The organism is Candidatus Omnitrophota bacterium (assembly GCA_028717245.1).
In the GTDB taxonomy this organism is placed as follows: domain Bacteria; phylum Omnitrophota; class Gorgyraeia; order Gygaellales; family Profunditerraquicolaceae; genus JAGUYA01.
In genome coordinates, this window is the sequence record JAQUOD010000001.1 from 167,731 (window position 1) to 283,073 (window position 115,343).

At 37.3% G+C, this 115,343-nt stretch carries 103 protein-coding genes (2 of these 103 only partly in view); 3 read left to right on the forward strand and 100 right to left on the reverse strand.

Annotated features, from left to right (window positions below; translation table 11 throughout):
- From PHV44_00975 to PHV44_01195, 45 genes are all read right to left on the reverse strand, one after another.
- Positions 1 to 1,369: the 5' portion of an ElyC/SanA/YdcF family protein gene (locus PHV44_00975; GenBank protein ID MDD5591854.1), read on the reverse strand. It extends 500 nt beyond the left edge of the window; only the first 1,369 of its 1,869 coding nucleotides appear in the window; the start codon lies at positions 1,367 to 1,369; the stop codon falls past the left edge of the window.
- Positions 1,370 to 3,679 (reverse strand): cobalamin-dependent protein, encoded by a 2,310-nt coding sequence (locus PHV44_00980; GenBank protein ID MDD5591855.1) that lies wholly within the window; start codon positions 3,677 to 3,679, stop codon positions 1,370 to 1,372.
- On the reverse strand, positions 3,679 to 4,599 hold the full coding sequence (locus PHV44_00985; GenBank protein MDD5591856.1) for a glycosyltransferase: 921 nt from the start codon (positions 4,597 to 4,599) through the stop codon (positions 3,679 to 3,681). Before PHV44_00985 ends, PHV44_00980 begins: the two co-directional genes overlap by 1 nt.
- Positions 4,589 to 5,491, reverse strand: a complete 903-nt coding sequence (locus PHV44_00990; protein ID MDD5591857.1) for an NAD(P)-dependent oxidoreductase — start codon at positions 5,489 to 5,491, stop codon at positions 4,589 to 4,591. Before PHV44_00990 ends, PHV44_00985 begins: the two co-directional genes overlap by 11 nt.
- Complete coding sequence (locus PHV44_00995; GenBank protein ID MDD5591858.1) at positions 5,488 to 7,299, reverse strand: hypothetical protein; 1,812 nt, start codon at positions 7,297 to 7,299, stop codon at positions 5,488 to 5,490. Before PHV44_00995 ends, PHV44_00990 begins: the two co-directional genes overlap by 4 nt.
- A gap of 15 nt (positions 7,300 to 7,314) precedes the next feature.
- Entirely contained in the window at positions 7,315 to 8,031 is a 717-nt protein-coding gene (locus tag PHV44_01000) for a CMP-N-acetylneuraminic acid synthetase (GenBank protein MDD5591859.1), read from the reverse strand.
- Between the two features lie 20 nt (positions 8,032 to 8,051).
- Entirely contained in the window at positions 8,052 to 8,711 is a 660-nt protein-coding gene (locus PHV44_01005) for a hypothetical protein (protein ID MDD5591860.1), read from the reverse strand.
- 5 nt (positions 8,712 to 8,716) lie between these two features.
- On the reverse strand, positions 8,717 to 9,484 hold the full coding sequence (locus tag PHV44_01010) for an aldolase/citrate lyase family protein (protein ID MDD5591861.1): 768 nt from the start codon (positions 9,482 to 9,484) through the stop codon (positions 8,717 to 8,719).
- 1 nt (position 9,485) lies between these two features.
- Positions 9,486 to 10,244 carry a hypothetical protein gene (locus PHV44_01015; protein MDD5591862.1) on the reverse strand — a complete coding sequence of 253 codons (759 nt, stop codon included), beginning with the start codon at positions 10,242 to 10,244 and terminating at the stop codon, positions 9,486 to 9,488.
- Entirely contained in the window at positions 10,245 to 11,303 is a 1,059-nt protein-coding gene (locus PHV44_01020) for a histidinol-phosphate transaminase (protein MDD5591863.1), read from the reverse strand.
- Positions 11,290 to 12,267, reverse strand: a complete 978-nt coding sequence (locus PHV44_01025) for a radical SAM protein (protein MDD5591864.1) — start codon at positions 12,265 to 12,267, stop codon at positions 11,290 to 11,292. Before PHV44_01025 ends, PHV44_01020 begins: the two co-directional genes overlap by 14 nt.
- A 32-nt stretch (positions 12,268 to 12,299) precedes the next feature.
- Positions 12,300 to 13,748 carry a radical SAM protein gene (locus PHV44_01030; protein ID MDD5591865.1) on the reverse strand — a complete coding sequence of 483 codons (1,449 nt, stop codon included), beginning with the start codon at positions 13,746 to 13,748 and terminating at the stop codon, positions 12,300 to 12,302.
- 7 nt (positions 13,749 to 13,755) lie between these two features.
- On the reverse strand, positions 13,756 to 15,564 hold the full coding sequence (locus PHV44_01035; protein MDD5591866.1) for an ABC transporter ATP-binding protein: 1,809 nt from the start codon (positions 15,562 to 15,564) through the stop codon (positions 13,756 to 13,758).
- Positions 15,554 to 16,699 carry a TIGR00180 family glycosyltransferase gene (locus PHV44_01040; protein MDD5591867.1) on the reverse strand — a complete coding sequence of 382 codons (1,146 nt, stop codon included), beginning with the start codon at positions 16,697 to 16,699 and terminating at the stop codon, positions 15,554 to 15,556. Before PHV44_01040 ends, PHV44_01035 begins: the two co-directional genes overlap by 11 nt.
- A 2-nt stretch (positions 16,700 to 16,701) precedes the next feature.
- Complete coding sequence (locus PHV44_01045) at positions 16,702 to 17,880, reverse strand: SGNH/GDSL hydrolase family protein (protein ID MDD5591868.1); 1,179 nt, start codon at positions 17,878 to 17,880, stop codon at positions 16,702 to 16,704.
- A 4-nt stretch (positions 17,881 to 17,884) separates the two neighbouring features.
- Positions 17,885 to 18,610: a CmcI family methyltransferase gene (locus PHV44_01050; protein MDD5591869.1), complete on the reverse strand. Its 726-nt coding sequence runs from the start codon at positions 18,608 to 18,610 to the stop codon at positions 17,885 to 17,887.
- Positions 18,607 to 20,307, reverse strand: a complete 1,701-nt coding sequence (locus PHV44_01055) for a cobalamin-dependent protein (protein MDD5591870.1) — start codon at positions 20,305 to 20,307, stop codon at positions 18,607 to 18,609. Before PHV44_01055 ends, PHV44_01050 begins: the two co-directional genes overlap by 4 nt.
- 7 nt (positions 20,308 to 20,314) lie before the next feature.
- Entirely contained in the window at positions 20,315 to 21,175 is an 861-nt protein-coding gene (locus PHV44_01060) for a formyltransferase family protein (protein MDD5591871.1), read from the reverse strand.
- A gap of 76 nt (positions 21,176 to 21,251) precedes the next feature.
- On the reverse strand, positions 21,252 to 22,391 hold the full coding sequence (locus tag PHV44_01065) for a DegT/DnrJ/EryC1/StrS aminotransferase family protein (protein ID MDD5591872.1): 1,140 nt from the start codon (positions 22,389 to 22,391) through the stop codon (positions 21,252 to 21,254).
- 39 nt (positions 22,392 to 22,430) lie between these two features.
- Positions 22,431 to 22,994 (reverse strand): dTDP-4-dehydrorhamnose 3,5-epimerase, encoded by a 564-nt coding sequence (gene rfbC, locus PHV44_01070; GenBank protein ID MDD5591873.1) that lies wholly within the window; start codon positions 22,992 to 22,994, stop codon positions 22,431 to 22,433.
- A 23-nt stretch (positions 22,995 to 23,017) separates the two neighbouring features.
- Entirely contained in the window at positions 23,018 to 23,998 is a 981-nt protein-coding gene (locus tag PHV44_01075) for a GHMP kinase (GenBank protein MDD5591874.1), read from the reverse strand.
- A 12-nt stretch (positions 23,999 to 24,010) separates the two neighbouring features.
- Positions 24,011 to 25,252, reverse strand: a complete 1,242-nt coding sequence (locus PHV44_01080; protein MDD5591875.1) for a class I SAM-dependent methyltransferase — start codon at positions 25,250 to 25,252, stop codon at positions 24,011 to 24,013.
- Positions 25,239 to 26,282: an NAD(P)-dependent oxidoreductase gene (locus PHV44_01085; protein MDD5591876.1), complete on the reverse strand. Its 1,044-nt coding sequence runs from the start codon at positions 26,280 to 26,282 to the stop codon at positions 25,239 to 25,241. Before PHV44_01085 ends, PHV44_01080 begins: the two co-directional genes overlap by 14 nt.
- Before the next feature lie 32 nt (positions 26,283 to 26,314).
- Positions 26,315 to 26,860, reverse strand: a complete 546-nt coding sequence (locus tag PHV44_01090) for an SIS domain-containing protein (protein ID MDD5591877.1) — start codon at positions 26,858 to 26,860, stop codon at positions 26,315 to 26,317.
- A gap of 4 nt (positions 26,861 to 26,864) precedes the next feature.
- Positions 26,865 to 27,662: a sugar phosphate nucleotidyltransferase gene (locus PHV44_01095; protein MDD5591878.1), complete on the reverse strand. Its 798-nt coding sequence runs from the start codon at positions 27,660 to 27,662 to the stop codon at positions 26,865 to 26,867.
- Entirely contained in the window at positions 27,613 to 28,314 is a 702-nt protein-coding gene (locus PHV44_01100; protein ID MDD5591879.1) for an acylneuraminate cytidylyltransferase family protein, read from the reverse strand. Before PHV44_01100 ends, PHV44_01095 begins: the two co-directional genes overlap by 50 nt.
- Before the next feature lie 14 nt (positions 28,315 to 28,328).
- The gene (locus tag PHV44_01105; protein MDD5591880.1) at positions 28,329 to 29,402 is read right to left on the reverse strand and encodes a sugar phosphate nucleotidyltransferase; all 1,074 of its coding nucleotides are present in this window, start codon (positions 29,400 to 29,402) and stop codon (positions 28,329 to 28,331) included.
- A 14-nt stretch (positions 29,403 to 29,416) separates the two neighbouring features.
- Complete coding sequence (locus PHV44_01110; GenBank protein MDD5591881.1) at positions 29,417 to 30,805, reverse strand: radical SAM protein; 1,389 nt, start codon at positions 30,803 to 30,805, stop codon at positions 29,417 to 29,419.
- A complete protein-coding gene (gene neuC, locus PHV44_01115; GenBank protein MDD5591882.1) occupies positions 30,802 to 31,989 on the reverse strand; it encodes a UDP-N-acetylglucosamine 2-epimerase in 1,188 nt (395 codons plus the stop codon). The genes PHV44_01110 and neuC overlap by 4 nt, the downstream gene beginning before the upstream one ends.
- Positions 31,986 to 32,990, reverse strand: coding sequence for an N-acetylneuraminate synthase (neuB, locus tag PHV44_01120; GenBank protein MDD5591883.1), 1,005 nt, complete (start codon positions 32,988 to 32,990; stop codon positions 31,986 to 31,988). Before neuB ends, neuC begins: the two co-directional genes overlap by 4 nt.
- A gap of 8 nt (positions 32,991 to 32,998) precedes the next feature.
- Positions 32,999 to 33,658 carry a formyltransferase family protein gene (locus PHV44_01125; protein ID MDD5591884.1) on the reverse strand — a complete coding sequence of 220 codons (660 nt, stop codon included), beginning with the start codon at positions 33,656 to 33,658 and terminating at the stop codon, positions 32,999 to 33,001.
- 7 nt (positions 33,659 to 33,665) lie between these two features.
- Complete coding sequence (locus tag PHV44_01130; GenBank protein ID MDD5591885.1) at positions 33,666 to 34,757, reverse strand: aminotransferase class I/II-fold pyridoxal phosphate-dependent enzyme; 1,092 nt, start codon at positions 34,755 to 34,757, stop codon at positions 33,666 to 33,668.
- On the reverse strand, positions 34,742 to 35,749 hold the full coding sequence (locus PHV44_01135) for an SDR family oxidoreductase (GenBank protein ID MDD5591886.1): 1,008 nt from the start codon (positions 35,747 to 35,749) through the stop codon (positions 34,742 to 34,744). Before PHV44_01135 ends, PHV44_01130 begins: the two co-directional genes overlap by 16 nt.
- 12 nt (positions 35,750 to 35,761) lie before the next feature.
- Complete coding sequence (locus tag PHV44_01140; GenBank protein MDD5591887.1) at positions 35,762 to 37,639, reverse strand: hypothetical protein; 1,878 nt, start codon at positions 37,637 to 37,639, stop codon at positions 35,762 to 35,764.
- A 3-nt stretch (positions 37,640 to 37,642) separates the two neighbouring features.
- Positions 37,643 to 39,478 carry a hypothetical protein gene (locus PHV44_01145; protein MDD5591888.1) on the reverse strand — a complete coding sequence of 612 codons (1,836 nt, stop codon included), beginning with the start codon at positions 39,476 to 39,478 and terminating at the stop codon, positions 37,643 to 37,645.
- Between the two features lie 20 nt (positions 39,479 to 39,498).
- Positions 39,499 to 40,881, reverse strand: a complete 1,383-nt coding sequence (locus PHV44_01150; protein MDD5591889.1) for a radical SAM protein — start codon at positions 40,879 to 40,881, stop codon at positions 39,499 to 39,501.
- Positions 40,878 to 42,167 carry a DegT/DnrJ/EryC1/StrS family aminotransferase gene (locus tag PHV44_01155; protein ID MDD5591890.1) on the reverse strand — a complete coding sequence of 430 codons (1,290 nt, stop codon included), beginning with the start codon at positions 42,165 to 42,167 and terminating at the stop codon, positions 40,878 to 40,880. Before PHV44_01155 ends, PHV44_01150 begins: the two co-directional genes overlap by 4 nt.
- The gene (locus tag PHV44_01160) at positions 42,155 to 43,150 is read right to left on the reverse strand and encodes a Gfo/Idh/MocA family oxidoreductase (GenBank protein MDD5591891.1); all 996 of its coding nucleotides are present in this window, start codon (positions 43,148 to 43,150) and stop codon (positions 42,155 to 42,157) included. The genes PHV44_01155 and PHV44_01160 overlap by 13 nt, the downstream gene beginning before the upstream one ends.
- Positions 43,140 to 43,913 carry a glycosyltransferase family protein gene (locus tag PHV44_01165; protein MDD5591892.1) on the reverse strand — a complete coding sequence of 258 codons (774 nt, stop codon included), beginning with the start codon at positions 43,911 to 43,913 and terminating at the stop codon, positions 43,140 to 43,142. Before PHV44_01165 ends, PHV44_01160 begins: the two co-directional genes overlap by 11 nt.
- Positions 43,910 to 45,001, reverse strand: coding sequence for a hypothetical protein (locus PHV44_01170; protein ID MDD5591893.1), 1,092 nt, complete (start codon positions 44,999 to 45,001; stop codon positions 43,910 to 43,912). Before PHV44_01170 ends, PHV44_01165 begins: the two co-directional genes overlap by 4 nt.
- A gap of 23 nt (positions 45,002 to 45,024) precedes the next feature.
- The gene (locus tag PHV44_01175; protein MDD5591894.1) at positions 45,025 to 45,840 is read right to left on the reverse strand and encodes an N-acetylneuraminate synthase family protein; all 816 of its coding nucleotides are present in this window, start codon (positions 45,838 to 45,840) and stop codon (positions 45,025 to 45,027) included.
- Entirely contained in the window at positions 45,833 to 46,570 is a 738-nt protein-coding gene (locus tag PHV44_01180; protein MDD5591895.1) for a glycosyltransferase family 2 protein, read from the reverse strand. The genes PHV44_01175 and PHV44_01180 overlap by 8 nt, the downstream gene beginning before the upstream one ends.
- A 53-nt stretch (positions 46,571 to 46,623) precedes the next feature.
- The gene (locus PHV44_01185) at positions 46,624 to 47,547 is read right to left on the reverse strand and encodes an NAD-dependent epimerase/dehydratase family protein (GenBank protein MDD5591896.1); all 924 of its coding nucleotides are present in this window, start codon (positions 47,545 to 47,547) and stop codon (positions 46,624 to 46,626) included.
- 24 nt (positions 47,548 to 47,571) lie between these two features.
- The gene (locus tag PHV44_01190; protein MDD5591897.1) at positions 47,572 to 48,540 is read right to left on the reverse strand and encodes a DegT/DnrJ/EryC1/StrS family aminotransferase; all 969 of its coding nucleotides are present in this window, start codon (positions 48,538 to 48,540) and stop codon (positions 47,572 to 47,574) included.
- A gap of 32 nt (positions 48,541 to 48,572) precedes the next feature.
- On the reverse strand, positions 48,573 to 49,133 hold the full coding sequence (locus PHV44_01195) for a hypothetical protein (GenBank protein ID MDD5591898.1): 561 nt from the start codon (positions 49,131 to 49,133) through the stop codon (positions 48,573 to 48,575).
- 227 nt (positions 49,134 to 49,360) lie between these two features.
- Here PHV44_01195 and PHV44_01200 point away from each other — a divergent pair, with 227 nt between their 5' ends.
- On the forward strand, positions 49,361 to 50,818 hold the full coding sequence (locus PHV44_01200; protein ID MDD5591899.1) for a radical SAM protein: 1,458 nt from the start codon (positions 49,361 to 49,363) through the stop codon (positions 50,816 to 50,818).
- A gap of 1 nt (position 50,819) precedes the next feature.
- On the opposite strand, the gene PHV44_01205 is transcribed toward PHV44_01200, so the two are convergent.
- The 16 genes from PHV44_01205 to PHV44_01280 all read right to left on the reverse strand — a co-directional run bounded on the left by PHV44_01205 (position 50,820) and on the right by PHV44_01280 (position 70,295).
- The gene (locus PHV44_01205) at positions 50,820 to 51,512 is read right to left on the reverse strand and encodes a transglutaminase-like domain-containing protein (protein ID MDD5591900.1); all 693 of its coding nucleotides are present in this window, start codon (positions 51,510 to 51,512) and stop codon (positions 50,820 to 50,822) included.
- A complete protein-coding gene (gene asnB / locus PHV44_01210) occupies positions 51,509 to 53,398 on the reverse strand; it encodes an asparagine synthase (glutamine-hydrolyzing) (GenBank protein ID MDD5591901.1) in 1,890 nt (629 codons plus the stop codon). Before asnB ends, PHV44_01205 begins: the two co-directional genes overlap by 4 nt.
- 16 nt (positions 53,399 to 53,414) lie before the next feature.
- Positions 53,415 to 54,404, reverse strand: coding sequence for a class I SAM-dependent methyltransferase (locus tag PHV44_01215; GenBank protein MDD5591902.1), 990 nt, complete (start codon positions 54,402 to 54,404; stop codon positions 53,415 to 53,417).
- Between the two features lie 12 nt (positions 54,405 to 54,416).
- The gene (locus PHV44_01220; protein MDD5591903.1) at positions 54,417 to 55,520 is read right to left on the reverse strand and encodes a glycosyltransferase family 4 protein; all 1,104 of its coding nucleotides are present in this window, start codon (positions 55,518 to 55,520) and stop codon (positions 54,417 to 54,419) included.
- Positions 55,517 to 56,515 carry an SGNH/GDSL hydrolase family protein gene (locus PHV44_01225; protein MDD5591904.1) on the reverse strand — a complete coding sequence of 333 codons (999 nt, stop codon included), beginning with the start codon at positions 56,513 to 56,515 and terminating at the stop codon, positions 55,517 to 55,519. Before PHV44_01225 ends, PHV44_01220 begins: the two co-directional genes overlap by 4 nt.
- Before the next feature lie 31 nt (positions 56,516 to 56,546).
- On the reverse strand, positions 56,547 to 57,467 hold the full coding sequence (locus PHV44_01230) for a glycosyltransferase family 2 protein (protein ID MDD5591905.1): 921 nt from the start codon (positions 57,465 to 57,467) through the stop codon (positions 56,547 to 56,549).
- A gap of 6 nt (positions 57,468 to 57,473) precedes the next feature.
- Complete coding sequence (locus tag PHV44_01235; GenBank protein ID MDD5591906.1) at positions 57,474 to 59,267, reverse strand: glycosyltransferase family 39 protein; 1,794 nt, start codon at positions 59,265 to 59,267, stop codon at positions 57,474 to 57,476.
- 27 nt (positions 59,268 to 59,294) lie between these two features.
- Positions 59,295 to 60,218, reverse strand: a complete 924-nt coding sequence (locus PHV44_01240; protein ID MDD5591907.1) for a methyltransferase domain-containing protein — start codon at positions 60,216 to 60,218, stop codon at positions 59,295 to 59,297.
- A gap of 6 nt (positions 60,219 to 60,224) precedes the next feature.
- Complete coding sequence (locus PHV44_01245; protein ID MDD5591908.1) at positions 60,225 to 61,709, reverse strand: radical SAM protein; 1,485 nt, start codon at positions 61,707 to 61,709, stop codon at positions 60,225 to 60,227.
- Positions 61,706 to 63,220, reverse strand: a complete 1,515-nt coding sequence (locus PHV44_01250) for a cobalamin-dependent protein (protein ID MDD5591909.1) — start codon at positions 63,218 to 63,220, stop codon at positions 61,706 to 61,708. Before PHV44_01250 ends, PHV44_01245 begins: the two co-directional genes overlap by 4 nt.
- A 163-nt stretch (positions 63,221 to 63,383) precedes the next feature.
- A complete protein-coding gene (locus PHV44_01255; GenBank protein ID MDD5591910.1) occupies positions 63,384 to 64,436 on the reverse strand; it encodes a hypothetical protein in 1,053 nt (350 codons plus the stop codon).
- A 46-nt stretch (positions 64,437 to 64,482) separates the two neighbouring features.
- Entirely contained in the window at positions 64,483 to 65,613 is a 1,131-nt protein-coding gene (locus PHV44_01260; GenBank protein ID MDD5591911.1) for a glycosyltransferase, read from the reverse strand.
- 65 nt (positions 65,614 to 65,678) lie between these two features.
- Complete coding sequence (locus PHV44_01265; protein ID MDD5591912.1) at positions 65,679 to 67,157, reverse strand: radical SAM protein; 1,479 nt, start codon at positions 67,155 to 67,157, stop codon at positions 65,679 to 65,681.
- A gap of 3 nt (positions 67,158 to 67,160) precedes the next feature.
- Positions 67,161 to 68,159, reverse strand: coding sequence for a glycosyltransferase family 2 protein (locus tag PHV44_01270; GenBank protein ID MDD5591913.1), 999 nt, complete (start codon positions 68,157 to 68,159; stop codon positions 67,161 to 67,163).
- A gap of 64 nt (positions 68,160 to 68,223) precedes the next feature.
- Positions 68,224 to 69,669: a radical SAM protein gene (locus tag PHV44_01275; GenBank protein MDD5591914.1), complete on the reverse strand. Its 1,446-nt coding sequence runs from the start codon at positions 69,667 to 69,669 to the stop codon at positions 68,224 to 68,226.
- Positions 69,648 to 70,295, reverse strand: coding sequence for a hypothetical protein (locus tag PHV44_01280; protein ID MDD5591915.1), 648 nt, complete (start codon positions 70,293 to 70,295; stop codon positions 69,648 to 69,650). The genes PHV44_01275 and PHV44_01280 overlap by 22 nt, the downstream gene beginning before the upstream one ends.
- A 235-nt stretch (positions 70,296 to 70,530) precedes the next feature.
- Here PHV44_01280 and PHV44_01285 point away from each other — a divergent pair, with 235 nt between their 5' ends.
- Complete coding sequence (locus PHV44_01285) at positions 70,531 to 70,800, forward strand: hypothetical protein (protein MDD5591916.1); 270 nt, start codon at positions 70,531 to 70,533, stop codon at positions 70,798 to 70,800.
- Positions 70,801 to 71,007: 207 nt separating this feature from the next.
- Here PHV44_01285 and PHV44_01290 read toward each other — a convergent pair whose 3' ends face one another.
- The 26 genes from PHV44_01290 to PHV44_01415 all read right to left on the reverse strand — a co-directional run bounded on the left by PHV44_01290 (position 71,008) and on the right by PHV44_01415 (position 100,534).
- Positions 71,008 to 72,768 (reverse strand): hypothetical protein, encoded by a 1,761-nt coding sequence (locus PHV44_01290; protein MDD5591917.1) that lies wholly within the window; start codon positions 72,766 to 72,768, stop codon positions 71,008 to 71,010.
- Complete coding sequence (locus PHV44_01295; protein MDD5591918.1) at positions 72,761 to 73,702, reverse strand: glycosyltransferase family 2 protein; 942 nt, start codon at positions 73,700 to 73,702, stop codon at positions 72,761 to 72,763. Before PHV44_01295 ends, PHV44_01290 begins: the two co-directional genes overlap by 8 nt.
- Before the next feature lie 25 nt (positions 73,703 to 73,727).
- Positions 73,728 to 74,747 carry an NAD(P)-dependent oxidoreductase gene (locus tag PHV44_01300; GenBank protein ID MDD5591919.1) on the reverse strand — a complete coding sequence of 340 codons (1,020 nt, stop codon included), beginning with the start codon at positions 74,745 to 74,747 and terminating at the stop codon, positions 73,728 to 73,730.
- Positions 74,734 to 76,041, reverse strand: a complete 1,308-nt coding sequence (locus tag PHV44_01305; protein ID MDD5591920.1) for a radical SAM protein — start codon at positions 76,039 to 76,041, stop codon at positions 74,734 to 74,736. Before PHV44_01305 ends, PHV44_01300 begins: the two co-directional genes overlap by 14 nt.
- Positions 76,042 to 76,044: 3 nt before the next feature.
- Positions 76,045 to 77,247, reverse strand: a complete 1,203-nt coding sequence (locus PHV44_01310) for a transglutaminase-like domain-containing protein (protein MDD5591921.1) — start codon at positions 77,245 to 77,247, stop codon at positions 76,045 to 76,047.
- Between the two features lie 88 nt (positions 77,248 to 77,335).
- A complete protein-coding gene (locus PHV44_01315; protein ID MDD5591922.1) occupies positions 77,336 to 78,667 on the reverse strand; it encodes an oligosaccharide flippase family protein in 1,332 nt (443 codons plus the stop codon).
- Between the two features lie 106 nt (positions 78,668 to 78,773).
- Entirely contained in the window at positions 78,774 to 79,769 is a 996-nt protein-coding gene (locus PHV44_01320) for a GDP-mannose 4,6-dehydratase (protein MDD5591923.1), read from the reverse strand.
- A gap of 8 nt (positions 79,770 to 79,777) precedes the next feature.
- Complete coding sequence (locus PHV44_01325) at positions 79,778 to 80,935, reverse strand: glycosyltransferase (protein MDD5591924.1); 1,158 nt, start codon at positions 80,933 to 80,935, stop codon at positions 79,778 to 79,780.
- Between the two features lie 16 nt (positions 80,936 to 80,951).
- A complete protein-coding gene (locus tag PHV44_01330; GenBank protein MDD5591925.1) occupies positions 80,952 to 81,644 on the reverse strand; it encodes a class I SAM-dependent methyltransferase in 693 nt (230 codons plus the stop codon).
- 12 nt (positions 81,645 to 81,656) lie between these two features.
- Positions 81,657 to 83,186 (reverse strand): radical SAM protein, encoded by a 1,530-nt coding sequence (locus tag PHV44_01335; protein MDD5591926.1) that lies wholly within the window; start codon positions 83,184 to 83,186, stop codon positions 81,657 to 81,659.
- Positions 83,179 to 84,594 carry a radical SAM protein gene (locus PHV44_01340; protein MDD5591927.1) on the reverse strand — a complete coding sequence of 472 codons (1,416 nt, stop codon included), beginning with the start codon at positions 84,592 to 84,594 and terminating at the stop codon, positions 83,179 to 83,181. The genes PHV44_01335 and PHV44_01340 overlap by 8 nt, the downstream gene beginning before the upstream one ends.
- A 9-nt stretch (positions 84,595 to 84,603) precedes the next feature.
- On the reverse strand, positions 84,604 to 85,299 hold the full coding sequence (locus PHV44_01345; GenBank protein ID MDD5591928.1) for a glycosyltransferase family 2 protein: 696 nt from the start codon (positions 85,297 to 85,299) through the stop codon (positions 84,604 to 84,606).
- Positions 85,292 to 86,758 (reverse strand): radical SAM protein, encoded by a 1,467-nt coding sequence (locus PHV44_01350; protein ID MDD5591929.1) that lies wholly within the window; start codon positions 86,756 to 86,758, stop codon positions 85,292 to 85,294. The genes PHV44_01345 and PHV44_01350 overlap by 8 nt, the downstream gene beginning before the upstream one ends.
- Positions 86,759 to 88,156 carry a radical SAM protein gene (locus PHV44_01355; protein ID MDD5591930.1) on the reverse strand — a complete coding sequence of 466 codons (1,398 nt, stop codon included), beginning with the start codon at positions 88,154 to 88,156 and terminating at the stop codon, positions 86,759 to 86,761.
- A gap of 7 nt (positions 88,157 to 88,163) precedes the next feature.
- The gene (locus PHV44_01360; GenBank protein ID MDD5591931.1) at positions 88,164 to 89,261 is read right to left on the reverse strand and encodes a radical SAM protein; all 1,098 of its coding nucleotides are present in this window, start codon (positions 89,259 to 89,261) and stop codon (positions 88,164 to 88,166) included.
- Position 89,262: 1 nt separating this feature from the next.
- Positions 89,263 to 90,681 carry a radical SAM protein gene (locus tag PHV44_01365; GenBank protein MDD5591932.1) on the reverse strand — a complete coding sequence of 473 codons (1,419 nt, stop codon included), beginning with the start codon at positions 90,679 to 90,681 and terminating at the stop codon, positions 89,263 to 89,265.
- A complete protein-coding gene (locus tag PHV44_01370; GenBank protein ID MDD5591933.1) occupies positions 90,682 to 91,677 on the reverse strand; it encodes a glycosyltransferase in 996 nt (331 codons plus the stop codon).
- An 8-nt stretch (positions 91,678 to 91,685) separates the two neighbouring features.
- A complete protein-coding gene (locus tag PHV44_01375; protein ID MDD5591934.1) occupies positions 91,686 to 93,053 on the reverse strand; it encodes a glycosyltransferase family 39 protein in 1,368 nt (455 codons plus the stop codon).
- Positions 93,050 to 94,174 carry a DegT/DnrJ/EryC1/StrS family aminotransferase gene (locus PHV44_01380; GenBank protein ID MDD5591935.1) on the reverse strand — a complete coding sequence of 375 codons (1,125 nt, stop codon included), beginning with the start codon at positions 94,172 to 94,174 and terminating at the stop codon, positions 93,050 to 93,052. Before PHV44_01380 ends, PHV44_01375 begins: the two co-directional genes overlap by 4 nt.
- 28 nt (positions 94,175 to 94,202) lie before the next feature.
- Positions 94,203 to 95,168: a dTDP-glucose 4,6-dehydratase gene (rfbB, locus tag PHV44_01385; GenBank protein ID MDD5591936.1), complete on the reverse strand. Its 966-nt coding sequence runs from the start codon at positions 95,166 to 95,168 to the stop codon at positions 94,203 to 94,205.
- Positions 95,141 to 95,959 (reverse strand): sugar nucleotide-binding protein, encoded by an 819-nt coding sequence (locus PHV44_01390; protein ID MDD5591937.1) that lies wholly within the window; start codon positions 95,957 to 95,959, stop codon positions 95,141 to 95,143. Before PHV44_01390 ends, rfbB begins: the two co-directional genes overlap by 28 nt.
- A complete protein-coding gene (gene rfbA, locus PHV44_01395; GenBank protein ID MDD5591938.1) occupies positions 95,949 to 96,818 on the reverse strand; it encodes a glucose-1-phosphate thymidylyltransferase RfbA in 870 nt (289 codons plus the stop codon). Before rfbA ends, PHV44_01390 begins: the two co-directional genes overlap by 11 nt.
- A gap of 2 nt (positions 96,819 to 96,820) precedes the next feature.
- Positions 96,821 to 97,183 (reverse strand): MarR family EPS-associated transcriptional regulator, encoded by a 363-nt coding sequence (locus PHV44_01400; GenBank protein ID MDD5591939.1) that lies wholly within the window; start codon positions 97,181 to 97,183, stop codon positions 96,821 to 96,823.
- A gap of 195 nt (positions 97,184 to 97,378) precedes the next feature.
- Positions 97,379 to 98,398, reverse strand: coding sequence for a type I glyceraldehyde-3-phosphate dehydrogenase (gap, locus tag PHV44_01405; GenBank protein MDD5591940.1), 1,020 nt, complete (start codon positions 98,396 to 98,398; stop codon positions 97,379 to 97,381).
- Positions 98,399 to 98,511: 113 nt separating this feature from the next.
- Positions 98,512 to 99,507, reverse strand: a complete 996-nt coding sequence (gene galT, locus PHV44_01410) for a galactose-1-phosphate uridylyltransferase (protein ID MDD5591941.1) — start codon at positions 99,505 to 99,507, stop codon at positions 98,512 to 98,514.
- Position 99,508: 1 nt separating this feature from the next.
- Positions 99,509 to 100,534 (reverse strand): DUF4931 domain-containing protein, encoded by a 1,026-nt coding sequence (locus tag PHV44_01415; GenBank protein ID MDD5591942.1) that lies wholly within the window; start codon positions 100,532 to 100,534, stop codon positions 99,509 to 99,511.
- Between the two features lie 158 nt (positions 100,535 to 100,692).
- On the opposite strand from PHV44_01415, the gene PHV44_01420 reads away from it, so the two are divergent.
- A complete protein-coding gene (locus PHV44_01420; GenBank protein ID MDD5591943.1) occupies positions 100,693 to 101,388 on the forward strand; it encodes a transferase in 696 nt (231 codons plus the stop codon).
- Between the two features lie 25 nt (positions 101,389 to 101,413).
- Here the strand turns inward: PHV44_01420 and fmt are convergent, their stop codons facing one another.
- From fmt to PHV44_01485, 13 genes are all read right to left on the reverse strand, one after another.
- A complete protein-coding gene (fmt, locus tag PHV44_01425) occupies positions 101,414 to 102,352 on the reverse strand; it encodes a methionyl-tRNA formyltransferase (GenBank protein ID MDD5591944.1) in 939 nt (312 codons plus the stop codon).
- Positions 102,353 to 102,437: 85 nt separating this feature from the next.
- Positions 102,438 to 104,291, reverse strand: a complete 1,854-nt coding sequence (priA, locus tag PHV44_01430; protein MDD5591945.1) for a primosomal protein N' — start codon at positions 104,289 to 104,291, stop codon at positions 102,438 to 102,440.
- Positions 104,254 to 105,369 carry a glycosyltransferase gene (locus PHV44_01435; GenBank protein ID MDD5591946.1) on the reverse strand — a complete coding sequence of 372 codons (1,116 nt, stop codon included), beginning with the start codon at positions 105,367 to 105,369 and terminating at the stop codon, positions 104,254 to 104,256. The genes priA and PHV44_01435 overlap by 38 nt, the downstream gene beginning before the upstream one ends.
- Before the next feature lie 113 nt (positions 105,370 to 105,482).
- The gene (locus PHV44_01440; protein MDD5591947.1) at positions 105,483 to 106,037 is read right to left on the reverse strand and encodes an HAD family hydrolase; all 555 of its coding nucleotides are present in this window, start codon (positions 106,035 to 106,037) and stop codon (positions 105,483 to 105,485) included.
- Entirely contained in the window at positions 106,015 to 107,061 is a 1,047-nt protein-coding gene (locus PHV44_01445) for a GDP-mannose 4,6-dehydratase (protein MDD5591948.1), read from the reverse strand. The genes PHV44_01440 and PHV44_01445 overlap by 23 nt, the downstream gene beginning before the upstream one ends.
- On the reverse strand, positions 107,058 to 107,828 hold the full coding sequence (locus PHV44_01450) for a glycosyltransferase family 2 protein (GenBank protein MDD5591949.1): 771 nt from the start codon (positions 107,826 to 107,828) through the stop codon (positions 107,058 to 107,060). Before PHV44_01450 ends, PHV44_01445 begins: the two co-directional genes overlap by 4 nt.
- The gene (locus PHV44_01455; protein MDD5591950.1) at positions 107,825 to 108,967 is read right to left on the reverse strand and encodes a DegT/DnrJ/EryC1/StrS family aminotransferase; all 1,143 of its coding nucleotides are present in this window, start codon (positions 108,965 to 108,967) and stop codon (positions 107,825 to 107,827) included. Before PHV44_01455 ends, PHV44_01450 begins: the two co-directional genes overlap by 4 nt.
- Before the next feature lie 17 nt (positions 108,968 to 108,984).
- Positions 108,985 to 110,061 carry a lipopolysaccharide heptosyltransferase II gene (gene waaF / locus PHV44_01460; GenBank protein MDD5591951.1) on the reverse strand — a complete coding sequence of 359 codons (1,077 nt, stop codon included), beginning with the start codon at positions 110,059 to 110,061 and terminating at the stop codon, positions 108,985 to 108,987.
- Complete coding sequence (locus tag PHV44_01465) at positions 110,058 to 111,047, reverse strand: glycosyltransferase family 9 protein (protein ID MDD5591952.1); 990 nt, start codon at positions 111,045 to 111,047, stop codon at positions 110,058 to 110,060. The genes waaF and PHV44_01465 overlap by 4 nt, the downstream gene beginning before the upstream one ends.
- Positions 111,034 to 112,263 (reverse strand): O-antigen ligase family protein, encoded by a 1,230-nt coding sequence (locus PHV44_01470; protein ID MDD5591953.1) that lies wholly within the window; start codon positions 112,261 to 112,263, stop codon positions 111,034 to 111,036. Before PHV44_01470 ends, PHV44_01465 begins: the two co-directional genes overlap by 14 nt.
- A 2-nt stretch (positions 112,264 to 112,265) precedes the next feature.
- Positions 112,266 to 112,943 (reverse strand): glycosyltransferase family 2 protein, encoded by a 678-nt coding sequence (locus PHV44_01475; protein MDD5591954.1) that lies wholly within the window; start codon positions 112,941 to 112,943, stop codon positions 112,266 to 112,268.
- 2 nt (positions 112,944 to 112,945) lie between these two features.
- Positions 112,946 to 113,647: a glycosyltransferase family 2 protein gene (locus tag PHV44_01480; GenBank protein MDD5591955.1), complete on the reverse strand. Its 702-nt coding sequence runs from the start codon at positions 113,645 to 113,647 to the stop codon at positions 112,946 to 112,948.
- Positions 113,644 to 115,343 carry the 3' portion of a hypothetical protein gene (locus tag PHV44_01485; protein MDD5591956.1) on the reverse strand. It continues 346 nt past the right edge of the window, so the window shows 1,700 of its 2,046 coding nt (coding positions 347-2,046); its start codon lies off the right edge, out of view; it ends in the stop codon at positions 113,644 to 113,646. The genes PHV44_01480 and PHV44_01485 overlap by 4 nt, the downstream gene beginning before the upstream one ends.

Genomic DNA, 115,343 nt, shown 5'->3' on the forward strand with positions numbered 1-115,343 from the left:
CAACAATCGCATCTGCCTTTTGAGGCTTATTTACTATTTTAAGCGGTTCGGCCAAATACCAAATAACAGGTGTATAAAATATTAACAACCATAGGGCAAGAAAAATAAATGCGGACCCAAGAAACCTTCTTCTTGCTGTCCTGTAAATACGTTTGAATATTTCCTGCCAATCGGAATAACCGGTTATTTCTTTTTTTCTGATAGCGCCTTCTATTAAATTGCTCATCTCTTCGATACGTTTATCCCAGCTATGCCCTTTCGCTAACCTTATCCTCTCGCTAATCAAATTACTATCCCTCTCTTCCAAGGCATTATTGATTTTCTTTATGAATTCTTCCTTTGTCCTGGCAATTAACACGAGATTCCCGTTTTCTCGGTTGAAAGCCATGATTTCCGGTATGTCGGTAGAAACTACCGGTTTGCCAAAAGCGTGGTATTCATTTAACTTTGTGGGATAAACGGTATTAGTATATTCGCTTTTTAAATAGGGTATAATACAGACGTCGAACTCTTTAATATAACCGGGTAACAGATGGAAATCTTTCTGCCCCAAGAAAATGATATTCGGTATTCCCCTTAAAGATGATACGTCTGTCTGTATGGGCCCTACTAAAACGAAAGACCAATCAGGGTTAGCCTTTGCTACATACATCAACAAATTAAAATTTATATGGCGATGTATGCCTCCGATATAACCGATTATCGGTTTTTTTATATTCTTTATATCTACATAATTATATCCCGCCGGTAATTCTTTTTCGCTGTTAAATATATTTATATTTACGCCGAATGGAAAAACATAAACATTATTATTAAGGCTCCTGCATTTTTCTGCCAAAACAGGCCCCTGGACAAATACCAAATCACACATTTTGATCAACTCATCTTCGGTTTTCTTTAAATTTTTAGGATTGTTTACTAATTTATAAAAGTCTGCTATGCAGTAATATACTAATAACTTCTTCTCTATACTATTTATAATATCTAAGGCTATCCCCGTAGGCAGGAATGTCCATATAATAGGGGCGTGAAAATCTACTATATCCTTCCATTTTTTTAGCGGCTTAAGCAGCAGATGTTTATTAATCCATCGCGCAAACAAAGAATATTGGAAAGGCAAGATAACCGGTGAAAATATATACAGATTTTCCATCTCATTCCTGAAACCCCTGGTACCCTTAAACCAATTAATAATTCTTTTCCGTAAACGGGGGATATCCCTGAATTTGGGGCTTCTTACTCCTGTGTTTTCTATAAAGAGCACCTTATTACCGTTTTTAGTAAAAATAGACATTATTTCTTGATGACCTTGCCAGACAAAATCCCAATCTATGCTTGATATACAAATAATATTATGGTTTTTTAACATTTATTCACCTTGCTTATAACCCCAGGCTACCCAACCCGCCGTAGCTTTAATCTTCGTTATTTGGATATTATAAAAATTAAATTCATCAAATATCCTATATAGCTCATCGCGGCTGAATCTGTGCTCTACCGGAGCGGAAAATCTATCGTAAATATCTCCCCTCAAAGAGAATAAGGAACGGCCGAAATTGAAGGGTATTTTTTCATAGAGCGTATAAGTAATCCTGTATCTTTTAAAAAATCTAGCCGGATAGGAGAATATTATCACAAATACGGGGGATATCAAGCAGGAAAAAAGATAAAGTATACGCGGCGGAATCTTAAGGGTAAACTTGCGAATAATATTGATTAACTTAATGCCAAGGTATTTTATTAGATTTTGCGCATGGTCCTCATATAGATAGAGAAAACACGGGCTGCCTTTTTTCAATACCCTGCCTATTTCTAAAAAGGCCTTTTTATAATCAGGTATATGGTGCAGGACGCCAAAAGAATAAACAAAGTCGCAAACCCCGTTTCTTAAAGGAATGTCTACTGCGGACCCTTTTATAATATTAACGTTATTCAGCTTACGGCTAAGCTTCGCGGCAACGTAAACGCCATCACTGATATCCATGCCAATAACATGCAACATAGGATTATTTTTGGCCATAGCGAATGCATCCCATCCGCATCCGCAACCAATTTCTAACCCGCATGAGCCTCTGGTTATTTTTTCCGGTATCGTTTCTTGCATGAAATCCAGATGGTATTTTTTTGGGGGCGGCATATTATCACAGGTTGACCATAAGAAACCATACCTGAAACCGGTGTCCTTGGTAATAACGCGGCTATCCTTTTTTGATTTTAGTTTATTTTGTAACTGTAATTTATACTTTATGAAATATTTGGGGTCATATATCAATTTCAGTAATATTTTGTAAAACACCTTAAACGGATGTCTAATTAAATATCGCATCTGGATCATTAATCTCTGGCGCATGACAAGAGAATATAGTCCATCTGTAGAAAAATTTTCAGTTGAAAAACTTGGATAGTCTGCCTTAAGGTCTTTATAGTTAAATTCACTGGGAATTAATTTTTTCTCTTTGCATAATTCCAGTAACCGCGTCCCTGGCAAGGGGGTAGCAAAAAAGAAGTTAACATTATCTGCCTGGAGTTTTTTCGCAAGTTTAAAAGTATTATTAAGGTGTTCGCGCGTTTCTCCCGGTAACCCCACTACAAAAAAAACCGCTGTTTCTATCTTTAATTTCTCTGCCTTATTTATTATGGGCTTTACCTGAGAAAGCATCAGGGGTTTTTTGATTATATTTTTTAAAACATGCTCATCTCCGGATTCGATTCCGATGCTTATCCTATAACAACCGCTCTGCTTCATCAGTTCCAGCATTCCATCGTCTAACGTCTGAAGAGCCACCCCGTTGGGTACGCTCCATAAGAGATTAAATCCCTGCCTTATCATTTCTTTAAATATGGATTCTGCCCGATTTTTATCGAGAGTGAGGTTGTCATCTTCAAAGAGAAGCTCTTTAACGCCGAATTTATGGAAAAGATAGCTTATTTCCGACACTACCTGTCCTGCCGACCTTTTTCTATAATTCCTTCCCCATAGGTTATGGATAGAACAGAATATACATTCAAAGGGGCACCCACGAGAGGTAATCATGGGTAGAAAAGGTGTTTTTTTTGCCGGGCTGCCATGGGGATTGTTAATCCTGAAATATTCCTCTAAGGGGAATATTTCCCAGTAAGGAAACGGTAGGCTGTCTAGATTTTCCAGATAATTTATTCTTGGGTTAATCTTTACGGAATCGTTATACCTAAAGCCAATCCCTTCTATATCCCGGATAGACCTTTTATTCTGAAGATGCTCCAAGAGTACTTTCAGGGTTATCTCGCCTTCTCCGATAACTATAAAATCTACATTTTCATCCCTTAGGACATCTGCGGGAACCGCAGAGCAGTGCGCCCCGCCTAAAATGGTCACAATCCTTTTATCTATTTCCTTAACTATTTTACATATCGCATGGACATTCTCTGATTGAGATGAAAATAAACAGGATATGCCCACGGCATCCGGAGAAAAGTCTTTTACTCTTTTACCGATATCTTCAAAGGATAATCCGTATCTTAAGCATTCCATATCCACGCTGGCTTCTTTCTCGTAACCTTCGGCTAATGCATCTAAAACCGCAACTTGATAAGCATCTTTTAATACAGCAGCTAGATATGCAAGGCCAAGAGGCGGATGACATTTCTTGGCCTCAGTTTTAAAAATAGTAAAAGGCGGCTGAATTAATAATATTTTCATTATCTATACATAATACGTAATTTAAGTAATGCGGCTAAATACCCGATTACTGCTTTATAATTAAAAGGATATTCGCATATCGACTTCTTATACCATTCTTTACTTTCTTCAAAATTATTTTTATGATGGAATGCCCTTCCGGCAGCACACATAACCGAAGACCTGCGTTTTCTTATCCTCTCCAGAAGGTCTTTATCTTGATGGCCGAATTTGGAAAAATGCGAATCTAAAAGAGAAAGCATATTTAAGGCATTTACTTCTGTACTCCGTAAAAAAGCACCTGTTTCCGTCACCCTATAGTACCCCAATACATCGAGTATAAAATAGAACCGGAATCTCATAGCTAATCTCAACCAGTACTCGTAGTCTTCGATCGTAAAAAGATTCTTTTCTTCGCAAAACCTGAGGGCATCATCAAAAAAAATACTTCTGCGAATAACTACTGCGGAGGTATGCAAACAGTTACCGTCCAGTAAAAGCTTTTTGTACATCTGGTCTACATGCGGGCCGTAAGATGTGTATCTTAGGATTTTATTACCGTGTATTATAGCCTCATTATGACAAACTAAACCTACCTGCGGCATATCGTTTAATATCTGCCTGCATTTATCCAGTTTATCCTTATGCCAAAAATCATCCCCGTCCAAAAGGGCTATATATCTGCCCTTAGATAGTGAAATTCCTTTATTCCTTGCGCATGCGGGCAGGCCGCTATTTTCCTGATAAAAATATTTAACCCTGCTATCGGGAAAGGATAATACGATTTCGTGAATATTATCGGTAGAACCGTCATCAAGCACTATTATTTCAAAATCTTGATATGTCTGCTGTAAAACAGACTCTATGGCCATAGCGATGTATTTAGCATGATTGTATGCTACGATCACAACGCTAAATTCCGGAGTTTCTTTAGTTGCCATCTCTTCTTAAACCCTTCATCCTGATAAGTCCATCCCTTAATCCTAAAGGAATAAATCCTAATTCTTTTTCTAATTTCAAAGTCAGATATGATGTGTTTTTGGGCCTGGGCGCTATATGGGGAAAAAAACTGCTATCTACCGGCCTGATTAAGTCTTTATCCAGGCCAAAAATATCTGCAATAATTATCGCGTATTCGTAACGGTTGACTATATCTTTGCCTGCGATATGATAAATGCCATGCTTATCTTTATCTATAAGGGACAGGATAACGTCAGCGCAATGGTATGCCGAGAGAGGGTTCTCATACACATCATTTACCATATTCACCCTTTCTTTTTTATTCAGTTTGTCCAGAAGGAAAGTAACTAAATTTTTTCTCTCATTAGGATTATTCCAGCCATACATCAATATCGGACGGACTATTATGTATTTATTAAAAGTTTCTCTTATTCTCTTCTCGCACTCTAATTTTATTCTCCCATAATTATTTATAGGGTTAGGCTCATCTTCTTCTCTATAAGGGGCGTTTTCTCCGTCAAAGACTGCGTTGGTTGATACATATAATAACCGTGCACCAGTCTCTTTACATAATTCTATGATATTTTGAGTCCCGATAACATTAGAGCGATATGCCTCTTCGTAATGCTGCTGGCAAAAATCGACATCAGCTATGCCGGTAGTATGAATAACAACTTCTATATTATTATTTTCATTAAATATTTTCTGCATAGCGTTTTTATCTTGAATATCAGAACAATAATACTTTAGATTTTTAGTGTTTGCCATCTTATATTTCCCCAGGTATATACCTGTTATATTATGAGAAAATACATTCATTTCTACGAGTGATTTACCTAATAAACCAGTTACGCCAGTTATTAAAATATTCATTTTAAAAGAGATAACCAGGCCTCTTCCCTGGTTGGTTCAGTAATAATATCGCCTGCCGGAAACGAAATATCCCCGTTGAAATTTATCAAATCTAAGTCAATCTCTTGTTTCTCCGTTATTTTATACGGCTTAAGACCCAGATCTTCAAGAATATCCAAATCTATCAATTCAGTATCTATTTTATAAACAGGTATCCCTTTATTTAAAGCTTCTAAGGCTGCGGTTGTTGAGGAGTAAACGACCACATCAATCTCTTTTAAAATTTCATCTAACGGGCTCAAATTAACTATTGCTGCCTTAGCCGCCTTTCTTATCGCCTTTCTTAATTTATTATTGAATAATTCTGGGCGGGGTTTAACATATAACTTAAAGCTATGATTTTTTGAAACCACATTTCCCAAGTAATAAATAAGTTCCAGGCTGCGGGAAAGAGGTACCTGTAAGATAAATAATACGTTCTTTTCTGATTGATTTCCTCTCTTGACAAAACCGTCTTTTTCCGTTTTCTTTGCATATCTAATTGAGCCGCCGTTTATTATTTTTGTTTCCTCAAAACCCGCCGAATTCAAAACCTTTTCATAATGGGAACTATTTGTGATTATGTAGTCTGGACAGGGAGTAAATTTATATTCTTGCGGGCTTAAGAAATGGTTTATTTCCATTGAAGATAATGTTGAATGCTGGTAACCCGCGCTTACAATACTATGATTAGCATTCTGAATAGCCAGAAGAATCATTTTCTCCCAAGGCTGGTTCTCAAAGGGATAGGTAACAAGTTTAAGCTGCTTATTCTCGTTAAAATAATTTTTGTAAGCGTAATATAAACACAGCCTGACCCAAAAAGAAGTCGAAGCTGATTCCTGGAGATATTCTCTAAAGAATAATGTGCTGTAGTCAGTACTTTGTAAAATTTGCGCCCTTTTATCAGATGGCATAATGGGATGTGTGAAAATTGTTCTCAGCCAATCCCCTATCTTTAAATAAAAATTAGGCAAAAAATAATTTCCTTTCACCTTCAAGATTATATTTTCAAGAAGACCGGAAAAGTCAATCTGTGAGCCCATTATTACTTTATGACCTTTTTTTTCATAAATATCCCCGATAAGCGCAAGTTTATAAATATCCCTGAAGGCGCCTTCTTTAAAAGAGCGCTTATCAAAAAAAGTAAATACCATTACTTCAGCAGCAGAATCATTTATTGATTTAAGCCTTTTAAAGAATTTTATTTTCAGATATCCTTCAAACAAAAAAAGAATAATTTTACGCCACAAGAATAAAGCAGTAGCTAACCTGGCTTTTATCCGATAATAGATAATTGAAACTAACATCCTAAGACAGACCCCTTTTATAAGAACAGAATTTATCCCTGTTTTATGGACTCCTGTTTCCAAAAGCCGATGCAAATAGGGATCTTCAATTATCACCAATAATGGAATTGTACGTAAAGATTTATCAAGCGCCCAACCTTGTATCAGGTTAAAATAGCAGAACAAAAGAAAGAAATCGGTTTGAAACGGAGATTTAGAAGCGAGCCTCGCTGCCCACCAGCGCAAATCATCCTTATATTGCAGATTAATCTTAGCAATCCAATCTAAAAAAGGTTCCTTTAAATCACGCGATAATTTATATAATTCTTTGGCGTAGCAGTACCTTTTGGTTCTAGAAAATAGAGTTTCAATCTTCTGTTTGCGTTCAATGTCAATCCCAAAATAACACCATCTCCATTCAGCTCCAATGGGAAAATCTCTTGCGTAATTTATAATCTGCCCTGCAGAACCTATTACTATTTTTTTTGATGTATCATACATACTACAGTTTTTGGCTTATTTTTTTAAGTATTTTTTAATCCACTCTTCTGTTTTTTTAAAATCCTCTTCCTTATGGACATCACAACATTCATCTATAATAAACGGTTTTATATTGTTACCCATAAAAGCCCAGGGCTGCTGGCCGTTTTTTGAAAATATTGTTTTTTTTACATTTAGTACCCAGAAATTATGACAGAGAAAATATGACGGTTCCAACTCTTGCCTGTTTGTAGATATCGTTTTATTCTTAAAATCAAAAAAAGGCTCCAAAAATCCCTTCTTATTAATCCTTTTCGCCCTAAAAGGATGGCGATCTAAATCTAAACAAACAGGAACAACTGCAGAAACCGATTTATTTGTTAAGATTTCTTTAATACAAATATCTATCCATTCTGTCTTTATCACTGCGGAATTTGCCAAGAGCACAATTAAGATGTCCGGTTTAAGTTTATCTAGCCTTTCTATTTCTCTCAAGGCATGCCTTATGGCTTCAACGTGTTTTGAATTGGGCCTCGCCAGATATTCCGGCCTTAATATTTTTTTATATCCTATCCTACCCACAATTTCCAAAATCTTCTCGCTGTCACTACTGGCATAAAAATAGGAAATATATTTTGAGCGCCTGGCTGCTCTAGCGGGATAGCTAACCAAAGGTTTATTAAAAAGGGGTAGAATATTTTTATCTGCCAAGGTACTGCTGGCTTTTCCTGTTAATAATGCTGTTATTTTCATCGCGGTCTCCTGATAAAACGCTAAATTTGGAGCTCCTTTTTAAAGAATAGAGAAATTAAGTCGCTGGCTATAGTCAGGTCTGTGATGTCTTTAATCTCCATAGAAGCCAGCATATCGATTTCGTATAAATACGGCCTTATGCCGAAGTAGTTTTTATATTTTATATATATATCCTTTCTGGCTATGAAACAACCGTTAGTAATTTTATAAACCGGTTTAAGAGAATTTCTGTTTACAACCTTAGTCATCTCGAAATTAAGGGCCTGGTTTTTAAAAATAATGTATTCCTGTAACCTGGAAACCGAAATGAGGCTGTCGTATCCTGAACCCAATTTTAAGAATTTCTTCAGCATATTATTAAAATCAATTACGCTGACAAAAGGCGAAGTCACATGCGTCCAGATAATAATTTCTTTATCTATTTCCTTTACGCATTCGATAATAGCTTTTGACATATCGATTTTATGCCTTTTGATTATATTAACACCATAGGCTTTAGCTATTTTCGCAATCTTAGACGAAGGGGTAGAGATAAAAATATTTTCTCCCCTGATAAGGTTTTTCACCTGAGCAATCTTCCATTCCAATAAAGTTAAATCACCGAACCTGACTAAATCGCCGTCTTCGCTATACCTGTTTTTTTCTAAAGCCGGGATAACTACTGCTGCATTTTTATACATTTTAATCACAATCTCCTTTCCAACTGCGTAAGCCTGGCTATTTCTGCTTCTATAAACAGATCATTTATCTCTTTTTTCGAGAGTATATATAACTCTTCAAATTTTAAGGCCGCCCTTAAGGCATTGGGATTATTCAGTATTATCTGCGCGGGTAAAATTACTTTTCTCGTTTCGATCTTATCGAATAATCTAAGGATCTTCTTATGCTTCCTAAATATCTCCAGGCTCCTTGCGCTGATACCACCTCCGATGCATGCCTGTAAATTATAATGTTTGATCTTACGTCCGACATTTTCTAAAATATTAAGAATAAAATTAGTATCGGGATGAATATTTTCATCAAAATAAGACTCGCTTAAATCAGTCCGGCCTATCGTAATACCGTCAATCTTATCCTTTGCGTATCCCAATATCTCATCAATTTGGTTTACGGCGCTTTTTGTTTCTATATTTAAAATTAGCTGCAGCTTTGTCTTTTTATAAATATTTTTAGATGCCTGGACAAATTTCCTGACCCCGAATTTGCTTTCTACCATAGGCGCGATCAAACCATCTACCCCGATATCCACTGAATTTTTTATATCGGTTACCGCCTCCACTCCGCCGATTTTCAAGAATAATTTAACCCCTATCCTCGATGTCAATCTCCTTAACTTCACCGCATCCCTGAATGAAGATCCTTCTGCTTCAAATTCCGCTTTAATTCCCTTAAGGCCGTATTGTTGTTTTAATTTTTCCAGCTGCTCAAATAATTTATTCTCCAGTCCGTACATTTTAAGCTCCTAAGATTTTTTTTATTTTATAAATGGCTTCTTTTTCGCATTCCGAATTATTATCTGTTAACACGTATCCCCATCCAGCATGGATCCTTACCAGACCCGTAATTCCGCCGCAAGAACATAAATGGTCTCTAGAGTCATCTATGATAAGGGACTTGCGCACCCGGTATTTATCTATTATAAATTTAACGACCCCGCCCTTTGAATTGAACCTTTTGTAATATTTCCCGTCATATATATTATCGCTGGAAAAATTAACCTTATGGACTTTTAGCAGCTGTAAAACTGTATCCTTATCTTTTGTGGTGATAATAAAAAAAGGGGGCTTTGCCTCCTTAATTATTTCCGAAATCTTATATAAAAAATTATATGGGGTATTTAAAGAAAGCCAAAATTTAGGGTATTTTACCCTGATATATCTTCTGGCTTTTAAAAAACGTTTTTCAAAAATCTGCTTTTCTAGAGAATCTATATTACAATGTAACCTAAAGTCCCGCGCAATATCAATGCTCCTATCTTCTGACTTTTTATCTATCGCTTTAAGTAAATCATAATAATCTGTGGCGCAATTGATAAGGAACCTGTATTTCTTGAAGATTTTAAAATGTTCGGATTCAAAGTTAATGCTACCGATAGAGCGTTTATTCGTAGTGGCAAGCGTACTTACGCAATAAGCCTCTTTTAGGGTATCGAAGAGTACTCCATCTAAGTCCAAAAAGATTGCCTTATCAATTACTTTGCTCTTATTTGCCAATTATCTTCTCCAGATTTTAATAAATGTTTGCCAAAATCGTTGCATATATGCTTTATTGCCGATGGTGACCCGAATATAGTCATTTAAAAAACCCTGTCTAAATCTGCCGTTTACCAGGATACCGTCCTTTGCCAGACTATTTATAATCTCATCTACCCGCTTCCCGCACTTAATCAATATAAAGTTCGCATGCCCCCGGAGGTATTCTATTGCCTCTATGTCGAGTTTTTGTGCTAGATATTGTTTACCCTCATGCGCATCTTTAATTAAATCGTTAATAACGGCGGGGTTATCCAGCAGCTTTTGGCCAACTAATACCGCTAATCCATTTACGTCAAAAGTGGGCTTTACTTTTCTTAAATACTCTATTATTTTGTTTGATGCCGCGGCATAACCTAATCTTAGCGCAGCCATACCCAGTAGCTTAGAGAATGTCCTCAGCACAATAAGATTGGGATAAATTTTTACCTTTTCTATTACGGAATGAGGATAAAAATAAAAATATGCCTCATCCACCACTATAAGCACATCATTATTTGCTGCTTTTTTGATAATTTCAATTAAATCCCCTTTTTCTAAAACGCTTCCCGTAGGATTATTAGGGTTTACCACTACCGCAAGGCGTATGTCCCTGGAAAGCACATTCATGAATTCTTTAACGGGGAAAGACATATCGTTCTTATAATCTAATATTACGGGTTTAGCTTCAAACATCTGACAATATACCGGATACATGGCAAAGGTAGGATTGGTTAGTAAAACCCTGTCCCCCTTCGATACGTATGCATCAAAGATATATTTTATGGCTGCGTCTGAGCCATTTGTCAAACAGATATTTCCCGGTTTAAGGTTACTATGTTCGGCTACCTTCTTTTGCAGCAGCTTGTATTCAGGATAAGTAGATAGAGACCCAGGATCAACGCCGGAAAAAATCTTTTTTAAAAAAGTATCCGGCAGACCCGGAATTCCCTCGTTCATATCTAAATGCAAAAGTCCCTTGCGTCCTTCTTCTAATTTAGCCCTATATAGCCGCGCCAGATGAAGCTTAGTTTTTATCATGGATTGGTTTTTTAATCTGCGCTGTCCGCCACGGACAACCATTGCAGGCTTTGACTTCATGAGAACGACCTTTATGATGTAATGCGCGTGCCTGATTGACCCTATCATCATGCCAAGAGTCATAAATGCTTCTAGTTTTTACATTTCCAATATCAAGCAGGTGCAGGTCATCATTATTACAAGGCATAATCGTTCCATCCCATTCAATGGTCATACGTTGCCATAACTGAGGGCAGGCCCAGTTGTTGATTAAATCTTCTTTTCGATTTATGCTATCCTTGTAATCAACCGCAGCTACCTCATCACAGCGGTTTTTCCAAAAAGATTTGTAAGTTTCGAGGTCTAAATCAGAAAAATAAACAGTCTGAATTCTTATTCGAGGAAAATTCACCCCTCTTTTACGACGCAGGTCTAATAATGCGTCTATATTTTTTATAATGGTATTGAATTTTGCCCCGATCCTCTGCTTCTCAAAAATTTCAGGGTCTACCCCATCAATAGAAATTGAAATGCGGTCTAATCCGGCACCTATCATTTCTTCGCTCTTTTCTTTAGTCAGCAGCACGCCATTAGTATTAAAATAAACATCTAAAATACCTTTTTTCTTTGCATAAGAAACCATCTTTGCTATTTCCTCGTGCAATAATGGTTCACCGCGATAACTTAATTTTATTGCCCAAAGCCTATTTTCCGAACCCTCGTCTATAATCCTTTTATATAAATCTATATCCATATCGCTTAGTTTGGTATTTTTAAGTAGATGCAACTTGTCGCAGAATGTGCATTTAATATTACAGCGATTGGTTATCTCAATATCCAAATGCATGGGGAAATCCCTAACGATAAAATTAGTGGGATATTCTACCCAACATCTACGGTATTCTTTATACTCCCCTGACTGTTCTTCAGAAAAAGATGTGCCAGCGAGAGAATAAAAATTCGAGTTTGGTTTTATATAGGCCATTTTATTTATATCTATTCATCATATAAAAAATTTTAACTACGTTTAGGCAGCATTATATTACCGCCCAATTTAGCTATCTTTCTAAATCTCCTGAAGAACGGCCCTAAAAATATATTACGCTCCAACCTCTCATAGTTACTTATCCAAAGAACCCGCCTTGCTCTTAATAGGTCGATGTCTTTATAGACCAGATATTGAAATCTTTTGTATAATTTCATAAGTTTGGCATTCTTAATAGTGGGTAAAGTAAGCCTTGACTGTCGCCTATCAAAAAATTTACATGGGTTATTCTTCCTTAATAAACCTTTCTCTCGGCAGTAATCCCCCAGCTCCGTACCTTCGTAAGGGCTAAATATATTTACTCCAGTTACCGTAGGATTCATTTTTCTATTAAAATTTATTGTCTCTAAAATAGTTTCCTCTGTTTCGTTAGGAACCCCGATAATATTTACTGACTGCGTCTCAAGACCCGCCTCTTTTGCCCACGTAAATACATTCTCCAATTGTGCCTTTGTAATATCCCTTTTAAAAACAACATTCCTGATATAATCGTTAGCGGATTCTACGGCTAAGAAAATCCTATAGCATCCGGCATCTTTAAGCCTAAAAAGAATATCTTTAGTGCAGACATCCGGCCTGATGTGACACATAAAGGAAAGTTTAAATCTTTTCTTGTAATTAGGTAAGAAATCATCTAGCCAATTTCTATTTAAGATAAAAAGGTCATCGATAAAATATAGTTTGTCGAATGTATATTTGGTTTTTAGCACATCTATCTCTTCAAGGCTCTTTTCTACGCTATTATATCTTATAATATTATTTTCTTCTCCGTAAACGCGCGCAATCGCATAATTAGAACAATAGGTACAATGAAAAGGGCATCCGCGGCTGGTCATTATTGTCGCCATGCTGTTATTTTCGTTTATAATGGACTGGTAATCATAAATATCCCTGTCCGGAAAAGGCAAATCCTCGAGATTTTTAACCCTGGGCCTTAATTTGTTCTTTACTAATCTATTTGTATCTACATAGCAAAAATTATCCGTATCCTGATAGCGGGCACCTGCCCGGACATTCGAAACGAAATCTACGAATGAAGACTCGCTCTCTCCTATAAAAAACCCGTCAAATAAGAAAGAAGAAAAAAGAGATTCAGGGAATATGGTCGGATGTACACCGCCGCATACAATAATACCTTTATGAATCCGCTTTATCATTTTTGCCAATTCGCAAATAAATACAAACTGCGAAGAAACTGCCGAAAAACCGATAACTTTAGGCCTCTCCTCTAAAACAGCTTTTAATACCTTTTTATAATCCTTTTTAGACCGAACAATAATCAGTTTTGGCTGAAAACCGCTATTCTTAAGAACGCTGGATAAATATCCTATTCCAAAACTATAAACATCAGAGTGAAACCCATTTATATTGGTGTAAACAAATAAAACATCCGCCCCCTTAGACACTTTCCTCTCTCCCATAACGTCTTTAACTTATGTTACCTACTTCCTCTTGATGTATAAATTTTCTAAAAATATCGGAATTTTGTAATAGCGCCTTAAAACTGCCCTGGTCAATAATCCTGCCGGCATGCATGACATAAATATGGTCGGCCTGCTCAAGGGTACTGGCGCGGTGCGCCACAAATATAACGGTTAAATCTTTCTTAAAATCCTTAAGCGCCGCATATAGCCTTGCCTCGGTATGGCCGTCTAAGGCAGAGGTAGCTTCATCAAGAATGAGGATCTGCGGGTCCCTGTATAAAGCCCTGGCTATGCCGATTCTCTGCCTCTGCCCTCCGGATAGTCTGATACCTTTTTCGCCTACCACGGTTTTAGTTGCCTGCGGTAAATCCTTAATTACAGACTCCAACTGCGCTATCTCAGTTGCCTGTTTAAGTTTCGCAAAATCAATCTTATCTGCGGCAATACCAAAGGCGATATTCGCCTCTATAGTATCGTCTATAAGAAAAATATGCTGCGGGACATAGCTTATATTTTTACGGTATTCCAGGATATTCCCCGGGTTGACTGCTGCACGGCCATAATACAAAGTGCCTTTTGCTGGAGTTAACAAGCCCATTACGACATCTATTAACGTACTCTTTCCTGCCCCTGTTTCGCCTGCAAAGGCAATAAATTTATGCTTTGGAATGATAAGGCTGAATTCCTTAAGAATAGGTAAAGCGGCTGTTTTATACTGGAAGGTGATATTTTCTAAACGGATATCCTCGGGCCCTTGTGGGAACTCCATATTAATAGAAACATCTTCGTTAATTCTCTCTTCGGCAGTATCTTCTTTTAAGATTTCATAAACAATATCCAGGTTATAAGAATAATATTTAATGCTATTGTAATTATTGTAGATGTTCTGTACGCAGGGTAAGACCTTCAGTGCCGCCAATCCAAAAACCATCATCATCGGGATTAAGTCTGCCGGATTTCTATGAAAATACGCACTTACCAACAGCATCATCAGTGTAAAGGCCAGTAAAACCATATCTAAAACATTGCGCGGCAAAGTGGAAATAACGTTAAATTTTACCTCGCTGTCAGATGCCGTCATAGATGCCCGGGCATATCTCTCTACAAAAAAGGGCTGTTTATTATATACCTTGATCTCTTTGACTGCCTGCAGGGACTCAAGCCCAAATTTAAACAGCTGTTCTGAGGCCTTCATTAACTGGAAAGAATAAACTACAATCCTTTTTCTAAGAAAAAGGTTTGTAGTTAGTAAGGTAAGTGTAAACATAAGCCCCAGGAATAACGTTAAGAATGGATACATAGCAAGGAGTAAGCAAGAAATTGCCAGGAGAATAAAGGTGTCGGTAACCATTGATAAGAGGGCCAAGAGAAAATAACTGGAAAATTGGCTTACCGCGGTAGTTGCATTCTTAAATAATATTGCGCTGTTATTTTGCAAATGAAATGGGTATGGCCTGCTCAAATAAGAGGCCAGGACTTTGGTTGTCAAACGGATGAAAATATTTCCTGCCATCTTTTTTTGTATATACCGCACAAAAATATTATATAGTGACTTAAAAACAAACAAACCAAAAGCAACGGCTATTAAAAAGGTAAGAAAAGTATTGTTATCTTTAGCCCCGGATAATTGATAAAGCCGCAGGAGATTTTTCGAAGTCTGAATCTTATCCTGGTTCACGAATAGATGCATTATAGGCATGATAATACCGATACCGAATGATTCTAAAGCCGCAAGGAGTAATGTCCCGAAAAAAACAAATATTATTTTCTTCTTTTCTGATTTTGTAAGGATAAATCTGAGTTTATCTAACATGGCCTTTCTTATCGGCTATTGGAAAAAGCAGTAGATGATTATATATATGTTGGATTTCTTCATAATGTTCAGAAGGGGGCGTGCCTGTAGAACTCACCAAATCATCCATTCTTATTTGGCATGCAGGAAATAATTTTCTATATAATAACCTTATTCCCCCATACATCCAACTAGTTATCCTAAAATGATTTAAAATATCTTTTATTTCGCATATTAAGAGCTTCTTTTTTGCAGATTTTATTCCTTTCATATAATTAGCTAAATAAATGGACATGGCATCATCAATCGCTGTCTTTAATTCTTCTATATCTAATGCATCCGATTGATATTTTTTACTTAGATGTATTAATAAGCCTTCCTTAAATTTAGAATATTTTTCCTTAAAACAACCTTTCTTAATAAAATCATTTAGCCAAAAGACTTGCCTATTAGATTTTATATTGCCCCCCTTATCTCTGGCTGTATAAAACACATCTAAACATTTCATTTTTCCATAAATTAAAGTAAGCATAGATAGAAATAACTCACCGAATACGGGATCGCTTGTGAATTCTTTTAATTCTTTAAAGATCGTTCTTAAAAAATCACTTCTGTGTACCCCATAGAAAGTAGGCACATAATTCAACAAATGATAAATTAACCTTTCTTTTGGTTCAGAAAAGGTAACTGAGGAATGCTGAATTATACGCCCGCGATAAAAATGCTGTTTGTTTTCTTGGGCGTGTTTTAGCCAAAAGGCAAAACCTAAACCATATACAACTGTGAAATCATCGTTCTTCTTAAGAAAACTTATAGACTGTTCTATGCCTTGCGGGGTTATAAAATCATCATCTGCGCATATTACGCAATATTCACTTTTTATATGGCATAATACACTGCATATTTTACTAAGCATGTTAATATCGGCCGGGTATTCATTAAGATATAATATGCCTAAGCCGGGAAATTGTTCTATAATTTTTTTATTTTGTTTTTTATTTTCACAGGAGCTAGAATCTGCGATTATTATTTTATATTTATTACGATCTAAATATTCATTATAATAACTCAGTAGTCTTTTTAAGTAATAAGACCTGTTATAAGTAGGTATCACTATGGTACATCCACCGTTATCGTCTCTCTTTTTAATTTTCATTCTCACTCGTTAATCTTATCGGAAGCCCTTATTTTATCCCTTAGTATTTCCTCGACTAAATACTCTGCAATACGTTTACTAAAATCAGCGGTATAATGGCATGAATCTAAGTATTCATAGCCTTTAATTTGCAGTTTATGTAAATCTAGATATTTGAAAGAATTCAATATATCTGCTTGTAACAATAATCGATAACCTTTACTAGCAGCCATATAATACGCCCTTTCTTCTTTTAGGGCCGCCTTGTCTAAAAATAAGTTTTTCTCTAGCGGATAATCGTATACAGGAATCGGTTGAAGTACAAATATGCATTTAATATCGTACTGATTACATATTCCTTTAATGGCTCTCCAGTTAAATATCAATTCCTTACTAGCCTGTTCTATTGATTTCTCATCGTATTGTAATAAATGATTACCGATTTTATGATTAACTCCTAATAATTTTGATAATTCACCTTTCCAGAAAATATACGGCTCAAATACATATTTTTTAAATATTTTTTCATAAGTTAATAATCTTTTATTGCTTTCCTCGGGCCACCTTAGCGCAACTCGACAAAAATCATTCAACCCATCAATAAAAATTACGTAATCTGGAGTTCTGCCATGCATAATGAGTCTCTCAAGATACCTCTTTTCATATTTAGAATAACCAGAACAGATAGCGTAATTAAAAACATTATATAAAAATCCTTTATCTTTTTTATTAAGCCCGTCTTGGACATATGAGGCGATAGTTTCATTATCGGGAAGCCTATATCCCCAAGTTGTAGAACCCCCAAAAATAAATATATTTTTCTGCTTCTTATCTTGTGAATATCCTCTTTGATTTGCGATTATCCTGTATCCTTCTTTTGAAACATTAACATACCTTGAACGATAAGATGCCTGGTATTCTCTTGTCGGTTCTATGGGGTATCCCTCTGAATCTTTCAGGATATCCTTAATTTCACCGATGCCTTTTCCTGGATAAACTCTTAATAATTGTTGCTTGATACTATTATCCTGCTCTAAATTATTATCCTGAAATATTTTTATTATTTTTGCTTTTCCAGATTGAAAATAATTATAAGGTTTAATAAATAAATTCATAAGTAAAATAAAAATCAGGAAGATAAAAATTACTGATCCTACAATATAAGAAGCCCATAAATAAAAACTTAATATTTTCTTTATCATAAAGCTATTTTATTCTTTTAAGATAACCGTTAGGGCTTGTTGATATATAAAGTTTATTAAAGTCTTTATCTATGATAAAGTCTCTATTTTTCTTTAAAAAATCAGATATGGCTTCCATCGGACCGTTTTTTCTGTAATTTTCGCCACAAACTCCACTCTTAACTAATGTGGATGTTATAGTATCAAAAACTACGATATACGAACCTACATTAACAAACTGTTTGTATAATAATAATTCTTTTAATACGTGTTTTCTATGATGGTTTGAATCCAAACACACTATCGCCCTGGATTCTTTTTTAACAAATACCCGTATTGCCTCCATCACCTCATCTGAAGTCGAATCTCCTTGAATAATTTTAATTCTCTTAAATAAAGGATGCGCCTCAATAACTTTTCTATTATGTTTTCTAAAATCTATGTCAATACCTATAACTCTTCCTTTCCCCAAAAGCTCAAGCAAAGATGCATAAAAGATTAATCCGCCGCCATGGGCAATTCCTGTTTCGATAACGAAATCTGGTTTCGCTTTAAATATCAATTCCTGCATGAGCACCATATCAGCGGGAGTCTGGATAACAGGTATGCCAAACCATTCGACCTCATAATCAATTTTATTTTTAGTTGAGGCCTTAAGCCATTCTAACGCTGCTTTCCGCAGATATTTTTCGTCTTTATTCTCACATCTAGCAACATGTTTTCTTAAAGACAACATATCCCAATTAATCATTTGTGTAATAAGGTTTCCCCGCTTGTAGGGGATAAACTAATATGGTATTTTTCCAATAACACCCGCGAATCTTCCGACTCATCCGCTAATTTACATAACTTTTTAATGGCCCCCTTAGCTTCTCTTGCTTTCCTTTGCCCCTTCAGCGCCTGCCATAAACCCCATTGAGCAAACAGATGATTAGGAAAATTTCTGAGTAGACCTCGAAAAGTCAGCTCTGCTTCTTCATATTTTTTCTCTTTTAAAAATTTATTATTAATAAAATTTATACGGATATTAGCATCATACTGAATATCTTTTACCTGTTCAGGATTAAAATCGGGGGTCATAACTGAAGAACGGCCATATACATGGTCGCTCATATCTCCTGCTAAGTAGCCTTTTTCATTGGCTAAGTCGTACATCTCGCTACCTACCAAGGGTGTAAAAATCTTTACTTCTGACCAATCGATGTTTAAATCAACAGCAAATTGTACAGTATCACGCATCATCTCTATCGTCTCACCAATAAACCCCACAATATAAAATGCTCTAACGCTAATACCATGCTTCTTTAATAACCCGATTTTTTCTTTTACTAAATTCAGATCTAAATTCTTCTTTAAGATATGTTTTTGGATGTATTTATTTCCACTCTCAATAGCTATAGTACATGATTTCATGCCCGCCATTTTTAGATTTACGATTGACTCTTCATCTAATTTCCAGATAGCCAGGCCGTTTGGAAATTCTAAATTAAAACGGTCGCGATATTTTTCAAAAAGTGTCTTACAAAACTGAATTGTCCTGTTGGTTGAAAAATTAAACATATCGTCTTGAATGAGAAGATTATTTATATCATACTTATCAACAAGCCAATCTATATGATTGATTATATATCCTATTGAATGGGCACGGATTCTTTTCCCATGTGTACCGTGGGCAGCACAAAAAGTGCAACTCATAGGGCAACCGCGAGTTGTAAAAATTGAGGCCGATCTCGCAGACTTTTTATTCGTTAAAGAACCTACTCTCTCGGCATCAATAGAATTACCAGTATAATCATCTACCTGGGGCAATAAATCCCATGCCGGCATGGGTAAACTATCCAAATCCTCAATAATAGCAGCTTTTTTATTTGGTTTATCGAGGCATATTAAATCAACAATATGAGGGTTATTGGCAACTTTCTGGTCTACGGTATGAGCTTTAATTACATTAAGCAACCAAACAAGCTCTTTCTCGGCTTCGCCTAATATAATATAATCGCAGATACCTGCTTTTAAAATATCGCGATACATAATTGTAGGATAACTCCCACCTAAAATAATTTTAGTATAAGGATAAATCTGTTTACACCTAATACACATTTTCTCTACGGTGCTCGAGGATACATTAAACAAGCCACTGATTCCTAAAATATCAATCTCGTTACTTTTTAAAACAGTGTCAAAATAGTCTTTAAAGAAATTTGATAAATCATTTTTTTTAAAATAATTTTCCCCTCTGCATTTGTAAAATTCCCTATGAAGATCATATATCTGAACTTTATGACCCGCTTCTCTTAATGCACCTGCAAGATATAATATACCCAGAGGTGCGGCGGGCCTCCAATCTACGCTTTTAGTAAAATCGCAATAACCTTTCTTGATTTTATCAATCTCCTCTTCGAGTATTTTTATTGAAAAATTTGGTGATACAACCAATAAGATTTTCATCTGTGCTTTACCTATTGAAACAGCTATATAATTTAAGTTCCTTAGATAAAAGTTTTCCTTCTAAATACCTATCGAGCATACCTTTATTAATCAATTGATATATAATTTTTAAATGCGCGGGGGTAAATTCACCACGTAGAAATAATTTTCCTGTTATTGGTGAAATATACGGCTTTAATGGAATATTTCTTATTAGTGAATCAATCAATTTCAATGCAGGCTGGGCAGCTTGGATAACTGTTTTACAAAATATATCATGTATGGAATCCCCTTTCGCAAAGACTGTTTTTTGTTGATGATAAATAGCGCCATGATCTACTTGCTGGTCTATCTGGTGTAAAGTTATCCCTATATGGTTGGGATTTTGTAAATAGAGGGGCCAAAGGAGGGTATCTGAACTTCTGTAGTAAGGGGATAGACCTAGATGTAAATTAATAGCTATACAATCTGTTAAAGCATCCAATACCTTTTTTCCTATCATCCCAATCCCAAAAGAAAAGGTTACGGAAGGCCAAACTTTATTTATAAATCTTACTGTTTTGTCAGAGCTTAATGTTTCTGAATTAACATATAAAACGTCATTACAGTTATCTAAATGGAACACGTCTTCTTTATAATATTCTGACTCCACTTCATCTCTTGTTTTCAAATGCTTATTTATTAGTTCGATTGCCTCTTTATCCAATTTATTATTATCATCGTCATACTTTCCAATATAATCCCCCTTGGTAATTTCTTGTATAATTAAACTAGAATTTGGATATTTATCCAAAAGCTTATTCACAATATACTTATATCTCCTGTTGAGACCTGAAAATATTAGTAATTTTTTAGCTGTTTTTTTCATTTTAGAATCTTTATCATACACTTTTGCTGCTGGGATAATAATTTCATCCTGGCGAAACCACTATGAATGTATCTTCATTATATTACCTATCCATATATCATCTTTTATTTTTATCAAATTCAAGAATTGCGTCTATCACATACTGTATCTGGCGATCGGTTAACTCAACAAAGAAAGGTAACACCACATACTCCTGCCATATCCGCATAGCAATAGGGATTTGCACTTTGTAATTCTTATAAAGCGGATGCAGGGGTACTGGCATTGTATGAACACCCGTTGCTATGCCTTTGCGCTGCATAAAAATAATAAATTCGTCTCTTTTATTAACCCGGACCATAAAGTCATAATAGGGGGTTGCTAAATCATACGGAAAGGCTGGTTTAACGCTGCTACAATCTTTGATGCCTTCTAAATACTGCTTAATAATCTCTATCCTCCTATAATTCATATAATCCAGCTTCTTTAGCTGCGCCAAACCAATTGCAGCCGCGACATCATTCATATTGTATTTATATCCAAGGTCTTTAATTTCATAATACCAGTGATAGGCATCGGTTTTATCCTTATCCTGGACTTCTTTAAACCGCTGCCAAGTACCTGAACTCATACCGACCTGACGATTACCTCTGATTTTTTCTATCAATTCCTCGTTGTCCGAAGAAACCATTCCACCATCTCCGGTAGTCAGGCATTTTTTTTCTTCGAAACTAAAACAGTTTACATCTGCCCAGGTACCGAGCTTCTTACCCTTGTATTGACCTCCAGCGCAGTGTGCGCAGTCAGAAATAACTTTAAGATTGCGACTTCTGGCCCAAGGCATTAATTCATCCATAGGAACGGGATGGCCTCCAAAATGTACAGGAATAATCGCTACACAATCATCGCTATATTTCCTTTTCATATCTTCAAGGTCCATCTGGAGGGTCTCTTCTTCAACATCTACAAATAGAGGTATAAGATTATTATAAAGAGCGGCATTTGCAGTCGAAATAAAGGTCATAGCGGGAACAAACACTTTTTTACCTTTGGGAAATTTATAAGCCCAGAGCGCTAAGTGTAACGCGGCCGTACCTGAATTTACGGCAACAGAAGCCCTGCAGCCAAGGTATTTACTCCAAGCTATTTCAAATTCTGCTACTTTAGGGCCATTACCCAACCACGCCCTCTTAAAAATATCTTTGATGTTCTGTAATTCTTGTCTGCCAACGTATGGTTTTACCAGTCTGATTTTCATAGTAACCTTATCTGTTTACTATATTAACTTATTGCATCTTTAGAGACTTATTGATCCATAGGTTTTAATAAATTCTTTAAAACTCTTTGCAGCTGTGTCTCTTTCGGATATAATATGGTTTCTATTTAAAGGCCAATCGATATCTAAATCCAGATCATTCCATTTAATAATACCTTGGCTTTCAGGATTATGGTAATTATCCATTTTATATAAAACAACGCAACGGTTAGTTAATGAACACATCCCGAGAGCAAAGCCCCGCGGAACATACAACATTTTCTTATTATCTGCTGAAAGAATTATGCCTTCCCATTCGCCAAAAGTAGAAGATTTTTTTCTTAAATCCACAAATACCTTAAACACTTTTCCCTGCACAACTCGAATAAGCTTGGTCTCTGAATACGGAGGAAATTGAAAATGCAGTCCTCTTATCGTACCTTTTTTCTTAGAATAAGAATGATTTTCCTGAACCCACTTTCGTTGTAACCCATATTTCTTAAACACCTTTTCATCATATGTCCTCATAAAGAACCCCCGCCGGTCTTTTTGAGGTTCTAGTTCAATTTCAAACACTCCCTTGATTTCTTTTTCTTTTATCAACATATTATTAGCTATTATCTTACAGATTAATCATTAACATAAATTATCTTACTCCCTTGCGGTTCAAATGCAAAAGAGACTTCTTTTAAATTTGATAAAGCCTTTCGGACGTTATCCTGCTTATCTTCTTCGCAATAAAATAATAAGAAGCCGCCCCCACCAGAACCCAGAATTTTTCCACCCTCGGCTCCAGCATCTATCGCTTCTTCATAATAAGAATTTATTAAAGGATTTGTAATATTGCTTGCTAACTTTTTTTTAAGCCCCCATCCCTTATTTAAAATATTTCCGAATTCCGAAAGGCGATTACTCTCCAATGCCGCTCGTAGTTCCTTAGACAACCCCACCATTTCCCTTAGGATATGGGAATTATTCTTAATATTTCTTTTCTGCTCTGTTAATACGCTATCCGACCGGCTATTAATAGCTGTATAGAATAAAAGTAAGTTTTTATTGAGCTCCACTTTTGTCTCATTTTTGAAAATAATCGGATCTATAAATACGCTTTGATCAGTATTAAATTGTATATGATTAAAACCGCCATAGGCAGCAGCATACTGGTCCTGTTTTCCAATGGGATGGCCGAGAACATCTATTTCAATCTCGCACGCCTCCCTAGCTAACGTCTCAGCAGATACATGCTCTCCCTTGTAAGCGTGAAGTGCATTCAAGGTCCCAACAGTCAGGCTACTCGATGCCCCTAAACCTGACCCCTCGTGAGCAGGTAACATATCGGACATATAAACAATATCTATACCCTTGGTAATTCCGACCAATCGTAAGGCCTCCCTCACAAGGTTATGCTCAATTTTGTCTATATTATCGACGTACTCAATTTTTGAATAACCGACTCGAATACCATCATCAAATTTTTTATTTACTGTTATGTATATATACTTATTTATGGCCGTACTCACTACGGCACCGGAATTCTGCTGATAATATTCCTTGAAGTCGGAGCCGCCTCCCACAAAACTCATTCTTAATGGCGTTCTAGAAATAATCATTTTAAGAATTATTTAATTAACTTTTAATAAATATGGCTTTTTGGGAAAAGGGATCAAATAATCCCTCTTATATCCATTTAGCTGGCAATCTGCAATTATTTCATCTTTAAAATTCCAGGCTAATATAAATAGCAGATCGGGTTTGATTCTAAGCCCCTCCTCTATTGACAGTATCGGGATTGAAGAACCGGGGGAATAAAGCCCTTGTTTTAATCTATTGTTATCAATTATTGCTCGAATATCAGAATTTGTAAAACCGCAAAAGTTTAAATAAGTAGCGCTTCTCGCCGAAGCCCCGAAACCTACTATTGCTTTACCGCGAAATGCTTTTATTATCTTCCTCGATTCTTTTCTGTGCTTTTTGCATTTGTCTGCAAAGTTTTGCCAAGATTTTAATTTATTTACCGATAGTCTCTTTTCTTTATCCACCAACTGATTATATCTTAAACTCTTTTTCCGCTTATTCTTTGAGAAATACATCACATAGGAACCGCCGCTGATAGGACTGAGGTCAATACGAAACGGAAATAAATTGAATTTATTAAGTAAATACTCCATAGTCTTAATTGAAAAATAACACAGGTGTTCATGGTATATTGAATCGTAATGTAAATCCTGCAGGATTTTTCCAGCGTAATGAAACTCAATAATGCCTATCCCGTCTTTTGCCAGACATCTGTGGATACTGCGAATCACATCAGTAAGGTCGCTGACATGCGGAATAACATTCCTGGCAATAACTACTTTTGCTTCGCCGTAATTAGATTTTATTTGACCCGCCATCTTATGATCCCAATATCTATTTAGTGTTTCTATCCCGGACTTTTTAGATAACCCGGCAATATTTTTTGCGGGCTCAATCCCTAATACCCTATATCCTCCTTTTACAAAAGGCTTAAGAAAAGTGCCATCGTTAGAGGCAATCTCTACAATTAGCTCCTCTGGTTTAGCTTTTGTTAACCCAATTGTTCTTTTATAAAAAGTTTCTGCGTACTTTTGGGTTGTTTCAGATATTCCGGTAACCCAAACATAATTATTAAACAAAATTTCCTTCTTCAGTGTTTCTTTTAATTGAACCAATGAACAGTTTGGACAAAAAACTAATGTTAAAGGATATCTCCTTTCTAAATCGCTAATCCTTTTTTTAAATGAATTAGCCAAGGGTTGATTACCCAAAAAAAGCAAAGGAACAATATCTTTAGACCCGCAAATCCTACAATTCTTAATCCGCTTGTATTCTTTATCTAGAGCCATTTAACCAGTTTAAATTCTTATCTATCTTTTTTTCTCTAAGAAGATATTCCATCTGCTTAAGCCTATTACAGGCTTTTCCTCTGAATTGCTGCTCGCTAAAATTATTTTTCTTAAAAAACTCAATGAGCTCCTTGCCTCCTTTATCTAAATCGCATTCTGGATAAAAATATTCGCCTAAGACATTAAATATTTTCTTAAAACTTATTTTATAAGTTCGCGCATCCGTTCCGTGCTCACCGGTGAATACCAGGGTACTACCGGGAACAACCTGTTGCGCTGCCTCAGCGAGCTGACGGATAGTAAAGTTGCCGTTCTTAATCCCGATATTAAAGGACTCGCCTGAGATTAAATGCTGGGGTGCCCTTAACCCAGCGATGAATGCCTGTGACGCATCCCTTACGTGAATGACAGGCCGCCAAGGGGTCCCGTCACTTTTAATTTCAATTTTACCCGTAGTATATGCGCAGGCAACCAGGTTATTGAATACGATATCGCAACGAAACCTGGGGCTAGGGCCAAATACAGTAGAAGGGCGCATGCAAACTACCGTAAAATCACTGGAATTCAAATTTTTTAATTCACATTCGGCATCCCATTTGGTTCTGGCATAAGCAGTTAAAGGGTTCTTCGTACTTTTATCCTCATCTAACTCTTCATCCGTATTAGAGATACCATACATACTCTGAGATGAAGCATAGACAAACCTTTTAATGCCTGCTTTTTTTGCGTAATTAGCTAATTTCATTGTCCCTTTAAAATTTATCTCTTCTGTCAGGTACGGATCCAACTGGCCCAGGGGGTCATTAGAAAGTGCTGCTAAATGGATTATCGCATCTATCCCATCTAAATCTTCAGTGCTTACATCCCGGATATCCTTTTTTTTCTGTTTTATCGGCTGATGCAATGCGCAGATTTCAGAGCCGGCATAATAATCCGTATCATATCCGGTAACGTTATATCCAAGCCCCAATAGCATTTCTGTTAATACTGCTCCGATATAGCCCCTATTACCGGTTACCAAGATATTCATCTACAAGCTCCCCCCCCATTAGAAACATTATTTTATTTATAGTCTTTTGCTATAGCTATTTTTTCAACTACAGCAGTCAACCAGATATTATGAACCGACTCTACGATATTATAAACCTTACTATCAACCCAGAAATTAATATCCCCCATCTTTCTCAAGGGATTATCGGCATTAAACCCGGATAAGGTAATCAGGTTAGCTCCCAGTTTTTTAGCTTTCTGCGCCGCATTAATAATATTCTGGGATTCTCCGCTGCTACTTATCAAAATTACGGCGTCGTCCTTATCCGCGTAACATTCAATAGCCCGCTCCAGCCATTTCTCGTACCCATAATCATTGGCAAAACAAGTAATCAAATCCGCCTCATTAAAGTTTACTGAACGCACCTTGGCATTTTTAGTCAAATCAACGGATATGTGGCTGGCTATCGCTGCGCTCGCCCCGTTACCGGATATTATTACTTTCTTTCCTCTTTTATTTACGCTTAATATTAAATCAACGGTCTTATTTAAAAGCCCGGTATCTACACTATTTAATCCCTGGTTAATTTGATTAAAATAATCCTTAAAAAAGTCCATCTGCTCACCGTCCTTTAAAATAATTATTGGGAATAGACTCAAAGCCTCTTTCGGCAACTGCCGATTCAAAATTTTTAAGGCTATCAAGATTAGTAATATAGTAGTATTGTTTATCGGTAAGATAGGCCGTAAGCTGCTTTTTTAAAATCAGCCGGGGAAGGATATGCTCTTCAAAGGATATATTTTCATTTATGCCAAGGTTTAAAATATTTTTATTCACAATAAAATAACCGATATCAACACCATTGAGGCCGCTGGATTTTCTGCTCTTATTATAAGCCCTGACAAGTTTATCTTTTCCTACGCTGATATTATTTTCATAACCGTATTCTCCGGTTCCTCTTTTATTGGTAAATACGGTTGTCAGGACTTTGGTCTTTTTTTCATCGTATAAATTCAACATCTGCTTCAATTCCATCGGCCAATAATTATCACCGTAAAGAAGTAAAAAATAATTATCCAATAAGCGGCGGGCGTTCAATAGCCTCCTGCCGGTCTGGTCTTCGGCTCTTCCGGGAAAACATTCGATTTCTATTCCTTCATGGGCCAATTTCTCGTATCTTTTAATAATAGCCTCTCCCTTATAACCCGTTAATATCAAAATATGCTTAATCCCGGCCTGGATTACGGAATTAATCAGGTAATCCAAAAACGGGGCTCCATTAACAGCAACTAAAGGCTTGGGGATTTCATCCGTTAACGGCCTTAATCTTTCTCCTCTGCCGCCGGCTAATACAACAGCTTGATTTAACTTAATCATATCCCTTAAAAAATTCTGCCAGCTTAAGATGAAAATTATCATCAATGTCTATGGACCTTTCTTTAGGCATTACATAAGCAAAGGTCTTGTTTCCCATAAACCCTTTTTGGCGTATTATATAATCACAAAAACCCACATAAACTGCTCCATTAAGCCGATAAAATAACGGTAATTCCTGCCTATTCTTATTTCTAGCCTTGGGATTAATAAAGCCTTTCATGCATCCATTCTTTGGTAATGTATTTGTCCAGTTTAGAGGGTAATCTATTCCGCATACCGAAACTATGGCTTTTGCGTTCTTTGAAAAAAGAAACCTTATCGCTCCATCGATATCTTTGGTTGACCTTAAGGGAGATGTCGGCTGCAACAGAATAAGCAAGTCATAAACTTTCTGGCCATTCTTTTTTAACCATTTCAATGTATGTAGAATATAATCAATGGCTTTGCTGTTATCTACTGCGAACTTTCCGGGCCTGAAGAACGGCACCTCGGCTCCGTATTTTTTAGAGATATCAGCTATTTCTTTATCTTCAGTTGAAACAATAATTCTATCTATGTATTTGCTTTTTCTTGCTTCTTCTATCGTCCACGCAATCAAGGGCTTTCCGGATAGAGGTTTTATATTTTTTCGCAAAACCCCCTTACTTGCGCCTCTAGCAGGAATTAAAGCCAATATTTTCTTTCCTTTATACATTTGCCTAAAATTTCCTATTCTATAATTTTTAACTTCTCAATTGCCTTTTTATATTCTTCCCAATGCCCGATATCGATATATTCGCTTTCGTTGACCGGATAAGTTATAACCTTCTTATTATTTTCAATTAAAGTTTTTATTAAATCAGTCATATCAAAATATGAATTTTTAGGAATAAACCGCAGGGATTCTTTATTTAATATATAAACTCCCGTATTAATCGTGAAGGTATACTCCGGTTTCTCAATGGTTTCCGTAACCTCTCCCCCCTCTTTAAATCTTATCACGCCATATGGGACCTTATAATGTTGTATGGAGGATAAGATTGTCAGTAGCGCTTTTTGTTCTTTATGCAAATTCAATACTTCTTCGAAGTTCGCTTCAACGATTACATCACAATTTGAAAGAATAAAATTATCGCAGATCTTTCCTTCCATAAGTTTCAGGCTGGCTGCGGTCCCCGAATATTCGCTGTCCCAGACATAATGCACGGCATAATCTTTTTCTATGCTGTCAAAATACGATTCTATCATTTTGCCTTTATAATTTAAGGTCAGGTAATATTCATTAATCCCACTCCTGCGGAATTTATCTATGATAATCTCAATAATCGGTTTCTCGCCGATAGGAATCAGGGCCTTAGGGAAAATATTGCTAAACGGCTCCAGCCGCGTACCCTTGCCTCCGGCCATAATCACTGCGGGGACGCTGACTTTACCGATATTGAAAAGCCCCTGGCTGCCGTCAGAGAACGCCTTATCCCAGGTTATAAAATCTATTACCCGCTCTGCCTTATCTGTTATCGGGATAAGATCTATTTTATTTTTGATGAACATTTCCCTCGCTTCTTCTATGGAGAAGGCATCTTGATTTATAAATATCGGCTTCTTATTATAGATATCCCTGATATTTCCTTCCAGGCTTTTGCCCTTTAATATATACCGCCTGATATCACCATCGGTGATTGTGCCCAGCAGCTTGTCTTTCTTGTCTACTACCGACAGGACTTTCGTTGCAGTCTTATCTAATTTCTTTAAGGCATCTTTTATAGACTCATCCTCTTGGATTAAGATATTTTTCGTTAACATACGCATCTCCTCTATTAAAGGTGCCGAAAGCCCCTAAAATTAACGTCTCTGTCTATATGCAGTTTCCTATTTTGCTCCATTGCCTCGCTAAGTTTCTTTTGGAAATAAAACTCTAATAACCTGTTATTCGCCTCATATAAACAGCGGTAAAATTCATCGTCGCTCATATCCGTAAAATTTACCGCTAATAAGTCCGTATTGAGATGCTTATTTTCGTAAAAATCTTCGCAGTCCTTAATCAGGCCTTTTTCAATGGCATAATAATAGAGGGGGCTGCCCGGATAAGGCGTTACCGGACGGATAGTCCGCATTTGAGCCCCGTCGCTATATTTCAATAAAAATTCAACTCCCTTTTTTAAGGTTTCCTGATTATCGCCGATATTACCAAAAATTATATTTAAGCCTGGGCTTATCCCGGATTTTAGCGTAGCCTCAACCCCCCTGATTATCTGGTCAGTCGTCAATCCCTTATGCATATTCTTTAAAACATCATTATCCATCGCTTCGATACCATAGTTTATGAATACGCACCCGGCTCTTTTCATTAAATTCAGCACTTCGGGTGTGGCATAATTTAACCTGCCGTTACAAGACCACTTTACTCCCACATTATCCCTTATGAAATCTTCGCATAAGCGCATTGTCCTTTCTTTAGAGGACATGAGCAGTTCGTCGGAAAACGCAATATAAGTTATGCCGTACATTCTTTTTAAAAACATGATTTCATCAATAATGCCTTTGCTGCTGCGCGACCTGAATCCCGTATCCATGCGGTAACAAAATGTGCATTTAAAAGTGCATCCCCTGCCGGATAGTACAGATATAACAAAATCCGTTCTGGAGGCATTGGGCATTCTCGCCAAACGGTAATAATCCATGGGAAAAAGCTCATAGGCCGGAAAGGGTATTTTATCTATATCTTCTATCAGGGGCCTCCTCTCATTAATCACCGCCTTATCCCCGTCTAAATACGCTATCCCCTTAATCTTGGATAAAGACTGTTGATGCCTAACTGCATCAAGCAACTCCACAACGGTTATTTCTCCCTCGCCGATAACAACGGCATCCGCCTTGGTTTTCTTAAGGTAAAATTCCGGCTCAGGCGAGGGGCCGTGGCCGCCGATAATGTAAAATGGCCGGTTTACCGAGTTGTTTATTGCCTGCGAAAGGCCTAAAAGTTTCCTATACTGGTAATATCCGCCTACAATACCCAAGCCGATGATATCAAATTTATTCTGGTCCAAGTATTCGGTAAGGTGGCTGTCCGGATAATGGAATTTATCCTGGTTGTATATTTTAACTTCGTGCCCTTCTTTTATGAGTACCGCGGCAATATAAGCTAAGCCTTGCGGCAGCCTATGCATATATGAATCGTCATCGTAAGCTACTAATAATACTTTCATAACCCTTGCCTCTCTTTATTTTTAACAGGGATATCGTAAAACTCTTTCTTGATGATATTTTTCAGGCCGTAATTCTTAAGGATCTTCTTAATCCTAGGTGCTGTTTTTCCGTCGCCATAGGGATTAGCAACTCCCCTAAGCATACTTTGGAATTTTCTGCTGTATAACTTCCTTATGGCATTAGTTATCTCTTTTTTTATGGGCCGACAATCTATGATACTTTTGGCCTTAATTCTGCCTTTCTGCCTATCCCCTATATTTATGGTCCCGATTTTAAAACTGGGGGCCTCTATGATACCGCTTGAGGAATTACCCACTATGGCATCGACAAATTGCATTGTGGATAGATACAGGCGTTGCCCCATTGAGGTAAATGCAACAGCCTTAGAGGAATTCTTTGCTACATATTCATCAATCAGCTTATTAATTATTCTTCCATCCATATCAGCATTTGCCTTAGTAAAGATAAGGGCTGTCTCCCTCAATTCATCCAAAGATTGAAGCAAACTACGAAATTGTGCTCCTGAAGTATTATTTTCCAGAGTAACCGGATGATAAGTAATTAATAAATTATGTTTATTAAATTTAAAATGCAGTTCTTGTTCTATCGCCTTTTTTGACAAAAGCCTCAGTTTTTTTAGATTATCTAATCCCAGTGCCCCTACCTTAAAGACCCTCACAGGGTATTCGCCCAATTGGATAACCCTTCTTCTATATTCTTCGGCAGAAGTAAAATGTAAATGGCTCATTTTGGTTATCGCATGCCTGAATGCCTCATCAATGACGCCGAATGTCGCTTCTCCGCCATGAATATGGGCAATAGGGATTCTCAATACCAGAGCTGCAACCGCAGCAGAAAAGGCCTCAAACCTATCCCCAACAATAACGATTATATCCGGCCCTAAGGCCTTAAATGCCTTAGAAAAACTGATCAGCCCTGCCCCCACGGCCCTGCTCAATCCGAATGGGGTATCAGAATTAAGCGAAATACCTACTTTTTTATCTATCTTAAAACCGTCCTTTTCGATTTCTTTATAGGTTGATCCGAACTCTGGCAATAAATGCATGCCGGAAACAACAAGCTGCAGCTTTAAGGCAGGATCGTTCTTTATAACAATTAGTAAAGGCCTTAAAATACCGTATTCTGCCCTTGTTCCGGTAAAAACGCAGATTTTTCTTTTCATAATTCTATTAATGAATCCTTTTTAAAAAAAAATTTTGCCATCCTGCCGATTACATCATCCCATTTCATCGGATTTAAACCAGAGGCAGGCCTTTTAGTTGTAATATTAGCTGCAGTAAAATATTCTCCCTTACTGATATTTCTTGCTGCGACTATGCTTTTACGGGCTATTATTTTATTCTTGCGTTCTGAGCAAGATGCTTTTTTGATTCCGTTACCAAGGGCCTTTTCTATATTTCTTATCCCATTTATCATTGCCTTAAGTTCTTTCGGTTCCAAAGATGCCTTATGGTCAGGACCTTTCATATTTCTATCCAGGGTAAAATGTTTCTCTATCACAAATGCGCCCAGGGCTACTGCGGCTATAGGAACCTCAATACCGATAGTATGGTCGGAATAGCCTACCCTAACCTTAAAAGCCTCTTTTATCGTGAGCATAGCGCGTAGATTGGCATCTTCAAAGGGAGTCGGATATTCGGTATTACAATGGAGTAATGTTATTTTTTCTTTTGCCGTCCCCGCCTCAGTAAGCACATCCAGCGCGTTTTTTATCTCGCGTAGGTCCGACATACCGGTTGAAAGTATAATTTTTTTCTTCAATCTCCCGATCTTTCTCAAATATGGAAGATTGGTAATTTCCCCCGAGGGGATCTTAAACATATTAATACCGAGCTTATCCAATAGTTCAATGCTTTCTAAATCAAAAGGTGATGATAAAAATATAATCTTTTTTCTTTTACAGTAATGCATAAGCTCTTTATGGGCATCGAACGTTAATTCTAATTTCTTTATCATTTCAAATTGAGATTCTTCCTTATCAGTGGTTTTCTTTTGGTATTCAGCCTTAGGGGCAAGCTTGGTCAGTAATCTATCGGCTTTAAATGTCTGGAATTTTACCGCATCGGCCCCTGCTTCTACAGCTATATCAATCATTCTTTTAGCTGTTTTAATGCTCCCGTTATGGTTTACGCCTGCCTCTGCAATAATAAAAGTTTTACCCATAATAAGTCTTATCTATTAGCATTATATTCAAACTTATGGCCATACAATTCTATGTACGCCCCGGGCATACCAGGATAGGCAGTCGCCTTTACGCGTTTTTTTATCTCTTCCTGCGGCATAGCCGCTTCTATTCGGCATAATTCCTCTAATTCTGAGCGAGTATAGGGCTTCCTCTTCCATGTTTCGTTAGAAAAAGGAATGATATTTTTAGTGAGAATAGAGTCCATAATTTCATAAAATAAAGTGTACATACATTCGTAACTTTTTATACTTAGGGTATATACGGAATCATTTCTTAACATTGAGAATCTTTTAACCGCGATTATTTTACCGCTATCGACATTCTTTTCCATTAAATGGGCGGTAATGCCGTAATACTTTTCTTGATTGTATATGGCAAAATTAAAACAGCCTATACCCGGATACTCTGGCGGGCCAGGATGAAAGTTTATACTCCATAATGCTGTTTTATTTAAAATTTGCTCCGGAATTAGCCACGGAGACAAATAAGAGATTAATATATCCTGAGAGCCGTTGAGCGCCTCTAGAGGAATAGATTCTCCTCTTTCCCCTTCATAGATAGCTACAGTATCAAAGTTTTTCTTTAAGTATTCTTTCACTTCATTAACTGTGGGTTTATCCGGTTTAGTAAACAGAGCGATTTTCATATTAATATTAAAGCGATTCTTTTATAATCTTACATATATAGCGTATATCGTTTTCAGAATTTAGCGTCGAACTCGGCAAGCATAAGCCTTTTTCGTAAATATAGCGAGAATTATCGTAACGTCCTTGTCTATATTTTTTATATGGAGGGAACTCTGTCACGGGCATAAAGATCCTACGCGTGGGAATTCCCTTTACACTTAATTTTCTCCTTAATATTACTATGTCAACTTTATCACCGAAAGTAATGCAGGTGAGCCAAGAAGAGCTATCTGCCCCCTCGTACTCGTCTTGAAAACGGATATTTCTGATTCCCTTCATTTCATTTCGGTAAATAGCCTTAAATCTCTTTTTCTTGGCAAGGAACCCATTCAATCTCTTTAATTGCGCCAGGCCTAAAACCGCTTCTATATTAGTCATTCTGTAATTGAAGCCGACTTCAGGATAGAAATACCCCCTTGACTCATCCCGAGCTTGGTTTACTAAAAACTTTATGTGTCCTAATCTCTTTTTGCTATTCCCCACTACCATACCGCCGCCACCCGTAGTTATTATTTTATTTCCGTTAAAGCTAAAACAACCCAAATCTCCATATGTCCCTGTATATTTTCCTTTATATTTTGCCCCGAGGCTCTCGGTAGCATCTTCTATCACATAAATATTGTATTTGCGTGCGATTTTCATTATTTCATCCATATTACAGGGATTACCGTAAAAATGGACAGGTATTATTGCTCTGGTCTTTTTGGTTATTTTTTTTTCAATCTTTTCAGGAGATATGTTCCAGGTTCTTATATCCACATCTACAAAAACCGGCTTTGCCCCTACATATATAACAGGGTTTACTGTAGCGATGAAGGTCAGATTCGGAACAATTACTTCGTCTCCTTTACCTATCCTAAGCTCATATAAGGCGATATGCAGGGCAGCTGTACCGCTCTGCGTTGAAACGGCTTTTTTTGTCTCCAAATATTTAGCAAATTTTTCTTCAAATTCTGAAACATAAGGCCCGTATGTGGAAATGAATCCTTTATCAATAGTTGTATTAATATAATTTTTCTCCAAGCGGCCAATATTAGGGGCGTCTAGTTCAATAAACACTCTTTCTCTCCTAAGTCTGGCGAAGTATTGTAGTACTTTTTATCCTCGGGGTTATTAATTAGGCCTGACTTCAATAAATTAAGAACTTCCTTTACTCCGTCTACAACTGTGAATTCCTTTCTAATGTTTAATAACCTTCGAAGCTTTGAAAAATCTACCTTATAATCCCTTAAATCATACCCACTTTTAACTAATTCTATTTTAGTTTCCGGCATAAATGTTTTAACAATTTGGGCGATCTGTATCTTCTGATAATTCTCTTCATTGAAACCCAGGTTAAAAACATTATTCTTGACCCTTTCAAAATCTTTAACCATTTGGATAATTATCTTGGCGGCATCAACCACATGAATATAGGGCCTTTGACTGTAAGGAAGAAAAATATCCAAATATTTCTTGGTGTGGGCATTCATCGTGAAATCATTTACGGTCAAATCAAACCTCATTCTTGGCGAATAACCATATACGGTAGAAAGCCGGCAGATAACCCAATCTAAATTTTTAACCTTATCCAATAAATGCCTCTCCACTCCTACCTTTGTTTCTGCATATAAAGAAAGGGGCTTTAAGGGCGATTCCTCGTTTGCCATGCCTTGCGAGACTCCGTAGTTAGAACAGGTTGATAAAAATATGATGCCGGTAGCTTCTGATTTCTGAATTTTTTCTATTAACCGTATAGACATATCATAATTAATAAGGCGAGTTAATACGGGAAATTTTTTGCTCGCAGGGTCCCCCACTACTGCAGCTGCGTGGATAATAATATCTATGTCCTTTAAGAATCCATCCAGCAATTCCTCCCTGCATAAATCCTCTCTTATAAATTCATAATTAGGATTATGGGAATACTCTAAAGGAACTTCCTTATCAAACCAAAGATGGTCAACTACCCTTACTTTAAAATTATTACGCAGGGATAAATCTGCAATTACTGAGCCGATATATCCGGCTCCGCCAGTTATTAAGATCCTTTTTTTTAGATTTGTCCCCATTATTCGTATTTTTTAATTAACCTGATGCGCCGTTTGACTTGATAATGTTAATTCGTACAGATTATTTCTCAATCTTTCCAGGGCCTTATCATCATCAAAGGCATCGTATTCTCTTATTTCTTTCTCACTGATGACATCTCGGCAAGTAAATCTTCCGTTTAAAATATCATTCAATTGCTTAAACAGAAGGTCTTTATCCTCAAATACAAATATGTTTTCATATTTCTTGGCGAAGGGATGGCATTTATTGCCTGTATTATCAAAATAAAGGGCGTTTTTACCGCATATCAATGCTACTGTTGACGGGCTGTTTAATCCCATACTTACACATACATCCGAAACAGCCAAAGCTTCCTCAAAACCAAATTCTAAAGGGTTCAAATAGAAAAAGTTAGTGCAACTTGTCAAGCCATCATATATTTTTCTATATTCAGCAGCTCTCTCCCCCAGATATCTTAAGACTATTTGTTTATCAACTTTTGGTTTTAACAAAACATTGATACCCTTATTATTTCTACAGAACTCTTTTATTATTTCCAGATATCTAAGAAAAAAACTGCTGGTAAGATGCAAGCTATCGTCAAAAGAATTATCAAAAAATGTCACTATTTTCCCCCCATTCTTGATATTAAGTTTTTGAGAAATAATTTTTTCTTTATTACCAATCGCCTGATTAAATTCCTGCTTAAATATGCATCCAATATTAATCTTGGTATCTATAAAAGTATACGCCGAGTGAAAATCATAATGTATGTCGCTCCAGGTAAAATAAATATTATGCGCGCAGAAGGCATAGCTGTATCCTTTAAAAGCGGTTAAATCGCTCCAGTTGAAAATAGTATTTTTTGCGCCATATTTGTTTAGAATAATTGTTGTTACATTATCATCGTAGTTTATTGATGAAATATTGTATTTTATCCTGTATGAATTCATTAATACTTCAATGGGAAAACACCTTTTATGGAATAAAAATATATAATAGAATAGGTATGATTTTTTGTTTAAGAGCAATCGTAAGTAAGTTGCTAAAGGTAGTAAAAAATAGAAGGACAAAATATCAAAAATATTTTTGTTGATATTAATCCTTAATTCCGGCACAGAAACAGTATCAAAACCTCTTTTATTTGCTTCTTTAAAAAAATTATCAACTCGGTCTTGGTATCGGTTATTAAATTCCAATATTAACAAATCGCTTTTCTTAAATTTAATATTATCTACCACGATATCATCCCTTAGTGTCTTTTGGTAGAACCCTGATGCAGCTTCTTTGGATATTTTATAGTCCTTTATACTTTTGTTAAAAACCACCCCCCTTCTAATGAATTCTATAAATAACCATCCGTAATATAAGCATAGAAAAAACGGTTCCCACAAAAGAAATACATGCTTTATCTTATATTTAACTCCGTATTTTGCTTCCATGTATCCAAGCATAAAATCATTAATAGGGTTTTTACTGATCAGTATAGCTCTCTCTTTTAAACCAGATAACCTCACTGAATGCAAACTCTTTAATAAGATAAACACATGGTTTGAAATTTCCCTCTTTATATATGCTTCAAATTTGTCTGTATTAAGAATTCTATTGTAATAGCTAATGACTTTATTATCATTTCCAATTATTTTATTGTAAAAATTATTAGTTAAATCCACTGTTTCCGCGTGAATTTCATATATTAAACCCTCATAATCTTCTAAACATGTTTTATATTCTTTAACTGATTTTTTAACATATCCCCTGACAAAAGGAATAAGGTTTATGCACGGGGGTATTTGAGAACCGATTATTGTCAAGCAATGATTCCTGATCCAGCACCATAAAATAATATTCAAATTTTCAAACTCGTTTCTTCCGAATAAAGCGATATAATTTTTTCTAATGCTTAGCATAAATTACTTCCCATTATGCTGAAAAACGCAGCATTCTAACTTAGAATACAAAGAACTATCTGACAATTTAATATCTACTTGATATTGTTTACCATCGGACTCCAGAAAATCTTTAATAAGCGGCTTAATATCATTAAATTCTTGGAATGTAGTGAGGCTTTTACCAAAGAATTCTCTGGCGCCTTTCCTAATGGAAAGGCCTTCCCTAACAAAAGCTAATACCGGAATCTTATTTACTGCTGCCTGGTAAAAGGAAGAGCTTGGATTGTCGGTTAAAAACATATCGCAATTTTTCAAATTTGTTAATAAGGAATCCATCCTAGCAGAAACATTTGTAAACTTTCTGGTTGTAATATATTTATAAATTGGGCTTATATTCCCGCTATTTAATGTCGGCAGGCCTTTCCAGATAAAATCATAATCGGTTAACGTAGACAGAAAATCTATCAATTGTAATTGAAATCTGTAATACCATGTGGATGTATATTCAGCCCCGTCCAGCCTGTTTATTGTTTCCTGAAAAAAGCCCGGCGCATAAAGTATTCTTTTCTTCCTTTTATTAATAGATTTACGCCTTATCCGCGATAACTTTAACCAATCAACATTAATCATAATTTTGGTCTGATACCCCCTACGCTTAGTTACCATTTCAAAATATTCTTTCCCTTCATCGTCATTGGCGAAAAAAATATCTGCAAAACGAAGCTCTGTTATATCCCACATTAAATTTGCGAAAACATTACCTCCATGGCAGCCGGAGACATTTGTAATACTAGCACTGTTTTTCCCCAGATGCACCAGGGCCTCGTTTACCGTTAAGTTATTCAGGTAAGGATAAATAATATACTTAAGATTAACTTTTTCTGTAAAAGACAAAAGGGTATCATAAAATGCGGTTAACTTAGGAATATAACTCTCAAAAAGATAATCTATGCGCGGTTTAATCAGGTTTTTAAAATCGATACCGCAGAGTTCTTTCCAGGTGTCAAAAATAAAGTCTGAAATCATACTTTTCTCACGTGGCGGATTAAAAGTCTTATTTATCAAAAAATCTATTTCTATCTTTGCGCTTGGTGAATACCTATAAATCTTTTCATCTTCCTTTTTTATAAAAACATTCCAACCGTTTTTATAGAAATCCTTAATCCACAGCCTTACCCCATAATCAGTCCCTATAAAAAGAACTGATTTGTTGGCATGGATTTTTGACCTGCCATTTAGCTTGCATTTAATTCCGGTCAATAAACTATCTATTGCAAAGCGTAACTGCCGCACAATAACCTTAGTTTTTCCAGAACAAGGCACTCTTTTCCTCAATCCGGGAGAAGGCAATAGATGATTAATAATTTTTATATCCTTATTTTTACAAATAACCGGCAATACATGATAAAATACTGAATTATCTACCATATAAATCCTATCATCAATATATTCTTTAAAATTATAGCCATAATATACTATTGACTTACAAGAAAATTTATCGAGTATTTTCTCTATAAGTTTTGTATAAATATAAATGGGGTCAAGCAGCAACCTTAAATTATAGAAAAGAAGATCGCCTATTTCTAAATTTCTAGCTTTAACCTCGGCTATTTCTTTAAAAACCCTATTTAATTCTTGAGAAATTAACAACTCTGTATTAAATAATTTCTCCGACATCCGATAGAAAACGGTTAATTCTGATTCAGACAGGCAATCTTCAAGAATTAGGTAGGATATATTTCTCCTACCTAATTCAAAACATACATCAGGATTTAAAGCTACTATTTTTAAGCCGCCCGCCATGAGGTCCCTATCAAACCTCTCAGCAAAAATAAGCGTAGTAGTATTATTTACCATCGTCTTTAAAAGTTTAAATTTTAATGGCGTGTTCCTCTAAAGGAATAATCATTTTCATAATAGACTCTTCGGAAATCTTCTATACATTTATCTTCCATGTAGTCGTAATAGGACGTTATTATTTTTTTATTAGCCTCAAACATTAAATCGGTAAATTCATCGTCCGGGATTTCGGTGAAATTCACTGTTAATAGCTCTAAATTTTTATGTTTGCGATAAAAATCTTCCGGCCCCTTCAGCAGCCCTTTTTTAATGGCTAAATCGTAAAGAGGAGACCCCGGATACGGCGTTACCGGCCTGATTGTCCTGAGCTGTCCATAATCATTATATTTATGAAGAAAATCCAATGACCTCTTTAGCGTTTTTTGATTATCGCCAATATTCCCGAATATTATATTGAATAAAGGCCGGATTCCTCTCTCAAGAGTAAGCCTTATTCCATTCTCTATATCAATGGTAGTTAGTTCTTTATTCATCTTTCTTAAGGCATCGTCGTCGAATTGCTCAATACCATAATCAATAGCAACGCACCCGCTACGCTTCATTATGTCTAATACTTTAGCATTGGCTTTATTTAGCCTGCCTGTACAGAAATAATTAATATTAAGATTATTTTTTAAAAATTTTCCACAGATATCAAAGATTCTTTTTTCATTTAGCATAAAGAGTTCATCAAAGAACCATACGTAATTTATATTATAATCCCGTTTATATTTTTTAACCTCTTCAACTATATTATCCGAGGAACGAAGCCTTATGTCTTTTTCCAACCGATAGCAAAAATTACAATGATAGACACATCCTCTCTGCGCACTAACGCTTATACCCCGATCCAACGGCGAAGTAAAATACGTCGATTTAATGTAGAATTCCATAGGCAGCGAATCCAAATAAGGCGAAGGAATTGAATCTAGATCCATAATAGGCTTTTCCCTGGGATTAACGATAACCCTATCGCCGTCACGAAAGGCAATCCCATTAACGTTTGATAAATTTTCGTTATTATCAAGCGCCTTAATAATATTTAAAAACGGTATTTCTCCTTCTCCCATAACAACAGCATCTGCTCCGCAATATCTTATAAAATATTCCGGGACAGGAGAAGGCCCGTGTCCCCCTAAAACTATAAATGGTTTCTTTTTTAAACTCGTTATTGCATCGCAGATCTTCTTTATCTTTATGTGTTGAAAATACCCCGCAACGAAACCCATAGCAACAACATCAAAGTGATTTCTCTTCAAGTATTCATGAAGATGGTCCTCATTATAATGGTAGACATCCTGGCAATAATAGGTTGTCTCTCTGTATCCGTGTTCCCTTAAATAAGCTGCAACATAGGTAATCCCGATGGGTAAGATATTATCCCTGCTTTCGTTATCATATAAAACGAATAAAATTTTCATCTGTATTTCCTTTCTAATAAAGTTATGATTTTTTCTATGCCTATTGCAATATCCCGCATATCGGATTTACGATGAGGCATTCTGACATATTCGTTTATCATCATCTGTTCAAAGTGCAGTTTTTCCGCATTAGGGCAAGTGCCTTTAAAATAATTTGTCTTTATATTCTTATTTTCTAAGGCGCTCCAGGGGTAACCATTTTTGAATGCCTTCTTTTGCCGATATAAAGGCTGCAAATAGAGCGGCTTTGTATATCCCGCAGAGAACTTAACCCCTTCAGCATTCATCAAATCAATTATTTTCTCCCTTTTTACATTGTATTTTTCCGATAGATAACGCAAAGGATAAACATAATATGTACTATAACAATTCTTTCTTTCTTTCGGAGTAATAAAACAATCAAATTTATTAAGGTTGCAATTTAAATATTCAACTAACCCTAGTCTTATTTTATTGAAATTATTTAACTTTTTTAATTGCTCAATACCAATGGCCGCCTGTAATTCTGTTAGCCTAAAATTAAAACCGACTATATTAACTATATTCTTGTAACCGGCGTTATCAACTACGGCTTCTCCATGATTTCTTATTAATGCTAACCGGTAAGCGAGTTCCCGATTGTTCGTTACACAAACTCCACCCTCCCCTGTCTGTATTGTTTTATTTACATTTAAACTAAAAATACCAATATCTCCAAAAGTTCCTACATATTGCTCTCTATATTTTGCTCCATGCGCCTGAGCGCAGTCTTCAATGATTTTTAAATTATGTTTTTTTGCTATTTTAAGAATCCCAGACATATCTGCGGGAATGCCGAATTGATGCACAACTAATATCGCTTTTGTCCTAGGTGTTATTTTTTCTTCGATGGATTCCGGCTTTAAGCAACCTGTGTCTAACTCAACATCCGCAAAAATCGGGATTGCTCCATAAATCAATGCACAGGCTGCGCAGGCAGACATTGTATAAGGCGAAACGATAACCTCATCCCCGTATCCTAACTCAAGTGCCCCAATTGCCGCATAAAGCCCGGAAGTTGCGCTATTCATGGAAATAGCATACTTTATGCCATAGTATTCTGCCCATATTTTCTCTAGCCTACGAACCCATGGTCCCCCCCAAAAACTAAAAGGCGGGTCGGGTTTATAGGACCCTTCAAATAAAGAAAACTGTCCCCTTTTAAGCACTTTTAATACAGCGCGCCTCTCCTCTTTGCCTGTAGTAATATTACCAAGCCAGGGCTTTGTGCGAACCGGCCTACCACTATTGATAGCTAATTTTGCCATTTCAATGCCCTATCTCTTATTTCCCATAAAGACACCATTGTTTTACTTACTTCTTCGATTCCAATTTCGGACAATATAGCTGCGTCATTATCCGCAAGATAATCTATAATCTTATTAAATAAATTCCTAAGGGGAGATTCGCTCTTTAACATGGTGATTTTATTAATATTTCTTAATTCTTTTTCGCCTGAGTTGTTTATTAAAACTTTATCTATAAAAATATTTTCCCCGAAATCCATAATTCTTATTCGGCCGGATTCAAGCCTCATTTCTATCTCATATAGCTGATAATATTCTTCTGGAAAACTTTCCATAAAAATTTTTGCATCTGGATAATCCAGGGATATCAACTTGGCATCCACACAGAAATCATTTCCTCTACCCTTAGCGCCGATTTCAGCTGAAATCACCCTGAATTCTGAACCTGTAATCATGCGTAAGGTATCCAAAATATGTACCCCGTTATTTAATAAACCGCCGTAATATATGGCGCGGATTGACAGCATCTTCCCAAAATCGCCTCTTTTTATTATTTCTCTTACTCTTTGCAACCCGCGATGGAACCGGTAGGTGTGGTTAACAATAAGTTTAGTGCAAGTGTCTGCCAACATTTTTTTAATCTTAATTAATTCTGCTTTATTTAAGCATATTGGCTTTTCCACAAGAAGGATTCGCGGACGATTAGTATGCTGCAAAATTTTTTTTGCTAAAGTAAAATGAGTGCGGTTTGGGGTACACAGTAAAATTATGTCTAACTTCTTGTTATCTAAAAGCTCATCCACATTTACATATTTATCTTTTATGCCCCACGTCCTGCAGAATTTATTCAGTTTTTTAATATCTTTATCGCATGCTGCTTCTAAATCTATATTCTTATTCTTTCTGCATACCTTAGCATGAGTGAAAGCGCCATCTTTATTATGGGGGGCATCAAACAAACCTGCTATTTTTCCTGTTCCTATAATAGCGGCTTTATATTTCATCTTTACGATATTGCTTCCAGCGTCGGTAAATATTCTTATTTGTTGCAATCAACTCGGGATGTTTCTGTAAAAATTTAATTACATCGTGAATTGTAAAATTTGGACTAACCGGGTATAAGTTCTCAATGACGGCCTTGATAATTATAAAATCTTCCTTTGTATCCAACTCAATCGCTATATCTGGACAGTATAATTGGGGCGGGGCCTCAATATTATGAAGACGGTAACGCTTAGGGTGCTGCCTGATATATAATGTCCCGTGTTCTCTCACATCGGGGGAAACTGCTCTTTCTGAAGCATCCTCTAAAGTACTTGTTGAATAAACCTCGACCTCTGCGCCGGAAGGAAAAGTGGTCTTTAAATCATTACTTACAAAATCATATTTATCCATATTTTCAATATAAAACTTAATCATATTATCGATAATTTCCGGGTCAACAAGCGGCCCGTCACCGAATATTTCTACGCCTATATCTGCATCATAAGTTTTTAATGCATTGAGTATCCTATCCAGAACATCCTCCTCGCTTCCCCTGAAACAGGCTACTCCTATTTTTTGACAATAGGCTTCAATGACATTGTTCTCGGGATTCAAGGAGGTGGCAACGACTATCTCATCAATTAATTCGGACATCATTACTCTTTCTACTAAATACCCCAATATAGGTTTTCCTATAATATCTATCATAACTTTACCGGGGAGTCTCTCTGAATTCATTCTTACACAAATAACAGCAACTATCTTAAGACCCTTATCTTTCATTTTGCGATAATTAAATCTACAATGTTTTGCAGAATATCATCTCTAACAAAAGGAAATCGTTTAATAACTTTGCGCTCGTTTTTCAACTCCCCGGAAATATTTTCCTTTAACCAATCATAAAGGTTATTTTTATCATAAATACTTTTTATAATATTAAGGCGGACTGCAGTACATAACTGTGGCCCTATGAGATGAGGTTGATAAGACACAACTAAGCATCCTAAAATAGCTGCTTCTAATAACGCCATTGAACGCATGCCGACTACCAAGTCGCTATGCCAAAGCAACGATAATAAATCCGCTTTTAAAATGGTAAGCCACCCTACAACTCCGTCGCCTAATGGCGCTAATTCGCCCCTTTGGTAGCTAGGGTGCAATTTTTCTATAACTGTGCAACTTTTTCCGATTTTCCTTAAAGCATCAAAAATATCTTGCCTAACAGTATGTTCGGTGTATCCGATGAATTGTCCCAGCAGACCCGATTCGCCTGGACTTGAGCTATAATCGACACTATGGGTTTCATGTAAAAAAGCAATTATCGGTTTAGGTTTATCTTGAATAAAATCCGGCGGGGCTGGCGGAGTGGTTAAAAATTTCTCGGCATCAAATGTAAAAATAGACAGGGACGGGTTTCCAGTTATAAATAAACGGTCTAACGGAATCCCTTCAGCGGCAGCTTCATTTCGGGCTTTTTCATCTTGGCAACAAATAATATCCGGTAAATAAGAAAGCTCACCATCCTCTTTTTGGAATCTAAAATAATAATTAAACCATTCATCTAAAATAACAATGCTTCTAATCCCAAGTTTCCTGGCCGCTATGATTAAAAGACGTTCCGGGCTATGATAACGCGTAGTACCACACACTATAGCTATTGGGGAGATTTCTTTTAGAAGATTAACTGCTGCCGCTTCAGAATTGATATCCTTGGATTCTATAACTTTAATGCCTCGGGTATCAAATAACGTTAGCATCTCTTCTGATGTAGCTAGCAAAGGGATAAAACCTTTATTTTGTATATATAATAACAGAGGAGATAAGTTCCTTGCTCCTCCAACATCCGTAGCACAAAATAATAGCTTTTTCATTTCAGCCTTACCATATTCAATTCTTATATAAATCTGTTTCTCACAAATTCTTTTATCTCTTCTTCGCTTCTCCTGGGAACTTTATTTTCGTCACCTAATAACTGTTGTGTTATCGTAATGTTACTAATTAAACTTTTTAACTCACTTGGGGTAACTGAAAGTATATGGTCAGTGCCATCTTTACATGCCTTATCGAAAGTAAAATGTTTCTCAATTACTCTTGCGCCTAATGCCACGGCAATAAGACATGCGAGTTCACCGATTGTATGGTCAGAATAACCTATTTCATATTCTGGAAATTCCTTTTGCAGCGTCCTTACCGCGGATACATTTGCCTCCATATCTTTGCAGGGATATTGAGTTACGCAATGCAAAATATAGCATTTCCTTACTTTATTTAAATGAGAAAGAGATTTCTTTATTTCCGTAATATTCGCCATACCCGTGGATAAAAATACGGTATCGGCATGCTCATTTACGTAATCAAGCAAAGAAAGATTAAGCATCATTCCTGAAGCAATCTTTATCTCCTTAAGCCCTAACCCCTCGCAAAGAAACCTGGCTCTTTCCAGGCTAAAGGGGGAACTTAAGAATTTAACTCTGCACATCTGGGCGTATTCCTTCAGCGAAAAATGCGCTTCATCTGAAATATGCACCCTTTTAAACCAGCCGTATTCCGGGTCGTCTTTACTGAAGTTTTCCGGCTTATAGGACTGGAATTTTACATAATCCGCTCCGGCGGAAGCCGCTTCTTTAATCATCCTTTTGGCCAATCCTATATCGCCCAAATGGTTTTCCCCTATTTCAGCGATTACAATAACCTTTCCACCGCTACTCATATTGTAACTCCGGCGCCTCGATATATTCCTTAGGCAGCTCTCCGTATCTCTTCAGTTCCTCGATACCCCATTCTCTGATTAGCTGGCGCCATGCTGTTATATTCCACGCCTTTTTATAAGTCATGCTTTTTTTGTGGCGAAAATAATTATACAAAGGCCGACGGATATAATATGGAACTTTACTGCTTTCTTTTAAATATCTGATGTAAAGGTCGTATTCTTCCCATAGAAAATTCCTGTAACCGCCGATTTTCAATACTGTATCTTTTTTCATTAATACGCCGCAAGCGGTTAATTTAAAAATATCAAAACTTGGTATATCTATATGTTTTATGCTGCTGTTTTCTTCATATATTTCTAGTCTATCGGAATATACGAAATCGGTATCATTGCGGCTAACCGCCCCATAAAATTCCTCAAGAGCATCTTTTTCCAAACAATCATCGGCATCCAATCTTAATATATATTCTCCCTTAGCAAAATTAATGCCTTTGTTACAGGAAAAATACAAACCTTTATTTTCTGGATTAGAAAAGAAACGATAATTTTGGCGGCCCAAGTTCCTCTTTACAATTTCAGCCGAATCGTCTCTTGAACAATCGTCAATTAGGATGACTTCATAAAAATTATTCCTAAGGGTTTGGTTAAATGCGCTATCTAAAGAGTGTTGTAAGAATTTTTCTGAGTTATACACGCAAATTATAACCGAAATCACAGTATTTTCTGTCATAATGCCCATACCAACATTCTTTTAAAGGCCATTCTATAAGCTTTTATCTAATCTTAAATACCGACTGTTTCTGATTGTCTGTTTGCCTGGTACCATTCTATATATTTCTTTATACCATCCCTAAAAGAAGTTTTTGCTTCCCATCCTAATTCCAGCTTAGCTCTCTCGGCAGAGATTTCATTTCCAGAAAAGTCTCCAGGCCTACCCTCTATATATTTTATCTCAACCCTGCCTAATATTTCCTGAATCAATTCTGCAATATGGCGTATCGCAACTTTCTCTTTGCCTTCCAAATTATAAATTTTGTTTTTAGCTATATCTTTTAGGGCTAGGATGTTACCTTCTGCTAAGTCTTCGACATAAACAAATTTTCTAAATTGCATGCCGTCTCCTGCTATGGTAATCGGTTCGCCGTCGATAGCCTTTTTAACAAAGACCGGTATTACTGCTCCTTCTCTTGCCCTCGGCCCATACGGTATACCGTAGCGTAGAATAGTATAATCTAAACCGTACAGTTTACTATACGCTTTACAGTAATACTCGCCGGCTAATTTTGTAGCAGTATAAAGATGCACTGGGGCAGCCAACGGCGCGTCTTCATCTAATACCCCTAAAGGGCTTTCTGTATCGCTATAAACCCAAATAGTGCTGCCATAGATAACCCTCTTTACTCCGGCTTTCCTTGCTGCTTCCAAAACATTAATGGTGCCCCGCACATTAATATTCTCCGAATAATGAGGTTCTTCAAAAACATCTTTTACGTTAGCAACTGCGGCGAGATGAAAAACAGCATCAATGCCTTTCATGGCCATCCTAAGTTTATCCATGTCAAGTAAGCTAGCATGAAAATACTCTACGTTTTCTCGATCGAATGGTTGACATAAATCGTACACCCTGACTTTTATGCCATTGTTTACTAATTTGTCTACTACATGCGAACCTATAAAACCAACCCCACCAGTCACTAGACAGCGCATTATTTACTCCTTTTTTCTATAACTCTATTCGCCTTTATAATATAACGGAACGCACCAGTGATTCTTTGCTACCCAATCAGTATTTGGCAGTTCATAATCTTTCTCCATGATATGGTGGCAAGGCTGGTCGTATACTTTTCCCGTTGACTTCTCGATAGGCTCAAATATAATGTATTTATAAAATCCAGATACCATTCCTTCTGGAAATTTAACTCTATTTTTAAACCTTGTATCTAGGTTCTTTCTTGCGTATTCATTTTTCCATCCCGCTATCTCATCTAACCTATCCGCCTGCACACATCCGATAGCAGCGGTAAATTCACTCATTCTAAAATTTAAACCTTCCACTTTATAGTCAAATTTACCGTAATTCCTATATTTTTTAGCGTATTCTATTAAATTTTTATTCTTACTCACCAACATGCCTCCCTCACCTGTAGAAATAGTCTTAGTAGAGTAGAAAGAATATATTCCGGCATCCCCCCATGTGCCGGCCTTCCTACCATTAAAAGAAGCTCCGTGGGCGTGCGCACAATCCTCAATCAGTACGACACCTTTCTTCTTACATAATTCCGCTATTTCGTTTATTTGAAAGGATATATGGCCTCCTATATGGACTACAAATACAGCAATCGGATTATATTTGTCTATTTTGCTCTTTAGATCAGATACACTCATGCATAGGTCCTCTTTGTTGCAATCCACAAATTCCGCATTCCCGCCTGCCTTTATTACGCTTAAAGGCGTAGCCATGAAGGTATTTGAAGGGCAAAGTACTATCTTTCCTTCTACTTTAAAAAACTCTAATACTGCCAATGCAGCCCCTCCCCAACTCGAAAATGCGACCGAATCCACGCCATTATATTTACTCCATTTCTCTTCAAATATTTGAGTAAATTTACCCTCAGACCACTGTTGGGTTTGAATAACCTCATCCCACATCTTATGCAGCCTAACAGTATCCTCTTTCTCAAAACCTATGGCAAATCTCATAACTTACTCCAATGCGTTCATTATATTAGCATCTAAGTAATAGAAGAAACATAAGGAGATTCTTTTTCACTCTCGGTTGGCTTCTTATTCAATAGATTACGCAAAAAGCCAGAATTAATTAGATTAAATAAAGAGTGGGCTTGCTTTCTTAGCGTCTCTATCTTATCCAATCTTTGTTTGAATACTCTTATAGAAACACTCTCATCTTTATCTGAAGGGTTAATTGAATTGAGGATTTGGTAACAAGATTTTGTCATTGCGTCAACTTCCGATAACCGTATTTTACCTATTAAGTTGACCCTGTCTATTATCACTCTCACAATATCAGTATCTGCCTCATAGTAATCTTTTCTGGATCCCCTTATCCAGACCCTTCTCACTGCGCCATAACCCTCTAGGGTTCGTATATTAACGCTTGCGCTCCCTTTGCTAATCTTAAGTCGCTCAACCATATCATCAAGGGACAGGGCCTTATTACTTAAGTAAAGTATCGCGTAAAGCTGCGCCATAATACTGTTTAACCCGAGTTTATTACAGATATGGTTTATCCTATCCAAGAAAATATCCTGTGCTTTTATCAGATCCTTATTCATCGCATCCCTCCTATTTTATTATCGTTTAGAACATTCTAAATGATGATAACACGCATAGGTCATTTTGTCAAGTATAAATTCCGAGGGTTAACGGGGAAAAATTTGTTTTTTAAGCTTAATTTTATGCTATAATAAGTTGTAACCTATTTAAAAATAAGGCGATTTGTTCCTAAACGAATATTTTTACTTAATCCTAGATCTTTTGGGAATGATAGCTTATTAAAAAGATGAATGTCCTTTTCATACATTCTATAGATGACATACTCTCTCCTTCCAAGCCGCTTAGGACTCCGGAACAAATGCAGTTTGGCATATCCTATATATCTTCAATTTTAAAGAAAAACGGCCACGTGACAAAATTGATTGTTTTAAGTAGGATGTTGGGTAAACGGAATATTAAAATAATAGACGAATGTGTTAAAAAGTACCGTCCGCAATTAATCTGTTTTACCGCTGTCTATACTGAGTTTGGTTTAATTAAATTTATGGCGAAATATATCAAAAACCGGTACCCTGAAATATTTTTATTGGCCGGAGGCCCTCATGTTTCTTTAAACCCTCATGAAGCTATAAAGGGGAATTTTGATGCTTTATGCGTAGGTGAAGGTGAATATCCTACGCTCGAGCTGGTTTCGCAATTGGAAAAAGGTAAACAACCTTGCGGTATTGCGAACTTCTGGATTAAACACGGCTTAACAATTGAACAGAATCCTCCCCGGCTATTCTTGCAAAACCTGGATAGCCTACCTTTTCCAGACAGAGAAATGTGGCAAGAGTTAATTGAGGAAGCACCTAATTCTACCACCGCGGTCCTCTTGGGCCGCGGCTGCCCATTCAATTGCAGCTATTGCTGTAATGCCAGCTTAAGAAATTTAGCTGAAGGTTCCTATGTCAGGTTCCGGTCTCCTGGTAATATAGCAAAGGAGATAAAAGATATCGCTAGTCAGTCCCCCGCAAAAACAAAGATCTATCTTGAAGTTGAAACTATCGGAACAAATAAGGAATGGGCCCTGGAACTCTGTTTGGAGCTCGAACGCCTTAACGCCAGCCTCAAACAGCCTTTAACCTATTCCACAAACTTAAGAATTACGCCTAACATAGATCTCAATAGCTTATTTGCTGCTTTTAAAAAGAGTAACTTTAGTATGGTAAAAATTGGGCTGGAATCCGGGAGCGAGAGAATCCGTCGAGAAATATTAAAAAGAAACTACTCAAATCAAGATATCATAAATACGGTTTCCCTGGCGAGAAAGTATGATTTAAAGGTATTTTTCTATAATCTTATAGGCATCCCGGGAGAAACTTTAAACGATTTTAAAGAAACTATAAAAATTAATCGGCAATGCCTGCCCGACATAACGATACCTCATGTTTTTTTCCCTTATCCGGGAACCGAATTATACAGCTTATGTGAGCATCTTAAATTATTACCGAATGTTTCAGATACGAGCCTAGAAAGATGCAAGGCTACCTTAAGCCTCCCGGGATTTTCCAAAAAACAAATACAGAATAGTTACGTCTGGTTTGAATATAATGTTTATAAAGGCCGTAAACCAATGCATAAGATATTGCTTAAAGTGCTGGTTTCAAAATTGATTTCAAATACTTTATTGCACGGCATCTATAGAAAAATTACTTATTTAACCTTCGTTAAACAACTAAGGAAAAGAATAAGATTAACTTAGATTAGCGAGTCCGTCTTTTAATTTCAAAAAGCAATCGATTAAGCGGAGACTGAATACTCGGGCGGCTTAAATAAAAATCTTTTATAGTGCAGAGATTATCGAGATACGGGGTATAATCTATATTTGGCTCATTATCTAAACTAACCTTCACCCAATCATTTCGTGACTCTATATCTGCAAGCCTTCCTTTAGAATTTTTAAAATAAACGCCGTGATACGCATCCATAACATACAATTTTTTTTGCATCTTGACGAATGAGAGCGGAATTTCATCAGTTTTATCTTCGTTACTTACCGTAGAGAAAAACGCATCTATGCCGGCAATATTACAAAGGGTAGTAAATACATCTTGGGATTGATCTTTAGCGCCGTACCCTCTTACTATAATATACCAGGCGTGGTCGTCTACGAGAGGTAGCTCTTGGGGTGCTTTTCTTATATTATTGTGCGTCCATTCAAATATCCTCATTATTTTTTCTTCCTCACTGCCTGCATCTTTAACTATCCTTTTGGTCAATTCCTTATAATTATAATATCGGTCAAAGAAATCTAAAACCTTAAGGTATAAAGGTATCTTAATTGTATGCAGCTCATAATTAATCCCCTGCCTGGTTGTAACGCTTATATTAAGAAAAACAAATATGCTTATTAATATTAAAATAAAAAACAACAGTTTATTTAATTTACTTTTCATTTATCAATAAACCTCCTATGCCATAACTCAAGCATCAAGAGAGACCAAAGATGAAAGGTGTAATCTTTTTGTCTTGAAATATGCTGGTCGATTATATTCTTAATCGCTATTGTTTTAAAATATCCCCTTCTTGAAGCAGCAGTAGAAAGAAGCGTTTCATAAGTAAAGTCTTTCAGTTCCTCTCTAAACCACTCTCCTACAGGCACGCCAAAACCCATTTTTTTTCTATGGATATTTTCCCGGGGCACTAAATCTTTAACTGCCTTTTTTAAAATATATTTCTTAACAAAATTTTTCATTTTATACTCTGCCGGTAACCGGGCGACAAACTCCATAAGCCTCTGATCCAGAAATGGCGAACGTGCCTCTAAAGAATTTGCCATGCTCGTTATATCAACCTTGACTAATAAATCATAAGGCAGGTAAGTTACTGTATCGGTTAAAAGAAGTGAATCTATCGTGGACATGCCACAGGATGTATCCAAAAATGGCTTGATAAAGCTTAAAACATCCGTCTGAGACGTCAATCCCATAAAATTTTCCGAGTATACGTTTTTTTTCAAACTATCATCAAATATGCCGATCCATTTAATATATCTTAACTGAGCAGGCAAAACGGCTCCGGTAAGGAATCTTTTAAACCTTCTTGCCTTGCTTTTAAAATTAACGGAATCCGGCAAGGCCGCAGAAAAGCCGCTGATTATCTTTTTAGCCATCTTCGGTATTCTTTCAGCCGCCAGCATTGCCTGATACCTTTCGTATCCCGCAAACAATTCATCGCCCCCATCGCCATTAAGAGCGACGGTAACGTATTGCCTAGTCTGCTGGGAGACGTAATATGTGGGGATACAGGAAGAATCAGCATAAGGCTCTCCATATCGCTCTACTAATAATGGGATTATTCTCAAGGCTTCGGGTTTTACAATAAATTCGCGGTGTTCCGTATCGAATCTTTCCGCGATATTTCTAGCATATTTCAGTTCGTCATAATTGCTCTCCTGGAAACCGATAGAAAAAGTCTTAATTTTATTGGCGGATAACTGACTCATTAAGGCAACTACAGTGCTAGAATCGATTCCGCCGCTTAAAAACGCGCCTAAAGGGACATCGCTATACAATCGAATACTAACCGCCTCTTTAAGCAATCGCAATACTTCCTCCGCCGCTTCTTGTTCTGATATTTTGATTTTATCTTTATAGTTTAATTCCCAGTATTTCTTTATCGTAAGTGCGTTATTTTTAAGCACAAGGATATGCGCCGCAGGGAGCTTAAAGATATCTTTATAAATTGTCAATGGGGCAGGGATATACCCTAAGGTAAGGTAGTAATCGATCGTTTCCGGATTTATCTCTCTGTCGATAGCATCACCTGCTAAAAGCGCACAAAATTCTGAAGCAAAACAGAATTTATTATCTTTGTGATAATAAAGAACGGGCTTTTTCCCGACCCTATCTCTGGCCAATATAAGAATCTGGCTTTTCCTATCCCAGATAGCAAAAGCAAACATGCCCCGCAGATAACTTACGCAATCCTCGCCGTATTCCTCATATAGATGAATAACGCATTCTGTATCGGTGTTAGATTGAAATACGTGGCCCTTCTCTATCAATTCAGCCCTCAGTTCTTTAAAATTATAAACCTCTCCATTAAAGACAATCCAAACCGTCTTATCTTCATTTGGCATCGGTTGATGCCCCGCTTGGGATAAATCAATAATTTTTAATCTTCTGTGCCCTAATCCTACGCAAGGGCCGGAAACCGGAATATCTATATAAATGCCCTCATCATCTGGACCGCGATGTGGCATTGCACGGCACATACTCAAAAGCAAATCTTTTTTTATGGCAGTACCCCTGTAATCTAAAATCCCGCAAATTCCGCACATATATTTATCTCATCATTTATAAATCATTCTTCCTGGCAATAGCAATTATATTCGGGGCAAAATATCCTATATTTTTTCCACCTAGATAAAATTCTATCTTAGATAAGAAATACAAAAGGCTGCGCACTGTTTGCCTTTTATAATCCAGGAACCAGGGACTGGGGTATTGATAATAGTGCCCCACATATTTATGCCAAACGGGAAGCTGAATTGGCTTTCCTATCTTGACCTTTACTACCTGGAACCCATATTTATCCAGCATTTCCTTAAGAGTTTTATTTGAATAATGAATTACGTGTTCGTATGAATCAAATATATCGTAATTTCTCAATTTCCCTATCAGTTTGGCCATCCTGAATTTAAAAAGATTAAATAACCCATTAGGAACCTTGATAAATAAAACTCCATCGGGCTTTAAGATCCTTCGTATCTCATTTAAAATTTTAGCAGGATTGGCTATATGTTCAAAGACATCCGTCATAGTAACTACATCAAAAAAATTTCTTTCAAATCCGGCATCTTCCAAAAATGCCGTCTTTATATTTAATGCGAAATATTCCCTCGCCAACTCGGAAAGCGAAGGCGAAGGCTCAACGCCATATAGATTCCATCCTTTCCATTTTTTTGCATTATTCAAGAAGAATCCTACGTTGGTTCCCACGTCTAAAAAATTACCGGCGGGCTTATACCGATGAATCAACCTCAAATCTTCCAGATAATTTATATCCCTGTGATGCGTTGCTTTACCCTCAAATATTAACCTTGCTTCTTTAAAATATTTCTCAGCGTCTCCCCAATAAACTTCTTCAGGATTCTTCAATCGCGGGTTTACATATATCAACTTACAACGTGCGCATTCAACCACGCCAAGCACTCCCCTTTCTTTATAGATTTCTTTATATTCATCCTTACCGCATAAGGGACAGGGGACTTTCATGACTTCCGCTTCTTCATAAATATCCTTCTGTTTTCCGCCTCGTTCGTAATCAATTTGTATCGGCTTCACAACTGAACCTTTCTAAGATAACCCTCTTTTCTTATACCTATCTTCATAAACCTTCTTTAATATTTCGAGGTATTTAGGCGCATTAACCCTTAATGAGTAGTTATCTTCAACTGTTTTTCTTCCCGCCGCCCCCAACCTGCTCCGGAGCTCAGGATCTTCAATCAAGAGAGAAAGCTTCTTAATCCATTCATCATCGGTACCCGCTAAGAATCCATTCACGCCATCTCTTATTATCTCTTTGCTTACTCCTACCGGCGAACAGACGCACGGTATTCCCATGCTCATATAAAGGATAGCCTTAAAGCCGCACTTACCTTTTGTCCATTCATTCTCCGGCATTGGCATTATACCTATATCAAAAGTCTTTAGGTCCTCTTTTTCTTCTTCTAACGACCATTGTTTACTCATAACGTTAGAGAGGCCATTGACGGAAAAACCGCCACCCACTATTACAAACCGAACATGAGGAAATTTCTTCGATAGACAGATAAAAATATCTTTCATAGCATCCAAGAGAAATAATGCGGTGATACTCCCTATCCACCCGATTACAACCTCTTTGTTATGGCATCTTGTAGTATCTGGGTAATAGGTATCCGTATCAATTGGCGTAGGAATAATGGAAACAGACCGGTTGTAACGTAAGGCAAAGTCAGAAAGATACTGATTACCCGCTATAACATGGCTGCTTATTTTTATGATATGGGCGACCTTATCGGGTCTTTTAAATCTTTCGATAAAATCATTGGGGCGGCTGGGCGCTGGTAGAAATATAGCGTCATCAAAATCAAAAATAATTGGTTTTTTTAAAATCGATAGGATAGTTTCAAAAAACGCCGCTCCGATTGGGTATGCTTCACGGTGTATAAAGACAATATCGTATCGCATAATCGCTATAAAATCTATAATGCGTGAGATTGTGCCGCATATAAAAGAAAATGCCTTTTTAAAGTAATATCTATTATTTTTATATAATATTTTGTATGCTGACTTACTCCAAAAAGAATGGAGGGAATATTCTATTCCTTCCATTCTCAGATACGGCAGGTATTGTTCAACTCTATACCTGTTACTTGCGCCTTCTTTTGGATAAGGCACCCAGAACAAAATTCTCATTCTTTATTATTGATTAATTCTTTAATATATCTGGAGTTCTGAAAAATTAATTTACTTAAGGTTTTATTTCCTTCGTCCGTTAAATGAACGGTATCAAAAAAATATCTTTTGAAATCAGTATTATTGAATGAATCCTGCAGATTAATAAAGTCGCAATTATATTTTGCTGAAATTTCTTTGAGCATATTCGGTATGTTTATATACTTCTCTGCATAATTTTCATAATTGGTTGTTATCGTTCCGAAGTTTTTTGCCATTAATATTTCCGGTATCAATACTACTTTTATCTTGTGCGCGTTCAGTAAATTCACGCATTCTTCTATATTTTTATAAAATTCTTTTTCTAGCCTCTCATATCTTTTTAAATCGCTTTTATAAGTCTTAGCCTGATTTTTACTGTATATAATATATTTTTCCGTTAAAGTGGAAATCAATAAACTATAACGTAGCATAATATGATGGGTGTTCAGTAATTGATTACAAAAGGTAGCATAAATTTTATTCACATCCTTTATGAACATATCATTGTATCCGCAGTAAAATATCCCTAATTCTAGCGATATTTTACTCAGTAATAGCTCTCTAATAATGTCTGGATAATCATCTGAAATACGGGAGGAAGAACCTAGATTTATAACTATGTAATCGGGGCCGATTAATCGGTTTAAAAGATATGGATATTTATGATATTTATCATTAAACACTCCGGCCGTAGAGGAACCGCCAATGCAAAAAATAAATTTATACCTATCAGTTTTTGTGTTGGGTGGGATGCTTAAAAGAGAAAACGCCTCTTCTATCGCTAGTTTAGAAGATAACTTTTCAATTTTTATACCCTTATCAACTGGTTGTACTTGAAAACGATATCCGTATAACAACCACTTATAGTCATTATATCTTACTGAATATCTTATCCGTTGGGCTACCTCAAGAGAAAGGAATAAAACTAATAGCGGTATTATAGAAAACAAGACATATTTACTTTTATTAAGCATTTTAAAACAGCTTCTTTCTTACCAGACCTCCCTATTCAATTACTTCTTTTACAATGAATATCGGCCTCTGTTTGGTCTCATCGTAAATTCTTCCGATGTACTCCCCTATTATGCCTATTGCTATAAGCTGTATACCTCCGATAAACAATACGGAAACAATAATGGAGGTAAGGCCGTAAACTAAAGAACCATATATAAGCCTTTTAATAATTAAAATTATACCGATTAAAAAACTAATAATAGAAATAAGGATACCGAGGAGCGAACTGACTCTTAGCGGAAAGTGAGAGAAAGAAATTGCTCCGTCCAAAGCCAGCTTAATAAGTTTTAAGATTGTGTATTTCGGTTGGCCGGCGTAGCGACAACCCCTTTCGTACCTGATACCTACCTGCCTATATCCAATCCAGCTTCTTATCCCGCGGATGAATCTGTTCCTTTCTGGAATATTCCTTAAGATATCTACTACCTTTTTATCCATAAGGCAACAATCTCCGGAATCCAGAGGGATATTAACATGGGAAATGCTTTGGAGTATCCTATAGAATAAATAATAGCATACTTTTTTAAAAATATTCTCTTTACGTTTTTCCCTGATACCGTAGACTACCTCAAAACCTTCTCTCCATTTATTAATAAACTCGGGAATTAACTCCGGAGGATCCTGCAGGTCGGCATCCAGTATAACAACCGCGTTACCCTTGGAGAAACTTATGCCGGCGCTTATTGCAATCTGATGCCCGAAGTTTCTAGAAAGGTCTACTATCTTTATTCTTTTATCTTTTAGCTTGTAATTCTTAAGCCTGTTTAACGTATCATCCTTGCTACCATCGTTTACAGCAATAATCTCAAAATTATAATTATTATGTTTATTAAATATACTGATGAGCCGCCTATAAAGCTCATCAATATTCTCTTGTTCGTTGTAAAAGGGGATAACTACGGATATTAACATAACTTTTTAACCTATAAGGGTTACCTTTTTACGTGAATTTATAAGGCCCCAAAAATAAGATATGCCAACTGCGCCGATTGTATATATAAACGGGATTGAACTCTCCCTGAACCTGGGGACCTGTTGTGCAAATACAATCCCATACACGAAAACATTATAAAAAAGCGGTAAAAAAAATGGGCTAGAGAATATTTTATGATTCCTTATTAAAATTATCAAACCAGTTAAAAAGAAAAGGCTTGTATAAAATTCTAAATTTGAAGGAAAGCGCGCCGGTATTTTAGCGTTATTTACCATATAAATTGGATCAAAATAACCAAATTGATATACTTCAAAATATGCGATTACCCTTAAAGGCAATAATTCAATTAATAACCGTAAAAACGCAAATGGATGGCGGATAATTACAGCAACGCTTTTTTCCATGCCGGCTACAAAGGGATCCACTCCCATAGCAATTAACCGCCTATTTGAAATATTTGTAAATGGCGGGTACGTCCTTTCTGCGGTCCAAACGCCGGAAATCCTTACCGTCGACAACTTTAATGAATTGGCTGTTATTTTAAATGTTCCGACTACTACCAGACAGGCAAGGATGCTTATGACTAAAATTTCTATAATTCGGTTTAATAATTTTACCTTTCTGAAAAATAAGAACCAGACGGCAAGAAAAAGAAAGAAATACGCATAAACCGAACGAACGAGAACTAAAATACCCAGAAACAATCCCGCCATAATTATCATCTTCCGTCTCTTTTGTTGCTCCTCACACCTGTTTATCTTAACCATAAGGAAAACCAAAAAAATAAGCGTAGGAAGCGAAATGACCTCGTGGCCATATACCGTAGACAAGAAGATAAGCGGCTCATTCATAGAAGTTATTAAAGATGCGATTAAACCGGCCCTTTTTGAAAATTCTATTTCGCCGATCAAAAAAAGAAGAACAGGAATTAAGGAACCTAAGAGGGCTTGGAATAAAGTAGCTATATAGAAGTTTCTACCGAATATTGAATAGATAACCCCTAAAAATATCCCATAGACATAATCCCAGTGTCCCCATAACGGTATTTCTCCGCGAAACAGGCTAGAAAAATCTTTCATCAAACGCTTCCCTATATCGTCGTAAGTCGGACCGTCATCGCTGGCCTGGGTAAAGCTATGACCGGTAGAATAATCGTCTCCGGTCTTTAAGATTATGTTGACTGCAAAGGCGTACCTGATAATAAAGGCAAAGATGAATATAGTTAATATAAGCAACCTTTTATTTGTATAAAACCGTTTAAGAATATTCGCAAGGAAAGAAATCGTTATCCACCTTGTAAGTAATAAACCGACTGCTAAAGCGGAAATAATCAAACAGGATTCAAAATAATGCGCTTGAAACAAAAATAAAACAGAAAGGCTGACAGGCGCCAAAAGAAGCGGAATGTTGTTAAATTTACTTGCTCCTAATAGGGCTAAAAATATTGAAAACAGGAAGGCAATCATTAAGATATAGCATACATAGATAGCCGATAATAGCGAACCGCCGGACAATTGAGACAAGAGATTTCCTAACAAAAAATAAAGATGGAGGGGAAGGCCGATAGCGAAACAATCGTAAAGAAACGTCTTTATGCTTTTATCTTCTTTGAATATACGGGCCCTGATTAATAAATAGGCTATCGCTGTTAACCAGTAGTAAATGGGGATTGAAATATTCCGGTAGATACTCGGTAAAAAGAACTTATCAGAAAGCGGGGTATTTACAATGACAAGGGACAATAAAAGATAAATAATACTAACGATTAAGAAAAACATTTTTTGCAATTTTGTAATCATTTTGAATCAAAATTGTTTTTTTGCGCAGGTATATATCATATGGCAGAACGGTCTGTATTGCAATAATTTATTGCAAAACTCTATTAAGCGGGGGTTACTTAAAAAATTTATCGGCCTGTAAAGATGGAATACCCCGCTTTCTAAGACTTGTAATTTGTTTGATTCCATAATTCCGTTCAACTGCCTAAGGGTAAATAATTTTTCATATCCAAATAACATGTGTTTTCCTCTTAGAATGCGCATATGAATAATCTCAAAAATATTCTTTAAGAAAATGACGTTAGGGATTCCGCCCCATAATTGTCCATAGGTCATGGTGCTGAAAGAAAAGGCTGGTACAGTTTGATAAGTTATGCCTCCAGAGACCAAGCAGCGCTGCTGCTCTCTAACAGCCTTTCGCGTGTCAAGAATATGTTCTATCACGCCGCTTCCGAATATAAAATCAAAGATATTATCCTTAAAAGGCATGCTGGTAATATCCCCGCATACAGCAGTTAATTCAAGGCCTTTTTGTCTAAAACGCTTCTTAGCATAAAGTAATGCATCAAATGAAATATCTATTCCGAAAGTATCGTATCCTCTCTTGGCCGCTTCCATAGCTATAAAACCCGCGCCAACCCCAATTTCTAAAAAAGCCCCTCTACCCGTTAAAAACTTAGCAATATATTTAAGGATATCCCGAGTATAATAATTATCGTAATAAGAAGTATCTTTAGACAGGTTTTCGAAGACATTGTATTGGTTCCATTTCTGATGGGAAAATTTATTTTGATGCCCCGGTATATTTTCCGGCAAAAGCATGGGGATCCCTTCTATAATACTGAATTCTCGCCCGCAAAGCCTGCAAACAATAAGATTATCGCTTTTTATATGCAGCACCCCGCGGTCATCAGGACAGGCCAAAATATTAATCAGTTTTGTTAATTCCATATTAAATCAGGGGACCTTTTTTTTAGAGAAAATATACTTGAAGAGATTAAAAAATTTAAAATCTCTAATTTTTATTACGTTGAGCAGGATAAAAACGGCATTAATGAATTCCTTACCGGGCATCTTCTTTAATAAAGCCATGCGAGGTATTGCACGCTCTGCCAGTTTCTGGTTTAGGGTAATAAGGTTAAAGAGAATCTGGCATAAAAAATAATCATCCACGTTCTTTTTTACCATACCCCTGTATGACATGCTTATAAATCCTACTTCTCCGTTTTCTATTTTTCTAATTTCACTTTCGGTAATTTCTTTACTACTTAAGGCATAATCGATAATTTTAGTCCTGGGGAAATAAGTTAACCAAAAAGAATTTATCCTATCGGGTTTTATCCTTAAATATAATTTTAAGGATTCTAACATATCCTGCGGTGTTTCGGTAGGCGAGCCGAAAATATTATCCACCGATAAAAGTATCCCGTATTTTTTTATTAACTCGGAAACCTCTATAATTTTTTCAAGGCTTTCTTTTCTTTCAAGGATATCATTCCTTATCCTGCCTGAACCCGATTGAATCCCCATCGTAACCATCAGGCAACCGGATTCTTTTAACAGCCTTACGATATCGGGTTTTACGGAAAGGGCGTGCACGCAGCACCAGTAGGGAATATTAATTTCTCTTTTATAGCGTTCGGCAAATTTCTCAAACCAGCCGTCTTTATTAAAAATAAAAACATCATCTCCAAAAAATATTTTTTTTGCAATACCTCTTTTCTTAAATACCTTTAACTCTTCTATTACGTTTTCAACGCTGCGTCTCCTCACATGCATCTTTTCGAAATTATATACTGACTGAAACATGCTGTTAGTGCAATAAGCACAATTATAAGTGCACCCCCTTGAAGTCATTGTCAAATATGCCTCTTCCCACTGCGGGACCTTATCATAAAAAAGCTGTTTATCAAAAAAGGGGTAACTATCCAAATCTTTTATATAGGGTCTTATAGGATTGATAATGGTTTTCCCGTCTTTTTTTATCACGGTATTTTGTATGTTTTCGGGGATATCCTTTTTATCCCACCTGTTTGCAATTTCTAATAACGCGTCCTCGCCTTCTCCGACGACAACAATATCTACGCAGTCATTATTTATTACTATCTCCTTACAAGCTGTAGCGTGGGGCCCGCCGAATACAACTAAAGTCTGGAAATGTTTCTTTATCTCTTTTGCTATGCTAACAGCCCACTGATAATTTCCGGTAAAAATTGAAAAAGCGACTATATCGGGTTTATCGTTTATTATTTTCTGCAATACCTTCTTTTTTATCCTGGGGTCAAAAAAGCTGGCTAACCTTTTATTATTTAAAAAGGCATAGCCGCTAAAGATCCCGGGGTCAAATGCAAGGTCAACTTTATGATTATTTTTCTTTAACCAGCTGGAAAGCGCCTCTATGCCTAAATGCTCCGTCCCGTTTTGTACAAACATTATATTCATGGTATCGTCTTGGCTGATAAAACATATCTGATAAGATAGAAGAATTTAAAATCGCGGTTTCTTAATGTGATTAATAACTCAAAGAACCTTTTAAAATAAGATTTACACGGTAGCATTTTAGCAGTTTTTTTTATGATAGACAATTTCCCCTTACGGGATGTTTTAAAAAAGGCCAGCATGGTATAAAGTAATTCATAATACTTGTAAGTATCCTTATTGGTTAATACCGAACCGCCGTCACTCATGCGCACAGGCAATTTACCTTCTTCTATCCCTTCCACGAACTTACTATCTATATTTCCATCCTTAAGCGCGATATTTATAATGCTTGTTCTGGGGTAATACGTAATCCAATACGTATTTAACCTGTCCGGCTTTATCGCCGTAAGGATATCGGAAGTCTTTTCTAAATCTTCAATGGTTTCCTTAGGCGCTCCCAATATCACATCCAGCGATAATTTTATACCTTCTGCTTTGAGATAACCAGAAGCATTCAATATGTCCTGGTTAGTTTCATTTCGTCCCATTACAACACTTCTGATCCGCTCAGAACCTGACTGCATACCCATATTTCCCATCCAGCATCCGCCGTATTTTAATACTCTCGCCACTTGTTGGGTAATTGTCCTGGGGTGCACAAAACACCAAAAGGGGATATTGACTTCTCTTTTATAGCGATACATTAATTCTTCGAGCCGCTTTTTATCAAGGGTAAAGACATCGTCTTCAAAAAAAACAGCTTTTATATTCTTATCGTTTTTCAGGTTTCTTAATTCTGAAATAACATTTTCTACGGAGCGCAGGCGGATATGCCTCACTACGCCTTCATACCTAGATTGGACAGCATCATTTATGCAATAAGAACACCTAAAAGGACATCCCCTGCTCGTCATCACGAGATAACATTCTTTTAATTGCGGGACTTTTTCGTAAAAAAGATTTTTATCAGGAAACGGCAAGACATCTAAATTGTAGATATACTCCCTGACCCTATTTGTAATAATATTCCCGTTCTTTTTGAAAGCAAGATTGCTGATATTATCAAAAGACAGGCCATTTGATTTACAATCCAGGAATTCGGATAGGGCATATTCTCCCTCACCCACTATTGCGTAGTCAAAACACTCATTGCTAAGTACTCTTTCAACTGCCGTTGTTGCGTGCGGCCCTCCGCATACTATATCCGCAGAAGAGATGTTTTTTATGTTTTTGGCCATATCAATTGCCCATAATAAATTGTTCGTATAAAGAGAAAAACCTATGACATCGGGCTGATAGGATTTAATATTTTCCAATATTTTTCTTTTTATTATCTCGGAACTCTTCTGGTGAAGACGGTTTATGAGTCTGTCTGCTTTTTTATTCATAGCGCTTATAGCTTCGAAAATATCGGCTTTCATAAGCCAGGGGTCAAAAGAAAGTCTGACCTCATGCCCCTTCGCCTTTAAGAAACTGGATAAATACTCTATCCCTAAGTTCTCCGACATGTTGTGGATAAACAGTATCTTCATACCGCCTGCTTCTAGTGTTTTGTTAAAAAATATTTTTAGTTTAGATTATTTAAAAAACAGCACTAAGGAGCTAAAGGATACTTTCTACTTTGCTGTAACATTATACAACATTAAATCGGAACGCCTAAAGAAAAAATTATAAAATTAACAAAGCTGTGTCTCCTTACCATTGGCTTTTTGTTAAATCCTTAATGGCATCGGAAAGTATCCGCGCTTCTATGGCATACCCTTCCATTGTAAGATGCCCTCTATCAATAAAATATTTCTTAACCTCATCCTTTTTAAAATCCATCCTATCAAAAAACGGCATAGGAACAAAGAAGACCATTCCTGGATATTTTTTTTCAAACCTCTTGAATATGATAGCTCCTTTATTATGTACATTCGGGTTATTAGGTGCCGCGGTCCATGTCTGGGCATCTAATAGCATGGGTTCATTAACAAGAATAATGCTTATTCCCCTTTTTTCGGCTATTTGACAAATTTTATCTAAATAAACACACAACGATTGAAAGGGGCCTGTTAGTTCGTTATACTCTAAAAATAAAAGAACCCTATAGGATAAAAAGGCAAAAACAGACCTCTTCACAAACCCCCTTATGAACCTGTTATCGATGGTTTCCACGAGGAGCCCATTCTCATATTGTTCTATGCTGTTCCAAAAGGTATTAATTACGAGCATATCTGGATTTATTTTCTTGATAAATTCGCGGTCTCTCAACAAATTATAGATATGCTGGATGTTAAAAGCTTCCATACCGCCATTTATAACCGTATACTTCTGCTGTCTCTTTTTGATGCCTTTATTCAGAAAACTATCCATCATCTCTGGGTATGGTATTCTAACACTATAGTCATGGGTAGAATGGCCATAAGTAGATGAACCTCCGAGGCACAATATACGTATCTTTCTTTCAAAGCCGCTTCCTCTAAAACCGAGGCTATTTAACTTGATATTGTTCAACCCTTCACGTAAAGTTTTAATTTCCGGATTAAATGTATAATAGCCATTTCTTATAAGAAAGTTCCCTCGTACGAATTGCTTATTATTATTTTTTTCATATGGCAAGTCCTTTCTTATACGGCTAACCTCCTTTTGAGACATAAGATAAGAGGTTTTGCCTCTTTTTATAAAATAAATAAGCCTTGTTCCTATCTCTATACTGAATATAACTAATAATAATGCTGTTATAAAAAAAATTATTTTTTTAACCATACCTTAATATTCTCCTTTTCTTAATAACGTGCTAAGTAATAAAAAATTAACAGCTTAACTTTTTGTAGATGTCTCGGTATCTTGCTACTCCCATCTCAAGGGAAAGATATTTCTTTGCCACGTCCCTACATCTTTGTCTTAGCTTATCTTCTTCACTAAAAAGAGCCGTCAGTTCTTTTGTTGCCCTCTCGTACTCTCTAGAAGAAAAATCGTTAATAACTACTCCTGCCTTTTCTTCCAAGACAATCTCATCACAATCTCCGATGCCCGCGTTAATAATAACCGGCAATCCGCAAGAAAGAGACTCTCCAAACTTAATCGGTAAGAAACTGTATTGTTTATAGGTATTCATAAAAAATACGCTTGCCTTTGCATCGGATAATAAGGCCGGGATTTCCTTTGGGTTAACCTTCCTGATCGTTATATTAGATTCATCTATCGCTTTCTTTCTTATTGCCGCATAAATATGCGCGGGCTCGCTTTCTGTGATAAATGTAAACTTTAAGGGTATAATTTCTTTGGAGGCAACGACAAAAAAATCAAGCATCTTATCGATAAGATACCACGTCTCTATCTTCCCTAGGAAAACCAGGTTAAATTTATTTTCTGCCCTCGGCGCATATAGCCTATAATCGAATTTATCCGTATCTACGCAGCAGGGAATTACGTTCATCTTAGACAATACGCCGTTTGTATCGTTTAACGTACCAAAATCCTGTGAGTCTATGATTGCTTTTGCATGCCTATTTGTTTCTATCGTAAAGGAATCGGACCGTCTGATTAACATATCTTCGCATAACCGCATTACTTTGTAAGTAAGGCCTTTTTTATCGAGTAACCCTCCGCACACATATTTATCCGCCAAGAGGCCACGGGTATCAAATAAAATCTTTATACGGAATATCTTAGCTGGCAAAAAGGCAATCAACGCGGCAATGAACCCCCTGGCATGCAGAAGTTTTATTTTATCTTTCTTGATGATGAACGCAACAATTAAAATCCCGAAAGCTATATCGTAAAATGTAGCCAAGTGCCTGGGTTTATTATGGTAAGCCAGGTGCTTCCACCTTAGCGGCATGTCTAATTCTGATATAAGCTTTATCGAATCGGCTAATTTTTCTTTCGGCTCAAAAGTTAAGAGCGAATATCTTATGCCCTCCCGCGACAATCCTCTCATATAAGGAAACCCCTGCGACTCCATAATTGGGTTAGACGCAGCATGGTACGCTATAAATAAAGTATTCATGCGTTCCCCATTTTTTTTATTTTTTGCAGTTTTATCATGGCTTTCACCGCCCTTGTCAAGACGCTCTTAAATTGAGTAGCTAAGATATAAAACAATCTCACCGGATGACAGATATTATCTCTCAAGAAATGTTTCAAATTTATCGGAAGGATTATCTTAAGTTTGGCGTTAAAATATAATTTCTCAAAACGGTAAGGAGACATATACGCGTAATTAAAACAGGGTGTTTCGGGATTACCGATGTCGTCCCAGTTGGAAAGCAGCCTCCCTTCATCTTTTAACTTCTTATATATTTGCGTCCCGGGTAAGGGCATGAAAAGGTTAAGCGACACATTATTGGGGCGGGTTTGTTTTATAAAAGATAGGGTCTTATTGAAGTCTTCTTCGGTTTCACCGGGGTATCCGACTATAAAATTCCCCTGGAAACGCAGACCGCTTTTTTTCGTAAATATAGCAACCTCTTTATTTCTCTCGACACTTGCCTTTTTATTCATTAAATCAAGCACGCGCTGCGAGCCAGATTCAAACCCATATTCTACATGTACGCAACCCGCGTTTTTCATTAAAACCAAAAGTTCAGGAGTTGCAACGCCGGTACTTATCTGGGCCATCCAAACGATTTTTTTATGTATATCTCGCTCCATAAAAAGCGCCGCCATCTCCTCTACCCGTTTTTTACTGCTTAGAAACATATCTTCCGCAAAATAAACCGCCTCGATAAAATACTTCCCTATCAATTCCTCTATCTCTGCAACGACTCTCTGGGGAGAATGATATCTTACCTTGTGCTGGCCTATCAGGGGGCCTGCGCAATAATGGCAATTATAGGGACAGCCCCTTGCCGTAAATATATGGGTTGTCCGCAGGGAAAGGTTCCTGCTTATAAACCTGCTTGGGCGGGTATAATATCTCATATCCAGCAAATCCCGAGCGGGAAACGGCAAACTGTCCAGCGATTCTATCAAGGGCCTATCATACGTAGATTCTATAGACCCGTCTGGCTTTTTGTAGGTCAGGTTTGCGATAGAATCCGTAGGTATAGAATTCGCAATATCAAGCATCGCCATTTCGCCCTCACCCCTGACTAGCATGTCTATGCCAGGGCACATCCGAAGCGTAGTAACGGGCTCTCCGGCGCAATGCGGCCCGCCTATTACAATAATAATTCCGGGGTTTTTCCTTTTTATTTCTCTAGAAAAAGAGTCCACATCAGAGACATTAGGGGTGGTGGCGCTAAAACCTACGATATGCGTGCCGAAATTCTCTATAAGATCAAGCGTAACTCTGTCGCACAGAGAAAAATCGAATTTATTCTTACGCAAGATTAAATCCCTATCCAGGATCTGGACTGCGTGCCCGTTCTTTATCAGTACTGACGCGATATAGGCAAGCCCCAACGGCGGCCAGTATTGCTTATTTTCATCGACCCTGCTTCTGCTCTTTGACAAAAGAGGGTATATAAGCGTTATGTTCATTTTTTAGCTGTTTATAGCCTTTCTTTTTGCGGCATCTGTTAAAAAACAATAAGATAACCCCTGCATTGCTCCGAAAAATATAAATAACGAAGAAACCAGATGAAAGTATATAGATAGTAAAGTGAACAACAACCCCTTTTTCTTTACAATAAATACCAAAAATTTAAAAATAACGGTTAGGTATAAGAGTAAGGCGCAAATAAAAAAAAGAATGAATTTAGGCGCCAGAAACGCAATAATCCCTGAGATAACGACAAATGTGCCTAAAACATACGACATGCCACCAGAAAAAGTAGAAGTATAATCATCAAATTTTTTCCTATATAAAAAAATAATACACCATTTCTTGGCCCTTCTATAATTTTCAGGAACTAATTTCCAAAAACCGTTACAATGCACCTTTACCTCAAACCTCGGTTCATAATGGATCTTAGCCACCAATTTTTCAAGCCGCGCAGTAAATTCGTATTCCTCTTTTAAGGCCCCTCTCATATTTGCATCCCACCCGCCTGCCTTCCAAAAAACATCTTTTCTGATAGCCCCATACGCTCCCGTAAAAAGGCTCGTATAACGCCCTTTGGGCATATGGAAGGCTTTATATAATCCCCAATAGTCTCTATAAAGGCTTGGATTTGCCGGGGTGCTGCTTAAGGTACCGCTGACGGCAATAACATCATGATTTCTAAATTTTTCGGATAGGATACTTATAAAATCAGATTGCGCTATCAGATCCGAATCAATGAATATTAAAATATCGTTCTTTGCTAGGCGCGCACCTAGATTTCTGGCATTTGCCACACCATTGTTTGTTTCGGAACGCAGATACTTTATAAATACAAAATTCCTGCATACCGATTCAATAGAATTGTCTTTTGAGCCGTCATCTACAACAATAGTTTCATGCTTGTTAATATCTAAACAATGCTTTTGAATAGACGCTAAAAGAAGTTCTAATTCTTTAGAATTATTGTAGGCAGGCAGTATAATAGAAAAGACAGGCATTTTTAACTTTTCAAAAATACGCTTGAAATTAACCCAGATACAGTTTTATTAATTTGTTTCAGCGTCATTTTCTCCCCATCGCTTTATTAAATATTATACCGATTATAAACCTAAGGCCGTCAAAATAACGTTTCAATTCATTAAAGTTTTTTAATCTTTTTAAATGTTTCATAAAATAAGCCGGCCTGAAATAAAACTTGAAATATGCCTTTCTCATAACTGCTTCCAGTTCATCTCTATCGCGATAACCATGGGGAACGTACGTAGCCTTAGTCAATCCTCTATATTCGAAAACAGAACCCATATCTAAAGCGAAATCATACAGTTTTGTACCTTTAAAAGGGAAAGCTAAATTGAATTGTGCATACGTTAAATCAAGTTCAATCGCAAGGTCTATAGTTTTATTTGCTTTCTGAGGAGTTTCGCCCGGAAGACCCAATATAAAAGAGCCGCGGGTATCTATTCCTGCCCTGTGTGCCCATTTCACAGCATCCTTGATTTGTTGTATAGTAATTCCTTTCTCTATGATATCTAATAAATCCTGATTCCCTGATTCAAGTCCATAAAAAATAGAATAGCATCCGGCCTTGGCCACAATCTCGAGTATTTCAGGGTCAACCAAATCCGCCTTAGCGCCGCAATTCCAGGTAATATCGATATTTTCCCTTATTATCGCTTCGCAAAATTCTTTTACCCATTGCCTGTTTAAAATAAATATGCTATCGAGGAATTGAATTTCTCTCATTCCATAGCTATTCACAAGTATTTTAATTTCTTCAATAACTCTTTTGATAGAATGCCTTCTGAAAGGTTGGCCCAGCATGCCCCCCGTGTAACAAAAAGCACACTTTCTATAGGCGCAGCCACGCGCCGTAATTACTGTTGCCGAAGGAAGCCTTTTATAAGAATTCGGCAGCGGGCAGTAAAGGGTATTATCGTATAATTCCCATGCGGGCATAGGGATATCATCGAGCGGCCCTTTCGATACCCTGGGCCCATTGTCAATAATTTCGTCTTTATCCCTGAATATCAAACCTTTAATATTTGACAGCTCCTTACCTGCATTTAACCTATCGCATAATTCAACTATTGTCTCTTCGCCCTCACCCACAACCGCTAAGTCAATTGCTTTTTCTTCGAGCAAAACTTCTTTACCAAAATCTGTGACATGGGGCCCCCCAAATACAATTAAAACATTAGATAGTTTTCTAATTTTTCTGGCTAACCGGAAAGCCTCATGAGATGAGGCAGTCATACAGGAAATACCTATCAAATCAGGGGAATCTTTAAGCACTAATTCTATAAATTCTTCTTCATTAATACCCATAGAAGTGCCATCAAGCAGCTTTATTTGATTAAAACCATTCGCCTTTAATGAAGAGGCAAGATAGCCTATCCCTAAAGGCGGCAAATTCCCTCTTTTAATTTTTGAACTCGACGCGTATGCGGACCTAATTAAATCAAAGGGCGGAGTTACCAGGCTAATTTTCATTCTGGAATAATGCGGCATGCACACCTCCCGAATATAAATTTGCTAATCCCGATGGCTGCAAACATAAGGCAAAAAGGAGTCACCCAATCTTTATGCCTTAACAAAGCTCCGACATTTCCTTCAGTCAGAGCTAAAACCGAATAAAATATCCCGATGAATAATATTATGAATACGGTTTCTTTTCTCTTAAATTTTATAGACCAAATCATGCCATAAATAATACAAGGCATTATCCCCCACCAAAAAACTGCTTGCGGATAAATCATAAGCTGCGAAACCGAATTGACACTCCAAAAAAAAGGTGAAAATAATACGTATATTAAGCCCTTACAATACGAAATGAAGAAACTCGCCCATCTTATCTCTCTTATGCTATTTTTTACGTAATAAGGCCCGACCTTTTTGATATCAGTATAATAAATATCCTTTGGCAATATTAGATGATTGTAGAAATTAAAATAAAATGTTTTAAATACCTTATGGGGATAAAGTTGATATCTTGAGCTCTTTTCGTTCCCTGCCCTATATTGAAGGGCTTGACGCTCGGCCATTTCATACAACTTACGTCCGACGGCCTTCTGGTTGGTAAAAAATACACAACTGGCTATCAAGATAAATATTAGAGCTAATATTTCTTTTTTCATAAACTTGCTTAATTTTGTAAATATGTACCGCCCGCTATAAATTACTATTAATATAACTGCGGCGTTATTTTGTATATAAAAGAGGGCTATGCTCAAAACAACAATATTAACCAAATATAAAAAACTAAATCTCTTCTGATTCTCTATATAATAATAAAAGATACAAGCTATTATTAGCATAATAAGAGGCTCTTTTATTGCAACCGAGGACCATATAACCATAGATGGCAAAAAAGTGACTAAAATAGCTGATATTTTTGCAACTCTTTTGTTATCAAAAATTGTTTTTGCTAATAAAAAAATGGCCACCGGTAACAAAGCGCCTACAAAAGAATTAAAATATTTTATTAAAAGTAAAGACGGGCCAAATACGAATATTAATATTGATTCTAGTATTGAAAATAGGTTTATTCCAAATAAACGCTGCTCTAGTTCAGGGGTATCCTTGAAGATATTCTTTGAATACATGCTTCCCGCGATAGCCATATTGACCGCCTTCTTATAATATACGCTTTCATCACCGCTAAAGAATCCGGCGTTTCCTCCATACAAGCTGGATAAAAAGATAACAGTTGCACAAATTATTCTCATGCTTAGTGCAACAGTAAAAATAATAATTAAAAACCTGCTGTCTTCTTTAAAGCGGCGCCTGATATAAAAAACAGCAAAAAGTACGGTAGCAATTAAGAAAAAGGCTTTCGACATGTTTATATCAGATGAGATTAAAAACCGTATAGTGGGTATCTTGATAAGCCACTATTAAATTATTAACGTATTTACTTGCTAATTTAGACGCAATTTTATTTTTAACTAAAATATAATCAATCTTGTATTTTCTGACCATATCAACAGGGTTACCTTTCTCCAATACATTATATTCATTTCTTATTATTTTATAATAACCTTCTGAGGGCGAATATATCCAATTATTGGGATCTGCGGATTTATAAAATTGTTTTAGCATATTAATATAGTTCTCGATATCATCTCTACTATAGCCTAAAAATATAAGCGATGCTAATATCCGGTAGGTTGTTTCTTCTTTGGATATCAGCATACATGCCGGCTCAGCTATATAGCTAAAATTATTCGTATAAGTTAATAAAAACCGATAATTTGTCAAATGGCTGCTAAAGTCTTGATAAGGGTCGGTAAGAACCACGCTGCTTTTATTAGTATTTTCCCGAAGCCATTTATATACATCTGCGATTTTTTGTTTTTCTAAAAAATATTCTTTATTTATACGGTAGTAATTATCCTGCTGCAGAAAAGCTAGAATAATAAAAACTGACACTGCTATGGCGGATAGCGCTGTTTTACAGAGCTCATTATTGAGAAAATTGTAGCGGATAAGCTTAAGTTTCCCGATACCATCCAATATCAGCTTTGCCGACACGATTATCGATATTATGAGAAATGTTTTATTGGTATAAAATGACCATTGCTGAAGCATGATTTTACCTGTAACTACTTGTTGGTTTAGACATATGATCCCGCCAATAAGAAAAGAGGCGATAAAAAATCTTGATTTATGTTTAAAAGTTACAAGTAAAATACTTATAAATACAGCGGGTATCGTATAAGGGGCGTATAAGAAAATTTTATGGGAATCGGCCATCATATAATTTTTTTGCAAATACCCATAGGCAGGATTATTTATTACTTTAAAAACCGATATCAAATATGGTATTGCTATAATAATGGAAATCGCATAAATGTAAATTACATTTAATGCGCCTCTTTTTTCTTTTATCAAGAAAAATGAAAAAAATAACACCCCTAATCCAGCATAAATAAATGTCCAATAGTACACATTGCAATAAAACAACAAGCCCAAAGTTATTCCGGCTATCGCTATATTATTTTTATTTGCCGAAAGATTTGTTGCCCGGTTTGTATAAACAAGGGCTATAAAAAACGGGATGTAGTAAAACTGGGGGGATAAAGGCCTTAAAAACCAAAGTGGTTTAGCATAATTACCTGCAATAAAGACCTCTTTTAATATATGCGCATTTGTCGTAAAAATATTATAGCCCAGCATAATAGCAAAACTACAAATAATGCTTAATCTGACAGATTTAGACAGCTGATATGAAAAAGTAAATATCAGAAAACTCAGTATTATATTTAGAATAGCGCTCGCCAGGATATCTAGATTAACAACGCTTATTTCAAACATCTTGCCTATATTGCCGACAATAAACTCTCCTATGAATGGTCTGAACCACGGGTCATTTTGATGTTCAAAGCAGTAGATATCAGATAAATTAACTGATCCCTTATAAATTCCATTAAGTCTTGAGAGATACCAAAGTTCTTCCGATGTCCCTGTAAACCCTATCCCTTTATAGTGCTTACCGGATTCAAGAATAAACCTAAGGTCGGGATAGATATAGATCATTCCTATAATCGTGAGCAGGATAACTAACAAAAGCGCCTTACGCGTATGCTTGTATTTATTGCGGTTATTCATATATTTGGTTCTCAAATCCAATAATCTCTTTAACTATATATAGGGGCCTATTTTTAGTCTCATCTAAAATTCTGCCGATATACTCCCCAATAATTCCGATTGTTATTAGCTGGATACCCGTAACAAGAAGAATCAGTGCGATAATTGATGACCATCCGCGAAGCTGGATGCCAACGGTTAATTTTAAGAAAATAATTACTAGGATGCCGATAAAACTTATAAAAGAGAAAAAAATTCCCAAAAAACTGGCAATTTTTAAGGGTATCTTGGAAAAAGAAATATAAGAATCAAAGGCCAATTTAATCAATTTGGCAAAGGAAACCCGTGGGTTCTTATCATATCTCTTACCTCTCTCGGTTTCCAAACCCATCTGTTTCAAACCTACCCACGCCCTTAATCCCGGCAGATATCGGTTTTTTTCGGGTATCCTTCTTATTATATTGACAACCTTCCTATCCATTAAACCGAAAATTCCGCTGGCATCCGGCATTGCAATATCGGAAATTATGGTATTAAGCTTATGGTATAGAGCAAAGAGCGTTCTTTTTATAACCCCTACCTTGCGCTTTTTCCTAATCGCATATACCACATCGTAGCCATTTTTCCAATATTCCAGAAAGTCATAAATTTTTTCAGGAGGGTCTTCCATATCTGCATCCATCAATATCACCGCATCTCCTCTTGCAAAGTCAATCCCCGCTGATAATGCGTTCTGATGCCCGAAATTCCTGGAGAAATCGACTATTTTAACCCTAGGATCAGATTTGTGTATATTTAATAATTTTTCCAAAGACCCATCGTAACTTCCGTCATTAACAAAAATTAATTCAAAGGTTTCTTCTCTCTTATTGATGACTCCGCAAACCGCTTTATAAAGAATATCTAACCCCTTCTCTTCGTTAAATACCGGTATTACTAAAGAAATAACTCGCATATTTAACTACCTCCTTGAATATAGTCTATGTGCCTTGGGCCTGAGAAAGATACCATTCGGCCATTCTCTTAATACCCTCTCGTAAATTAAATGTAGGATTGTAGCCAAAAGACTTTTTTGCTTTGCTAATATCGTAAATATGATTATCTTTAAAAAATCTTACTCTATGAGGAGTTAATAAAGCCAGTGATTTGGGCTTAAGATAATCCGGAATAACTTCAAGAAGGCGTGATAATATGTAGACCGGATAATATGGCACTGATTTAGGGCAAGGTTTACCGAAAACTTCGGCTATCGTCTCGAATACTTCGCTTAGTCTACAAGCATTCTCTGAGCACATATTAAATATCTGGCCTAAACAATTTTCATTACCGATAACCATTTTTATACCGTTAACAACGTCATCAATATACGTTAAATGAACTAAAGACTTCCCCTTACCGATGATTTTCATTCTTCCGGAATAAATCATTTCCATAACATTAGTCCAGCCATAGACCATCCCCGGTCCATATAGCTGCCCTAACCGCAGTATTGTCAGTGGTACCCTATCCGAATATTTCAAAACAACCTTTTCTGCCTCTACTTTTGACCATTCATATAAAGAAAGGTTATTCCCGTAGCCATGGTTTTCATTTACTGGTATACCGTCTCTGCGGCCGTATACCCCGACCGTAGAGATATGTATAAATTGCCTTACTACATCTTTATTAAGGCAAGAGCTAATCAGGTTTTTGGTGCCCCTGACATTAGTTTCAAAAAAATCATTTTTAGAAGCGCGGTCTCTATCGCTCATTAATGCAGCAGAGTGAATTACGATATTTATATTTTTTAAAGCTGAATCTAAAGATGCCTTATTTTGTAAATCACCATAAATAATTCTAATTTTTTTATTATGTAAATACCGCAGATTACTGTTTTTTCTAACCAAAATAGTTACGCAATAATCCTCTGCGCAAAGGGCAGCTGCAAGATGCCCGCCGACAAACCCGCTTGCTCCGGTAATCAAAACATTTTTATTCCCGGTACAATCAATTCCAGACATCTCTAATCACCCGTTTGATAAACTTTAAAGCCCAGGCAGGCCTGTAATAGTAACTCACGAAAGCTCTTTCTTTTAATTCCAATAACCGTTCCTTCGTAAAATTCTTATGCCTGATGACCGGCGTATAGCAATTAAATTTCTCCCAATCCTTTTCTTCAAGCCGGTCTTTTATGCTTTCGAAATATTTTGTCCCCGGAAAGGGGGTAAAAATAAAAAACTGCGCCACATGCGTATTGAGTTTTTTTGCATATCCAACGGTCTTGGCAATACTTTCCTCCGTATCATCCGGTAAACCTAAAATGTAAAATACTGTAACCCTGACGCCTTTTTTCTCGCAGTATCTTATAATCTTTTCCTGGTGTTCCATAGAAATGGCTTTTCTCGTCGCTTTTTCTAAAACATCGCTATCCGCAGACTCGATACCGACATTTATCACTCTCAAACCGGATGCATACAAGATATCGATAAGTTTTTCGTCTAATAAGTCCAACCTTGTTTCGCAGGCCCATTTTATTTTATAATTTCTCCGCATCATGCCTTCGGTAATTTCTACGGTTCTTTTTTTGTTAAGAGAAAAAATCGGGTCTCTGAATAACATGCCTTTTATTTTAAACCTATCGACCAGATACCCTATTTCTTCCAATACATTTTCGGAACTTCTTTCCCTGAACGTATAATTAACCAGATAAGGGCAATAACTGCATGCAAAAGAACAGCCCCGGCTTGATAAAATCGGCAGAAACGGGACTTCTTTTAAAGCCGGGACATATGAGTATGCGGAAATATTAAAAATATCCCATTTAGGAAAAGGAAGCGTATCAAGGTCTTTTACGGGATTACTTTTCACGAACCCCTGCGGTATACACTTATCAGTAATTTTTGCGGCTATCTCTTCGGGTTCCCCCCCTATTACAAAATCAGAATATTTCAAAAAAAGCTCAGGCATCGCAGAGGAAAATGGACCAAAAAAACCTACCTTGATCCCCTTTCTTCTGATTTCGCGTGCCCAGTTGATTTCATGCTTATAGTCAACCATGGAAGAAGGAATTATCACCATATCGGAATCGGGCACCTCATTGATTAAATGTTCTACACGGTGCCCATTATTATAAAAAATTGAAGCGAGATATCCCAACGACATAATAGGTAAACTCTCACCCCATTTTTTTACCCTGTTAATCAGATTTGCCCTGAAGGAATTCCCAACATTAAAAGCCCAGCCATATCCGCCCATAAAATCCTTATTAATACACTCTTTTTTGTCCGTCTTTATTTCCAGCAGAGCTATTTTCATTGATTATTCTAAAAATAAACTGATAAAACTGTTTACTCCCTTGACGCCAAACTTATTAACGGAAGTAACTTTGAATGCATTTTTGCCTTTATGCAATACCCACCCGATAGAATTACTCTCCGTTGTTTCTTTTTGTTTTTCATCAACACTGACAATGTAATGAGAAAAATTTGGCGTGAAGGTATTTAAAAAAATATTAAATCCGAAATTGCCACCCTTTGTTCTTTCAAGGCCAATCGTAGTCACGTTTAATGGAAAATAGATATCTTTTTGTTCATTTGTTATAGCTGCTCTGCCCTTTGAGCCAATCCACGTGATGCTATTCGTTACCATATTTCCTTTTGGATGTAATTTTGGATATTTATTCGTAAACCAATCATTTCTCATCCGGACAGAGAACCCGCCTGCGTAGTAATCCATGGTTTTATGACGATAGTTCTTAATTGAAATCCCTACAAGTTCATGCTCTCCGAACTTAATACATATATCTTCTGGTTTATAGTTTCCCTCTATAACGCAAATTTCACCGATTTGATTACCATTGAAGGAATCAAACAAATCCAAACAATTCAATGGGATTGCCTGTCTTTCAAAATGAATATTGAAAGTAGGGTCCATAATAACCCATTTCTTGTACTCGTTAGACCATATTTCTGCGATCACATGGCCCTTACCTAGGGCCACGTATCTTGCCTGGTAGCCCAGGCTTAATGCGCATTGAATAAACACAACAGCGTATTCACTGCACCAAAATTTCCCCCCCCTTTTGGCTTTTCTTAATATATCGATAGCGTCATAATCACGCGATAGCTTGCCCGGATAGCCATATTCCCATTGCCTCCGTACCCAATCCTGTAATATTTCAAATTTGGCTAATTCGTTTCTACCAGGCTCCACCAATTTTTCCAGGGCATATTCGTTTCTGAGGATTTCAAGCTTAGGTTCCGAAAAAAGCTGATAGTCGAACTTATACTTATAATTATTCTCTAAAGAATAATTATAATATTCTTCTATTCTTATGTTTTTTTCAATTTTTAGATATTGTAATAATTTATCTTCCGTATCAATTAAGCCGCTGCTTCTTTTTGTATCCTTAAAGCCAAAAACAATTTTTGAATAGTTTTTATTCAAGGCATAGAAATAAAAAAGATAGTAACTTATAAAGACCGAGATTTTTAAAAAACATTTTCTTAAATTACCGGCCATGGAATAATTTAGGTACCCGTAATTATTAAATCAAACTGCTCGTTAAACCTTATTTATTATTCAAATAGGGTTGATCAATAACAACCGGCTATTCTCGCATCTTCATTATATCACAAGCGTTTCGATCCCTTAGCCTTTTGATGGGCATATGCGATAAGATATATCTTATATCTAAGCTTGTAATAAAAAATATGCTTTTTAAGTTTTCGCCAGAATACCTTAAAAATGTTAATACAAATATAAAACCACAAATTAAATATGATATAAGGGTACCGAAAGAGGCGCCCTGAACACCAAATTTCGGTATTAAAACAAGGGATAATAAAGTTTTTATTATTGTTGTTACAAATAGGATCACGGTGACTACCTCGGGTTTTCCTCGTGAATAAAAATATGAAAAATAAAGATAATAAAAAGACAGAAAGAAAAAACCCGGCAACATAATCCGCATTAGATACGCAGAAGAAGCGTACTGGATGCCATAAATAAACACCATGATCTCGCGTGAAAACAAAAACAGTAATAATGTTATAATACTCATCATCAAAAAGAAAAACCGCAGCAACTGAACCGTTTTTTTATTGCTATCTATATGGCTCATACTTGCCAGCTTTGGAAAGAGCACTACCCCAATAGCTTCCGGGATAAAAAAAAGCATCTCTCCAAACCCAACTGAAACCGAATAAAAACCAACGTCTCTAATATTTGAAAACATGTTAAGTATATAATAATCTATTTTAAATATCGCCATCAATAAAAGCGGGCCCAAGAAACCGCGAATGCCATAGTTAAATAATTTCTGTATAAAGTTAATATCGAAATTAATTTTAATCTTTACTTTTTTAGAAATAACATATACATACCACAAACTCATAAAAACTTCAGTAAATAGAATAGAAGATATCGCGCCCTTAATACCCCATTTAAAAATTATTACCAAAATAAAAAAACTTATTAAGGTCACTATTGCAGACGCTATTTTAAAAGTATTGAATTGCTTGATCTTATTAAGCCCAAGGATAGCAGTTATCGATAATTTATTAAAAAGCATAAATGGGATTGTTAAGATTGAAATTTCAATAAGAGAAGTATCTATATTCCTGAGAAGAGTGGATTTCAAAAATCTGCTTGAAAAGAAAAGTAGCAACGTTATAGAAACTCCGCTTATCAAAGTAAATGAAATAATATTTGGGTATACTTTCTTCAAGCTTTCATTCTTACTTAAACTATAAACAATAGCGTTATCAATTCCGCACATACCCAACAAAACCGAAATTGAGATTGTCTGTATTAAAAGCGAGTATGCCCCCTTGGCCTCGGGTCCAAAAAATCTTGCTACATATACTGAAATAATAATTGCGCAAATAAACACAAATATTCTCGTTAAAAGCGTTATGGTACTACTCTTCAGGAAATTCATCTTAAATCTATCGTAATTTTATTTATTGAGAGGCCGCAATTTCACACTCAAATTGTTTTTCTATTTTTTTTTATTTAATGTTTAGATATTATATACCGATGCCTTACTACCAGTAATACTTGCTGTATTTCTTGTAATACTCAATCGTTCTTTCGAGTCCTTCGCGGACAAAAATGACAGGTTCCCATCCAAGTTCTTTTTTTATCTTATTGAAATCTCCGTAATAATCCCCGATGTCAATTTTTCGCTTTTCCTCTGGGAAAGGCACGATTGTATATGTACCGCTGCCACAAACATCAATGAGTACCCTTACGAATTCCCGAAGACACATCCTTTCAGTATTACCTAGGTTGTATATCTTCCCGCTTGTTTCGTCTTTGGCGCCAACCAATAGTAACGCCCCTACTACATCGTCAACATAGTTAAAATCCCTTATTTGGTTACCATCTCCAAATATCTTTATTTCATCATTTTCAATTGCTTGACGTACAAACCACGCCACAAAACCTTGCCTATTATGTTTCATAAGGAGCCTGGGGCCATAAGTATTTGTCAGGCGCAGAGATGTAGTTTTGATGTTATAAACATTATTATAGAGGATATGGTACCATTCACCGGCCATCTTATTAATTCCATTTATATCAATAGGATGAAGTAAGTGTTTTTCATCTACCGGGAGATAATCGGGTTTTCCGTAAACTTGCCTGGTGCTGGTAAAAACGATCTTTGCATCGCGGTTATTTTTTTTACATGCCTCAAGAATAGAAAGCTGGGCCCTACAGTTTATTTCAAGATCCGTGAATGGATCTTTCATGCTATCTAAATGGCTGACCTGTCCGGCAAGATTGAAAATATAATCCTGCTCTTTAACTAAAAGCCGCATATTGTTTTCGTCTCGCACATCAGAGATATTTACCGAAACCTTATTTTCAATACCATGAATATTAAACAGATTTCCTCCGTAATCAGGCATAAGTGAATCGACGAGCGATACGTTCGCGCCAAATTCAACTAATTTATGCGCAAGGTTGCTCCCTATGAAACCAAGCCCCCCTGTCACCATTACATTCTTACCCTTAAAATCTACTTCCAAATTATCCATCTCAAGTGTTATAATAATTCATCGTAAATGCCGTGTAATTTATGCATCTGTGAAATAAAGGAGAACTCTTGCTTAACGAGCATGCTTCCTTCTAAACCCATTTTTTCTCTTAGACTGGCCTTATCAATCAAATCGCTCATTTTTTCTCTCAAAGATTCATAGTTGTCTTGTTTGCATAACAATCCGGTTTTGCCATCTATCACGCTTATTTCTGCCCCCGGAAAAGGAGTGGATATTACTGGCAACCCAGTAGATTGCGCATATATCATTGTTAACGCAGGCCCCCCCTCGTCTTCCCCTGCGTTACTAATCGTCGATGGTAGAACAAAAATATCGTGCGTATAGAGTATATCTTTAAAAAACGAATAGAAATTTGAAAACCCTGCGGTATCTATCAACGATACATTCTCCTGTATTTTCAAATCGCGCATAAGCCGGAGTATGTGTTTTTTTAATGGGCCGAACCCGACCAGGGTTAGCGTGATATCTTTATAATCTTTCAAAAGACTGGAAAAGGCCTTTAACAAAACAGGATAGCCTTTAGTTTCTACAAATCTTGCGACTGTCAAAAATTTAGTCGGCTTGGCCAGTTTTCTCCCTTGATAAGGATAATTTTCAAGATCCAGCCCGATATTCCATAATCTTATCTTTTCTTTAGGACACTTGTAAGCTATTAAGCGGTCTCTCGCCTCATTACATAAAACTATAAATCTATCTCCTACCTTGAACATGTCGGCATACCGTCTAAGCCACCTATCATTTTTCAGACAATAGCTAATATCGTTACCATAAAATGTAACTACTAAAGGGACACCGAGTTCTTCCCTTATTTTTGACAATTTATACCCAACCATGCCAAAATGTGCATGCAGCAGTATTGTATTTAAATGCTCCAATTTATCTCTATAGAATTTATGCAAAGATTTCAGATACAAATCGTTAGTAAACGGGATCCTGTCTATCAGCAGGTTATCTATTCTTTGCAACCACTTATGATTAATAACCTTTCTGAAATAATAAAGGTTGTTATGTATAGGATTGCCGAGAAACCGCTCAACAATAACTACGCTTTTCTTACCATCAATATCAACGATTTGATCGTATATGTATTTATATCGAAAAAACGGATAAGTATCCAAGAAATGCGCTATATATTCTGGAAACATTTTTATACCTACCTATTTATTTTTTCACGGCAAAAACAGCCCATTGAAATGCATCATCCTTATCAAGCATATCAAGGAACCTTCCCAGGTAATATCCTATAAAAGAAAACGGACTCATTAATAACGCAGCAAGACGGTATTTACCGCGTTCAACTGATAAAAAAGATGCGAATTTAAAAAATATTTTGGTAACAAAAATATCTATCAACCTAATAAAAACTATAGAAAAAAAACCTCCCATTCGTTCTATTTCCAAAATACGAAAGTTATTATTTTCTAAAATATAAGTCAAGCCGTAGTTTGTAAACCTGAAGTAATCCTGCGGAACATAATGCAGCCTCCAGTACATGGGTGCGGTAAGAAAAAGCTTGCCGTCTTTTTTGAGCACCCTGTATATCTCCCCCAAACCTATATTAGGGTCAGGGATATGTTCGATAACTTCATTGAATAAAACCGCATCAAAAACCATATCCTTAAATGGTAACTTGTTGGCATTTCCAAATACATCTGGCTTACGCGAATATTCCTGGTATTCCATCCCGAAATACCGGCTATCCTTGCCCAAGAATCTTTTATAAGGTTTTTCACCGCAACCGATATCTAAAACATTACCTTTTAATAAGGGGCAAAATTTCTTAACCCTCTCCAGTTCCAGTTTTTTGCCGATATACAGATGATTGCTGAATAAAAGGCGTAAATCTAAGCTCATTTTATTAAGATATTAATGGACGACCTTTGACTGTCTAAATATAAACTTATTTACACGTTCAAAATCCCCGCTCACCGCATCCCGCACCCCTTCGTCTATGAGGTATTTCAACCTCGCTAAACGGACAACGGGATTAATCCCTTTCAACAATATAAAACAGATAATTTTAGCCAGTAGGTTCGATTTGTGATTAATTAAAAAAATAAAACATCTTTTAGGAAGCCTGTATATGGGAATTATTTTAAATAGGCCGTTGTAATATGAGGTATTTACATTATCGTGATAATGTTTATCGTATATTTGAAACCCTTCATTGGACACTATCCCTTCTTGTTTTGCCTTATTATAGAGTTCTGTGCCCGGATAAAGCGTCAAAGAAAATAGGTTAATTCTGTAGGGCCTTGGAATTTGTACTAAAAGCCTGAGGGAATCTTTTATGTCTTCGGTCGTTTCCCAAGGGTTATCTACCATAAAATCATAACAGATAGCTTTAAGGCGGTTTTTATATTTATGGATTATACCGGCGCTTTCCAATATCTTATTATCTGACTCGCTTCTTCCGTAAAGCCTTCTGATATTATGGCTTCCGCTTTGAATACCCATACGCACATATTTCAGGCCAGCAGCCACCAATAACTTAAATTTATCCTCTTTCAAAATTAAAGGGTGGACTCCAGTAATATCCAAAGGCAACCCTAAACCAGATTCTTTATATAGCCTGCAAAATTCCTTTAAGGTTTCTTCCGGCAAGGCCATAAACAAGTCATCAGCAAACTTAAAAATCCTTATAAAGTTTAGGTGTTTTTTAATCCGGGCAAGTTCTTCTATAAGATCCTGCATTTTACCGCTTCTGAGCTTCATATTTCCCGGCATATTAAAATTCTTCTCAAAAAAATTGTTGGCACAAAAAGTACAATTGTAAAAACAGCCGCGGGTCGCTATCGTTGAATATTCATAACCCAGATACTCTTCCATGAGCTTTAAATCCATGGGTATTAATCTCTTTTTATCAATAACGAAATGGTTAACGTATTCATAATCAGGAAATGGTAAACCATCGATAGAATCTATAAAAGGCACAATCCTGTTTTTTACTGTCTTCCCGTTGATATTAAACCAGAAATTGTCTATCTGGGCTGGCTGCGCAGAAACTATTAACTTCTCTGCTAGGGACACGATTGCCTTTTCCGCTTCGCCGATACATATAATATCCGCATACTTAAGGCACTCATCGGGTTTTATTGCCGTATGAATCCCTCCCCAGACAACCGGTATCTTCAGGTGTTTTTTTAAATAGACAGTAACCTGCTTGGCTCTCTCAAAAAAGTTTGTCATCAACGATATGCCTACAAAAAGCGAATCGCCCGCTATATCCGAAACCTGCCTCAATACGTCTTCGCTATATAGCGTCCCGAACGAGGCATTGAGAAATATTAAATTTGTTTCAAACCCCGCATTCTTAAGTGTTGAAGAGACCATCCTTATGCCGTAAGCCTGAATATCGGGAAAAGTGGAAATAAGGACTATTTTCTTTTTACTCATTCGTATGAACTATCTTTAAAAAAGCTAAAAAATTTTTAAATAAATTATAAAAGGAAGATATTTTTTTAATCCTTCTTAAAAACGATAGAATTATTTTAGGGCGTAAATAAAATTCTTTGTAGGCATTTTGTATAATTTTTTCCAGCATTTCTTTATCAAAACCATCGGGGATAAATACAGAATTTACAAAATTCATCTTATCCCAGTTATTGTCAAATTTACCATATTGATTTATCGTATCGTAGATCGGAGAACCCGGCAAAGGAGTGAAAGAATTAAACTGAACTATATCTAAGTCTGCCTTTTTGGCGAAGTTTACTGTTTTTCTGATCGATTCTTTAGTTTCGGTTGGAAAACCAATTATAAAATATCCGCGGTTTACAAACCCGACCTTCTTTGAAATTCTTAAAACTTCGCTGGCTTTATCTAAATTTAAATGCTTGTTCATGAATTTCAATATCCTTTGGTCTCCGCTCTCTATACCAAAAGCAATCTTCCAGCAACCGGCCTTCTTCATTAATTCCAGGGTTTCCCTGTCTACCGAACCTATGGTCGAATTGCAAGACCAAACAAGGTTGAATCTTTCAGCTATCAATTGACGGCTCAATTCTATAATCCTATCCCGCGATAATATCAAAACATCATCATATATCTCTAAGTCCCTAACATTATATTTATCATATTGCTCCCGAATCATCTCTATTACTCTACCGATACTATGCTTTCTAACAGTCCTTCCAAATACGCTTTTAGGGCAGTAACTACAATTATAGGGGCATCCGCGTGAGGTTATGATGGAACCCTGTAATCTATCGCTCATAGCTATTTCTAAAGGTTTATACGAATAAGGATAGTTCGGAAGAAGGTCCCAGGCAGGCAAAGGCAAGCTATCCAATTCCTCGATGTTTTCTCTTCTTGCCGTCCGGTGAAAACCGTTTTTATTCCGGTATATTACGCCCTTGACATTTTCAACATCATAATTACCTTTCAAGGCATAGATTAAATCGATAATCGTCTCTTCGCCTTCGCCAATAACACCAAAATCAAAATTTGGATACTTAGTTAATGTGCCTTCCGGAACAGAAGATATATGCGGGCCTCCGATAACTATTACGATATCCCTGGTTTCATTTTTTATAGATTCCGCTACCTTCGATGCATTAAGAATAGATAAAGTTGTCGCGGTTATTCCTACAAAACGAGGATTTTTATTAACAACCCTGTCCTTTGTCTGTAGGACATCGAGGCCTTCTGCGGGGGCATCAATGATTTCTGTCTTTAATCCCTTTTCGCGACATACCGAAGCAAGATAGCATAAACCAAGAGGCGGCATAATATTTCCTGCCGGGGCAAATTTCCCAAACCTTTCTTTTAAAGTCAACGGAGGATTTATAAAAATAATGTCCATAAACCTTTTTTAATCAGTGAACTTATATTTTAATAAGACGTAAATGGCTTTGAGTCCATCAAACCATCTGATTTTCTTTCCGTCTTTCATGCTTCTTGGATTATATGATATGGGAACTTCAATTATTTTTATACCCTTCTTGGCAATTTTGGCGGTAACCTCAGGACAAAATTCAAATCCTATGCAATTTAGCTTCATCTGTTTTAGAACCTCCGACTTAAAGACCTTATAGCAGGTAGGCTCATCAGAAATCTTAATTCCGTAAAGAAAATTGGCAATATTTGTTATCAACTGCCCCCCCCAATAATACCGCAGATGTTTTGTCTTATTCGATTCAAATTGCCTCTTTCCGTAGACAACCTCTGCTTCACCTGAAATTATGGGTTTAATTAACGATAAATAATCCTGCGGGTTATATTCTAAGTCGGCATCCTGGATTATCATTATATCCCCTTTGGCATAAAACAGCCCTAATCTTATGGCAGCCCCCTTACCGATATTAATCGGGTGGTGATATACTCTTATCTCTCTATCATTTAGATTATTCAAAATTTCTATGGTCCCATCATTCGAGCCGTCATCAACAATTATTATTTCTTTATTAATAGGCACCTTCTTTATCTCTTTGATAATATTCAGGATGTGATCCTTTTCATTGTAAACAGGCATAATCACCGACAAACAGATATTATCTTTTTTAATCATTTATCTTTACGGGTTTTAGATTCTCGATATAATTCAAGGCTTGTCTAAAAAGAACAAATACATCCTTTAATGATTTCCTGGTAGGCATTATCCGCCATTTAAAACAATAACCGTACCATCCGTAAAAAATATAATAATAAAACCCGTGGAAAGGGAGTTTTATCAAAAACTTAATTATCGGGAACAAAAATGGGAATTCCACTGCAACGCCAAATAGCTTCTGGAAATTTTGTAACTGCCTTCTTTCTCTTTTTGAGAACCTGAACACCGTTTCTGTTTTGTTGCTCGTCGGAACATTATCGTAATCGCCCTCATAAAAATTATTCTTTATGGCATACTCCGCGATGGAGGTTTTGGGATAAGGATATAAAAGCGAAGAAATCGCAAGGCTTGGCTTATATTTAATATTCAATTTATAAGTCTCTAAGTCTGCTTTTAAAGGGTCTTTTACCGGCAAGGCATTCAGGTTCAAAGTGGCGACATTTATCCCGCTTTTCTTTAATGTATAAATGGCATTTAATACCTGCTCGTTAGATAAATTTCTCCTCAATACTCTCTGGCTGATCTCCTCATCGCCGCATTCAACCCCTATGCAAACAGAATGGCATCCTGCGTCTTTTAGCAGCTTTACGGTATCATTATTTACAAAATTTGCCCTTACATTACAGTTAAAAGGAAGATTTATTTTATGCCTATACATCTCTGAGAATTCAGCCAACCAATTTTCCGGGGCCATAGGAAACGTATCGTCATTAATCCAGACAAACTCCAGGGGATAATCCTTTTTTACTCTCGCGATCTCTTCAATAAAATAACCTACGCTTTTTCTTCTAATAATCGTACCCTTATCTCTATAAATAGTATTATACTGTTCATTAAAGCAGTATGTACATTTAAACGGGCAACCCCTCCCCGATAAAAATAGCTTAACTTTATTGTTTTTTAGAAAAAGATCGTCTTTATATATAAAGTTTCTGTCCGGGAAAGGTAATTCGTCTAAATTCTCCAGGGCTTGCCTAACGTCGTTCTTATAAACTTTCTCTCCTTCTTTAATCCACAAATTCTTGATTTCGTTTATGGGCAATCTTTTTTCTATACTATTAGCCAAGTCAAGCATCGGATATTCCCCTTCTCCTACGCAAACAGCATCTACGCCTTCTGAATTTATCATTTCGGGGAAAAAAGTGGGGTGTGCGCCTCCAAAGATGGAAAATGCTTTAACTTCTTTCTTGATCTGTTTATTCAATGAAAGATAATACGCATGCTCTCCCGTCATTATGGAATACGCCAGGATATCCGGATTTAACGCCCTTAATCTGCTGATTATTTTAGAAACATGATCCCTTTTTGTTCTCAAGAGATCAACCTGATGCCCGGATTCTTTCAGGACGCTAGCAATGCCCATAGCGCCGATATATTCGCTTATCAACGTATCCTGTATAATAAAGATAATTTTCATCTATCTCATAGTGATAAGGCTAAACAGCTTTCTAAGCAAGTTCTTAAATTGGTTAAAAGAAGATATCTCTTCCATAATGCTTAAAATAATCCTGGGCCTGAGGTAGAAAGAAGCAAAACCAATTAATTGGTATTTTTTTAGCTGCTCCGAGGTCATCCCTTCCGGAGGAAATGTCGCCTTAAAGTAATGCGTGCCTATTTTATCTTTGGTAATTTTTCCTTGTTGCCTGAGACTCTCATAAATTTCTGTCCCGGGGGAAGGCCAGAAGTTACTGAATAATACCTTATCAATTGGAATGCTTCTGGCATATTTTATTGTCCGCTTGATATCTTTTTCGGTCTCACCCGGGAAACCCAAGATAAAAAAACCGGTAACCCTTATTCCTACTCTTTTAGCTAGGGCAATTTTTTCTTCCACTAATTCAAGGGTAATATTCTTTTTCATCTTCCTTAAGATATCGGGATTTGTCGACTCTATGCCAATCGAAAAATGATAACATCCGGCGCGCTTCATAATCCGGAGCATTTCTTCGTCAATAGTATCTACCCGCAAGCCATTTGGGCACTGCCAGTTTATTTTTATATTTTCATTTAATATCCCGTTACAAATTTCTATTACCTTATTCTTATTAACAGAAAAACAATCGTCTAAGAATTGTATCTCTTTTACGCCATATTTATTAATCAATAACTTCATTTCTTCAAGTACCAACGATACGCTCCTATGCCTCACCCTTTGCCCCATCTGGTGTTTTGTACTGCAAAAAGTACAAGGGAAAGGGCAACCCCTGGCAGAAATCATGGGGGCCAGAGGAAAACCTCTGGCAAAACCGTGAAAAGGCGAAGACTCATACTCGCGCGGATCCATAAGGTCCCATGCGGGAATGCCGAGTTCATCAACATTTTCATAAAAAATCTGGGGGTTAATACGGAGGCGCCCGTTATCTCTCCATACTAACCCGGGAATTTTCTCGGCTTCTATATCTAATTTTTTATTCAGAGAATCAAATAACATCGGTAATCCGATTTCTGCTTCTCCTCTAAAGGCATAATCAGCATTTGGAAAATCCACCTCCATTGCGACTTCAGGCACGGCAGATACGTGGGCGCCCCCTATGATAACCGGAATGCTTCTATCTGTATCCTTGACAGCTTTAATGCTTTCCTGAACCGATCTTACATCATAAGATTCGCATGTGAAACCTATAGCTGATGGTCTTCTATTGCGTACGTAAGCCGTAAAATCGCCAAGACCCATCTTTTCTTTGAGGCAATGCAAAATTTTTACACTGTGACCTTTCTTTCGCACTGCAGTCGCCAGATACCCCAACCCCAGGTATGGAGTACAATAAAAATTCTTTTTTGTGATATCTACCGGCCTGACTAATAAAATGTCCATGGGTAACTTATAAAAAATATCGGTTAAATTTAATCCTTAGCCACTCTCGTAAAACTTTAGGGAAAGTCTTTAGAGAAAAAAAGGTATTGAGCGTTAAAAAACATTCATAAGTGCAGAAACATTTTGTCTCTTTTATAAATTTTCTTATCTCGCGGGCTTGGCTGTTAAACCATAATTCTTTAAAATTAAAATCCGCTTCCTTTATATTTCCGATTTTTCTTTCCAGGAGTTCGCAGGGATAGACATCTCCATTGCTTAACATAACCGCGCCAAGATTTGCAGCCAGACACGGCAACTGCCATTTATTTTCCCTGACTGTCTTCTCTAAAATCCGCCTGCGATAAATCCTCATGGCATTTACGAAATCAGCAAACGCATAGCCCTTGTAACCGGTCAGATTATTATTAATGTTTTCAAGCCTTCTGCTAAAACATACATACTTATTTATATCGACATTTTTAGAAACAGGCTCCTTCGCTTCTCCTCTGACTAATAGCTGATTTATATTTTTCACCTTTAAACCGGATATGAGAAATCGGTAAATCTCATCTAAATTATCTTGATTATATGAAGAAATCGTTATTCCAATATTCAGGTTAAACTTTGGATAGATTTTCTTTACTTTCTCTAATTCCCTATATGTATATACGGCCTTTTCAAACAAGTCCTTTTCCCTGCGGATATAATCATGCCTTTCTCCGATGTCGTCTATTGAAATATCAACAGCGTAATCTATGCCATTACAACTCTTCAAAACCTTTATTACCGTATCTACAATCTTATCGGTAAGAGAGCCGTTGGTCGCTGAGCCTACATTCTTAGCTTTATTGTTCATAAAAAAGAGCTTTACTATTTCCGCGTAATCATTTCTTAAAAACGGCTCTCCTCCGGTAGGCAGAAAGAAAAGAAGATCGCCCATGCCCAGTGATATTTTCTCTATTTCATCTAAACTCAACTCTTCTTTTTGGGATAAAAAGCCTCCTCTTAGGCAATGCCTGCAATTAGCTGTGCACCTGTCCGTAATAAAGAAAACAAAATATATCGGTAACACATTATCTTTAATGAATAGGTATTTGCTATATTTAAGATAATTACCGATAGACATATTAATTCGGCAATAAAAGTTTATATGCGGAACTGCAGATTTTTAGGAATTTCCACCAGTCATCTTTGTTAAATAACGGCAAAACATTCCAAAAATACTGCGGCCGCAGATAAAATTCCCTATAACCTTTCTTAACTGATTGCAAGATATCTTTTTTCTCTCTGCCATGCGTCAGATAAACAATCTGGTTTTCATTAAAGTTAGACCATTTAGAGGTATCTTTCTCCAGAATATTGCCGTTTTTCAAGCTAATATCGTATATGTCGGTGCCCGGGAAGGGACAAAATAATAAAAAATTGGCAAAAGTTGGTTTTATCTCTTTGGCAAATGCTATGGTTTGCGATGCCTCTTCGCTGGTTTCCGTAGGCAAACCCAAAATAAAAGAAGCTGTAGATTGTATTCTGACTCTATTTGTAAGTTCAAATGCTTTCTTTACCTGCTCTAGGGTATGTAGCTTATTTATTAGTTTTAATAAACGGGGCACCCCGGATTCAACGCCAAAAAAAATCTGATAACACCCTGCCGCCTTCATTGCCTTTAACAAGTCTAAATCTATCAAATTAACCCTGGTAAAACATGACCAGGGTAAATTTATCTTTCGCTTTCTCATCTGATCGCATAGGTTATATACCCTTTCCTTGTTTAATGTAAAACTTTCATCATAAAATTGTATGGCATCGGCCCCATGAATGTCCCTCAAAATAATAAGTTCCTGGATAACCCTATCGGTGCCGTGAAACCTGTTTGTCTTACCGAAAGTCATATGGCTTTCACAAAATGCGCAGGAAAACGGGCAACCCCGGGAGCTCATGATATGCAGGTTGCGCTTTCCCCTGAGATTACCTGAAGACCTGTATAAATCCATGGGGAATAAATGCCGTGCCGGAAGAGGCAAAGAATCTAAATCCATTATATTTTCTTCGCGAGGGTTTTTTATTATTTTATTATTATCTCTATATACGAGGCCTTTTATTTTGTTTGCCTCCTCTGCGGAATATATGTGTTTCAATAAATTCTTAAAAATTATTTCGCCTTCCCCCATAACAACATAGTCTACATAGTGATTATTTAAGGTTTCTTCCGGAAATAATGTGGACTGTATCCCACCGAAAACTATAATAATATCCTTATTATATGCCTTTATCCTATTAGCCAGCCGAAAACAACTATCAATGGTATTATAAAAAGTCTGGAACCCTATGACTCCCGGGTGCAGCCTAGATACTTCTTTCATAACTTCTTCGTCCGAATAATTATTAACTTCCGCATCAATTATGCTTACTTCATACCCCTCCTTTTCAACTACGGCAGAGATATAAGCTATGCCTAAAGAAGGCAGATATGAACCTAATTTAGATAATTTACCGTAACGGACTTGTTTATCCGTATTCGGGACAATAAAACCGATTCTTTTTTTCATTTAATACCTTTTACCGGTTAAATACTCTATTTGGCCGATAGCTAAACCAAAAATAATCACTATAAACTCTAATGGTAAGTAAAGGAGGCTTTTTAAGGCAAAAAATACGCCTCTGTTCTTATTTAAGAAATGGAGCCAGTTAAAGTTTATAAAAACAAACAGGGTAGATAAAAAAACCGCTATTGCTATTTTTGAAGATATATGGCCTCTTAAAGAAAAGCTAAATAATAAACATATCAACGCGATGGTTAACGGAATGTTAAAAAGATAATTATTAGGCACAGAACTGGGATTTTTTTTAGATAATCCGATTAGTTTTTTGCGGTGATATAATTTTATTAATCCTTTAGTCCTAGAATAGTGAGTTTTCAGGAGGCTCAAAAAGGTATACTTCTTCAGATGCTCGACTTGCAAATCCTTATCAAGGATTATGCTATATCCGGCATCCCGCAGCCTTATTCCAAGCTCGTTATCTTCTACGTTCGGAGACATATAATTGACATCGAATCCCCCGTGCTTTAGAAATATGTCTCTTTTGATAGCTGCCACACTGGAAAATATTAAGGAAATATTATCCGCAAGTTTATTAAAGGTATAGTTCATCCACAAGTTCTTGTATTGGCTAGAAAAATTATTGTACCTTATATTTTTACTGAGTATGCCCACTACGGCATCCGTAGATTGAATTCTTTCTGATATTCTTAATAACGCATCTTTAGAAACCACGATATCTGAATCAATAAACACAAGCACATCTCCATTAGCCACAAAAGCCCCGGCATTTCTTGCTCCAGAAACTCCGGGATAGACATTATTTTTTAATACTGAGCACTTATACTTTGAAACAATATCTATAGTATTATCTGTGCATCCATCGTCCACAACCAGTGTTTCGAAATCAACATTATTATTCAAATAAAGCGCAGCCAGGCAATTGCCAATGGTTTTAGCTGAGTTTTTTACCGGAATAACTACCGAGACTTTTGGATTCTCCAACGTTTGACTCATTTGTTTATTATTAACAAAGAGCCTATTCTTAAAAAATTCCGGGTTTTAGATAGCTTCAAGAATACCCAGTGACTGCCTAAGGCAGTATAAATAAACAGTAATCCCAATACTGGTATTTGATATCTTGGCTGGGTCATAAAGATACTATTTATTATCGACGAATAAAAAATTGATAAAAATAACGGTGAGAAAATGTTCATTTTGTTTGAGCTAAAATCAACAAATATGCCTAGACATCCAAAAACAATTATACATATCTGTAAGATAGCCAGGGATATCTTGATAAGAAAAAGGCCGTAATCCTTACTTATGAAATAATCACTAATTTTGCCTCTTAATGGATATAGACTGTTTCCATTGCTTGCCAGCCACTGTCTGAAAAGACGCTTAACAGAAAGCTTGATAAATAATAAGGGATTATTTTTTATATTATTTAACGCTTTTCGCGCAAAAATTTCATTTGTTTTAGCAGAAAAAATAAAATCCTCCCGTTCATACTTATGGATGCCTTGAGGCCCATGAGCAAAATTTCTAAATTCTGAAAGAAGCGGCTCCCTATCAAACCTCCATTCAGTATTATCCTCGGGCAAAGTAGAATACCATAATGTCGTACCTGAACCGGTTACAACGGGAATAAATTTTCCAAATTCATTAAAATTTCTTATGGTCCATGGGGTTAACATAAAAACAGCGCCAGCCATTAATCCGAAGAAATATTTAAAAAATCCTTTTTGGAATTTATTCAAAAAACAAATAGAAAATCCAAAAATAAGTGGTAAAAATAGAAATTTAGGGGAACATAAAATTAATAATCCGGAAAATATCCCCGTTATGACAAAAAGGATAAATGACTTTCTCTTATTGGATAATAAATAAAATAATATGGCTAACGATAGCAGAAACGCTGCTAAGGTTTCTGAATATAGCAACCCAGTATATCCTATCAAAGAAGGATAAATGCCTGTTAATAATGCTGCATAAAAACCGATACTAGAACTATAAAGTTTTTTTGCTATAAAATAAATAAGAAGGCAACTGACGGCTCCAATTATTGCCTGTAATATCCTCGCCATATTGTGGTTATCATAGCCAAAAATAAAATAGGTTACGGCTAAAAATAAGGGGTAAATAGGGGCTCTAGCAGCCGTTGGATTAACATAATCATACGAAAATCCATTTCCGGACAATATGTTTTTAGCAATACCGATATATTGCAAATCATCTTTGTATTGCGAACCATCTAAGGGGAACTGAGGAAAGGAAAATAGATATATTAATCTCACAAATAAAGCTAATAGGAATAAAATCAATACGGCTTTATTATTCAAGATAAAGGTCGTAACAATATTTTTATGGATTTTCATAAGCAGTGCTTCTTAAACGACTCTTTAATCGAAGCGATAATGTAATCCATTTCGTCTTTAGTCAAATCCGGATATACGGGTATGGCAAGCGTCTGGCAAGAAGCTCTTTCTGATTCGGGAAAATCACCCATTTTATAACCTAAGTACTTAAAACACTTCTGTAAATGCAGCGGCGTAGGATAATAGACGCGCGCGTCAATTCCTTTATTTCTTAAATGCTCAATTAATTTTTTACTCGGCCCATCCAAGCGTAAGACATACTGGTGATATATATGATTTGCGTATTCAGGGACAAACGGGGTTTTAACCGGTAAATCTTGGAGTTGTTTATTGTAATAACTGGCGTTCTCCTGTCTTTTTTTGTTCCAGGCATCGAGATATTTTATTTTTACGCTTAAGATTACGGCCTGAATCGTATCAAGGCGATTATTATAACCAACAACTAAATGACAGTATTTTTCTTCATTCCCCTGATTTCTAAAAATCTTTAACCTTTCAGCAATAACTCGATTATTAGTCAAAACTGCGCCCGCATCGCCAAAGGCACCTAAATTTTTAGCCGGGAAGAGGCTTACTGCACCACAATCTCCCATCGTGCCGGCTTTCTTCCCTTTATATTCTGCGCCAAATGCCTGCGCCGTATCTTCAACAACCTTGAGCTTATATTTCTTGGCTATTTTTGAAATACCATCCATATCAGCACATTGGCCGTAAAGATGAACCGGGACGATTGCTTTTATTCTCTGTTTTCTTCTTTGTTTTATGGCCTTTTCTATAGAATCAATTGAAATATTGTAGGTATCGAGATTAATATCTGCAAAAATAGGTATTGCCCCCATACTTGCGATTGCCCCTGCTGATGCGTAATAGGTAAAGGCAGGGCATATGACTGCGTCCCCCGGTTTGATTCCAAGCGCAACCAGAGATAATTTAATGGCATCTGTGCCGTTAGATACGCCTATTGCATATTTCACCCGGCAATATTTTGCGGCCTTCTCTTCGAATTCGTCAATCTCTTTGCCAAAGACAAAGTTTGCGTTATCTATTATTTTTTTTATCGCTGAATCTATTTCAACACGGATAGGCGTAATTTGCTTCTTAAGGTCTAATATAGGTATCATTTAGTTACTCCTACTGTGGCTAGATGTTCTATCGCTTGCTTAAAAGCCAATCCCTATGTCCCACAAACCATTCTACCGTTACTCTTAACCCATCCTTAAAGTTTAATTTAGCTTTCCAGCCGGTTTCCTTAAAAACCTTACTGGAATCTAAACTATACCTTAAATCGTGTCCGGGCCTGTCTTTCACGAACGCTATCAAATCCTGGCGTTTCTTTAAAATATGTAACAGGAATTTTACTACTTCTATATTCTGCCGCTCCTGCTGGCTTCCTAAATTATAAATCTCGCCAGTTTTGCCTTTTTCTATAATCCGCAATACCCCCTTAATGCAATCCTCCACATAAAGCCATTCCCTGATATTCTTACCAGCGGCATAAACGGGTATCTTTTCCTTCCTTAATATTTTTAAAACTGCTAAGGGGATAAGTTTTTCCGGATATTGCCATGGGCCATAATTATTACACGGCCTGATGATAATCGCAGGCAAGCCATGGGTTCTGATATAGGAACCGATAAACAAATCAGCCGCAGCCTTGGAGGCCGCATAGGGGCTATTTGGCTTTAAAGGAGACTGTTCCGTAAATTTACCCTCTTTTATCTCTCCGTATACTTCATCAGTAGAAATCTGGATAAACTTCTTAACTTTATGTTTCAGGGAAGCCTCTAAAAGAACATGCACCCCTTCAATATTAGCTTTGATAAATGCCGATGCATTTTTAATGCTTCTATCCACATGGGTCTCGGCGGCAAAATTTACTAAAATCCGAGGCCGTTCTTTAGCTAAAATATAATTTATCTGTTTTTTAGCACATATATCTACCTGGTAAAATTTATATTTTCCTTTTACGCCTTTGAGCCTTTCTAAATCGCCAGCATAAGTCAATTTATCCAAAACTATAACCTCTAGGCCCCTGCTGACCGAATGGCGTACAAATTCACTACCGATAAATCCTGCGCCGCCAGTTACTAATATTTTATATAGGAACTTACGCATTCTTCCAATACCTCTTTTATAGGCCTTGTTTTAAAACCGGATTTTTCTAACTTCCGGGTAGATAAAATCAAATTCGTTCTCACCATATTCAGCTCTTTATAATCCACAATTTCGTATTTAAATCCGGAAACGTATTTCTTATAAATATCCAAAAGCTGCGGATACCTTAACCCGCCTTTATTTGCTACATTGTATATACCTTTAGCATCGGTTTTGATTAAATGCCTTAATGCCTTTATAAAATCGGGGATATAAGTAACTGAATTAGGAAGATCGATAATTCTTTTATAATTAATTAGTTTGGTAAGTATATTCCTGGGGTGGGGCCGGTTATCCAAAGGGACGCGGATCCTGATAATTAAAACCGGATATTTCTTAGATAGCGCCGTCAGGGCCTTCTCGGAATATATCTTTGCGCGGCTATAAAAAAGCTCAAAAAAATCAGGTTCTTTCTCTTCATCTATCGGTTTATCTTTATGATAATCGTAATGATAAATGCAGCCGGTGCTTATATGGACGAGCCTGATATTATTGCGTAATGCCGCCTCAGCCAGGATAACCGGCACGAATGTGTTTGCTAACAGAGTCTTATCTAAGTCTTTTTCGCATTCGTCAACATTAGTCCCGACATTGCCGATACAGTTAATAATAACATCCGGACGGGCCTTTTTAATCTCCTCTTCTGCGTCCTTATATGAATAAATCTTTCTATCAGCAAGGTCACAATTCAATTCCTCTTGCAACCTGGTTCCGATAAAACCTTTACCGAAAATAAGGATTTTATCTTTCATTTTCGCAAATTCTCTTTAGGTATTCACCGTATTCCGTATTTATAACCCCGGCCAATTTTTGCAGTTGTTTCTTATTAATGTAGCTCATCCTGTAGGCGATTTCTTCTATACAGCCGATCTTTAAGCCCTGCCGCTCTTCGATCGTCTTTATAAACAGGGAAGCATCAATCAGGGAATCGTACGTTCCCGTATCCAGCCAGGCATAACCTCTGCCTATCAATTGTACCTTTAACTTTCCCATTTTTATGTATTCGTTATTCACTTCCGTTATTTCTATTTCCCCTCTTTTGGACGGCTTTAAGTTTTTGGCGATTTTTACGACGTTATTATCGTAGAAATAAATTCCGCAAACCGCATAGTTTGATTTGGGTTTTTTAGGCTTTTCTTCGATAGAGATTGCCTCGCCCGTATCGTCAAATTCTATAACTCCGTAACGCCGGGGGTCCTTTATATAATAACCGAAGATGCGTGCCCCTTCCTTCAGGGAAGCTGCTTCTTTCAAAAATTCGCCCAGATTATTTCCATAAAATATATTATCCCCTAAGATTAAACAGACGCTATCTTCCGCAATAAATTTCTCTGCAATGATAAAGCTTTCCGCTATACCCTTGGGGTCCCGTTGTATGGCGTAAGAAAGTTTTATGCCTAAATCACGTCCGTCACCCAATAAATCCTTAAACCTTGGCAAATCCTTAGGCGTAGAAATGACAAGGATATCCTTGATACCCCCCAGCATCAAAACCGATAGAGGATAATAAATCATAGGCTTGTCATATACGGGCAGCATCTGTTTACAGACACCAAGGGTGATTGGATGCAGCCTTGTTGCTTTTCCTCCTGCCAAAATTATACCTTTCATGGTTAAATTAGCTCCTCTTTAGACAAAATAGAAGGTGTTTCTTTTTTCAAGCGTTCTATTTCCTCCTTTAATCTCTCGTATTCCTGCGTTTTCCAGATAAAAAATTTATAGGTCAGCTGAAGCTTTATTTTTATGCCCTGGGGGGTAAGCAAATATCTGTAGGCAAGTTTATTTTTGGCATTCTTAAAGTTTTTTATCTCGATTATGCCTTTGTCTATCAGGGCATTGATGAGGAAATTTATCTTACCCAGGCTGATTTCTAGTTTTTGGGCAAGGTCGCGTTGAGTTATCTGGGGATTGTGTTCTATCTCTTTAAGCACATGGAGGGTCTTTTCGGAATCAAAGATTTTGATTGAATTATTCATTTTCGATACTTGTTCAGGTTATGAACAGATCAGATAGAAAGTTTATAATACCATATTTGATGATAAAATCAAGTAGTTTTTTTTAGGTTTTAGAGGAGAAAAACGACTTTATGAGAAAGGAAAGTTTTTATATATGAGGGAGTTATAATAAAAAAGGGGCGGCTTAATCCCCGCCCCCTTATAGTTTTCGTATGTTTATAAACCTTTCTTCACGATATAATCACATAAATCCACTACCCGGCAGGAGTACGCCCACTCGTTGTCATACCAACCCATAATCTTAACCAGTTTGCCATCAATGACTTTGGTTAACTCGGCATCAAAGATGCAGGAATAATCAGAACCATAAAAATCCCTGGAGACTAAGGGTTCGGTAAGATACTGCAGGATACCCTTAAGATGAGTTTCAGACGCCTTTTTGAACGCCACATTTACCGTCTCTACCGTAGTATCCTTTTCTAAGATGCAGGTTAGGTCTGTAAGAGAGACATCCGGAGTGGGAACGCGTATCGCCAAGCCGTCCATTTTACCTTTAAGCTCAGGTATAACCGAACCGATAGCCTTGGCAGCTCCGGTTGAAGTAGGTATCATAGAAAGGGCTGCGGCTCGTGCGCGGCGCAAGTCCTTATGGGGCAGGTCTAAAATTTTCTGGTCATTGGTATAAGAGTGTATCGTAGTCATCAACCCACTCTTTATGCCGAAATTATCCATTAATACCTTAGCCATGGGTGCCAGACAATTAGTCGTGCAGGAGGCGTTAGAAATTATATTATGCTTTTGCGGGTCATAATTATTCTCATTTACGCCCAGCACTATTGTAATATCCTCGCCCTTTGCCGGCGCGCTGATAATAATCTTCTTCGCACCGCCGAAAGTTATATGGCCGATACACTTTTCTTTATCGGTAAATACCCCCGATGACTCTATAACTAAATCTATTCCGTAATCCTTCCATGGTATCTCTGACGGAGATTTAGCGCTTAGAATCTTAAGCGTCTTGCCATTTACAACCAAAGCATCCTCTTTGGCTTCTACTGTCGCCTCCAGCGTGCCGAAATTAGAATCGTATTTTAATAGATGCGCCAATGTTTTTGTACCGACGGGCAGATCATTTACGGCGACGAAATCCAGCTCTTTACTTTGTTTCTTTAATGCTGCCCTATATACCAGCCTGCCAATCCTGCCAAAACCGTTAATACCCACCTTTACTGCCATTTCGTTAACCTCCTTTTAGATACGCCTGTATCAAAGTATCAAGTGTCAAGGTATCAAAGTCAGATTATTTTTTGACACTCTGATACACTGATACTTTGACACTAGTTGTCATTTTACTTTTCTTTTAGATATTTCGCTGCCAGTTCCGGCGGCGTGGGCACGACATAAAAACCCGAACCCCACTCAAAACCGGCGACGCGCGTTAATTTAGGCATTAATTCAATGTGCCAGTGATAATACTCTACCCCTCCATCTCCGTTAATCGGAGAAGAATGTATGATAAAATTATAAGCAGGGCTGGCAAAAATCCTTTTTATTTTAGCGATAGTCTCTCTTAATATAGCTGCCAGCTGGGGTATTTCATCCTGTGTCATTTGATAAAAATGGCTATTATGCTTCTTAGGGATAATCCAGGTCTCAAAAGGAAAACGCGACACAAACGGACAAAATGAAAGGAAATATTTATTTTCTAATATTATCCTTTCCTTTTCCTGTGTTTCCTGCCGTATGATATCGCAGAATATACAACGTTCCCGGTAATTAAAATAATCCTGCGCCCCCTTAATTTCTTCCATCACGTTTTTAGGCACCATGGGCAGCGCAATAAGCTGGGTATGCGGATGTTCCAGCGATGCGCCGGCTGAAGGGCCGTAATTCTTAAAAAGGAGTATATATTTTAGACGCTTATCTTTTACCAGATCCGATCCCCGCCGGCAACACATAAGGATAATCTTCTCTACTTCTTCGTTTAATAAATCCGGCAGGTCCTTATTATGATACGGCGTTTCAATGAGCACCTCATGCGCCCCTACTCCATTCGACATATCATATATACCCAGGCCTCTTCTGTCCAAATCGCCTTCAATCTGCAGCGCAGGAAATTTATTGGAAACAACGCGGACCTGCCATCCGGGGGTATTAGGCTGGGTCGAGGGGCTGCGAAAAACATCTATCTCAGGCGGGGTTGAGGCTTCGTTACCATAGCAGAAAGGACACGCACCCCCTCTCCAGATGTGCGGTTCATGTTCGAAATCTTCTGGCTTACGGGGGTTATCGGTATCTACTATGACCCATCTGCCGCCGATAGGATCCCTTCTTAATTCTGACATTTTAAACTTCAACCTCTCTTAAAAATTTTGCCGCATCTTCAGGGGGCAAAGGGCAAATGTAAAATCCCGTGCCCCATTCAAAACCGGCTACGCGGGTAAGCCGCGGCATAATCTCAATATGCCAGTGATAATCCTGGTCTATACTCTTCCAGTAACCTACCTTTTGCCGCCTAAAAGGGGCGGTATGCAAAATATAGTTGTAAGGCGGATCATTCAGGCCTTTCTTTAGTTTTGATAGGACTTTTTTCAAAATCCTGCCCAGGTTCAAACGCGCATTCATATCCATATTGGTAAAATCACAGGAATGCTTTTTAGGCAGAATCCAGACTTCAAAAGGAAACCTTGCCGCAAAGGGCGTAACGGCAATAAAACCGTCTATATCAAGGATGAGCCTATCCTTGGATTCCAGTTCCTGCCTGATCAAATCGCAAAATACGCAGCGCTCATGATAATCGTAGTATTGCCGCGCGCCTACCAGCTCTTCCTTGACGCGTTTAGGATTAACCGGAGTAGCGATTAACTGGGAACGTGAATGCTTGAGCCTGCCGCCCCCGGCTATCCAGCCATAGTTTTTAAATACCAGGACATATTTAAAACGCCTATCTTTTTCTAAATCTGTAATCCTATCTATATAACAGGTTATCACCTTTGCCACCTGCTCTTCGCCTAAATCTGCCATATTAGCGATATGCTTATTCGTCTCTATGACAATTTCATGCGCGCCTACGCCGTTCATCATGTCATAAAGGCCCTTGCCCCTTCTGCCCAAGTCTCCTTCTATCCTTAAAAAAGGCGAGATACTCGGTACCACCCTTAATTCCCATCCCGGCTTATTGACAGGAGTAAAGTTAGGCCTTACGGCATATATTTCCGGCGGAGTCTGGGATTCGCTACCTTCGCAAAAAGGGCAGGGCTGCTCGACATAAGCCTCCTCAGCATGCCCTGAAAATTGGTCGGGCCGCTTTGCGCGCTCAGTAGCAATAATAACCCATCTACCTATAATCGGATCTTTCCTTAGTTCAGGCATATCGAGAGATTATACCATAGCTTATTTTTTATGCAAATATTTTTTATAAAATGGAGACGAATTTTTTAATGAATCTTATTGAAAAAAATATTTAACTATTGTAAAATAGCTCAGGATGAACCGAAATTAAAGAAACCTGTAGAGATATGAAATTTATAATGCACAGTATAATAAAAAACAATAACTCCATCTTAAAGCCATTTACTAAAAAAGATATGTATGATTTCTACTGTGGACAAAAATTGGGTATATTTAACCCGATAGCAAAAAATATATTATATTTTTTCAACCGGCTAATCGGAAAATTTTCTAATGAAGACCGGATTAATATAGCATGCCTATGCGAACCGCCGAAGTTTTTTTTAAATAACGGGATAATGATCCCCCATGCATATGGAATCACTTTAAGTATTGACGAAATAGGTTGTGATTGCCTTATTGGGCAAAATGTCACAATAGGAACAAATGGAAAAAATATACGTTTTAATGGATATACTACGAATCATAAAGCAAGAATAGGCAACCTAGTCAGAATATATGCTAATGCGGTAATTTCCGGAGAAATAAGAATAGGTGATTGTGTTATTGTTGCCGCATCTTCTGTTGTCACAAAAGATGTCCCGAGTAAGTCTATAGTTTATGGAAATAACCAAATTAAACCTTTATCCGCGCACCATATCGAATATTTAAAATCAGCCCTATACCACTGCTACAGTCAATATGTAAAAATTCCCGGATTGATGTATAAGGACGAAAAGATGTATATCAATACTGAATATCTGCGCAAGCGGGTTTTATTGATTAAGAGCATGGAAACAAATGCCTTTTCAACTCTCTTAAATGAACTGTTTTGATCACAACATCTTCGTAATGCCTTTTTTATAATAACTTCTCTCCGGCGGAAATCTTATGGCCCTTAATAAAATCCTGCGTCTCCATTATTTTTCTGCCTTCTATTTGCAACTCTCTAATTATTAAATCATCTCTTCCCGTTACCACAGCTATGCCTTCTTTAGAGACCTCTGTTATCTCTCCTGACACTTTGACACTTTGACACTTTGACACTTTGACAACGTCTGCCTGATAAATCTTTAATAATTTACCTTTATAATATGTAAAAGCGCCCGGCCAGGGGAGGCACCCTTTGATAAGATTATGGATATCCTCAGCGGGCTTACCCCAGTCTATTTTACCGTCTTCTTTTTTGAGTTTCGGCGCAAAAGTTACGTTATCCTTATCCTGGGGGGCCAATTTATAATTATTATTTTCAACGGATTCAAGGCAGGTTAAGAGCAGTTCCGCTGCCAACTTAGACAATTTATTTTCTAAGGTAACAGCCGTATCATCTTCAGCGATACCTATCTTTTTCTGCATGATTACAGGGCCGGCATCCATTTCCCTTACCATCTTTATAACGGTGATACCCGTGGTTTTATCGGCATTGATTATCGACCAATTAATAGGCGCTGCCCCCCTATACTTCGGTAGAATTGAGGCATGGACATTTATGGCTAGGATTTTCGGGATAGCTAAGACATTTTCGGATAATATCTGGCCGTAGGCTATGACCACAAATAAATCCGGTTCTAGGCCTTTTAACAAACCTAATGCCTGCGCTGTATTAATCCGTTCGGGCTGATATATGTCCAGGCCGGATTCTCTAGCTACGGCCTTAACTTGCGTAGCGCCCATAGCCAGCCCCCGGCCCTTCTTTTTGTCGGGCTGCGTGACTACACAGCTAATCCGGTGCTTCGAACTTAACAGGGCCTTTAATGAGGCCACTGCAAAATGAGAACTTCCAAAAAATATAATATTCATTAAAGTTAGAAGCCTTATTTTTTAGCTTTAAGCTATAAGCTTTAAGTATTAAGCTTACGGCTTATGGCTTACAACTTACGGCTTATTAAAACGGGTCCATGTCTATAGTTACTATTATACCTGAATGTGAAAAATTTTTTAAGTGTAATTTTAGATATTTAACCATTCTTACGGGAGAACTCCCTTTTGCCAATATCTGCCAATAAAAATTTCCGCGCAATTTTGCGGGTTCCCCCGGATTGACCGAGACGAAATTTAGAGCCCTGTTATTTTTACCGGATTTACTCAATCTGTTAAACAAATCGCCGGTTATTTCTTTAACCCTTTCCTCATTTTTGCCTCTTAACTTTAGCAAACATAAATGCCGATAGGGCGGAAAACCCAGCTGTTTCCTTTGTCCTAACTCCTCTTCATAAAATATATCCATGTTATTGCTTTCTAACGCCCGCAAGCAATAATGTTTAGGCAACCTTGTCTGTATCAATAATCTCTTTCCGGCCAAACCCAAAATCTTTGTTAATAAGGCAAGGGTTTTTTCGGTTGAGCGAAAATCAACGCGGTTTAAGGAATTATCTATGGAAAGCACGCCAATAAGGTCGAAATTATATTCCTTTTTTTTAAGTATCACGGCTGTAGAAATAAAAATATCTGCGTCCTGCATATCTATGTCTTTAAGGTTATCTATCCTTTTAATTCTTGCCTGGGGAAAAAGGCGGCATAATTCGCTTTCTATTTTTTCCGTGCCTATACCCGAATAACGTATGTATCCGGCGTTACAGTTAGGGCAGATCTTTTGAGGGAGCATCTTAAAATTACAATAACGGCAGCCCAGCATATTATCTTTAAAATAATATACCAGGTTAACATTGCAGCGCGGGCACTTCAAGGCCGTGCCGCAATGGCGGCAGGAGGCAAAAGTAGCAAAACCCCGTCGGTTGAGGAACAAGAGAATTTTACCTTTTTCGCCAAGCGCCTGCACTATGCAATCCTGCAAATACCTGGATAATATTATTTCTCCGTGTTTAGATTTATATGGAAGGTTACGCATATCGATAATTTTTGTCTCGGGATAATTGTCCTGCCGGGTGAGAAAGGTATATTTTATTTTTCCTTCCCTGGCTAAAAAAATGGTTTCTAAGGACGGTGAAGCAGAACCTAATATAAGCTTTGCCTTTTCGATATCTGTACGCATAAAAGCTAAGTCTCTTGCGTGATAATGCGGCACCTGGTCCTGCTTATAAACAGAGTCCCCCTCTTCATCTATAATCACTAACCCCAGGTTATTCACCGGGGCAAATACGGCAGAGCGCGTGCCGAGGATAACGCTGGAATCGCTATTCTTTGTTTTAACCCATTCTTCGGTCTCCTTAGGCTGCTTCCTGTATGATAACCCCGCAGAAATACCCAGCAGCCGGGTAGTAATTATTTCTTTTGCCTCCAGGACCGATTCAACATCGGGCAATAAAACTATTGCCGATTCTTTATCTGTTAAAGCCTGCTTTATCGCGTTCAGATAAACCTCCCACCTTAATCTCCCTCCTGGATCATGAAGCAGCATTACATCCTGACAACCGGACGGCTTACCTATATTCTTCTTTACTCTTATCTCCGGTATCTTTCTGCCCTTCCTTACCCCATCCGGCAGCGCTGTTTCAATGGCCTCTCCCCAGGAACAGCCGTAATAATCGGATAACTTACGGGCCAATAAAAGCATATTCTCACCCAACAATGGCGATTCATCGATTACATCCAAAAGCGGCTTTGTATTTTTGATAGATGTCGTAGGGCTAACTTTGACTACATAGCCCAGCATCCTGCGGTTACGCAGTTCTACCCATACCCGCATACCCGGTTTTATTTTCTTAGAAAGGCTTAAGGGGATACTGTAATCGAATGGGCCGTCAATTGGCAGGCCTAAGACTACCTTGGCATATAGCATTACACAAATCCTTTACGGCATAAGGCCTTTTTTCCCGTCGGATATTTTCTTTTATGCTCTTTAATTTATCCGGATGCGCCTTAAAATCCAGGACTATATCTCTCAAGGCGGTAATTTTCCGGACATTAATAGATAGCGATTTAACGGATAGGATATCGGCGTTCTCTGTTTCCTGGCCGGGAATACTAGTAATAAAAACCGGCAAAAGCTCCATAGCCAGGCTCTCAGAGACAGTCAGGCCTCCCGGTTTAGCTACCATTATGTCCGATATAGCCATTAACTCCTCTATATTATCGATAAAACCAAATACTCTCAAGCGAGGATAATCTTTCTCTTTTAATCTTGTGTATAGCTTCTTATTATTAGCGCAGACAGCCAGAATCTGTGCGTCCTCATATAGCAAGTCTACTACTTCTTCAATCCTGCCCACTCCGAATGAACCGGTAACGATTAATATTGTAAATTCATCCGGTTTAAGGCCGAATTTCCTGCATAAGGCGTATTTATCATATTGTTTTATAAACCTGGTATCTATGGGTATACCCAAGATTTTTATCTCCGCTCCCTTCGCGCCCTCACGAATCAATTTTTGCTTGCTCACGTCGCAAGCCACTACATAGGTATCGGTACCCTGCGCTATCCAAAAGGGATGAACGCCGAAATCCGTAATTACGGTAATCAATTTAGATGCTAACTTATGTTTTCTCTTCAACCGGGCGGCAATCTCTGAAGGAAGGAAATGCGTAGAAATGATAAAATCAGGGTCTTCTTGAATTAGGAAATCGGATAATCTGCGCGTATTCAGCTGATTTATAACGGAAAGGATAGTTTTGCCAAACGGCCTTAAAGATCTGATATAGGTAAGCCAGAAACTAAAGCGCCACAACCAGAGGGCATGGTTTACTAAAAAAGGATATCCATAGTTGTAAGCGTTCTTAAAACAAAAATTGGTTTTTTCTAAGGCATCTATTATTTTTAAATCCAGGGCGGGGCAATTTTCCTTAAAATAATTATATATTGCCTCTGCTGCCCGACGGTGCCCTGCGCCCGCAGAGGCATAAGTAATAATTATTTTCATACGTTCGCTGTTTGGAAGCCCCGCCATTAATGGCGGAGAGGAAACCAGCTCAGTATCAACCTCTAACGGCCCTAGACTTTAGCCTGGGGGAGCCGTAGGTTGATTATTATGTGCTATTTAAGGATTAAATCTACTGCCTCGGATATGTCCTGCGCCAGGTAATCAGGCAAGACGCCCCATCTGCTTTTATTCTCCGGTTTCTCTTTACCGGAAAAAACCAGGATAGTCTTTAAGCCCGCTGCCTTGCCGGTTTCTACATCCTTTGTGGTATCTCCGATAAAATAACCAACGGAAATTTTTGATTTTAAGCCATTGCCCTTTAATCCGGAAAGTGCCAAGTCAATAAGCCCTGTCTTGGGCTTACGGCAGGAACAATTATCTTCCTGGCGATGGGTGCAATAATATACTCCCGCGATCTTAATCTTATCGCTATCCAGTTCCTGAAGCATATTCCGGGTGATTGTATCTAAGGTTTTCTGGCTGTATATTCCTTTAGAGACTCCTGCCTGATTAGAGATAATAAAAATCTTAAAACCCCCTTCGCATAACTTTTTCAGGCTGGATTTTACTTTGGGTAAGAAATGGAATTCATTCCACGATTTTACATAATCCTTATCGCCGGGATATTCATTGATTACGCCGTCTCTATCCAGAAAAATAACTTTCATTGTCCTTAACCCATTCAAATAGTTTCTTTATGCCTTCTTTGACCGAAGTTTTGGCCTTCCAATTCAGGGTTTTTTCCAGCTTTGAGGTATCCGAGATATAGACCTTTTGGTCTGATGGCCGCCAATCGGCAAAGTTTACTTTCGGCCTTCTGCCGGACAATCCCTCTAATTCATCCAAAAATTCTAAGAGCGATATGGTATTATCTGCCCCGCCGCCGATATTAAAGAGCCCGCTCTCTAAATCGCTATTGATAAAAGAATTAAAGGCATCTACCAGGTCATCGACGTAAAGCATGTCGCGCACCTGTTTACCGTTACCGTAAATAGTAATCGGCTTATTAAAAAGCGTCGCGATGATAAACCAGGCTACCCATCCCTGGTCTTCAAATCCAAACTGGCGCGTGCCGTAAGTGCAGGACATCCGAAATACCGCTGTCTTCATATTATAAATATGGCTGTACTCCTGAACGTATAAATCGCCCACTAACTTAGAGACGCCGTAAGGGGTGTGGCCGGTTAAGTCCGTACTCATCTCTTCCGAAACACCCGCGACATCTTTATAGGCATATCTTTTTTCTTTTTCTGCTAAAGATATCTTATCGACATTCTCCCCGTAAACTTTATTTGTCGAACAATAAACAATAACCGTATCTTTTGATTTCTTCCGTACTGCCTCTAAAACGTTAAGCGTACCAAAGGCATTAATACTAAAGTCCTCTTTTGGCATCCTTACGCTTGAAGGGACTCCGGGTTGACCAGCGGTATGAATCACTATATCCACCCCCTTACCGATAGCCCTGGTAACATCTTTATCATTACACACATCCCCTTTTATCCGCTCAATATTCCTGAATTGCTTTAAGTAATTCCAGTTAAATTCTACGGATGCCTTGTCATAACCAAAAATCTTAGAACGCATCAGGTTATCCAAAACAATGACTTTATTTTTGGGGTTACTTAAGGCAAAAATTTCAGCGCTATGGCTGCCGACTAAGCCCGCACCTCCGGTAACTAGTATCCTCATTTGCTTTCTTTCTCCTTTTTTAATAAAACTAATTCCTGATATTTTAAATAACCGATGAATTGGTATAAGGCCGCATAAAAAGCGATTACGAATCCTATAAGGCCGTCTTTATAACCTCTCCTTCCTATGTATGTGCGTACGAATCTATCCAGCGTCCTCCAGATGAACCTTGCCAACCGCATCGGCTTTTTCTGATTAAACCACTTTAATGCTTCCAGTGTCGTCTGTCTATTCAGTTTTTTCAAAAAATCCTCAAAATCGCGGTAAGTATAATGGATGATGTCCGATTTTAAATGGCCGCAAGGCTCATCCATAAAGGCGCGGCTATGCACTTCGGCTTCTTCAAAGCGGAATTTGTCCTTACGAAAAAGCTTTAATTGGGGGCTAGGATACCAGCCGCCGTATTTGACCCAGTAATCACCGATAAGATTCCTGCGCGGGATAGTAAAACCGTTATATTGCGCGTGATGGGCTAGCGTATCTTTAATCTCTTCCTTGAGATCCTCGGTAGCTACTTCATCGGCGTCTAAACTCAAAACCCATAAATTCTTAGCCTGGGCATAGGCAAAATTTCTGTGCCTGCCTTCAATATCCATCTTTTTGATAATTATTCTATCGGTATACCTGGAGGCAATGTCTACGGTCTTATCCGTACTCTCATCATCCACCACCACTATCTCGCCGGCCCAGCCTGCCACAGACTCAAGGCACCTCTCTATATTTGCTTCTTCGTTTTTAGTCAATATGACAACGGATAGGTTAATCATTTAAAAAACTCCTTTATGCTGGTAATGATATAATCCATCTCCTCTTTTGTCAAATCCGGATATATAGGTATGGCCAGGGTTTCGCGCGATGCCTCCTCGGCTTGCGGGAAATCCCCTTTTTTATACTTTAAGTAACGGAAGCATTTTTGTAAGTGTAAAGGGAGCGGATAATAAACGCGCGAATCGATCCCCTTGCTTCTTAAATGCTCTATTAACTTTGCACTATCGGAATTCATTCTTAAGACATATTGATGATAAATATGAGTAGTATATGAAGGCACCGACGGAATCTTAATGCCCGAACCCTTAATATTGGCGTTTAAATATTCGGCATTTTCCTGCCTCTTGCGGTTCCAGGAATCAAGATATTTTAGTTTTATCTTAAGGACAGCAGCATGAATGGTATCCATGCGGTTGTTGAATCCTAAGAGTATATGATAATACCTGTCTTCATTCCCTTGGTTTCTCAGGATTTTCAGCCTCTTTGCTACAATATCGCTATTGGTGAGAACCATTCCCGCATCTCCAAACGCACCCAGGTTCTTACCCGGGAAAAAACTCACACAGCCGCAATCCCCCATTGTCCCGGATTTTTTACCTTTATCCTGCCTGCCTGAGCAGGTGAGGTATTCTGCTCCAAAGGACTGCGCAGCATCCTCTATAACCTTCAATTTATATTTTCTGGCTATTTTCAATATATTATCCATATCAGCGCACTGGCCATAAAGATGCACCGGCACAATAGCTTTAATTTTTCTTCTCCGGTCCTTTTTAAGAATTTTCTCTATGCTCTCAACAGAGATATTATAGGTTTGGGGGTCAATATCGGCAAAAACAGGTATAGCGCCCATACTGGCTATTGCCCCGGCTGTAGCATAATAAGTAAAAGCAGGGCATAATACCTTATCTTTCTGTTTAACACCTGAGGCCAGAAGCGCTAACTTTATAGCATCGGTGCCGTTAGAAACCCCGATAGCGTATTTTATCTTACAGTATTTTTGCACCGCATTTTCAAAATCGCGCACTTCCTCGCCTAAAATGAAATTGGTATTATCAATGATACGTTTAATAGCATCATCTAATTCCCGGCGAATAGGAGCAATCTGTTTTTTTAAGTCTAATATAGGCAATTTATTCATAGAAATACCTTCCTTTTTTATAATAATTTAGCTACGGCATCCAGCGCTGAATCAACATCAATCGCCTCCAGGCACTCTTTATTGTTCCCGCAGCCTGAAAGGTGAAATTTGACATAACAGGGGCTGCATTCCAGATTGCTCCTTAAAACGATATGGCGTTTTTCATCGACGGGGTAAGGCCCGTATACCCGCGGGTCAACCGGGCCGAAAAACGAAACTGTCTTTTTACCCAATGCCGCTGCCATATGTAAAGGCCCTCCGTCATTGGTAACCAAAACAGCTAAATTATCTATAACCGCGCTTAAATCTTCCAGGGTTGTGGCACCTGTTAGATCTATTGCTTTTTCGCGCATGGCATTCATTAACGTATCGGCAATCGGCTTTTCCGATTCATCTCCGATTATGATTATCTTGGCGCCAAAATTAGCGATTAGCTTATCCGCTAATTGCGCAAATTTTTTTGCCGGCCAGTGCTTCAAAGAGGCGTCCTGCCCCCAGCTTACGCCTGCGCCCGGGGCAATACCGATAACCACATCTTTATCTTTGACGCCATAGCTGCCAAAGATACCCTTCACCTTCGCCCTGCTGGCTTCTGATACGAATAATTCTAAAATACGGCTTTGAGGTATTATAGCTAATATTTTCAATAAATCTAAGTAATATTCTACAACATGTTTATCACTATAGCCGTCTATATCTATCCTGTCCGTAAGAAACCTTCCGCGCTTCTTATAGTTAAACCCGATACGTTTTTTAATACCTGCAAATTTAGCTATCAGGCCATAGCGGTGGTCTAAAGAAAAGTCTAAGGCCGCGCCAAACCTTTCCTTTCTGATCCGAAATAATAAATCCCAGAATCTAAATATCCCCTTGTATATGCATTCCCGGTAAATTTTTTTGAGGTCTCCTCTGGACAAAGCAAAAACCATATCAATACGCGGGTTATTTCTTAAAACCGGGGCTACCCTTCCATTACACCAATAATCAATAATACTATCCGGATAGTTTTCTTTTATCGCCCTGATAACAGGAGTCGTAAATAAAACATCCCCTATGCCAAAGGGATTAATGATCAGGAATTTACAGGAATTCATCTTTTGGCTAACATCCCTCTTACTTTTTCTAATACTTCATCCACGCTTATCTGGTTAAGATTCTTATTTTCTACGACAATATGCCCCTCGCCCCAAGGGCCCCATCTCCTCGGGCCTTTACCCGGGATATCGTTTCTAAAGATGGCTAATACCCGCGTATTTACTGCGCAAGCCAGGTGTACCGGCCCGCTATCTCCGGAAATCAGTAATTTACATTTACTTAAGAGCGCTGCCAGCTGCTTTAAGGTCGTCCTGCCGGCGATATTGATCAGGTTATCTCTTAAGGAATCCTTACGAAAATATATGTCTTTTCCTGCTTCTTCCTCACCGCCTATAACGATAACCCTCAGGTTCAATTCACGGACCAATCTTTGCGCTAAGGCGTAAAAATATTCCGCAGGCCATTGTTTTATCGGATCGCTCGTCCAGGGATGTAATGCCACTAGATTAGCGTAATCTTGGATACCATAATCTTTCAATAGGCCATTGATTATATTATGGTCGATAGTTATAGATAGCGCCTTATCATCTATTTTTGCCCCTACCAGGGAAACTAACTTCAAGTTATATTCAACTTCATGGTTTTCACCCAGATACTTTTTATCTTTTATTTTATGGGTGAGCAGGAAACCCCATTTTCTATCATAGCCTGCTCTAATCGGTATCCCTGCCAGGCAGGCAATAATATTAAAATCTTTAGTTGGATTTAGCATTATCGCCATGTCGATATTTTTTTTACGTAATAAATTAACTGTCTTTAATTTTTCCGGCAAGGAATGTTTTTGCCTGCTCCATTCGATTATTTCATCTATAAAGGTGAAGCTTTCTGCTATTTCTTTTACACATGGGTCTACTACCATAATCAAGCGGGCATGGGTAAACGTCTCTTTTAATGCCCTAAAAGCAGGGATATTGAGTAAAAATTCGCCGAACCTGTCATTACGTACAACTAGTATATTTTTAATCTTTTCTTTAGGTATCTGCATAGATAAACTTCTTAAACCCTAGAGATAAGCCAGCCATATACCAGAATATCACAGCTACCCTGGAATAATACAGGCTGCTCTCCGTCAGGCCGTTTACCAAAAAAGCAATAAGGCAAGCTGATAGAGAAAGAAAGACTATTCTGAGATAACCGTCTTTAAGCCTTTTATAAATATCCCCGCACTGCCTAAATAACTTATAAAGCAGCCAGATAAATATTCCCAGGCCGATCAGGCCTATTTCAGAAGCCATATGCAGAAAATTATTGTGCGCATACATATAATCTTTGGTCACAACACCACGGTATTCAACAGGCTCGCGGTAATACTTATAGTTTTTCATATAGGTATTTGCGCCCAGCCCTATAAAAGGATGGGCTTTTATCATATTCAGGGAATTACGGTAAACCGCTATCCGGTCATCGTTGCACATGAACCTAAGGGGATTATTATCTACTAACTTAGCCCAATCTTTAACAGATCTTGGCAGGATAAAAGGCACAATTAATAAAATTACAATCAGAAAAATAACCATTTTTTTATCTTTTCTGGCAATGCCCAGAAAAAATAAGGCGATATAAATAGCAAGCAGGGTTGGCCTGGAATAAGTAAGCGCTATGCCCACTAGGGCAATAAAGCTTGCCAGTAGCATCAACGCCTTCTTTCCTTTCCGGTAATAATAAAGCATAAGCCCGAATACCAGCGGCGCTAAGGCGCTCAAATAAATCCCCAGGAGATTGGAGTCCTTAAATGCGGCTGTGGCGCGCACTAAACCTATATTTAACACCGGCGCATAACCCCGTATAAAATCCCTGCCTGTGGCTACCTGCCATATCCCGTCAAAAGACGCCAGGATTATACCGAGCGTTACCGAAAAAACAATCTTCCTGATGTGCCCGGCGTCCCTGGCCTCTTCGGATACAATAAAAAAAATAAAAATATATCTTAGTAATTTAAATATTCCACCTTTTAGGGTGTCAAAATAATTTATAGAATTAATCACCGACAGGCAGGTTATGGCGAATAAAAGCAATAAAGGAATATTTATAACGGTAGCGCTAAATATCCGTTCTTTTTTTAACAATTTCTTGGTGAAAAAACTGAATATTAGAAATCCCTCAAATACGCTCACCGGGACAGGAGAAATAGCCATAGAAAAAGGCATCAAAACAATGGACCAGTAGATTATGCAATCCAGGTATTTAATAATTTTAGGCATTTTTAATCTGTAAAACGATACTTGATTATGCTGATTATCGCCCGGATACCGTCTCTGCACCTTATTTTTTTTCCTTCAGAATAAAGCCGGGGATTATATGACACGGGGGCTTCTACTATAGATAATCCCTTCTTAGCGGCTTTAGCAACTATCTCTGTCTCTATGGTAAAACTCTGTTCTTTGAGCTTTAACTTTTTGATTGTATCCGTCAAGAATAGCTTATAACAGGTAAAGCAGTCATTAAGCTTTAAACCGAATAAAAGGTTCAGAAGCAGGGTTAAAACCTTATTACCCAATCTATGTATCAACAGGCCGTGGTAGCCCTCTTTAAACCTGGCACCCAGGACCATATCGGCGTTATATTGCCTTAAGGCCCGGATTAACCTTATATAATCAGCAGGGTTATACTCCAGGTCTGCATCCTGAATTATTGTAAATTCTCCGGTTGCGTAAGATAATCCAGTCAAGAAAGCTGCACCTTTACCCTTGTTAATATCGTGTTGTATAATTTTTAAATTATTATATTTGATGCCTCTTAGGACATCCCTGGTGCCATCGCAGGAACAATCATCTACGACTATTATTTCCTTATCAATATCTACAGAATTTATCTTTTCTAAAATCTGCTTTATGGTTTTTACTTCATTATAAACCGGTACTATTACCGAAAGTAAAGGCATATTTACCCTATCATCTTCTTAAAAACCGCCCAAATATATAACCTGAGGTAAGCCGGCAATAGCTTAAACATCTTAAAACTGGATTTTCCTCTGGTCCTTTCCTTCCAAGCCGTAGGCACTTCGGTTATCTTAAAACCCAGAAAGTAAGCCTTAAGCGGTATTTCCATAGATATCTCAAACCCCTGAGATTTGATTTCTATGCTATCTATGACCTTTTTCTTATACATCTTAAAGGCATTGGCGATATCATGCGTAGGCAAGCCCAGTAAGAAAGAAAGGGATCTACCCGCAAAACAAGAAAAGAAACCTTTTAATTTTGAGCCTCCCTGCCGGGCGCCCCCTTTAATATAGCGGCAACCGCAGACGATATCATACCCTTCATCTATCCTTTTAAACATCTTCTTCAACGTATCTAAATCATCGCATAAGTCTGCCATCACCGGGACGACCACCTCGGTATCCGCGCTTTTAAAACCTGTCTTTAAGGCATTGGCGAAACCCTTAGCCAGCGCATTGTCCACTACCTTGATATTATTATACTGCCGGCAGAGCTGTCCAAGAAGCCCTATTGTATTATCGGTAGAATGGTCGTTAACTACCACTAATTCATAAGGTATATCCAGGGAGGAATTTTCTATTCTTCTGACTACCTCTGTTATATTTTCTTCTTCGTTATGCGCGGGTAATACAATTGATAGTTTCATCTGAGTATTTTATAGATGTGTATCGCATTATTCTCAAAAACCAAAGCAAACTTATCGGGGTTAGCCTTTGCCCAGCTATCTTCTATCGGGAATGCGATATCCCTGGTCTGGTGAAGCGAATAAATAAACAGGTAATCGGTATTCCTTTCTCTAAGGTTATCCAACCAGACAGGATAATTAGTATCCGCGCGATAATTACCTTTTGCCTCCAGATTTTTATGCAGGCTTAAGAAATCATCTCCCCATTTATAATAACTGCCGGAAAAATAATGCAATTTAGCCGGCTCTACCTTATTCACAGAAACATAATAGACATTGTTTTTAAAACTGGCCCCGTATAAAGGAAACGGCACAGGCCTGCCGGCATAGGCAATATTATTGCCTTCGGTATTACTATTGAGCCAATTCCAGGCAGCTGTCGCCTGCGGCCAAAAACCGGAATATTTGGCCATCTTTATATAGCCAGGATACTCATTCTTTAGGTAATACCCCTGTATAAAAATTAGAAGGAGTATCAGAAAAATAAAAAATAAATATATAACAAAACGATTTATTACTATCCGTTTCCTTATTAACAGTAATGATAGCACGAACAAAAAGAATGTCAGTAAAATCGAGGCTACCAGTTCTTGCCGTTTGGCCAGTTCCGGTATCGAAGCCAGGGCGCATATGACTACCAAAATATTTACAATACGCCGGGGAATATTTAAGTCTTTTAGGGTATAAAAACCGATAATCATGCCTGTGCCTAAGAGAGGGTATAAATATCTGGTATTTGCCAGAGGAATAATGTAGCGATACACCGAATAAATCAAAAGAGGCAGGATTAAAAAATATGCCAGATATAAATCCGGGGCTTTTTTCTTTTTTATCCAGATAAGCGGTAACGCCAAAAATATAAAAGGCAAAATAAATATTAAGGATTGCGCCCCCAGCCCCTCATGGAATAATAGTTTAGTTAAACGGTAATCTTCAATTTTAAAATGCGCCCGGTAACTACTAATATCAATAACCCCTTTAAATATAGCCTGGCCAAGCAGTTTGACATCTAAAGGATAAAAAGGATTCCCTGTCTCTATAAAATTCCTGATATAAGAAAATCCACCTAAAGTAATTATCACTAATATAGAGGCTATAAACAGATAGCTCTTCTGCGCCTTCTTTATGCACAGAAAGATAAAGGGCAGGAACAATAACGCTGCGTACGGCAAGGCAATGGTCTTTGTGCCCACAAGCAAACCCATGCTCATAGCATAAAGTAATATATTTTTAAAACAGGATTCTTTATTCAGCAAAAAGAGGTAATTTAGAGAAACCAGGAATAATGCCGCCACCATTACATCCACATAGGCAAGCGATAACTGTTTGAAAAAATTCGGGATGAGCAAAAAAAGCGTTGCCGCATAAAAAGAAGACTCCCTGCTTACCCCTAATTTTCTCGAGATATTATAAGCAGCTAAAAATGCCAGAACAAAAAACGGTAATTGCCCTAAATCCGCGAGAAATACGTTTCGTAGCGGAAAGATTAGCCATAAGTAGAACAAACTGCCGTTTATAGGATAATAACTGGGAGCCGGATCGTCAAAGATAGTAATGGGATTTTTCAGATTCGCGTGTTTTAGCCACTCCACGGGAAAGGTAAAGTGATAATTAAGGGAATCCCAGCCAAAGGGAGGGTTTACAAGGTTAATAAAGA

Excerpts from the sequence above, each read along its gene's own strand:
- PHV44_00980 (MDD5591855.1), bottom strand. The coding sequence starts at position 3,679 with ATGAAAATATTATTAATTCAGCCGCCTTTTACTATTTTTAAAACTGAG.
- PHV44_00985 (MDD5591856.1), bottom strand. The coding sequence starts at position 4,599 with ATGGCAACTAAAGAAACTCCGGAATTTAGCGTTGTGATCGTAGCATAC.
- PHV44_00990 (MDD5591857.1), bottom strand. The coding sequence starts at position 5,491 with ATGAATATTTTAATAACTGGCGTAACTGGTTTATTAGGTAAATCACTC.
- PHV44_00995 (MDD5591858.1), bottom strand. The coding sequence starts at position 7,299 with ATGTATGATACATCAAAAAAAATAGTAATAGGTTCTGCAGGGCAGATT.
- PHV44_01000 (MDD5591859.1), bottom strand. The coding sequence starts at position 8,031 with ATGAAAATAACAGCATTATTAACAGGAAAAGCCAGCAGTACCTTGGCA.
- PHV44_01005 (MDD5591860.1), bottom strand. The coding sequence starts at position 8,711 with ATGTATAAAAATGCAGCAGTAGTTATCCCGGCTTTAGAAAAAAACAGG.
- PHV44_01010 (MDD5591861.1), bottom strand. The coding sequence starts at position 9,484 with ATGTACGGACTGGAGAATAAATTATTTGAGCAGCTGGAAAAATTAAAA.
- PHV44_01020 (MDD5591863.1), bottom strand. The coding sequence starts at position 11,303 with ATGATAAAAACTAAGCTTCATCTGGCGCGGCTATATAGGGCTAAATTA.
- PHV44_01025 (MDD5591864.1), bottom strand. The coding sequence starts at position 12,267 with ATGGCCTATATAAAACCAAACTCGAATTTTTATTCTCTCGCTGGCACA.
- PHV44_01030 (MDD5591865.1), bottom strand. The coding sequence starts at position 13,748 with ATGGGAGAGAGGAAAGTGTCTAAGGGGGCGGATGTTTTATTTGTTTAC.
- PHV44_01035 (MDD5591866.1), bottom strand. The coding sequence starts at position 15,564 with ATGTTAGATAAACTCAGATTTATCCTTACAAAATCAGAAAAGAAGAAA.
- PHV44_01040 (MDD5591867.1), bottom strand. The coding sequence starts at position 16,699 with ATGAAAATTAAAAAGAGAGACGATAACGGTGGATGTACCATAGTGATA.
- PHV44_01045 (MDD5591868.1), bottom strand. The coding sequence starts at position 17,880 with ATGATAAAGAAAATATTAAGTTTTTATTTATGGGCTTCTTATATTGTA.
- PHV44_01050 (MDD5591869.1), bottom strand. The coding sequence starts at position 18,610 with ATGATTAATTGGGATATGTTGTCTTTAAGAAAACATGTTGCTAGATGT.
- PHV44_01055 (MDD5591870.1), bottom strand. The coding sequence starts at position 20,307 with ATGAAAATCTTATTGGTTGTATCACCAAATTTTTCAATAAAAATACTC.
- PHV44_01065 (MDD5591872.1), bottom strand. The coding sequence starts at position 22,391 with ATGAAAATCAGACTGGTAAAACCATACGTTGGCAGACAAGAATTACAG.
- rfbC (MDD5591873.1), bottom strand. The coding sequence starts at position 22,994 with ATGTTGATAAAAGAAAAAGAAATCAAGGGAGTGTTTGAAATTGAACTA.
- PHV44_01075 (MDD5591874.1), bottom strand. The coding sequence starts at position 23,998 with ATGATTATTTCTAGAACGCCATTAAGAATGAGTTTTGTGGGAGGCGGC.
- PHV44_01080 (MDD5591875.1), bottom strand. The coding sequence starts at position 25,252 with ATGGCTCTAGATAAAGAATACAAGCGGATTAAGAATTGTAGGATTTGC.
- PHV44_01085 (MDD5591876.1), bottom strand. The coding sequence starts at position 26,282 with ATGAATATCTTGGTAACCGGTAATAGGGGCTATATCGGAGCAGTATTA.
- PHV44_01090 (MDD5591877.1), bottom strand. The coding sequence starts at position 26,860 with ATGGACTTTTTTAAGGATTATTTTAATCAAATTAACCAGGGATTAAAT.
- PHV44_01095 (MDD5591878.1), bottom strand. The coding sequence starts at position 27,662 with ATGATAATTTTCATCTTAAGCTGGCAGAATTTTTTAAGGGATATGATT.
- PHV44_01100 (MDD5591879.1), bottom strand. The coding sequence starts at position 28,314 with ATGTATAAAGGAAAGAAAATATTGGCTTTAATTCCTGCTAGAGGCGCA.
- PHV44_01105 (MDD5591880.1), bottom strand. The coding sequence starts at position 29,402 with ATGTTAACGAAAAATATCTTAATCCAAGAGGATGAGTCTATAAAAGAT.
- PHV44_01110 (MDD5591881.1), bottom strand. The coding sequence starts at position 30,805 with ATGAAAGTATTATTAGTAGCTTACGATGACGATTCATATATGCATAGG.
- neuC (MDD5591882.1), bottom strand. The coding sequence starts at position 31,989 with ATGAAAAGAAAAATCTGCGTTTTTACCGGAACAAGGGCAGAATACGGT.
- neuB (MDD5591883.1), bottom strand. The coding sequence starts at position 32,990 with ATGGGTAAAACTTTTATTATTGCAGAGGCAGGCGTAAACCATAACGGG.
- PHV44_01125 (MDD5591884.1), bottom strand. The coding sequence starts at position 33,658 with ATGAAAATCGCTCTGTTTACTAAACCGGATAAACCCACAGTTAATGAA.
- PHV44_01135 (MDD5591886.1), bottom strand. The coding sequence starts at position 35,749 with ATGGGGACAAATCTAAAAAAAAGGATCTTAATAACTGGCGGAGCCGGA.
- PHV44_01140 (MDD5591887.1), bottom strand. The coding sequence starts at position 37,639 with ATGCTAAGCATTAGAAAAAATTATATCGCTTTATTCGGAAGAAACGAG.
- PHV44_01145 (MDD5591888.1), bottom strand. The coding sequence starts at position 39,478 with ATGGTAAATAATACTACTACGCTTATTTTTGCTGAGAGGTTTGATAGG.
- PHV44_01150 (MDD5591889.1), bottom strand. The coding sequence starts at position 40,881 with ATGAAAATTTTATTCGTTTTATATGATAACGAAAGCAGGGATAATATC.
- PHV44_01155 (MDD5591890.1), bottom strand. The coding sequence starts at position 42,167 with ATGGCAAAATTAGCTATCAATAGTGGTAGGCCGGTTCGCACAAAGCCC.
- PHV44_01160 (MDD5591891.1), bottom strand. The coding sequence starts at position 43,150 with ATGAAATATAAAGCCGCTATTATAGGAACAGGAAAAATAGCAGGTTTG.
- PHV44_01165 (MDD5591892.1), bottom strand. The coding sequence starts at position 43,913 with ATGAAAGATAAGGGTCTTAAGATAGTTGCTGTTATTTGTGTAAGAATG.
- PHV44_01170 (MDD5591893.1), bottom strand. The coding sequence starts at position 45,001 with ATGAAAAAGCTATTATTTTGTGCTACGGATGTTGGAGGAGCAAGGAAC.
- PHV44_01175 (MDD5591894.1), bottom strand. The coding sequence starts at position 45,840 with ATGAGTAGCGGTGGAAAGGTTATTGTAATCGCTGAAATAGGGGAAAAC.
- PHV44_01180 (MDD5591895.1), bottom strand. The coding sequence starts at position 46,570 with ATGACAGAAAATACTGTGATTTCGGTTATAATTTGCGTGTATAACTCA.
- PHV44_01185 (MDD5591896.1), bottom strand. The coding sequence starts at position 47,547 with ATGCGCTGTCTAGTGACTGGTGGGGTTGGTTTTATAGGTTCGCATGTA.
- PHV44_01190 (MDD5591897.1), bottom strand. The coding sequence starts at position 48,540 with ATGAGATTTGCCATAGGTTTTGAGAAAGAGGATACTGTTAGGCTGCAT.
- PHV44_01195 (MDD5591898.1), bottom strand. The coding sequence starts at position 49,133 with ATGAATAAGGATCTGATAAAAGCACAGGATATTTTCTTGGATAGGATA.
- PHV44_01200 (MDD5591899.1), top strand. The coding sequence starts at position 49,361 with ATGAATGTCCTTTTCATACATTCTATAGATGACATACTCTCTCCTTCC.
- PHV44_01205 (MDD5591900.1), bottom strand. The coding sequence starts at position 51,512 with ATGAAAAGTAAATTAAATAAACTGTTGTTTTTTATTTTAATATTAATA.
- asnB (MDD5591901.1), bottom strand. The coding sequence starts at position 53,398 with ATGTGCGGAATTTGCGGGATTTTAGATTACAGGGGTACTGCCATAAAA.
- PHV44_01220 (MDD5591903.1), bottom strand. The coding sequence starts at position 55,520 with ATGAGAATTTTGTTCTGGGTGCCTTATCCAAAAGAAGGCGCAAGTAAC.
- PHV44_01225 (MDD5591904.1), bottom strand. The coding sequence starts at position 56,515 with ATGCTTAATAAAAGTAAATATGTCTTGTTTTCTATAATACCGCTATTA.
- PHV44_01230 (MDD5591905.1), bottom strand. The coding sequence starts at position 57,467 with ATGTTAATATCCGTAGTTATCCCCTTTTACAACGAACAAGAGAATATT.
- PHV44_01235 (MDD5591906.1), bottom strand. The coding sequence starts at position 59,267 with ATGTTTTTCTTAATCGTTAGTATTATTTATCTTTTATTGTCCCTTGTC.
- PHV44_01240 (MDD5591907.1), bottom strand. The coding sequence starts at position 60,218 with ATGGAATTAACAAAACTGATTAATATTTTGGCCTGTCCTGATGACCGC.
- PHV44_01245 (MDD5591908.1), bottom strand. The coding sequence starts at position 61,709 with ATGAATATAATGTTTGTACAAAACGGGACGGAGCATTTAGGCATAGAG.
- PHV44_01250 (MDD5591909.1), bottom strand. The coding sequence starts at position 63,220 with ATGAAGATACTGTTTATCCACAACATGTCGGAGAACTTAGGGATAGAG.
- PHV44_01255 (MDD5591910.1), bottom strand. The coding sequence starts at position 64,436 with ATGGTTAAAAAAATAATTTTTTTTATAACAGCATTATTATTAGTTATA.
- PHV44_01260 (MDD5591911.1), bottom strand. The coding sequence starts at position 65,613 with ATGAGAGGATTGTCGCGGGAGGGCATAAGATATTCGCTCTTAACTTTT.
- PHV44_01265 (MDD5591912.1), bottom strand. The coding sequence starts at position 67,157 with ATGAACATAACGCTTATATACCCTCTTTTGTCAAAGAGCAGAAGCAGG.
- PHV44_01270 (MDD5591913.1), bottom strand. The coding sequence starts at position 68,159 with ATGCCTGTCTTTTCTATTATACTGCCTGCCTACAATAATTCTAAAGAA.
- PHV44_01275 (MDD5591914.1), bottom strand. The coding sequence starts at position 69,669 with ATGCCGCATTATTCCAGAATGAAAATTAGCCTGGTAACTCCGCCCTTT.
- PHV44_01280 (MDD5591915.1), bottom strand. The coding sequence starts at position 70,295 with ATGAAAAAAGAAATATTAGCTCTAATATTTATCTTGATAGCCAGTTGT.
- PHV44_01290 (MDD5591917.1), bottom strand. The coding sequence starts at position 72,768 with ATGAATAACCGCAATAAATACAAGCATACGCGTAAGGCGCTTTTGTTA.
- PHV44_01295 (MDD5591918.1), bottom strand. The coding sequence starts at position 73,702 with ATGCGAGTTATTTCTTTAGTAATACCGGTATTTAACGAAGAGAAGGGG.
- PHV44_01300 (MDD5591919.1), bottom strand. The coding sequence starts at position 74,747 with ATGTCTGGAATTGATTGTACCGGGAATAAAAATGTTTTGATTACCGGA.
- PHV44_01305 (MDD5591920.1), bottom strand. The coding sequence starts at position 76,041 with ATGAAAATAGCTCTGCTGGAAATAAAGACGGACAAAAAAGAGTGTATT.
- PHV44_01310 (MDD5591921.1), bottom strand. The coding sequence starts at position 77,247 with ATGGCCGGTAATTTAAGAAAATGTTTTTTAAAAATCTCGGTCTTTATA.
- PHV44_01315 (MDD5591922.1), bottom strand. The coding sequence starts at position 78,667 with ATGAATTTCCTGAAGAGTAGTACCATAACGCTTTTAACGAGAATATTT.
- PHV44_01320 (MDD5591923.1), bottom strand. The coding sequence starts at position 79,769 with ATGGATAATTTGGAAGTAGATTTTAAGGGTAAGAATGTAATGGTGACA.
- PHV44_01325 (MDD5591924.1), bottom strand. The coding sequence starts at position 80,935 with ATGTTTCCAGAATATATAGCGCATTTCTTGGATACTTATCCGTTTTTT.
- PHV44_01330 (MDD5591925.1), bottom strand. The coding sequence starts at position 81,644 with ATGAGCTTAGATTTACGCCTTTTATTCAGCAATCATCTGTATATCGGC.
- PHV44_01335 (MDD5591926.1), bottom strand. The coding sequence starts at position 83,186 with ATGAGTAAAAAGAAAATAGTCCTTATTTCCACTTTTCCCGATATTCAG.
- PHV44_01340 (MDD5591927.1), bottom strand. The coding sequence starts at position 84,594 with ATGGACATTATTTTTATAAATCCTCCGTTGACTTTAAAAGAAAGGTTT.
- PHV44_01345 (MDD5591928.1), bottom strand. The coding sequence starts at position 85,299 with ATGATTAAAAAAGATAATATCTGTTTGTCGGTGATTATGCCTGTTTAC.
- PHV44_01350 (MDD5591929.1), bottom strand. The coding sequence starts at position 86,758 with ATGAAAATTATCTTTATTATACAGGATACGTTGATAAGCGAATATATC.
- PHV44_01355 (MDD5591930.1), bottom strand. The coding sequence starts at position 88,156 with ATGGACATTTTATTAGTCAGGCCGGTAGATATCACAAAAAAGAATTTT.
- PHV44_01360 (MDD5591931.1), bottom strand. The coding sequence starts at position 89,261 with ATGTCTATCGGTAATTATCTTAAATATAGCAAATACCTATTCATTAAA.
- PHV44_01365 (MDD5591932.1), bottom strand. The coding sequence starts at position 90,681 with ATGAAAAAAAGAATCGGTTTTATTGTCCCGAATACGGATAAACAAGTC.
- PHV44_01375 (MDD5591934.1), bottom strand. The coding sequence starts at position 93,053 with ATGAAAATCCATAAAAATATTGTTACGACCTTTATCTTGAATAATAAA.
- PHV44_01380 (MDD5591935.1), bottom strand. The coding sequence starts at position 94,174 with ATGATACCTATATTAGACCTTAAGAAGCAAATTACGCCTATCCGTGTT.
- rfbB (MDD5591936.1), bottom strand. The coding sequence starts at position 95,168 with ATGCGTAAGTTCCTATATAAAATATTAGTAACTGGCGGCGCAGGATTT.
- PHV44_01390 (MDD5591937.1), bottom strand. The coding sequence starts at position 95,959 with ATGAAAGATAAAATCCTTATTTTCGGTAAAGGTTTTATCGGAACCAGG.
- rfbA (MDD5591938.1), bottom strand. The coding sequence starts at position 96,818 with ATGAAAGGTATAATTTTGGCAGGAGGAAAAGCAACAAGGCTGCATCCA.
- PHV44_01400 (MDD5591939.1), bottom strand. The coding sequence starts at position 97,183 with ATGAATAATTCAATCAAAATCTTTGATTCCGAAAAGACCCTCCATGTG.
- gap (MDD5591940.1), bottom strand. The coding sequence starts at position 98,398 with ATGGCAGTAAAGGTGGGTATTAACGGTTTTGGCAGGATTGGCAGGCTG.
- galT (MDD5591941.1), bottom strand. The coding sequence starts at position 99,507 with ATGTCAGAATTAAGAAGGGATCCTATCGGCGGCAGATGGGTCATAGTA.
- PHV44_01415 (MDD5591942.1), bottom strand. The coding sequence starts at position 100,534 with ATGCCTGAACTAAGGAAAGATCCGATTATAGGTAGATGGGTTATTATT.
- PHV44_01420 (MDD5591943.1), top strand. The coding sequence starts at position 100,693 with ATGCACAGTATAATAAAAAACAATAACTCCATCTTAAAGCCATTTACT.
- fmt (MDD5591944.1), bottom strand. The coding sequence starts at position 102,352 with ATGAATATTATATTTTTTGGAAGTTCTCATTTTGCAGTGGCCTCATTA.
- priA (MDD5591945.1), bottom strand. The coding sequence starts at position 104,291 with ATGCTATATGCCAAGGTAGTCTTAGGCCTGCCAATTGACGGCCCATTC.
- PHV44_01435 (MDD5591946.1), bottom strand. The coding sequence starts at position 105,369 with ATGAAAATAATTATTACTTATGCCTCTGCGGGCGCAGGGCACCGTCGG.
- PHV44_01440 (MDD5591947.1), bottom strand. The coding sequence starts at position 106,037 with ATGAAAGTTATTTTTCTGGATAGAGACGGCGTAATCAATGAATATCCC.
- PHV44_01445 (MDD5591948.1), bottom strand. The coding sequence starts at position 107,061 with ATGAGGATACTAGTTACCGGAGGTGCGGGCTTAGTCGGCAGCCATAGC.
- PHV44_01450 (MDD5591949.1), bottom strand. The coding sequence starts at position 107,828 with ATGATTAACCTATCCGTTGTCATATTGACTAAAAACGAAGAAGCAAAT.
- PHV44_01455 (MDD5591950.1), bottom strand. The coding sequence starts at position 108,967 with ATGAATAAATTGCCTATATTAGACTTAAAAAAACAGATTGCTCCTATT.
- waaF (MDD5591951.1), bottom strand. The coding sequence starts at position 110,061 with ATGAATTCCTGTAAATTCCTGATCATTAATCCCTTTGGCATAGGGGAT.
- PHV44_01465 (MDD5591952.1), bottom strand. The coding sequence starts at position 111,047 with ATGCAGATACCTAAAGAAAAGATTAAAAATATACTAGTTGTACGTAAT.
- PHV44_01470 (MDD5591953.1), bottom strand. The coding sequence starts at position 112,263 with ATGCCTAAAATTATTAAATACCTGGATTGCATAATCTACTGGTCCATT.
- PHV44_01475 (MDD5591954.1), bottom strand. The coding sequence starts at position 112,943 with ATGCCTTTACTTTCGGTAATAGTACCGGTTTATAATGAAGTAAAAACC.
- PHV44_01480 (MDD5591955.1), bottom strand. The coding sequence starts at position 113,647 with ATGAAACTATCAATTGTATTACCCGCGCATAACGAAGAAGAAAATATA.